The 81184-nt window shown below is 42.9% G+C and carries 72 protein-coding genes and 2 pseudogenes; 34 read left to right on the top strand and 40 right to left on the bottom strand.

Features of this window, described 5'->3' with window-relative positions:
- From NH462_RS19405 to NH462_RS19380, 6 genes and pseudogenes are all read right to left on the bottom strand, one after another.
- Positions 1–239: pseudogene (locus tag NH462_RS19405) on the bottom strand (IS110 family transposase); the annotation flags it as partial.
- A 179-nt stretch (positions 240–418) separates the two neighbouring features.
- Positions 419–976, bottom strand: coding sequence for a hypothetical protein (locus tag NH462_RS19400; protein WP_045963190.1), 558 nt, complete (start codon positions 974–976; stop codon positions 419–421).
- A 52-nt stretch (positions 977–1028) separates the two neighbouring features.
- The gene (locus tag NH462_RS19395) at positions 1029–1472 is read right to left on the bottom strand and encodes a DUF2000 domain-containing protein (RefSeq protein WP_253107342.1); all 444 of its coding nucleotides are present in this window, start codon (positions 1470–1472) and stop codon (positions 1029–1031) included.
- Between the two features lie 98 nt (positions 1473–1570).
- Complete coding sequence (locus NH462_RS19390; protein ID WP_253107346.1) at positions 1571–2584, bottom strand: DUF5924 family protein; 1014 nt, start codon at positions 2582–2584, stop codon at positions 1571–1573.
- A 71-nt stretch (positions 2585–2655) separates the two neighbouring features.
- Entirely contained in the window at positions 2656–3237 is a 582-nt protein-coding gene (locus NH462_RS19385; RefSeq protein WP_253107340.1) for an FMN-binding negative transcriptional regulator, read from the bottom strand.
- Complete coding sequence (locus NH462_RS19380; protein WP_253107338.1) at positions 3234–3809, bottom strand: GNAT family protein; 576 nt, start codon at positions 3807–3809, stop codon at positions 3234–3236. The genes NH462_RS19385 and NH462_RS19380 overlap by 4 nt, the downstream gene beginning before the upstream one ends.
- 96 nt (positions 3810–3905) lie before the next feature.
- Between NH462_RS19380 and NH462_RS19375 the strand changes: the two genes are divergently transcribed.
- The 3 genes from NH462_RS19375 to NH462_RS19365 are packed head-to-tail and all read left to right on the top strand — an operon-like array spanning position 3906 to position 6095.
- The gene (locus NH462_RS19375) at positions 3906–5363 is read left to right on the top strand and encodes a PLP-dependent aminotransferase family protein (RefSeq protein WP_253107335.1); all 1458 of its coding nucleotides are present in this window, start codon (positions 3906–3908) and stop codon (positions 5361–5363) included.
- Positions 5356–5667 carry a hypothetical protein gene (locus NH462_RS19370; protein ID WP_253107334.1) on the top strand — a complete coding sequence of 104 codons (312 nt, stop codon included), beginning with the start codon at positions 5356–5358 and terminating at the stop codon, positions 5665–5667. The genes NH462_RS19375 and NH462_RS19370 overlap by 8 nt, the downstream gene beginning before the upstream one ends.
- Positions 5668–5690: 23 nt before the next feature.
- Complete coding sequence (locus NH462_RS19365) at positions 5691–6095, top strand: lysozyme inhibitor LprI family protein (protein ID WP_253107332.1); 405 nt, start codon at positions 5691–5693, stop codon at positions 6093–6095.
- 70 nt (positions 6096–6165) lie between these two features.
- On the opposite strand, the gene NH462_RS19360 is transcribed toward NH462_RS19365, so the two are convergent.
- Both NH462_RS19360 and NH462_RS19355 read right to left on the bottom strand, forming a co-directional pair.
- Positions 6166–6855 carry a DUF4386 family protein gene (locus NH462_RS19360; protein ID WP_253107330.1) on the bottom strand — a complete coding sequence of 230 codons (690 nt, stop codon included), beginning with the start codon at positions 6853–6855 and terminating at the stop codon, positions 6166–6168.
- Between the two features lie 161 nt (positions 6856–7016).
- Entirely contained in the window at positions 7017–8156 is a 1140-nt protein-coding gene (locus tag NH462_RS19355) for a S8 family serine peptidase (protein WP_253107328.1), read from the bottom strand.
- A 273-nt stretch (positions 8157–8429) separates the two neighbouring features.
- Between NH462_RS19355 and NH462_RS19350 the strand changes: the two are divergent.
- Positions 8430–8710, top strand: a pseudogene (locus NH462_RS19350) (transposase); the annotation flags it as partial.
- 33 nt (positions 8711–8743) lie between these two features.
- Here the strand turns inward: NH462_RS19350 and NH462_RS19345 are convergent.
- Positions 8744–9610, bottom strand: coding sequence for a LysR family transcriptional regulator (locus NH462_RS19345; RefSeq protein WP_253107327.1), 867 nt, complete (start codon positions 9608–9610; stop codon positions 8744–8746).
- A gap of 93 nt (positions 9611–9703) precedes the next feature.
- On the opposite strand from NH462_RS19345, the gene NH462_RS19340 reads away from it, so the two are divergent.
- Positions 9704–10342 (top strand): LysE family translocator, encoded by a 639-nt coding sequence (locus NH462_RS19340; protein WP_253107326.1) that lies wholly within the window; start codon positions 9704–9706, stop codon positions 10340–10342.
- Positions 10343–10673: 331 nt separating this feature from the next.
- Here NH462_RS19340 and NH462_RS19335 read toward each other — a convergent pair whose 3' ends face one another.
- On the bottom strand, positions 10674–12965 hold the full coding sequence (locus tag NH462_RS19335) for an InlB B-repeat-containing protein (RefSeq protein ID WP_253107324.1): 2292 nt from the start codon (positions 12963–12965) through the stop codon (positions 10674–10676).
- A gap of 166 nt (positions 12966–13131) precedes the next feature.
- Positions 13132–14019 (bottom strand): LysR family transcriptional regulator, encoded by an 888-nt coding sequence (locus NH462_RS19330; RefSeq protein ID WP_253107312.1) that lies wholly within the window; start codon positions 14017–14019, stop codon positions 13132–13134.
- A gap of 134 nt (positions 14020–14153) precedes the next feature.
- Here NH462_RS19330 and NH462_RS19325 point away from each other — a divergent pair, with 134 nt between their 5' ends.
- The 5 genes from NH462_RS19325 to NH462_RS19305 all read left to right on the top strand — a co-directional run bounded on the left by NH462_RS19325 (position 14154) and on the right by NH462_RS19305 (position 17598).
- Complete coding sequence (locus tag NH462_RS19325) at positions 14154–15287, top strand: MFS transporter (RefSeq protein ID WP_253107310.1); 1134 nt, start codon at positions 14154–14156, stop codon at positions 15285–15287.
- 83 nt (positions 15288–15370) lie between these two features.
- Entirely contained in the window at positions 15371–15898 is a 528-nt protein-coding gene (locus NH462_RS19320; protein ID WP_253107307.1) for a GNAT family N-acetyltransferase, read from the top strand.
- Positions 15899–16050: 152 nt separating this feature from the next.
- Positions 16051–16521 carry an energy transducer TonB gene (locus tag NH462_RS19315; RefSeq protein ID WP_253107304.1) on the top strand — a complete coding sequence of 157 codons (471 nt, stop codon included), beginning with the start codon at positions 16051–16053 and terminating at the stop codon, positions 16519–16521.
- A 63-nt stretch (positions 16522–16584) separates the two neighbouring features.
- A complete protein-coding gene (locus NH462_RS19310; protein WP_253107301.1) occupies positions 16585–17049 on the top strand; it encodes a GNAT family N-acetyltransferase in 465 nt (154 codons plus the stop codon).
- A gap of 51 nt (positions 17050–17100) precedes the next feature.
- Positions 17101–17598 carry a GrpB family protein gene (locus NH462_RS19305; protein WP_253107299.1) on the top strand — a complete coding sequence of 166 codons (498 nt, stop codon included), beginning with the start codon at positions 17101–17103 and terminating at the stop codon, positions 17596–17598.
- A gap of 563 nt (positions 17599–18161) precedes the next feature.
- Here the strand turns inward: NH462_RS19305 and NH462_RS19300 are convergent.
- Positions 18162–20768: an ExeM/NucH family extracellular endonuclease gene (locus NH462_RS19300; protein WP_253107298.1), complete on the bottom strand. Its 2607-nt coding sequence runs from the start codon at positions 20766–20768 to the stop codon at positions 18162–18164.
- 297 nt (positions 20769–21065) lie between these two features.
- Between NH462_RS19300 and NH462_RS19295 the strand changes: the two genes are divergently transcribed.
- Complete coding sequence (locus NH462_RS19295) at positions 21066–21800, top strand: transporter substrate-binding domain-containing protein (protein WP_253107297.1); 735 nt, start codon at positions 21066–21068, stop codon at positions 21798–21800.
- A 112-nt stretch (positions 21801–21912) separates the two neighbouring features.
- On the opposite strand, the gene NH462_RS19290 is transcribed toward NH462_RS19295, so the two are convergent.
- Entirely contained in the window at positions 21913–29055 is a 7143-nt protein-coding gene (locus NH462_RS19290; RefSeq protein WP_253107296.1) for an Ig-like domain-containing protein, read from the bottom strand.
- Positions 29056–29446: 391 nt separating this feature from the next.
- On the bottom strand, positions 29447–30406 hold the full coding sequence (locus NH462_RS19285) for an MBL fold metallo-hydrolase (protein WP_010369653.1): 960 nt from the start codon (positions 30404–30406) through the stop codon (positions 29447–29449).
- 265 nt (positions 30407–30671) lie between these two features.
- Between NH462_RS19285 and NH462_RS19280 the strand changes: the two genes are divergently transcribed.
- From NH462_RS19280 to NH462_RS19255, 6 genes are all read left to right on the top strand, one after another.
- A complete protein-coding gene (locus NH462_RS19280; RefSeq protein WP_253107344.1) occupies positions 30672–32675 on the top strand; it encodes an alpha-amylase family protein in 2004 nt (667 codons plus the stop codon).
- Positions 32676–32854: 179 nt separating this feature from the next.
- Positions 32855–33409: a type 1 glutamine amidotransferase domain-containing protein gene (locus tag NH462_RS19275; RefSeq protein WP_010369647.1), complete on the top strand. Its 555-nt coding sequence runs from the start codon at positions 32855–32857 to the stop codon at positions 33407–33409.
- A 62-nt stretch (positions 33410–33471) separates the two neighbouring features.
- A complete protein-coding gene (locus NH462_RS19270; RefSeq protein WP_010369644.1) occupies positions 33472–33936 on the top strand; it encodes a pyridoxamine 5'-phosphate oxidase family protein in 465 nt (154 codons plus the stop codon).
- 216 nt (positions 33937–34152) lie between these two features.
- The gene (locus NH462_RS19265) at positions 34153–35010 is read left to right on the top strand and encodes a mechanosensitive ion channel domain-containing protein (protein WP_069020487.1); all 858 of its coding nucleotides are present in this window, start codon (positions 34153–34155) and stop codon (positions 35008–35010) included.
- A 9-nt stretch (positions 35011–35019) separates the two neighbouring features.
- The gene (locus NH462_RS19260) at positions 35020–35841 is read left to right on the top strand and encodes a CBS domain-containing protein (protein ID WP_253107295.1); all 822 of its coding nucleotides are present in this window, start codon (positions 35020–35022) and stop codon (positions 35839–35841) included.
- Between the two features lie 3 nt (positions 35842–35844).
- Positions 35845–37179, top strand: coding sequence for a magnesium transporter (locus NH462_RS19255; protein ID WP_253107294.1), 1335 nt, complete (start codon positions 35845–35847; stop codon positions 37177–37179).
- 57 nt (positions 37180–37236) lie between these two features.
- Here NH462_RS19255 and NH462_RS19250 read toward each other — a convergent pair whose 3' ends face one another.
- The 8 genes from NH462_RS19250 to NH462_RS19215 form a co-directional block, all read right to left on the bottom strand.
- A complete protein-coding gene (locus NH462_RS19250) occupies positions 37237–37449 on the bottom strand; it encodes a cold-shock protein (protein ID WP_010369631.1) in 213 nt (70 codons plus the stop codon).
- A gap of 357 nt (positions 37450–37806) precedes the next feature.
- Entirely contained in the window at positions 37807–38667 is an 861-nt protein-coding gene (locus tag NH462_RS19245; protein WP_017217576.1) for an MBL fold metallo-hydrolase, read from the bottom strand.
- Between the two features lie 76 nt (positions 38668–38743).
- Positions 38744–39541, bottom strand: a complete 798-nt coding sequence (locus tag NH462_RS19240) for a transporter substrate-binding domain-containing protein (protein WP_253107293.1) — start codon at positions 39539–39541, stop codon at positions 38744–38746.
- Positions 39542–39829: 288 nt separating this feature from the next.
- Complete coding sequence (locus NH462_RS19235; protein ID WP_253107292.1) at positions 39830–41998, bottom strand: S9 family peptidase; 2169 nt, start codon at positions 41996–41998, stop codon at positions 39830–39832.
- Between the two features lie 115 nt (positions 41999–42113).
- Positions 42114–44066 carry a methyl-accepting chemotaxis protein gene (locus NH462_RS19230; RefSeq protein ID WP_253107291.1) on the bottom strand — a complete coding sequence of 651 codons (1953 nt, stop codon included), beginning with the start codon at positions 44064–44066 and terminating at the stop codon, positions 42114–42116.
- A gap of 182 nt (positions 44067–44248) precedes the next feature.
- The gene (locus tag NH462_RS19225; RefSeq protein WP_017217572.1) at positions 44249–45577 is read right to left on the bottom strand and encodes a sigma-54 dependent transcriptional regulator; all 1329 of its coding nucleotides are present in this window, start codon (positions 45575–45577) and stop codon (positions 44249–44251) included.
- Complete coding sequence (locus NH462_RS19220) at positions 45574–46110, bottom strand: hypothetical protein (RefSeq protein ID WP_010369621.1); 537 nt, start codon at positions 46108–46110, stop codon at positions 45574–45576. Before NH462_RS19220 ends, NH462_RS19225 begins: the two co-directional genes overlap by 4 nt.
- The gene (locus NH462_RS19215) at positions 46107–47477 is read right to left on the bottom strand and encodes a sensor histidine kinase (protein WP_253107289.1); all 1371 of its coding nucleotides are present in this window, start codon (positions 47475–47477) and stop codon (positions 46107–46109) included. Before NH462_RS19215 ends, NH462_RS19220 begins: the two co-directional genes overlap by 4 nt.
- A 389-nt stretch (positions 47478–47866) precedes the next feature.
- Here NH462_RS19215 and NH462_RS19210 point away from each other — a divergent pair, with 389 nt between their 5' ends.
- The 6 genes from NH462_RS19210 (at position 47867) to NH462_RS19185 (ending at position 49478) form a co-directional block, all read left to right on the top strand.
- The gene (locus NH462_RS19210; RefSeq protein ID WP_010369619.1) at positions 47867–48088 is read left to right on the top strand and encodes an EF-hand domain-containing protein; all 222 of its coding nucleotides are present in this window, start codon (positions 47867–47869) and stop codon (positions 48086–48088) included.
- Between the two features lie 43 nt (positions 48089–48131).
- Positions 48132–48353: an EF-hand domain-containing protein gene (locus tag NH462_RS19205; RefSeq protein WP_010369618.1), complete on the top strand. Its 222-nt coding sequence runs from the start codon at positions 48132–48134 to the stop codon at positions 48351–48353.
- A gap of 65 nt (positions 48354–48418) precedes the next feature.
- Positions 48419–48640 (top strand): calmodulin, encoded by a 222-nt coding sequence (locus tag NH462_RS19200; protein WP_010369617.1) that lies wholly within the window; start codon positions 48419–48421, stop codon positions 48638–48640.
- Between the two features lie 57 nt (positions 48641–48697).
- Positions 48698–48919 carry an EF-hand domain-containing protein gene (locus NH462_RS19195; protein ID WP_253107287.1) on the top strand — a complete coding sequence of 74 codons (222 nt, stop codon included), beginning with the start codon at positions 48698–48700 and terminating at the stop codon, positions 48917–48919.
- A gap of 58 nt (positions 48920–48977) precedes the next feature.
- The gene (locus tag NH462_RS19190; RefSeq protein ID WP_088533060.1) at positions 48978–49199 is read left to right on the top strand and encodes an EF-hand domain-containing protein; all 222 of its coding nucleotides are present in this window, start codon (positions 48978–48980) and stop codon (positions 49197–49199) included.
- A gap of 57 nt (positions 49200–49256) precedes the next feature.
- Positions 49257–49478: an EF-hand domain-containing protein gene (locus NH462_RS19185; protein ID WP_010369611.1), complete on the top strand. Its 222-nt coding sequence runs from the start codon at positions 49257–49259 to the stop codon at positions 49476–49478.
- A 443-nt stretch (positions 49479–49921) separates the two neighbouring features.
- On the opposite strand, the gene NH462_RS19180 is transcribed toward NH462_RS19185, so the two are convergent.
- Positions 49922–50359, bottom strand: a complete 438-nt coding sequence (locus NH462_RS19180; protein ID WP_010379337.1) for a cupin domain-containing protein — start codon at positions 50357–50359, stop codon at positions 49922–49924.
- Between the two features lie 14 nt (positions 50360–50373).
- A complete protein-coding gene (locus NH462_RS19175) occupies positions 50374–50817 on the bottom strand; it encodes a DUF2798 domain-containing protein (protein ID WP_010379335.1) in 444 nt (147 codons plus the stop codon).
- 94 nt (positions 50818–50911) lie between these two features.
- Between NH462_RS19175 and NH462_RS19170 the strand changes: the two genes are divergently transcribed.
- Positions 50912–51340, top strand: coding sequence for a MarR family transcriptional regulator (locus NH462_RS19170; protein WP_010379333.1), 429 nt, complete (start codon positions 50912–50914; stop codon positions 51338–51340).
- 338 nt (positions 51341–51678) lie between these two features.
- On the opposite strand, the gene NH462_RS19165 is transcribed toward NH462_RS19170, so the two are convergent.
- From NH462_RS19165 to NH462_RS19150, 4 genes are all read right to left on the bottom strand, one after another.
- The gene (locus tag NH462_RS19165; RefSeq protein ID WP_017217561.1) at positions 51679–52125 is read right to left on the bottom strand and encodes an Hsp20 family protein; all 447 of its coding nucleotides are present in this window, start codon (positions 52123–52125) and stop codon (positions 51679–51681) included.
- Positions 52126–52380: 255 nt separating this feature from the next.
- Complete coding sequence (locus NH462_RS19160) at positions 52381–52593, bottom strand: 4-oxalocrotonate tautomerase family protein (RefSeq protein ID WP_253107285.1); 213 nt, start codon at positions 52591–52593, stop codon at positions 52381–52383.
- 10 nt (positions 52594–52603) lie between these two features.
- Positions 52604–52972, bottom strand: a complete 369-nt coding sequence (locus NH462_RS19155; RefSeq protein ID WP_253107284.1) for a nuclear transport factor 2 family protein — start codon at positions 52970–52972, stop codon at positions 52604–52606.
- Positions 52973–52979: 7 nt separating this feature from the next.
- Positions 52980–53594 carry a glutathione S-transferase family protein gene (locus tag NH462_RS19150; RefSeq protein WP_010379327.1) on the bottom strand — a complete coding sequence of 205 codons (615 nt, stop codon included), beginning with the start codon at positions 53592–53594 and terminating at the stop codon, positions 52980–52982.
- A 124-nt stretch (positions 53595–53718) separates the two neighbouring features.
- On the opposite strand from NH462_RS19150, the gene NH462_RS19145 reads away from it, so the two are divergent.
- From NH462_RS19145 to NH462_RS19135, 3 genes are all read left to right on the top strand, one after another.
- Positions 53719–54600 (top strand): LysR family transcriptional regulator, encoded by an 882-nt coding sequence (locus NH462_RS19145; RefSeq protein ID WP_010379325.1) that lies wholly within the window; start codon positions 53719–53721, stop codon positions 54598–54600.
- 78 nt (positions 54601–54678) lie between these two features.
- A complete protein-coding gene (locus tag NH462_RS19140) occupies positions 54679–54837 on the top strand; it encodes a hypothetical protein (protein WP_253107283.1) in 159 nt (52 codons plus the stop codon).
- A 60-nt stretch (positions 54838–54897) separates the two neighbouring features.
- Positions 54898–55149 carry a TIGR03643 family protein gene (locus tag NH462_RS19135; protein ID WP_010379323.1) on the top strand — a complete coding sequence of 84 codons (252 nt, stop codon included), beginning with the start codon at positions 54898–54900 and terminating at the stop codon, positions 55147–55149.
- A 44-nt stretch (positions 55150–55193) separates the two neighbouring features.
- Here the strand turns inward: NH462_RS19135 and NH462_RS19130 are convergent, their stop codons facing one another.
- The 4 genes from NH462_RS19130 to NH462_RS19115 form a co-directional block, all read right to left on the bottom strand.
- The gene (locus NH462_RS19130; protein ID WP_010379321.1) at positions 55194–56114 is read right to left on the bottom strand and encodes an acetoacetate decarboxylase family protein; all 921 of its coding nucleotides are present in this window, start codon (positions 56112–56114) and stop codon (positions 55194–55196) included.
- Between the two features lie 217 nt (positions 56115–56331).
- A complete protein-coding gene (locus NH462_RS19125) occupies positions 56332–56877 on the bottom strand; it encodes a GNAT family N-acetyltransferase (RefSeq protein WP_253107282.1) in 546 nt (181 codons plus the stop codon).
- 55 nt (positions 56878–56932) lie between these two features.
- Complete coding sequence (locus NH462_RS19120) at positions 56933–58987, bottom strand: S9 family peptidase (protein WP_010379317.1); 2055 nt, start codon at positions 58985–58987, stop codon at positions 56933–56935.
- A gap of 134 nt (positions 58988–59121) precedes the next feature.
- Positions 59122–59427: a hypothetical protein gene (locus NH462_RS19115; RefSeq protein WP_253107281.1), complete on the bottom strand. Its 306-nt coding sequence runs from the start codon at positions 59425–59427 to the stop codon at positions 59122–59124.
- Between the two features lie 96 nt (positions 59428–59523).
- Between NH462_RS19115 and NH462_RS19110 the strand changes: the two genes are divergently transcribed.
- Positions 59524–60429 carry a LysR family transcriptional regulator gene (locus tag NH462_RS19110; RefSeq protein WP_010379313.1) on the top strand — a complete coding sequence of 302 codons (906 nt, stop codon included), beginning with the start codon at positions 59524–59526 and terminating at the stop codon, positions 60427–60429.
- Here NH462_RS19110 and NH462_RS19105 read toward each other — a convergent pair.
- Positions 60412–63012 carry a TonB-dependent receptor gene (locus NH462_RS19105; RefSeq protein ID WP_253107280.1) on the bottom strand — a complete coding sequence of 867 codons (2601 nt, stop codon included), beginning with the start codon at positions 63010–63012 and terminating at the stop codon, positions 60412–60414. The genes NH462_RS19110 and NH462_RS19105 overlap by 18 nt on opposite strands.
- Before the next feature lie 99 nt (positions 63013–63111).
- Between NH462_RS19105 and NH462_RS19100 the strand changes: the two genes are divergently transcribed.
- Complete coding sequence (locus NH462_RS19100) at positions 63112–65217, top strand: winged helix-turn-helix domain-containing protein (protein WP_253107279.1); 2106 nt, start codon at positions 63112–63114, stop codon at positions 65215–65217.
- 235 nt (positions 65218–65452) lie between these two features.
- On the opposite strand, the gene NH462_RS19095 is transcribed toward NH462_RS19100, so the two are convergent.
- From NH462_RS19095 to NH462_RS19080, 4 genes are all read right to left on the bottom strand, one after another.
- Positions 65453–66781: a TonB family protein gene (locus NH462_RS19095; protein ID WP_253107277.1), complete on the bottom strand. Its 1329-nt coding sequence runs from the start codon at positions 66779–66781 to the stop codon at positions 65453–65455.
- Between the two features lie 257 nt (positions 66782–67038).
- Positions 67039–69615 (bottom strand): TonB-dependent receptor, encoded by a 2577-nt coding sequence (locus NH462_RS19090; RefSeq protein WP_253107275.1) that lies wholly within the window; start codon positions 69613–69615, stop codon positions 67039–67041.
- Between the two features lie 443 nt (positions 69616–70058).
- A complete protein-coding gene (locus NH462_RS19085) occupies positions 70059–71285 on the bottom strand; it encodes a threonine/serine exporter family protein (RefSeq protein WP_010379364.1) in 1227 nt (408 codons plus the stop codon).
- A gap of 339 nt (positions 71286–71624) precedes the next feature.
- On the bottom strand, positions 71625–72635 hold the full coding sequence (locus NH462_RS19080; protein ID WP_039491211.1) for a LacI family DNA-binding transcriptional regulator: 1011 nt from the start codon (positions 72633–72635) through the stop codon (positions 71625–71627).
- 173 nt (positions 72636–72808) lie between these two features.
- On the opposite strand from NH462_RS19080, the gene NH462_RS19075 reads away from it, so the two are divergent.
- Positions 72809–75256, top strand: coding sequence for a prolyl oligopeptidase family serine peptidase (locus tag NH462_RS19075; RefSeq protein ID WP_248694225.1), 2448 nt, complete (start codon positions 72809–72811; stop codon positions 75254–75256).
- 81 nt (positions 75257–75337) lie between these two features.
- On the opposite strand, the gene NH462_RS19070 is transcribed toward NH462_RS19075, so the two are convergent.
- From NH462_RS19070 to NH462_RS19060, 3 genes are all read right to left on the bottom strand, one after another.
- The gene (locus NH462_RS19070; RefSeq protein WP_010379358.1) at positions 75338–76186 is read right to left on the bottom strand and encodes a DMT family transporter; all 849 of its coding nucleotides are present in this window, start codon (positions 76184–76186) and stop codon (positions 75338–75340) included.
- A gap of 167 nt (positions 76187–76353) precedes the next feature.
- Complete coding sequence (locus NH462_RS19065; RefSeq protein ID WP_010379355.1) at positions 76354–77154, bottom strand: Rossmann-like fold-containing protein; 801 nt, start codon at positions 77152–77154, stop codon at positions 76354–76356.
- A gap of 297 nt (positions 77155–77451) precedes the next feature.
- Positions 77452–77805, bottom strand: coding sequence for a hypothetical protein (locus tag NH462_RS19060; RefSeq protein WP_253107273.1), 354 nt, complete (start codon positions 77803–77805; stop codon positions 77452–77454).
- A 255-nt stretch (positions 77806–78060) separates the two neighbouring features.
- Between NH462_RS19060 and NH462_RS19055 the strand changes: the two genes are divergently transcribed.
- From NH462_RS19055 to NH462_RS19040, 4 genes are all read left to right on the top strand, one after another.
- Positions 78061–78276 (top strand): helix-turn-helix transcriptional regulator, encoded by a 216-nt coding sequence (locus tag NH462_RS19055; protein WP_010379348.1) that lies wholly within the window; start codon positions 78061–78063, stop codon positions 78274–78276.
- Between the two features lie 104 nt (positions 78277–78380).
- A complete protein-coding gene (locus tag NH462_RS19050) occupies positions 78381–78668 on the top strand; it encodes a hypothetical protein (protein ID WP_010379347.1) in 288 nt (95 codons plus the stop codon).
- Between the two features lie 181 nt (positions 78669–78849).
- On the top strand, positions 78850–79239 hold the full coding sequence (locus NH462_RS19045) for a hypothetical protein (RefSeq protein ID WP_253107271.1): 390 nt from the start codon (positions 78850–78852) through the stop codon (positions 79237–79239).
- A 294-nt stretch (positions 79240–79533) separates the two neighbouring features.
- Positions 79534–81184 (top strand): contractile injection system protein, VgrG/Pvc8 family (locus NH462_RS19040; protein ID WP_253107269.1); only part of this gene is annotated, 1651 nt, incomplete at its 3' end.

Here is an 81184-nt window from a genome sequence, read left to right as displayed (position 1 = left end):
TTAACAAATTTAGGGGGAAGCAACATGACATCATGCCCCAGCGACAGCGCTTTGCGAGCAATATGCTGGGCGCTACCGCAAGCTTCCATCACGACCTTTGAACCCTCGGCTTTTGCTAGCAACTCAAGCATAGGTTCGCGTTTCATTGGCTTATTAAACTTGAGTTTATTGCCTTTCAGCTGTGCTACTTGGAAAATGTTTTTTGCCAAGTCGATAGCGATTAAATTAGACTGTGCCATGTATGGACTCCTTATTTGGTAAAAGTGTTTTGCAATATCTTTATACCGTACTCTCCCGTTAAGGGGGAGGAGTCCATACATCTCCTACACGCGTATTTACGCTACGCAGTAGGAGCTGTTTCACACAGCGATCTTGTTGCTTTTATCATGTATTTCACGCAATAGAGATAGAAAGTATTTTAAATATCTAACACCACCACTTCCATTTGGTCTTGCGTATCATAAGGCTGGATCTGCATTTTTATTTGGCTCTCAGAAAGCAACTCCAGCTGACCTTCTGCGGCTTTGTATTTGCTGTGAACGACCTTTACTGCATGAATACCAAATCCGATTTCTCGCTCTAAGCGTAAAACTAAACCATATGAGGTGGTGGCTCCGCGGTCGGTTCGGTAAAGCACATAGTTATCGTCATTGACATTCAGTCGATTAAGTTCGGCAAAGGAGTTGTCAACGCCGCTTTGTTTGATCTCGGAATAATCACCAGCGGCAAAGATGAATACGATGAAACTCGGCACTGCTGCTGCCAAAGCGACTAAGAAGCCTGACACTTTGAGTAACTTGATGCGTCGACATAACGACCACAACAACACTGAAGCGGGTAAGATGATGGCCAGTATCATAACGAAAAGGTAATTATGCTGAGGAGCTGCAAATCTTAACTCCCAAGGCAAATTACTCATATTAAGGATGACTAGTAATACAACAATTACCAACGCAATACTTGAAAATCGTTTCATAAATTAAATCTAAACTATAACAAAATCAGTAATACCAAAAATAAGCCTCGGGTTATTTAAACAAGCTGAATTTCCCAGTAAATTCTTTAAGCTCCGCGCTATCGCCAAACATGCAAATGCCAAAGTACTCTAAGTCTTGTTCTGATGTTTCAGCGGTTGCACTTACTTGCTGTTCGGATGTGCCAACAATCATGGTATCTGTAAAGTCGGTAAAAGGGATGTTACGAGCCACAAGCTCTGCTCGCACTTTTCTGATTTTATTACTATTATCCGCTTTAAGCACAATAAAAGGGTAGTGTGAAATCGAAGGGTGAATGCCGCCATCTTTGTCTTGATACGGTAAAAAGCAAAGCTCATCGGTATTACCAATTTGGTCAATGAGGCCAGCGGTCAGATGGCCAAGCGCATTAAAAAGCCGACCAAGTTCAACTTTTTTATTGAGCACAGCAACAAATCGCTTTGAGTTTTCGTCCGGTAAAACGGAAAAATCAGTCATAGACTTCCTTGAGTTAAAAAAGAGGCACTTAACCATATCATAATAAAGCTATCACGGCGCTTCGGTGTCGATAATTGATTGTAATTCCTTAAAACTTCCTAAGGAGAGACAGTAAACTTTGTAAGGCCAATCAATTGTCCTGAATTGGTGACAACGTGCACCTCCCACTTACCTGTTGAGTCGGCCGGAAAGTTAGTTTTATGGCTCCAAGCTCGATAGCCTTCTTCGCGTCCACCGCTAATATTTAACGGAATTCGGTCAACCACTTGTTTGTTGTGTACCCACACGTGAAATATCTTTTCGTTTAGTCCCCGAGGTGCTTTTACCGCGCTCCAACTGTATAAGCCTTGTTCGTGAAGCGAATGGGTATCGAGGTGTTGGATACTGTTCATTGGCTTTCGTTGTTGCCTATCAACCTCATAAGCGAGTGCTATGTCGGTGAGTCGTAAGGCCGCAGGAGGAACCCAGCTGCGTAACTGCCACAAACCAGCGCTAAGCGCACTTAGTAGCAGAGCCAATAAGGGAAAACGCCACCATCTTGCGTGTGGCATGACATTACCAAGACTCGGTAGGGTAAGAATAATGGCGGTGACTAGCGCTATTTGTATACTTTGGTCGGTTGTCAGGTGAAGCAAAATAGGAAGCGTAACTGAAATCACAACAAATAAGGCAAAATTATGGAATACCATAAAAAGCACATTATGCCGGGCTAGCTTTTTGTAATATATCGGGTCCACAACGGAGATAAACGCGCAGAGTGCAATTAAGCAGGTAAACGCGGCCTGTGGATGATTCCATGTTGTGGCAGCCAAGAAAAAAGGCAGTGCGAAGAATAGACTTTCCTGTTGTACCATTTGTAGGGCAAAGCGCATAAAGTTGGGTGACAACACAATACCAAAACGTTGCTCTACTTTGTCGCGAAGCCAGTTATCAATAATAAGCCACAGCCAACTAGTGAGTAATAGTAGAGCGATGACCTGTGAAAACGACTCTTTCCGTTCAACCAAAATAAAGCTTGCTATACCGCTACAAAAAGCTAGCACTGCCATCAGGCCCGGCCACTTTTGCATCATCAAAATAAATTTTGTTATTAGGTTTTTGAAATAACGCATTGAGATAGAAATTGCTTGCTGGTCTTTAAGATTCAAGCACTTCAACCATGAATGCAGTATGAGTTTAGTAGTTAACGCACATAACTAGCTAACATTGGTTTGGATGGCGTTAAATGTGCTTTGATTATTGCGCGAATGTCACTCGATTGATTTTGGCTTAACTTAAAAGCGCCATGCATCGAATTGATTTTAACCTTGAAAAAGTTAATGGCGTTAAACAGTGATTGGCGTTGATTGGCAGGCACGCTATCAAGCTGCCAATGACTATTTGAAAACTGCTCAAAATGCGTTATTTGCGCTTGCATTGACGCGTATTTTTCATCGTCAGTAGCAATAAGCGCGAGCTCACCTTCAACTATCACATTTGCGTACAACCATGTGGGGAGCTTAATGTCAGGGATAACTGCGGGTGAGAGGTAGTGATCTTCACAGTGGAAAACTGCTTGAATAACACCGCCTGTGTGAAAAATCGGGTTGTCTTTTGTAGCGTGTCCGAGCAAATAAGCATGATCATCACTTAATGTTAGCGGTACAAAAACGGTGTTTATCTTGCCTTCCTGTATCACCGTCAGCGTGGCCAGCGGGTGTTTTGTGATCACAGATCTGAGTATGTTTGGATTGCTTTCAACGTAGTAGTTTCTAGGGTAGCTCATAACTTTTCCTCCAACCTCGCTTTCACTTCAGGCCACATCTCGTCGGTGATGGCGAATCGTGCCGTATTACGATAACTTCCGTCGGGCAGGCGCCTATCTTTTAACGACAATCCTTCAAAATGGGCACCGAGACGTGCGATGGCATTACGAGACTTATGGTTAAATTCATGCGTTTGAAATTGCACACGTACCAGTCCAATCGCCTCAAAGGCATATTTGAGCAACAGGTATTTGGCGTGGGTATTAACATGCGTGCGTTGAAATTCAGTACCAATAAAAGTATGGCCGATCTCGGCACTTAGGTTGAGTTTATCAAGTCTAAACAAGCGGCTATTACCAGCCAGTTTACCTGAGTCTTTATCTATGATTGCAACAACAAGTTGTTCGCTTTCGTCAAACTGCGCTGAACCGTAAAACCATTGCTCGATGGTTTTTTGATCGCGACAATAATTGTTAAATACCCATTTCCAGATCTCGGCTTTTTTGCCTCGAGCCAATAACTCAGGTAAATGTGCTGCTTCAAGTGGGGTGAGCTTAACGCGATTGGATTCTAGCGTTTGTTTTGAAAGCATCAATATTCCATTCATTCTGTGTTTTTAATGCTTGCATATTGCGCTGATTTTGGTTGATATAAAACAACCAGATTTAATAATTTAATTAGACCAGTTTTGATTTCTATTAGCCCAAAAACACAGTCTCAAGATGCTAAACATAAACGCTTAGCAGATGTTTTACGCTGCGCCATTACTGAGGGTAAACTCACACCTGGTGACAAACTTCCTTCAGCCCGAAAGCTGGCTGAGTTACATGGTATGAACCGGCATACGGTGATGAATGCACTACAAAACTTGGTAGCTGAAGGCTGGCTGGTGGTCAAAGAGCGTAGCGGCTATCGAGTCAATACTGAACTGCCTATTTTCAGTAGCCAACAGATAGACACTAAAGTGCCTTCTACACCCCAAATTGTACCTCAATTTGCTAAAACACTGACTTCAGTAAGCAGCACTAAGCGTACGGCCTATCGCTATAGTTTTGCAGGGGGCCTACCAGATCTTCATGCCTTTCCCTATGATGAGTTTAAGCGGTTTTTGGTAAAGGCGTGTCGCAAAACCAATGTCAGTCATTTTCACTATTCAGACATTGCGGGGTGCGAGTTACTGAAATCCCAAATTCAGGCATATTTGCGCCGAGCAAGGGGGCTAGTATGTGATGATTTACTGATTTGTAATGGCTCCCAAGAAGCACTCTCATTGGTGGCAAATGCATTTATTAATCCAGGTGATGGTGTTGCCATCGAGATGCTTGGTTATCCACCTGCGCGGCATACTTTTACCAATGCAGGTGCTGAAATTTTTGCTTTAGCACAAGACGCAGAAGGCATTAAAGTGGAAGCCTTGGCGCGCTGTCTTGAACAAAACAAGGTGAAGCTGCTGTATTTAACACCGCTGCATCAATACCCTACGACGGTCACGTTATCCGTACCGAGGCGAATGGCGATTTATCAGCTGTGCCAGCAGTATGGCGTGTTTATTATTGAAGACGATTACGACCATGAGTTTCATTATCTTTGCCCGCCGTTACAGCCGATGGCGGCAAGCGATCCAAGTGGTATAGTGATTTATATTTCCACCTTCTCAAAAATCATGTTTGCCGGTGCTCGTGTGGGCTATATGAGTGCGCGGACAGATGTGCTTGCGCAATTGGTAGCACGTAAGCAGCTACTTAATCACAAAAATGATGCGCTTACCCAGTTGGCTGTGGCTTACTGGATGGAAGAGGGCGGGTTTGAGCGCCATTTACGCCGCATGACCAAATCCTATCAAGTACGCCATCACGCGATGGCGCAGCACCTAAGCGAGCTTAAAGCTAAGTTAGATATCGACTTTGAAATTCCACAAGGCGGTATGGCGTATTGGGTAAACAGCAAACGCGACGTCTCGAAATTATCTGAAAAAGCGCTTGAAAAAGGGATTTACGTACAATGTGAGCCTGAATTTACTCTCGATAAGGCTAGTAGTTTAAGTCATATTCGCTTAGGCTTTGCGGCGCAAGAAGTCGAGCAACAGCAAGCTGGGCTGAGTGAGTTATTTGCTTTGGTCGCAGAGCTGGAGAAAAATCATGAATAAGCAACAAGCACTGGCCGAATTTGTTACATTCGGCCCACACAAAGCGCAGGCGTTAGATATATTATTGAGCGATAACAGCGCAGTATCGCTCGCTATCAGCAAGGCGATGTTAAGTGTGGTATTAGCAAAATATCTCAGCGGTGAAATCGACGAAGATGACCTCGAAAATTGGGCTGGGTTTGTTGAACTGCGTGACGAGATTGATTGCACCTTGATCGAAGATTACCTCTACGCGTTGAATAATCCAGAGCTGATGGGTGGAATTAACCTCGACTCCATCGGTAATATGTTGAAATTCATTTAAGGTTAAACACAAAAGGAAATACCATGAGACTAATCGCGGCTGCATTGTTTTTATTAAATTGCCAATTCGCGTTGGCGGGAGGAGATGTGTGTGAAAACCCTGTTTCAACCATAGACATCAACGAGTGTGCAATGAGTGAGCTTAACGCGCGAACCGAAGCGCTTGAACGTTACTATCAAAAAAGCCTTGAGCATAATGCCTTTGATGAGCAACTGGTGGAAGCGATTAAAGCTTCGCAGTTGGCGTGGCAAAGCTATCTCGATGCCCACTGCGGTGCGGTATATACCCAATGGCGAGAAGGCACTATTCGCGGTGTGATGGCGCTCGAGTGTCGTAAGGAATTAGTTAAAACCAGAACCCATACACTTTGGGCTAACTTTTTGACTTATATGGATAGCACTCCACCAGTATTACCAGAACCTGAGTAAACGCGTGGTTTTGGCGATAACTTTTCAATCGCCTCTTGGGGATATTATTCTAGCAGTGGTTGCGCCTAACTTAGTCGGGAGCAACCTCTGATAATGTTTTATTCCTCAATAGCATCACGCCTAATCCAATAAACCATAGGATTTGTCCGAGACCAAATATAGCCGTAGTAACCTCAAAAAATGGGTTTTTGGCAAGGTAAGATAAACCTGAAAATAAAGTTAGAATCCCAGCTAGACTCACAAGCAAACCCCAATAATGAAGCAGTGGGCTAAATATTTTATGTTTGAGACCGACGCAACTGATTGTAAGTACCCAAATCGCGCCAACCAATTCAATGCCACCGCCAAGCGCATCTACCACTATCGAAATGGTGCGATTGACTGTTAATGCAAGCGAAGGATCCATCTCATAAAATTTTGCAATCGCTTCAATGCTGGTTAAAAAAATCATAGTACTGGCAAGGACAATCGCCGCCCAAATATAGCCAACAACGCTTGCAAACTTCATCCAGTCAGGTGACATGGTGTTAAAGCGTTGATGAATTGCCTGCACCAACACAATCAAAGCAAAACTGAAAATAATCCCAATCACGATATAACCAAGAAAAAAGGTATCGCGATTTTGCACAAAGAAATCTAGATAAAGCGCTGGCGTATTGTGCTCACTTGAGTCCAAAACCCCAAAAAATAATACAAAGCCAAATAAATAAGTCGCGGCTTCTGTGAGTGCGGCGACGCCTCCCCATTTTTGTAATGACATAGCGATTCCAGTAAATTTGATTATTATTGTTGTCCTCAGTTTAGCAACATATTAAGCATCAGCTCCAGAATTGGGCGTGTTTATTTGTAACAATAGTTTATTGAGCAGGGAAGGGGATTCGGGAGAGGAGAAGAGCACCTTTAGGTGCTCTCCAAGTTATATTAAAGATGAACGATGCTATCGGCATTGCCATCTGGATCGTTCGATGCTTTCCCATCAGTACCTGGGTTACCATTTCGCATCATGATCACAGCACAGGCGGCAGGTGAAGCCATTGAAGTGCCTGACATCGTCGTTGTTCCGCCACCATTTTTAAGTGATAAAATGCCAACACCAGGAGCTGCATAGTCTACAGGTGGGTTGCCATAATTTGAAAAGCTTGCAAAACGGTCATTTGAGTCGGTCGCTGAAATAGTGAATACGCGGTTGTGTGACGCACTAGCTGGAGATACATTTGCCGCATGCTGGCTTTCGTTACCAGCGGCTACCACAAAGAAAGCACCTGATTGTTGCGCTGCGCTTTCAACGGCATCATTTAGCTCTTGGTTGAAGCCGCCACCCAAGCTCATATTTGCGCAGTCGCCAGGACTTGCATTGACCGCAACGTGATCGACACCAGCTAAAACACCTGACCAGCTGCCTGAGCCGCGAGCATCTAACACTTTTACTGGAACGACAGTGGTGCCAGCTGCAACACCCACTACATCAATACCGTTATCGAGCGCGCCAATCGTACCCGCAACGTGTGTGCCGTGGCCGTTGCCGTCGTCCATGCCAGCATTTCTACCGCTAGAGAAAGCAGAGAAACCGCGGCTTGCGTCAACGTTTAAATCTTGATGATCTAAGTCGATACCAGTATCAATCACCCAAGCGGTATAACCGTTGCCATTCACAGGACCGCCAACACGCGTTACGCTCCAAGGTGTTGTTTGTGAGTTACTACCACCACCTGGTTTTCCCTTTGCTTTTGCCGGGCTTGCATACACTTTACCATCGGGAGTAAAGCGCATCACATCGCTATTTCCTGCAAACGCAGATTTAGCTTTGTCACAGCTCATGTTCACGGCCATGCCTTTAATGGTGTTTTTATAGACATGTTTCGCTTGTGCATTCGCTTTTGCGACCATGCCACGCGCTTTACCTTCAACATCAAACTTTGAAACATCATCTTTAAAACGCACAATGCAGGTATTCGCAATTTCCGCATCCACGGCTGCGCCTTGATACGTTGCATCTTGTGCAAAAGCTGTAGTAGCACCAAACGTCGACATGATAGACAAAGTAAGTAGTGTTCTTTTCATCTTATTGTTCCTATTTATAATTATTTTAAAATTAACTTTTGAAACAGGTTGGTAACAAAGTTAGCTGTATATTAATAATTGTCAAAGGTGGAACGAAAAAATATCTACTTTTTCCTATTTAGGTGCATAAATGAATAGTATTTTGATTTTAACTTATCCAATCAAGTTGAGTTTATGCGCTGTATTGGAGTTGTATTGTCACCTTCCCATAAAATGAGACATCCATAATTGGAGTTTTCTGCAATCATTAAAGAGGAGACTAATTTATAAAAAATCACGTTTACCGAATCAAAGATCATTGCTGTGCTAAAAGAAGCTGACTCAGTTATGAAAGTGAGGGCGTATGTCGTAAACACGGCATTAGCAATGGTACGTTTTACAACTGGAAGTAGAAGTATGGTGTTACGGAGGCTTCTGATGTTAAAAAGCTTGTAGAAGAAAACCTTAAGCTCAAAAAATGTATGCTGAAGCCAGCCTAGAAAATAGTGCGATTAAAGGGCTCTTTGCAAGAAAGGTTGGTTACAGCAGACAAGCGCAGTCGCGCAAGCACCTTAGCCTGCTCTGTCTGAATCGAAGATGGAAAACTCCTAATTGTCAGGTACACACTTAGAAAGCTTATTTTTAAGCCAATGCTGAAAGTGTTCCTCTTTCGTTCCTAATTCGCTTGATTGCCGCAGTAATACGTAATTATGCCCCGATAAAATAAAGCCGAAAGGTGCAACCAGCCTTCCATTAGTCAAATCATCTGCAACTAGAGGGTATGAGCCAATTGCAGCTCCAAGTCCATCTGCGGCTGCCTGTAGACAGAAGTAAAAATGATCAAATGATTGATTAAACTTGTTTAGATGAATTCCATTGTTTGATTTCATCAACCAATTGTTCCATGCGCTTGGGCGTGTCTTACTGTGAAGCAGGGTTATATTCGAATAATCATGTTGAACCTTATTCCAGTACTCTTTAGAACAAACAGGACCGACCCATTCTTCAACTAACTTTTGTACTACATAATCTGAGGGTATATCAAAGTCATCTCGACGAATTGCCATCGACAAGCCTGCTTCTCCTAGCGTGATAGGGCCCCCAGCAGTAGATAACCTTATATCAGTTCCAGATAGGTTGTAATAGTCCGAAAGTCTGGGCATAAGCCAGCGCATGGTTAATGTAGGCTCGCATGATATTTCAAGATAATTATTTTTGGTACTTCTTAACTTAATAATACCTTGATCTAATGCATCAAAAGCCACATTGGTATATTGCTTAAGTAACTCTCCATCTGGGGTAAGCACCATTCCCCGGCCTTTTTTGTAAAACAGTGGCAGAGAAAGGTAAGTTTCTAATAATTTAATCTGCTTACTCACTGCTCCATGAGTTATGTGAAGCTTATCTGCCGTCACACTATAGCTGGAAGACTCTGCGGCGATATGAAAAACATGAAAGGCTTTAAGGTGTCTCATCTGTGATTTTTTCTCACATAATTTATGCGTTTTTTTCGATTATATCTGGCTAAAAAAATACTTACAATAATCCTAAATCGACAATATTAGAGAATGAATGTGGAGATAACAAGCTATATAGTTTTGGGATTGTTAATCGTTGTAAGTCCCGGCGCTGACTTTGTTTTGGTGTTAAAAAACAGTATTAACAATGGAAGGAAAGCCGGGTTATTGACCGGACTTGGTATCGGGATAGGTGTCTGTATTCATATTACTTACTCAATATTGGGAATTGGTCACTTATTATCACAGAACATAATATTGTTTAGCATGATTAAATACGCGGGTTCAGCCTACTTGATTTACTTAGGGATTACAGGCATCTTTTGTTCAAAACTTAAATTTGATTGCAAGACTGTATCGATATCGCTGCAGAATGACAACGCACGCAAATATTTTACACAGGGTTTTCTTTGTAATATGCTGAATCCAAAGACAATGCTGTTTTTTCTAAGTATATTTAGTCAGCTTATCTCCCCGCACAATGATAATAGTTCATACTTTGCGTTGATTTATGGGCTATACATTTCTGTATTACATATCTTGTGGTTCTGTTTGATCGCATTTCTTGTCACTTCTGAAAAAGTATTATCTGTTTTTCAAAGAGTTGGAAACAGAGTTAATCAAACCTGCGGTGTCGGACTTGTAGCCTTTGGGGCAACTCTAGCGTTCACGAACTCAACAAGCTCGTAAAGCAAAGCTTCCATGCCACGCTGAACAAAGAAACGAAAAAAGTTGGTGAGCTTTCAAACACCACTCCATAGCTATCAGTCATAAGGAAATGTACTGTGATTTCTATACTACGATCTGCTATTGAGTAATTACGTTAAATTAAAATGGGCCAGAAATGGTTGGATGAACGGCCGCTTTGTAGAATGAAGGTAACATTGATAGTGTGATTACGTCAAAATCGCTTGGTACTTATACCGTCAGTATCTCTTGGTAATCACACTGCTATAGCTAAATAGAATAGACTCAATCGGCTACTTGGTTGAGTCTATTCTTCCCTTAAGATGTTTTCCAGTTAGCGCGAGCGTAATGTTCTGCGTCTAATTGCAACCATGACGCTACTCAGTAGAATAAACAAGTAGCCGAACGCACCACCTGAACCGCCTTTATCTTCCTTATCGGTCGTCGTTGGCGTTGAGTTCGCTTTGTACTGTGCTTTTACAACCAGCTCACTGGTGACTTGGTCAAAAGCTAGATCCCAACCGGTAAATGTATAACCATCTCGTTTTGGCTCAGTGGGCGGCGTTGCTGCTTGTCCATGAGCAACTTCTGCTGCTTTGATGACGGTGTCATTCCAATCCACAAACTTCACTTGATACTTGTTAATCTCAAATTGTGCCGTAATGGTAAGATCTTGATTGACATCATTAAAGTCTGTATTCCAGCCAGTAAATGTATAACCTTCTCGGGGCGGAACTTGAGGAGCCGTTGCTGCACTATTTTCTTCAATAGTTTGAGTAGAAAGCACGCTTCCATCCCAGTTCTTAAACACGACACTAAATTGCTGTGGTTCATAGCCTGTTACCTGAAATGCGACTTTGTTGTCTGTGTAGTCTAATTCAGGGGCTTCTGACGAAAAGCGAACAGTGGGTGCGAACACGCCAGCTTCGCTAGGCGTTACAGTAAACGAAACTTGGACTGACTTAATATCAGATGCGCCAGAAAAACTACATAAGCGACTGTTACTCTGGTCGATGCAGTTAACTGTATATCCTTGATCTATAGAATGGAAATCCAATTTGATTGCGGTGTCAGCATCGAGGTAAAGATCAAATAGGCGTGGTAAACTGGACAATGTGTTTTCAGTTATTTCCAGCGTAACTTGGTTGCTTACTCCGGTTTTTACCTGTGTTGCTCCCGTTATATTCTTCACTGAGATTTCACTGATCTGCTCTTCATCAACAAAGATATAAGGCGTGGCGCCTAACGTTGTTAATTCTCGGGCTTTCGCTCCTTGGCTATAAATGCCAGCAGAATCTATTTGAATGTTGGCATCTAACTGCCAGACACCTTGACCTTTTTGCAAGTCATCATTGCTGAAATTTAGGCTTGTAGTGCCAACAAACGCATTCTGATCACTGCCTTGTTGCCACTGTTCTATGGTGAAGAGTTTATCTTTTGCCTCGGAGCCTTCCGGTGCCCTGAGAGAATAGTAACCTTTGGCGATGCCAGATATATCTGAAGCCGTGACGGTTAAAGTAACGTTTTGCTCACCATTCGTTGAGTTTAGCTGGTTTGATGAGAAAGCAATATGGTCGATACTTGGTGGCACAATATCTAGTTCGGTTTGATTTTTAACCGTAATAACGGAAGGTAGACCGAGCTGATTAAAGTGGCCTCGATTGTAAGCGCCCATATTTCCATTGCTATCAGTGAGCATCGCAGAGGCAACAAACCATTCACCTGGTAGATCTTTATTGGTAAAGGTAAAAGAGTAATTCGAACGATAAACTCCTTCGACATCCGTTTCTTGCCAATCAGATGACTCAGCCTGTTTTATCGCAAGTGATTTATACTGGCTAGGTGGCGAAACCCTAATTACACCTTTAGACATTGTTGATTGGTCATAAGCTTCTACGGCTATATTAACCGTTTTATCGCCTGTATTTACATTAACTTCAGTGTCTGAAATCGTAATAGATTTTATTTCAGGGTTAACGCCCTCAGAGACTTTATCATTCGCGACGATGATATGTGGGTTAAAGCCCGCAGCTTCAATTTCACTCTCGCGTAGCCAAAATCGGACAGCGTTGTTTACGTCAAGTATATGACCTAGGGTTAAAAACCATTTACCATTAACGTCGGCATCGGTAAAAGTGAAACTGACCTTACTTTCGTAAACCCCCGGCTCGTCTGTTTTCTGCCAATTCGCGGCGGCAGCTGATTTATTGTCACCCCAACTAAATCCTGTCGGAGGCGATAAATAAACGCGTGTGCCTTTTACACCGCTTTCATCATAAAACCTTAATGTAATATCAACGGTTTTGTCACCGTCGTTGACGTTAACTGAGTTGGAGGTCAAGTGGATTGATCTTAACTCTGGTGGGGTTCGTTCGGTTTCAGTTGTAGTTTTTTGTTCTTGGAAGCAGTGGGTATTGAGTACATCCAACATAGACTCGGCGGGCAATAAATTGTCACTTTTGCCATTTTCAGCATTTGCCATTAGTAATTCAATTTTTGTATCACAATCTATTTTTGGGTTAGTGATGGTATCTAAACTAAGCGGTTGGCTCGCTTGCGCATTCATTGCTACTAGCCCAGAGACTAGCGTTGCCAGTGTGGTTTTCTTAAAGAGATTAAAACTCATTGTTAGTCCTTTAAAGTCATTGTGTATAGCACTATTTAGCGAAATGCTCGGTTAGTACCTTTTAGCACTACAAAATTGAGTAAACACCCTAAATTACCATATGGCTCTAAATCTTTAGAGGATTTTTTGTACTTAAATTGTGAACATATGTGAAAGCCAATCTTCTCTACTTTGTTGAGTTAAGGTGATTTTTAAGGTGTTCGATAAAAAGTTGGGTTTTATAGGGGGTGTAGTTTGTCTTGGGGTAATACGCCCATAATTGTTTTGTTTCGGATTTTACTTCAGGTAATACAGGTATGAGTAAACTTTGGTCGAGCTCCCTTTTCACATAGCTAGGCGCAATAAATACCAGTCCCAAACCTTGTACTGCTGCTGTCAGCATAGCGTCGAGTTGATCAGAGACAAAGTTATAGTTGTCAAACTGGAAGACATCGCCATTTTCTAAAATAATCCCGCCTAGCTTATGATAATAACTACTTAACAACATTTTATGTTGGCGCAGATCATCAAGGGACTTGATAGATTTATGCTGTTTGAGATAGTGAGGAGCACCAAAGATCTGCATTTGGTAATCAATAAGTCTGCTGCCTTTATGAGAGGCTGAGTCAAAAGCTTCATAGTAGCGTGTGATCACTAAATCGTGAGTAAGATCTGGATGTGCACCAGGGGCGATGACATTAAGATGAATTTTTAATTTAGGATATCTGGCTAAAAATGAGGCGATATTTGGCATTAAAATGGTGCTGCCTACCGCGAGTGTTGAAGCGATTTTTAAGCTACCAGATGGCGCTTGATTCAGTGCTTGTCCGTGATCAGTTAAACACTCAAACTGCGCAAGCCATAGAGAAGCCTTCGGTAAGAAGTGCTCCCCAGCCTCAGTGAGATTGACTTGGCGAGTAGTGCGAATAAATAGCGTTAAGCCAAGTTGTTGTTCTAGCCAGTCAATTCGCTTGCTCACTGCAGACGCTGAAACCCCCTCTTCATCTGCGGCACGAGTAAAACTGCCAAACTCTACAACTTTGCTAAAACTACGCACTCCAGTTAACCAATCCATTAATTGTTTCCTGATGGGAATAAGTGTTTTTATTATTACCTTGTTTTTTGGATATTAAAAGCTCAGTAAAATTACCCTTTATTAAGTTAAGAGGGGCTGACGTGTTTCAAGTTGTGTTTTTAGCTGTTTTGCTGATGTCTTGCTCTCAGATCGCAAGCCAAATCTACATCCCTGTTTTACCTAATATCACGGATTCTTTACAGCTTACGCCTAGTCAAGGACAAGCAGCAGTAATTAGCTATTTCACTACACTAGGAGCTGCGCAACTGCTGGTTGGGCCGCTACGAGATAAGTTTGGTGATAGACCTTTATTTTTTAGTGGGCTGGGTATTTTGCTGTTAGGGACGGTTTTTTGTTCTATTGCATCTAGCGCCGAGGTATTTTTTATCGGTCGAGTGTTGCAAGGCATTGGTGCTGCGTCGCCGGTGTTAATTGGTAGAACGCTTCTTGCTGCAAGATTATCAGGTAGAGAACTTAAAAGCGCGATGGCGACGTTATCAATGTCGGTGAGTATTACTGCTATTTGTAGCCCTTTTTTAGCTGGTGTTTTATCTGGCTGGGTAGGGTGGCAGGGGATGTCATGGTTTGCGTTTGCTTATTATATTTTGATACTGGTTTATGGCTATAAAACTATGCAGCAGAGCAGTAAAATTACTATGTCGTTACGGCCAAAAGCGCTCTTTAATGAATATCAAAATCTATTGCTAAATCGCTCGTTTATTTCCCTCGCGTCGCTCAAATGGTTGCCTACTTTTTTGTATCTCACCATTCAACTGTATCTGCCGTTTTTATTGGCACGGCAGTTTGGCTTGGAAGCCAACGCAATAGGTCAGGCGATGATGATCCCCATGTTTGGTTTACTCATAGGGTCAATATTAACTAAGGTATTGCAGCGCAAGCGCACTTATTTGGATATCGTGATTTGGACTTGGCCGGCGCTCGTTGTCAGCGTGTTATTGCTGCTATTTGCAAGTGGTAGTGCGCTTGCTGTTTTGCTTGCTTATGCTGCGATTATGTTTGTATTTGGCGCTTATTTTCCAAGCTACATGCACCTTATTGGCGTGTTACATCCAGAGAAAGCAGGAACAGCAAATGCGCTAGTCGGCGCGGTTGAGCTGTTATTTTTTTCTTGCGTGGCATGGTTGGTCAACAGATGGCTACTGAGTGGCGTTGAGTCACTCGCGGCACTCGTTTTTGGTTGTGCACTGTTACTGTTTATAACTTGGCGGCATTTACGCACTGTCCTTATGCCGATTTGTAAAGAGTAATAGAATGCAGCGCTTCTGCGACATAGCGTTCATCTATGAGACTGGTGGCTATGTATGTGATCTTAGGGTAGGGAAAAATAACAATGCAGCTTGAAACAGAACGTTTATCCATAAGGCGAATGACAATGGATGACTTAGATGCGGTTTACAGCCATCGGAAAAACCCAAATACGTCAAAATATATCGGTGCGCCTGCCACACTCGAGTCGGCAAAAGAGAGGCTAATTCAAGCTTGCCAACCTTGGAAAGGTGCGGTCGATGAGCGCTTGATCTTGGCTATAGTGAACAAACAAAAAGGAAAACTGATTGGCGAGCTAGTTTTTAAATATGTCGACGAAGAGAAAAAGGTTGGTGAAATTGGATTTCGATTAGCGGAGGATGAAATTGGTTGCGGCTACGGCTATGAGGCTGCTGCGGCGCTGATAGAGGCGGCTTTTCAACAGTGCTCTGTCGATACCATTCAGGCCATATGCGCCGTTGAGAATCTGCAATCGCAGCGGTTGATGCTGAAGCTAGGGATGAAACGCAAAAACCGTCTAAAAGCCTTTTTGGATATAGGCGGTGAAAAGCATGATATCTATGTCTATCAATTAAATAGTCAGAGTTGCTAGATAAGAAAATGATTAAAAGTGATTTTAAAACAATGAGTTGGCTCTCTCCTTATCTAAACTTCCAGTTAAATAGAAATTAACTTTAGTTTATGAAGCTTGACCTGTAAAAGGGAACTAATTACAGTGCTTGATTTTAAAGGACTAAACGTGACATGAAAAGAATAACCTTCCTGGCGTTGCTGTTACTCTCTGGATGTCAAACTAGTAACACTTCTGTACCGTTAACAGCTGAAGAGCTAAAACATATTCGCTATGTAGATATGCGACATTTACCCATCAAAACTCAAGCGGATGGCTATTGGATTCAAAAACGCCGGATAGAACCCATATATCCAATAGAGGCGGCCAAAGATGGGATATCGGGATGTGTTTCTTTGACGTTAGGTATAACCCCAGATGGGAGAGTGGGAAGCTATAAAATCACCAGCAGTTATCCCGAGGGCGTTTTTGATATCAGCGCACTTCAGGCTATTAAAAAGTGGCGTTGGATCCCCGATGATAACAACCCTGCGCGTCAGGCTATATTAATCGATGCGAAGCTTGATTATTTTGTAATTCAAGGGCAAAAAAATTTGGATGAAGCAAAGCGAAACTGTAAATTCACCTCCATTCCGGGGCGTTAAGCGTAGCGTTTTACTGCACAGCGCGCGAACGTATCCGCGCTTTTATGATTTGAGGCAATTAAAATGGAATTTGAACTTTTAGCACAGCACAAAGCGCTGATACCAATTATTGCTAAGTGGTACTTTGACGAGTGGGGGAGCATTGTTGAAGAGGCTTCTGTAGAGCGTTTTGAGCAAAAGCTTTTAGACTATCTTAACGAGTCCGCCATTCCTTGTGTAATCGTTGCGCTGGATGGCGACACAATCGCAGGAGCCGTGCAGCTTAAATTTCATGAAATGAGTATCTACACAGATAAAGAGCACTGGATTGGTGGTGTATATGTGGACAAGCCCTATCGTGGAAAGCAGTTGGCGTCATGCTTAGTAAAAGAAGCAGAGCGACTAGCCATTAAATTCGGTGTCAAAACGTTATATTTACAAACGGAACATCCAGAAGGTGGACTTTATCGGAAACTCGGCTGGCAACCGCTCGAAAACGTCAATTACCGAGGCGTTGATGTGGTGGTGATGAGCAAAGCTTTGCTTTAGCTGTATACTGTTCCAAACCAAACTTAGAGCAAATACAGGTGCTTCCTTTCAATGGCAGACCAAGCTATTTCACTTTCTAAATATAATCAAGATTGGCAACGGATGTTCCAAGATGAAAAGCTAAGATTAGCGCCTTTGCTTTGCCCCTGGGTTGAAGGTGGTATTGAGCATGTGGGTAGTACAGCGGTGGTTGGTATGGTTGCTAAGCCGGTGATAGATATTATGGTGGGTGTTAAGTCACTAGAAGCGTCAAAAGAAGCTATCAAAGTCCTTACTCAACACGGTTATTGTTATTACCCCTATAAAGCTGACGTAATGCACTGGTTTTGCAAACCAAGGCCTGAGTTTAGAACCCATCACTTACACCTTGTTCCTTTCAACAGCCTACTTTGGCAAGAGCGTATTTCTTTTAGGGATAAATTAAGAGCATCATCAGATTTAAGAGCTGAGTACTGTGCGTTAAAGCAGACATTAGCACAAGAATACAAAGATGACCGCGAGCAATATACTCAACAAAAGTGGCCGTTTATTAGCCGGGTATTAGCTTAACGATGATTGAAATTCACCCCGTGTTACTTTACCAAGCGTGAGTAAACTGATAGCTTCAAAGTACCAGTCTCTTGAATGAGTTATTTAAGTCGATTGGCAAATCAAAAAATCATTGATAAGGAATATAAATATGAAAATTAAGCTCAAGAAAAGTAAACTTGTAGAACTTTCGGTAAATAGTAAGACACTTAATAACAAATATACACCGATGATTGCCGGTGGTGACACAACAATCCAGCCCCCATTGATCACTAACGCACAAGAATGCCCTATACGCACGCAGACCTGCACAAAAATAGGTTTATGCTAATTAACCTAAACTGCGGATAATTAATGCCTTTCTAGCAGCCAGTTTTAGCGCTAACTGCGTTGAATTCACTTCCAATAGCCAGCTATTGGTGCGTAAATTCGCCTTGTTTTCCCTAAAACTCTCTGGCTAGACAAGGAAAAAACTAAGTTGTGCTTTAGCAACAATGAGTTGGAACATTCCTTATCCAAACCTCAGGTTAATTAATCTTAAAAGAAAGGGAAGCTAATTGCTTCCCTTTACCATGGTTATTACTTTAATTCGCTTTTGTCGCTTTGTATTTGATAGTTACATTGTAGTAAGGGAATAGGCCGCGCAGGCGGAAATTCCATTTACCTTCTGCTGGCTCGTCAAATACACAGCTTTCTTCACTCCCCCAAAGGTATGGACGACAGTCGTACTTGAAGAAGTTTGGCATTTTCTTATGGCGCACATATAGGTCTGCTTCGCCTTGACCTGTGATTGATACTTCTAGTTTATCAAAGCCCGCTGGTAGCTCAATTGAGCGATGTTGCCACCAGAACCAACCTGCAAGACCTGTAAACTCGCCTTCAATAATCGTCGGCTCTTTAACAAGGTTAAGGTCGATAACCACAGGGTCATGATCCGATGCGCGATAAGCGTGTGTTGCGTAAAGACTTGCTTTGTGAGTATCTGACTTGTACTCAGTGTTGTAGTCTAGCGCGACGGGCTCATCAGCATTGATATGCCAATCCGTTACTGACTTTACTTTTTCCATCATTGTGTTTGAAGCAAAGGCGTGATCTAGGCTACCGATACGTCCTTGATACACGTATGAATAATCTAAGCTATTACCATGAAGCGTTTGCTTGATGTTGGCATAACCATTCTCGACATAGGTGTTGATTGGATCTTCCTGAGCGTACGCATTCATGTCACCCAGAATAATCACATCATCTTCTGCAACTCCTGTCGGATTTGTACCAAGCCAAGTTGCTAGGGTATTAACCGCTGTGACTCGAGTTTGGTTCCAACAACCTTGACCGTCATTTTGGTCTTGATCTAAGCCCTCAGCTTTTGAACAACTGCCTTTAGAGCGTAAGTGAGCCATTACCACAGTGAAGATTTCTTCGCCGTTTGCCTCTTTGAAAGTTTGTACGACAGGAGGACGGTTACCGTAATCAAATGGTACGGCTTCGGTAAATGCAGGCGTGCCTACTTCAGCTACTTTGTTACTACGATAGATGATACCGGATGTAATTGCATCCCCACCCACTTGGTCAACATTTAGGTTTACAAATGCGTAAGTATTAGCAGAGTCTGCTGCATTTAAAGCGTTAACGAGGTCGGCAATCGCACTAAACTCATCAAAGCCATCGTTCTCTACTTCTAGCAGACCGATAATATCGGCATCGAGCGCCGAAATTGCAGCAATCGTTTTTGCTTTTTGGCGTTCAAACTCTTCAAGATTGTCAGCTCCTCGTGACGTTGGGAAACCTGCACCTTGACCGTCACCATTGAAGTAGTTTAATACGTTGAAGCTAGCAATACGTAAATCTCCACGCACTTCTACTTGAGGTGCTTCTGTACGTAGATTAGTATGAACAAAGTTTGGTGTTGTTGTTGGGTGAATACGGTATTGGCTATAACCATATCCCATGACACCCTCAAGGCCCGTCACGGAATCGCCCAGTCGTAAGGTGTTATAGGCATCTAGTGTGGGTGATGGATAAGGAATAACGTCAGGGTTTTGTACTGATGAACCATCATCAAGTAAAATTTCTTTGCGCTTGTTCTCAGCTTCTAGCTGGTTTGCTGCATCACCAGGCGTTGCTACTTGAGTGCTTTGGTACAAACGTTCAGTACCTAAGCGTACTTCGCCGTAGCGCGCAAGTCCGTATGTATCGTTAACGACCAACTCATTTGAAATCGAAACCAACATGCCTTCGTAGGCTTCAAGGCCATTCTCTGCAGGTAAAGTAACGGTAGTCGCTGAAGCTGTTGCAGAACCGCATAGCTCAATTGCGTCGACGTTAATGAGTTGAGTTTGACCATACTTCTCTTCAACTTTACCACGTAATTTAACCACATCGCCTGTGCTTACTGGTGTTGCAGTATATACGACAAAAATACCTTCGGACGTATTACTATCAGCATCATAGTCAGTGCTTTCTTCTTGAATGAAGAAGCCGCCAAGTCCGTCATCTGATTGCATACTTGCAGTGACAACAGCTTGAATTTCAACCGTTTCTCCAGCCAATGGACTTGCATCGCCTGCGCCCTGAATAGCACTGATCAAGGTATTATTTTCGCCACAGATAACAGGCTCTGGCTCAGGTACGTCACCGCCATTAATGTGGATACCTAGGTTGCTAAAATCGTCTTTAGCAAGTGCAAGCCATTGCCCAGCGCCAACAAATGCAGAAGTTGCATCGGTGCGGCCAGTGGTTATTGCAGGATCTCTGACAAGCGTTTTATCTTTTGTTCTAATATCGCCATCAATCCATTCACTACCTGGGTCGACACCAACCTGACCTAGGCTATCAACAACTGCACCATTGAGCGTAAGCGTAACGGCGTCATCACCATTAAACCAGCTACTTGTGTTTGTTAACTGTGCCTTTGCGATGATCTCTGCTGCGGATTCAGCATGAGCAATAACATAAGTTGATTTAGCCGCAAGTTCACCACTTAGTTCTATATTCGTGCGAGCTTCTGTTGCGCCATTAAAGAAAAAGTTGACTGAGTAACCAGTTAGATTGACAGCTTCATCACTACCATTGTAGAGCTCAACGGCTTTGTTATAACTGCTACCTTCAACATACTCAGAGATAATCACCTCTGCTTGTGCATTTAGGCAAGCTAATGCAATAGCTGAAGCTAGGATAGATTTTTTAATCATTTTTTATTTTCCCGTGTATTAGAATTATCCAAATTTTTATTCGGACGCAGTATTTTAAGCGCTATTGATGACAATTCAATTAAACTTCACTGTTTGTTTACATTGGTTTACACTAAATTGTGTGTTGAAGGACAAAAGTCGTTGAATTTTATGCCATATTCAAACGTTGCCTGTGAGCAATTATGTGTATATTTCGAGATGCAACGGTTGCGCTATACTCAATTAGGATCGGAGCAAGTATTTGTAGCAAAGTTGCCAGTCAACTTAGTTTGAAAGTGAAGGCGGGAGTGCGTAAACATGGCGATAAAGAGTGTAAAACAGTCATGCCTTCTGTTTATTGCCCTGTCATGCACATCATCGGCAAATGATGCCATAGTGGGAGCACATAATGTTTGGCCTCCCTACGTCATTAACGAATATTCCGGTTTTACTGTTGATTTAGTTCGCGCGGCATTTAAGGCCGAGAATCAAGATTTTGAAATGCTCATTATGCCATTCAGTCGTGCCATGCGAATGGTTGAGAAAGGGCAGGTCGATATGATCCCCGCTTTATGGCGTTCTGAAAGTCGCGATGAACGCTTTATTTTTAGTAAAGCTTATTACAGTAATCGGCTGGTACTCATTTCACGTACGGAGCCAACCATTCATTTTAAAGAGTTGGACGATCTTAAAGGACTAAGCGTATGTGCTATCCGGGGCTTTCGTTCTGAAATTGCACTCGCTCAGATCCCACAAATTCGCCTAGAAAAGCTCACAAACTTGACTTCCTGTCTGTCGCTTCTCAATAAAGCGCGAGTAGATGCTGTAGTTAGCGACGAGCTTGCTTTTGTGTATTTACAATCTCAACACGCTGAATTTCGCAGCTTCAAAGTACATCAACCGACCATAGCACAATGGCCGCTTCATATTGGCGTTAGCAAATCTCATCCGAATGCAATAGCAATAATTGAGGTGTTCAATAAGGGTTTGATACAACTTAAGACGAATGGTATTTATCAGGCAACACTTAAAAAGTATCAATTAGATGAGTGAATAACCGAGCATACTCGCTTCTGTTAGCACTGTGTTTTATCGCAAAAAGAAGGGGGTAATGAAGCTTAACTCCATTACCCCCTATCGTTAGGTTGTTAACCTGTTAAGGTGGTTAACGCGTAGTAGCTTGCCAACGGCGAACTACAGCAAGTGCCAGACAGACCCAAATCAACCATAATGGCATACTACCGCCATCACTCTTGTTCGTGACGGTATCGGTAGGTGCTTTGTTGACAGTAATATTCACACTACCTTGGACACTTGCCTCACCATCTGTGATTGTGTAGGTAACGGTTTCACTGCCAACAAACCCAGCATTTGACTTATAGGTTAAGCTGTAATCGGCATTAACTGCGACACTACCGTGCTGTGCTGTTGCTTCAGTTACTTGCAGCGTATCGCCATCGCTATCACTGTCGTTTGCTAGCACATTAATGGTAATTGGCTTTCCTGAAACAACCGTTGCAACATCGGAAACCGTTATGGGAGCCGTATTGGCAACTACAGTAATTACTACGCTCGCTCCTGCGGTTCCTCCATTACCATCAGTTATGGCGTAATTCAAAGTATCAACTCCTACATAGCCTGCGTTTGGTGTGTAATACAGGGTATTATCTGAATTGATCTGTACTTCGCCAAAACTGGCTGACGCATTTGCTATGGTAAGCATATCTCCATCAGCATCAGTGTCATTCGCTAAAACGTCAATAGTAATATTGGTGTTCCACTTCATACTAATTGTATCGTCTAGGGCTACAGGCATCTGATTATTTGAGAGTAGTACACCCACACCACCTGGGTCTACGATACTGCCATTTGCTTCACCATCGTCATCATTGATACCCCCATCTTCTATCTGAAGTTGCACACACCAATGACCTTCAGTCAGTCCTGATGACCAATTCTCATCTCCTGGAGGAGGACAAATGCCAGGTTCACCTTCTGCACTAAAGACAAGGTTATTTGCGTCTTCCACAAAGTTCACCCAAAGGCCTGATGACGCTTTAAACTTACGATAAACGGCATCTCTTGGGATAGGTAAGCGTTGTGGCATCACTAGTTGATACACTTGACCTGCTTTAGGTAATCCATAAGCGATAAAGTCAAACAAGCCGCCAGTGATTTGCGCGTCATCATCGCTGCCCAGTTGTGAGTTACCCTCGTCATCTGTCATCAGTAGCCCACCAGTTTCACCGCTCGCGGTAAACTCGCCCTTACGTAAACAGACTCCAGGGTTACCTTCAACTAAGAAGCCATCCTGTGTAACCACTTCTTGAGGCATAACATTACACTCGGTGATTGCATCTTGGAAATCAGGGATCCCGTCACCGTCGTCATCGGCATAACCTTCTTGGCTGTCAGGGATGAGATCGCCATCGGTATCTTCCGTATCAGATAATTGCTGCAATGATTGGGTCACTTGGATAAATACGCTATCACTATCTTGTGCACTACTTGAGTCTGTTGCTGTGTGTGTCACCTTGTAAGTGCCTGGTTGTAGATCCTGCGGGTTAAAGCTCAGTTGCAGTGTATCTTCCGTATATTGATCGGAAGTCATGCCCGTTACTTTCCATGTGCTCGCCACAGTATCACCAACATTTGGATCACTTACCGTTGCAACGACAGATACAGTTCCTTCATCTTGGCTAACGGTTAGCCTGTTTTGGTCATTCTGAGTCACAACTAGCGAGACTTCAGGCGCAATATTTTGTTCACTCACAGTAATAGTGGTTTCCCGTTTTGCACCAAGATTAACACCGCTATTCAAGCTGACCGTGATCGTTTCATCTCCCTCAAACTCCCCATCTGCAACAGTTTGAATTGAAATGTTGGCTTTCGTGCCCGAGTTTATCGTCACCGATCCGCTACTCAAGTCATGATCCACACCAGATATTGCGCTACCTGTTACGGTATAATCGACTGTTACTGGATATTGTGGAGCAGGGCCATTTAGTAGCACTTGAATGTCTATCTTAGCGCCTTCAGCAATGGTTCTATCTTTACTCAACGACACTAGCGGATTAACTCTCAACAGCTGTTGATCGGTTCCTAAATTACCGTTTGCATCTGTTGCTTGCCAGTAGACGTTATGTACTCCCGGTGCAAAAATGGTTTTACCTTCTGTTAGCGTAACGGGTAAAGGCTCACCGCTGCTATTGAGTGCTGTCGCAGTACCCAAGTTCACTTTGGTGAATAGGCCCGAAGCATTAACTTCTAGATCGGCAGGGGCGGTGACAACAGGAGGTTCACCATTGACTGCACCACTTATTTCTAACAGCGCACTTGCTTTAGCTCGACCACCATGACCATCACGAATAGCGTAATTCAGAGTAACAGCGCCTGCGAAGTTACTTGGAGCGGTGTACTGTAGTGCATTGTCGACTACGCTTGCGCTGCCTAAACTTGCCTTGACGCCTTCAATAATAAGGGTATCACCATCAACATCGGTATCATTGGCTAACACATTCAGGGTGAACGTATTGTTGGCACTACCATCAAGTTGGAAGTTATCGTTATTGGCAATAGGCAAATCATTTACAGCTGTGATAGTTAATGTAACGGTATAGCTATCACTTTGCAGCTCTCCATCGCTTACTGAATAGGTAAAGCTATCGTCCCCATTGAAGTCGGCTTCTGGTTGATATACCCAGCCTGTACCACTGCTGGTTAATGAACCATTTGTCGACTGACTACCAATTGTCAGCGTTAAGGTATCATCTTCAGCATCTTGTAATGTCGGCAGAATAGTCAAAGAGGTATCTTCTTTAACGCTGAGCGAGAGGTTCTCACCCGTTGGCGCTGTGTTTTCAGCAACCACTTCAAGGTTAAAAGCTGGTAAACTCGCATTGTCAGTGCCATCACTAACGCTTATTTGAATACCGCTAGTCGTACCAATATCTGTCTCTGATGGTGTACCAGATAGTTCGCCGGTTGATGCTGAGAATATTGCCCAGCTTGGCTTATTCGTGATTGTAAAGTTTAGCGTGTCCTCATCTTCATCTGTTGCTGCGGGTATAAAACTATAGTTTTCCCCGACAGTGACTTTCACACCAGGTGTACCACTGATAGTTGGCAAGCGATTGATGTTGACCACACTTAGCGAGAAGTTAAGGTTTGCACCTTCAATACCATCGCTAACACGAATTGTGATGTTGTATTGCTCGCCACCATCATTAAAGGTTGGAGTACCAGCTAGTGTACCCGTTGTACTACTGAATGTTGCCCAATCAGGCGCATTGGCAATGCTAAAGGTAAGATTGTCATTATCGTCATCGGAAGCGATTGGAGTGAAGCTATAACTTACTCCTTCATTTACCGTGGGAGGAGGTGTTCCACTTATTGTAGGAGCTCGATTCACATCGTTTACGGTGATAGAAAATGTCAGGTTTTGAGTGGCACTACCATCACTTACCGTAATAACTATACCGCTGTAAGTACCCGACTGATCGAAGTCTGGAGTTCCTGTTAGTGCTCCTGTCGTCGAGCTAAATGATGCCCAACCCGGCTGATTAGTAATGGAGAAGCTCAGGTTGTCATTATCAGGGTCGCTTGCCGTTGGTGTGAAATTATAAACACCACCTTCAAGTACCGAAGCAGACGGAGTACCACTAATTGAGGGGGAACGGTTTACATTTACAACATTAATATTAAAGTTCAGCGTTTGTGTTGCGCTGCCATCGCTGACTGTAACTACAATACCGTTGTAGTCACCAGCATCAGTAAAACTTGGTGTGCCGCTCAGGGCTCCTGTGCTAGTACTGAAAGTAGCCCAACTTGGCTTATTGGTAATACTGAAAGTAAGCGTATCTCCATCAGGATCAGAGGCGGTTGGAGTAAAGCTATAACTACTATTTTCATTAACGCTGGTCGCTGGTGTTCCACTAATATTTGGTGTGCGGTTCACATTGACGACAGTAATATCAAAATTCAAGGTATCACTGGCTGTGCCATCACTCACTGTAATAACAATACCATTGTATGCACCTGCATCGGTATAACTAGGTGTTCCCGTCAAGCTACCTGTTGAGGTGCTAAAGGTTGCCCAGCTTGGTTTATTGGTGATGCTAAATGTTAAGGTGTCGTTATCTTCGTCAGTTGCGGTAGGCGTAAAACTATATGCAACGTTTTCGTTGACGGTCGCCGCTGGAGTACCGCTAATAACCGGTGCTTTATTTAGTACAACAACAAAACTAAAGGTTTGGTTGGTAATAGCGGTAACACCGTCTTCCAAGCCATCCTCTAATGAAAAGACAAAACTATCACTCGCATTTTGAGAGTCGTCGTGGGTATAAAAGAGATTACCACTCTCAATATCAGCTTGTGTGAATGTACCATTGCTGCCGAGTGCTTCACCGCTGTCTAAGCTGTCATTACTGTTGGCATCTACAAAGAGGCTTCCGTGGCTTGGTAAGGTGGTTATCGTATACGTCAAACCTGTACCGCTATCATCTACATCGCTTGCAGACAGAGCAGAATTCGTGATGTTTATCGTTGTGCCTACATCAAGCGTTAAACCCGTATTCGTTGCGACAACGGGCGCATCATTAACGTTTGTAACCGTAATGGTGAAGCATTGCTCACTAGTCTCAGTACCGTCGGAAACAATTAAACAAATATAGTGATCGCCAACATCGTCGTTGGTCGGTGTACCTGTTAAGGTCGTTTCAGCAGGTGATATCTTCCGAATTCGATGGTTACCAGTATCTGCAACATACACAACGTCATTACTGTCAACTGCAATGCCATAGGGTTGACTAAAGCGTGCCACACTTACTAGGCCGTCGGTATTTCCTGAAGCCCCTGCGCTTCCTGCATAGGTTGTTACCACTCCAGTACTGGTGATTTTACGAATGGTGTGTGCAGCTTGCTCGGTTACATAAAGGTTATCTGCGCTATCTGCGGCCACATCATAAGGTTTATTAAAGCTTGCTTGCGTTCCTGTACCGTTTGTTGAACCTGCAGAGCCTGTGCCTGCAAAAGTGGTTACAACACTTGCCGAGGTGACTTTACGAATAGCGTGATTGTTGCGGTCAGCAATAAATAGGTCGTTATTGCTATTACTGCCACCATTATAAGGGAAGTTGAATGTTGCAGATGTTCCCGTTGCGTCCGTAAATCCTGACGAATTTTTACTACCAGCAAAGGTGGTTACGACGCCTGCAGGTGTAATTTTACGAACAATATGAGGGTTTGTCTCTACGACATAAAGATTCCCGTTGCTGTCAATAGTAATCCCAGTTGGTGCTGCGAAGGTTGCGGCCGTACCCGTTCCATCATCGCTACCGTAGGTGCCGCTACCAGCAAAGGTCGTTACTACACCTGCTGGCGTAACTTTACGAATAGTATTGTTAGAAGAATCTGCAACGTAAACATTACCAGATGAATCTAGCGTAACGGCTTTGGGGAAGTTAAACGAAGCTGCGCTTCCTGTTCCGTCGTCAGAGCCTGCACTTCCAGAACCAGCTAGTGTCGTTACTACCCCTTCAGGGGTTATTTTACGGATAACATGGTTACCATAGTCAGCGACGTACACGTTACCGTTACTGTCGGTTACCAAGTCATACGGCGATTTAAACGAGGCGGCAGTGCCTGTACCATCTGCATAGCCCGAACTTTGACCTGCAAGGGTCGACACCGTTGCCTCTGTGCTTGTGTTTAAGCTTAACCAGCTAGGAAGCGGAGTACTAGCCGAGACGGAAACGGTGACTGCGTCTTTGTCTGGGTCGCTAGTTGTCACTGAATATTTGTATACTGAATCCTCAGTTGATGCAGTGACCGCTGTAGAAGTAAAGGTTGGCTTATCGTTGACTGCCGTGACGTTTACTGTGCTGGTTGCGGCACTACCATCAACGGTACCATCATTCGGCGTAACCGTAAGCGTCATCGCCGTTGTAGCGTCTGCTGCCGTGGTAATGTTGAGTTTAGTCGTCACATCGAGGTAGGTATTAAGCGCAGCCGCCGACCCACTTAATGTCATACTTGCGGTACCACTTCCAGCTATTGTGACGCTGCTCACTGTACCATTGCCATCAGTGCTTGCGATGGTGCCGCTGTCCAGCGCTAAGGTGACTGTTAAGTTGTCATCTTCTCCATCAGCTAACGTTACTGCAGAGAGATCAATCGTTGTCGCGACATCTTCTGTCACAGTAAAACTTGTTGGTAAATTGCTAATTGTAGGAGCTGTGTTGGAGATATTAGCGTCTAGATAGGCTGACTCATGCCATGCAACACAGATAAAGTTGATAGCGTTATTACAGGGGATACTACCAATTAATGCATACCAGCTGCCATTTTGATTGACTATTCCTTTGACGCTACTTGAGGATGAAGTACCTCCTGAGCAGTTGCTTGCGGTACTTAGAGTGCCATTGGATTCTGAAAAGCTCCAAAAGTATTTAACGTTACCTGAAGATTCTAATATATCTGGCGCATTACTGTTAAGAGAGCTCAATGTTCCATTAACAAAATCATCCCAATCTGTATCTGCCAGTTTTGTGCCACCGGTATTATAGACATTGACACTAGGCATACTGTAATTGGTGTCAAGGCTGGCAATATCATCTGATGCAGTGAATGACATAACTGCGTGTGCGTTGACGGGTCCATTACTTACAGCGGTTGGCGCTGAACTATCAATTATATTGTTTAAACGGCTATGCTTGCGTATAAATTTACTTTTGCACATTGCATCAGCATTCGCTCTGGCTTCTGCTGCAGTTGCACCAAAGTTACCATTACTCAATTCGCTTGTTTGGTCGGCGTAGTCAAATACCATGAGTTTATCTGAAGCAGGCAACGTTGTGCCATTACTAACATAGTAGGCCTCAAATACTTCAGGTTTAATACGGTTACTCGCCGGTAACAACGAGACAACACCATTGTAGCTGGCAAGGTCACCTCCAGAGAGCGTAACATGGTAAATCGAGCTATTACCCGAGTCGACGGTGACTTGTGTGACTGATGCGGTTGTTTTACTACCTGTGTCAACAGTTGTGTTGTTGTCAGTGTCTTTCTCATCACCTAGTATCGTAAAGTCACTGGCAGTTGGTGCAACGGTATGTGCATTAACAAACGTGACTTTAAAGACCAGTTCATCAGCATTTGTCACTTCATCTGATGGCGTGAGTCGTTCGACTTTCTTCCAATTTTCGAGTGCAAATGCGGATGAGGTTAAGGCGAAAAATATACTGCCAGCTATGCAGCTGTTAGAGACAATCTTACGAACACGGCTTAAAAGTGAGCGCTGTGTAATCATAGTGACCCCTGAGTGTTTCAGTTACTAGGTTGATAACATTAATAGAACTGCTTTGAATGACATCTTTGTGGGTTTTTTATACAAAGATGTCATTTGAGTGTAGTTGATGTTTTGAAGCCTAGTATCGACAGTTATTAAAAACCGTCACCTAAAGCAGGGACTTATAGGATTTTTGTTTTTATTTTTGCAATTGTTTTTTTCGTAAAAATTTAATAGAACAAATTTATTAACAATATTTCAATGTAATTTGATGAATAAAGTTATTAATTGGTCGGGTTTAATATCGTTCGTTTTGTTAATGTCAATTATTGGGTTGGCGTTCATTTTTGACTAGAGGAGGCTGGCTGTGTTGTTACTTTCAAAGCTACATCAATTTCCTCTGTTGTTATATTTATGTTATTGGAGAAAACTGAAGCCGCTGTTTATCAATCATCATTTCCAATAGGTACGAAATACTGGTATCAAAATCTTGATACGCTTTACCGAACTTTGTACGCAATGTAGCTTGTAATGATTCTTGTATCTTTGCTGGCGTTGTACCTTTTACTAGTGCTTCATGTACTGCATTCGAGGCATAAGTTAAAAATTGAATATCTCTAGAAACTGATTTCACCGAGGTATTTTCCCCGTGTCCGGTTAGTACGAGGAGAGGGCTTAATTGCTCCACTTCTTTGAGTACCGAAATGAGCTGGGTAATGTTACCTCTAGGTGTCATGATGGGCATAAAGTTGGAGTTTACTACGTCACCACCAATTAGAATGCGTTGTTTGGGTAGCCAAAGCATAACATCACCTGGCGAATGGCCATCGTTGGCGAATACAAATTCAACTTCAGTATCACCAAAAGTACGGGTTTGTTGATGTAAAATGATTGAGGTAGGGATGACGAGTGTGCTCTCACCAGTTGCGCCTTTAGTCATATTAAAAAATGCCTTAACATCAACCGGTCCATCGCTTTTCATCGTCTCAGCGGACAAAGAGGTGGAGATAAGCTCTGCACCGAGCTTTGCAAAAGCGGCATTACCAAGCCAATGATCGGCATGGCTATGAGAGTTGACTACCCAGCGAATTGGCTGTTCAGTTACACGTTTAATTGCTGCGATAATAGCGTTACCAATGTGCTCGGATGAACCAGAATCGAACACTAACACACCTTGAGTCGTAATAATAAAATGACTGTTTGAATTCCACCCTTTATTTTCAACTGTTGGTCTGCCATAAAAAGGAGATATTACGCTATAGACATTCTTTGAGACCGAAACGGCTTCTAACTCAAGTGATTGAGATTGTGCACTGACGTGAGCACAGAAGAGCCCAACAATCATGAGCCCTGATTTGATTCGATTTAGCATCGTTTATCCATATTGTTATTATTTATATCAGTGCTTGAAGCTGTCTACTTCAAAGACCAATTGAAACTACATTTTCTCCAAAATGAGTTCAAGCGCTTACGCTGCTTAAAGTGTAAGCAAGCGTGTCACCTTATTAAACTCGCTTTTTAAAGCCTCAAATTATCGTTCAGCAGTCGAACATCGATGATCTTATGCATACGTATTCAATAGATTGTTTAGCTAGGAACTCTATATTGTTAATCTTGTGTAAATAAGAGGCGCAATGATGAAAAATATAAAACTAAACCAAATTGCAGCGGGAGTGTTGTTAACATCCAGTTGCGTTACACCAGCACATGCCGCTGAAGGCGACCCAACAACATTCGTTCATTTATTCGAATGGTCTTGGCCAGATGTTGCTACGGAATGTGAAACATTTTTGGGGCCAAATGGATACGCGGCAGTGCAAGTATCACCACCCAATGAGCATATTACAGGGGATCAATGGTGGACTCGTTATCAGCCAGTCAGTTATGAGATTGCGAGTCGTAGTGGCAGTCGAGCCGAATTTGCCGATATGGTCGCGAGGTGTAAATCTGCCGGAGTAGATATCTATGTTGATGCCGTTATAAACCACATGGCTCATGGCAGCGGGACCGGAGTTGCGGGTAACACTTTTGGCAACAAACAATATCCTATCTATGGTCCACAAGATTTTCATGAAACCTGTGCAATAAACCCTGAAGACTACGGTAATAATGCATGGCGAGTACAGCACTGCGAACTCGTAGGGCTTCATGATTTAGACACCGATGCGAGCTACGTACAAAATACCCTCGCGGGCTTTTTGAACGATTTACAGTCTCTGGGCGTGGCAGGGTTTAGGTTGGATGCAAGCAAGCACATGCCTGCAAGCGATATTGGTGATGTGTTAGCCAAGTTAAATCAACCAGCGGTCGTTTTCCAAGAGGTGATTGATCAAGGAGGCGAGGCGGTTTCTGCTTCGGAATATCATCAAAATGGTTTAGTCACCGAGTTTAAATACAGCATTAAACTGAGCGAGACATTTAAGCAAGGCAAGTTGGCTTGGTTAAAAAGCTTTGGCGAAGCTTGGGGTATGATGCCAAGTTATAAAGCCGTGGTATTTACAGACAACCATGACAACCAACGCGGCCATGGTGGAGCAGGATCCATCGTTACCTTTCATGATGGTAAACTGTATGATTTAGCGAATGTATTTATGCTGGCATATCCTTATGGTTATCCTAAAGTGATGTCGAGCTACGAATTTAATGGCGACACTGATGCTGGTGGCCCTTCGGTGCCTGTTCATCAAAATGGTAACCTCAATTGCACCAGTCAATTATGGCAGTGTGAGCATCGTCGCCCAATGATTGCAGGTGCAATGCAGTTTAGAAATCATACTAATGGCAATTGGACGGTGGCAAATTGGTGGGACAATGGTAATAACCAAATTGCATTTTCTCGAGGTGATTTAGGCTTTGTCGCCATTAACCGCGAATCTTCTAGTATGGTCCAAAGCCTGCAAACGGGGCTTTCTGCCGGAACCTATTGTGATGTGCTAAGTGGAAGTATTGGCCAAGAAAACTGCGCGGGTAGAAGCATCGAAGTTGATACCAATGGTTACGCACAAATTAATTTAGCTGCTATGGATGCCTTAGCCATTCATCATCAAAGTAAACTGGCAACACCACCAGAGATTGGTGATTGGCAACGCACATTAGTCTTTATTAAAGCAGAAACTCAATCTGGCCAGGATATGTTCGTTCGAGGTGGCCTTGATCATGCCGCAGCATTGCAGCGCGGGATTGATTGTAGCGCCAATCCTATTCTTTGCTCTTTACCTATCAAGCATTTGAACATGCGAAACATGACAACTTCGGCTTGGAAAGTGGCTGATACCAGACTGGATTGGCTAGCGGCTGAAGCAGGCCAGTCTAGTGATGCCGAAGGGAGTCCGCTGGATTGGACAACCAATATTTGGCCTGCTAGCTGGGGCGCGGAAAAGCGTTACGATAGCGATGGTTTTGGCGTCATGTCACTCAATCAGTGGGGAGCACATTACTGGTTGCTGGAAGTAGAAATGGACTGTAGCAAAACATTCAACGGTTGGTTTGAAGTAAAAGCATTCGTTAAAAATGGTCAAGGCTGGGAAGGGGATATTAACCAACAAGACACGCCATACACGAGCAATAATCACTTTGCTCAATGCGGAAAATTGAACGTGTTTGAGTTTGGCACAAACTCAGTCTCTATCTCTTCATTATAATAAAGATGGACTAGGGCTAACCTAGTCCAGATTTACATTCCTCAGTTCTGTAAAGATTACATCCAATCAATACATTAATCTTTAATGTTTATATATATCATAAGGTTATATTATGGTATTGATTCTGCATAAGTATCCGCACCTACCTCTACACCAGCAACGTATTGAAGGAGAGAATGATGACGGAGTCAGACAATATTTCAGTCGCGATCTTAGCCACTGATGGATTCGAACAAAGTGAGCTGATTAAACCCAAGCAGGCGCTTGAAAGCGCAGGATTTAACGTTGATATCATTTCATTAAAAAAGGGAGATATTACCGCTTGGGATGAAGACCATTGGGGTGAGAAAGTCGCCGTTGATTTAACCTTGGGTGAAGCCAAACCCAGTAAATATGCGGGGCTCGTTTTACCTGGCGGGTTATTCAACCCTGACAGACTAAGGCAGGAAAAATCGGCGGTTAAATTTATTCAAGCCTTTTCACAGTTTGGTAATAAGCGTCCAATTGCAGCGATATGCCACGGCCCTTGGCTGTTAATCGAAGCCCAGTTGGTGGAGGGAAAAACGCTTACCTCTTTCCCAAGTATCAAAACCGATCTTAAAAATGCAGGCGCAGACTGGATTGACCTTAAAGTTGCGGTAGACGACAACTTGATCACAAGTCGCAATCCAAATGATCTTGATGCTTTTAATGAAGCAATTATTGAGGCTTTGCAACAAGATACTATCAATTAATCGAAAGAGTGGGTTTGTGCCGTTTCAAGCAGACGCTAATTGGTATAAATAAGGAGAAGATAATGTCAGACATAAAGAAAACTTTTTGGGAAGCGCTAGACAGCAGCCCCAACGTGATGATTGGTTTGAGTGATGACAATAACCACCATGAGCCAATGCGAGCACAGTTGGATAAAGACGCCAACGGCGAGTTTTGGTTTTTTACCAGTAAAACAAATCGTATTGCTAAGTGTGGCAAAGCAACAGCACAATTTTCCAGTAAAGGGCACAATGTATTTGCTTGTATTCGCGGACACTTAATTGAAGAAACACGACAAGACGTACTTGATGCTCATTGGTCAAGACAGGCCGAGAGCTGGTTTGAAAAGGGTAAAGATGACCCCGAGCTTATCATGCTCCGTTTTGAACTGGATGATGCTGAAATTTGGCATGTTAGCCCCGACTTGAGCGGCTTATTAAAACTAGCCGTGGGTAAAAATGTGGAACCGGAAGAAATGGGTGAGCGAGAAACCATCCGCTTTAGGTAGCTATATCACCCAATATAAAGAAACAACTAGGGCGCAAAGACGGTACTTGTTTTTGCGTCTTCATTGCTTCCACTTACATGAAAATGTTCCCAAATGTATTGTTGGTAGTTTAAATATTTAGGACTTTGGGGAATTCTCTGGACAACGGCTAACACTGTGATAACAATGAATGTATTGATTTAAAAGTAAGTTGTTTCAGCTAATTCAGGAGTGTACATGGCCACCGGGGATACCTTTGATAATTGGCAACAGGCCTTATCTGCCAGTTACGAGCAATTAATCAATCAACTTGTTACTCATACACCGCAACTATTGGGCGCGGCACTTATGCTGCTCGTCGGATGGATAGTGGCGTGGCTATTGAGCAAACTGACTATTTCGTTATTTAAGCTTTGCAATCGCGCATTGGCGGGCTTGAGCCAACGAGTGCAAACTGAACAAACGCTTCAGCTAAATCTAAAACACGCTCGATTAATAGGGAAAACCGTGTTTTGGGTCACGATGATGTTTTTTATCGCAGCAGCCACGTCCAGCCTTGGCTTAAACTTCTTCAGTGATTGGATCTCCTCGCTACTTAGTTACTTACCAAATCTACTCGCTGGTATATTTATTATCGTTGGTGGTTATCTGCTTGGTAATTTGGCCAGTGCCATGGCAAGAGCCGGAGCGCAGTCAGTTGGGTTTGCGCGAGTCGAAGTTGCGGGTAACATAGCCAAACTCGCTATCCTATTTACCGCAACGGTAATCGGTATTGAGCAATTAGGGATCAATATTCAATTTGTGACCAATATGGTGGTGGTGCTGACAGGCGTATTGTGTGCAGGAGTTGCATTGGCCTTTGGTCTTGGGAGTCGAGAGCTAATCGCAAATACCGTCGCGGCAAAACAAGCGCTGCGTCACTGTCGAATTAACGATCAAATTGAAATTGCAGGCGTTTCAGGTACGCTCACCGAAATCACGGCAACGATGCTAGTGATTGAAACCCAAAAAGGGAGAACCCTAATACCGGCAAGGCAATTTTTAAAAGAATCGGCACATATTACCGCGACACACAGCCATTCAAGTAAGCAGTAGGGAGGCTCTATGTCAGCGTTAAACCTCAAAATTGCGCAACACTTTTTACAAGAAGAGCCAGCTGGCGCCGCGCGCTTACTTTCTTTGCAAACGCCAGATGTAGCTGCCGAGTTACTAAAAACGTTACCAAATGAAGTTGCTTTAAACGTGCTTAAAGTCATGCAGCCCCGCAGTGCAGCGGAAATTCTGATAACGCAAACGGATGTGGATATTGCTAGGTGGCTTGGCAAAATGAAGTTGGCTGATATTGCAGCTATCTTTAGGCATTTACAGGATGAAGAACTTGCCCGTTTTCTTAACCTCATCTCAGTAAGACGACAAACACTCTGTAAGATGTTGATTAGCTACCCTGATTATACCGTGGGAGCATGGGTTGAAACGGACGTATTAATTCTTGAAGAAACAATGACAGTTGAGGAGTCACTGCTGCGCTTAAAAAAACGTGACTATATCGGGTTTACGCTAGTTTATGTGGTAAACCAGCATCGCCATGTGGTGGGTCAGCTATCACTAACTCATTTGCTTCGCAAAGCGCCGCAACAGAAAATTGCAGATTTAATGGATACTCACGTCGTTTCTCTAAGTGGTTATACCGAGTTGCATAGTGCATTGAAATCGCCCGTTTGGGCGCAACAAGATCAGGTTGCAGTTGCCAATCGAAGTGGTGATTTTATTGGGGTATTGCCACATCACAGGGTGAGAAGTGCACTGGGTCGAATGGATGAAACAAAAGACAAGCCAAGCGAATCTTTAGATTTGTTAGATACCTACACCAGTTCGTTTGCCAGTATGTTAGATACATTGGTGCCAGTTAAGGTCAAGGGGAAATAAGCGATGGGCGCAGCAAAAGATACATTAGAGTCAGCGGTAGAGCAGCTCAGTGATGAGTTTTTAAATAAGTTTCCGCTCAAAAGTGCGCAGCTCCTTGGCACTTTACCTCCAGACGAAGCCGCTGAATTATTACAACAGCAGGCACAACATATCATTTATCGTTTATGGAAATATTTGCCGCCGGGAGCCGCTGAACAAATTTTCCAGCAATTTCCGGTGGATTATCAAGCACAATTTATCGTGAGCCTAGATAGCCATATTGCGGTCGGGCTTTTGAACAAGCAGTCGCAGGAAGCGCAGCAGGTGCTACTCGCTAAATTAAAAGAGCAGCATTCAACCATAGCGAATGAGCTCAGTGAGTTGCTGGTTTTTCCTGAAAATACCGCTGCGAGAATGATGAACAAAAAAGTGCAAGCGTTTTACTCAGATACGACACTACGTGAAGTGCTCGCGCAACTGAAACGATTAGACGGAAAAGTGCCAGACGTTATCTACGTATTAAACGAACAGCAGGATTTAGTGGGCGAGACAACACTCAATACCTTAGTGGGAAGCTCCTCAAGTAAAACGCTAATGCAGGTTGCGACGCCGATCCGAGTCACGCTAAATGTGATGGATCATAAAGATCAGGTCGTGGAAGCGTTTGAAGGGCACAAAGTGCGAGCAATTCCAGTACTTGATGCGCAGCAACAGCTAGTTGGGCAGATCCGATTTTTTGATGCCTATCAGTCAACCAAAGAAGATTTAGCAAGTGATATGCAGACCATGGTAGGTGCAAGTAAAGACGAAAAAGCCCTATCAAGTAGTTGGTTTGCAGTAAAGAAACGGCTTCCGTGGTTACAAATTAACTTGTTAACCGCATTTGCAGCCGCTGCCGTAGTGGGGGCATTTGAGGGATTGATTGCTCAAGTTACCGCTTTAGCTATTTTGCTGCCAGTAGCAGCTGGGCAGTCGGGTAACGCAGGGGCTCAAGCTTTGGCTGTAACGATGCGAGGCTTAACACTACGAGAAATTTCAACGCGACACTGGTATCAGGTGATGCTAAAAGAAATGATGGTTGGGCTGTTAAATGGCATAGCAATAGCGGTTACTTGTGGCATTGGCGTATATTTGTGGAGTCAATCACTCGGTCTTGCACTTGTTATTGCGCTGGCGATGATATCGTCTCTTGTCATTGCGGGAAGCTCAGGCGCTATTGTACCAATTGCATTGAAAAAATTTGGACTCGATCCTGCGCAATCTTCATCAATTGTACTTACGACAATTACAGATATAGCAGGTTTTATGTCATTTTTGGGGATTGCGTTGTTGCTGTCAGATATGTTGCCGAAAGGCTAAGTGAGGAATGAGGAAATTCGTAGAGCTAGTGCAGGCACTAGCTCTGAGCAATACGTATTAGTTAACTACTACGTTGCTTGCTTGAGGACCTTTCTGGCCTTCTTCAACTGTGAAAGACACTGATTGGCCTTCAGTTAAAGTTTTGAAACCGTCAGAAACGATAGCACGGAAATGTACGAATACGTCTTTACCGCCGTTTTCTTGAGTGATGAAACCAAAACCTTTCTCTTCGTTGAACCACTTAACTGTGCCGTTTACTGTGTTAGACATAATTGAAACCTTTTTCAAAAAATTAAATATGTGGTGAAAATCACCGATAAAGCGATAGATAAAACTTAGCTAGTAACGCATTGGTATATCTATAAACGACTTTTTAAAAAAAAGAGTATCAAGAAAAAACAGTGCAGCAGTAGTAAGTGCTCTAAGTATCTAAAGCCTGCATATAGTATAGCGTTCTTAAGGCGCTGTCCAATGAAGTTTGCAACTTTTTGTTTAAAAAATGAGCAAAAGTAAATTTTGAGCGGATTTATTGGTGTCACGTTGATTAGGATGGACGAATTTGAAACATGTGTTTTCTTCGCTTTATCTTACCAAACTGTCCATCGTATTCTGTATTCTTCAGCTTGCTTATTTTAAACTTCGATAGAATAAAGTGGTAACGCGCTCTTCTGGTAGCCAATTAGCATAGTTAAGATTAAGTACTTGTAGTGGGCGCGCGGCTACAACTTCTTCCAAGCTTGTATTATTTTTCATTGCATCTAGCATAATCGTTTTCGCTTTTTGTAATAGAGCTAGATAATCTTGTAAATTTTGTTTATCTGTTACAGGGCCATGGCCTGGTATGACGGTGGTCTTGTCGTCTATTTTCTTTATCACATCTTGTACCGCTGCAATGACTCCATCTAAGGAGCCGCCGCTGTCGACGTCGACAAAAGGTAAGCTGCCTAAATTAAAATAGATATCGCCCATATGTACGGCATTTGCTCGGTCAAAAAAGATCACTGCATCGCCATCGGTATGGGCGTGATGATAATGCCACAAGTGAGCATGCTCTTGGTTAAAGTGGAGCTTCATATCACTGCCAAACGTCAAAGTTGGCAAGTAGTCAGATCCATCACCGTGTTTTTGCTCCAACCGCTTATATACATTGTGATGCGCGATAACATGGCTGCCTGCTTGTGCAAAATTTTCGTTGCCTCCTGTATGGTCGCCATGATGATGGGTATTAATCACAAACTCAGGTGCATTGGGTTGGATAGTTTTGATTTTTGCTTTAATTTGTTCGCTGAGTTTAGCGAACTGATCATCGACAATGTAAACGCCATCTGAGCCTGAACTTATCGCAATATTACCGCCTTGCCCAAATAGCACGTGAAGGCCCTTTGTTACCTCTTGCAACTTAAACTCAACGGCATCAGCTTGTGCGTTTGAAGTATTTATCAATCCAAACGCAATGGCAGCGAACGAATTTCTTGCTAATTTAATCATGATCCATCCTTTTTGTTCTATTTTCTGTTTATTTCTATAAAGCAGTGGCTTAAGGTGTTTTATCATGCGTGCAGGTTCACTCTTCTGCCGCTGCTGCGTTGTCTATTACCTGCCTCAATGCAGCATCCATCTTTAGGATAAAATCTTGCTTAAATGGATATTTTTCTTCAAACCCTTTTAAGTACCCAATGTGGGCAGTGCGACGCATTACTATTTTATCTTCAACAATATTACTGGTGTTTAAACTTGGTGTTATCTGTGACATTTTATTAATACCAAGTAACGTGGAAAGGCGATCATTAACGTAACAATCAACGCGCCCACGTGCGAGCTTTTCGATATTTGAACGTGTGCTTTTGTTTTCCCAAAGTTGAATAAGTCCTTGTTTTTGCGCTTCCATTAGGCTTTCATCTAAGATGATATAACCGTCATTAATACCAATATTAAGCACTCTTTCTGGTTTTACATGAGGCAAGTTTTTTAACGTGATCCCCTGATTGCAAAAGGCAACCACCACCTCTTCTTGAAGAGGAATTGAATACGGCCAGATATAGGGGCGTTTTTTGATATGAATATAAGGTGGCATTAACGCCATTGCATCACCGGATGCCATAGAGGAAACACCTCGCTTCCAAGGTACCGCTTGCAAGTTAACTTGATATTCATGACTCAGCAAACGCGCAGCTTGCTTCACTATATCGACATAGATGCCATAAAGCTCGCCGTTAATTTGATAACTATAGGGTGGGTAAGCATCGTCGACCAAAATGGTTACTTTAATAGGTGCTGAGTATTCAGGTTTATGGGGAGCAGCGTTAGATAAAAGCGGCAGAGAGATACAGCAGCAAATAAAAACAAAGCGAAATAAATTCATTTTTCACTTATGTACGGAGTAGTCATTTTTTAAATATAGCCAACAAATAGCTAGTTTGTTAGGAGAGGGTACTAAACTTGTGTTATGGAGAACTTGGGCTAAAAATTCCCAATATTTATGTATTTAATATGCTTCATCAATGCTTAGATTGACGCACTTAGGTATTGACACTGCTAAAGTATATTTAGATCTTTTTAGGGAAAATGTGTACTAAAGAAAGTCAGTTGAATAGTTGGGCAAGAGCAATCAAAGGAGGCTGAAGCCTCCTTTGTATAATGTGAACGTTTACTACAGTTTATTCTCAGCAAGTGCGATAAAGAAACTATAGCTTAATGCGACATCGTGAATACGCTTAAAGCGACCAGACGCACCACCGTGGCCTGCTTCCATATCAGTTTTTAGCAGCAGTAGATTATCGTCTGTTTTATATTCGCGTAGCTTAGCGACCCATTTCGCAGGCTCGAAGTACTGCACCTGAGAATCATGCAAACCCGTGGTTACAAGCAGGTTTGGATATGCTTGGGCTTTAACTTGGTCGTAAGGTGAGTAAGACAGCATGTAATCAAAATACGTCTTCTCATTTGGGTTGCCCCATTCGTCGTACTCATTTGTAGTTAGCGGTAGCGTTTCGTCAAGCATGGTATTGATCACGTCTACAAATGGAACTGCCGCATGTACACCATCGTACAACTCTGGCGCTTGGTTAATGACTGCACCCATCAATAGGCCACCTGCGCTGCCACCTCTGGCATAAATACGTGAAGCATCCCCATACTTTTGCTCAACGAGTGCTTTAGTGACATCAACAAAGTCGTTAAAGGTGTTCTTTTTGTTTAACTTTTTGCCATTATCATACCAAGGACGGCCAAGCGTTTCTGAACCACGAATGTGTGCAATAGCATAGACAAAACCACGATCTAAAAGGCTTAATCGGCTTATTGAAAAGGTTGGCTCAACATTAGAACCGTATGAACCATAACCATATTGTAATAACGGGTTTGAACCATCTTGCTTAAACTTATCTTTACGATAAACAATTGAAACCGGTACTTTTATGCCGTCACGTGCGGTGATAAAAATACGTTCAGATTGGTAGTTTTCAGGTGCAAAGTCGCCCAATACTTTGTCTTGCTTTAATAATGTTTTGTCCAAACTAGCAAGGTCGACATCATACACAGAAGCCGGGGTCGTCATACTCTGATAACCAATTCTTACCGCATTTGCATCTAGGTTTTCGTTACTAGTTAAATAAACGGCGTAAGCCGGGTCATTAAAGGTTAAACGCTTGCTTTCGTTATTATCTAAATTTAATACAGTGATTTGGCTAAGGCCATTTTCACGCGTTTCGTAAACTAGGTGCTGATTAAATAGTTCAAAGGTATCTAGTTTTGCATCGGCATTGTGTGGTACAACGGTTTGCCATTTTGAAACGTCACTTGCATCACTGGCTTTAACGCGCATCAGCTTAAAGTTTACGGCATCTTTATTGGTGTGGATGTAATACCAGTCGCCAAGTTTAGCAATGCTATATTCGTGACCACTTTCTCTTGGAATAAAGCGCTCAGGAGTTGCTTTTACATTATCAGCGTCGAGTAAAGATACACCTGACGCCTCGGTACTTGAATGGTGAATGTATATTTTGCTCTTGTCTTTACTCTTTGAGATATACGTGTAATAGCTGTTATCTTTTTCTTCGTAAATTAATTCATCTGTGCTTTGTGCTGTGCCTAGAGTATGGCGGAACACTTGATAACCAAGCAAAGTAACCGGATCTTTTTTGATGTAATAGATAGTTTTGTTGTCATTTGCCCAAACGATAGGACCCGAAGCGCCTTCAATCGTATCGTCCAATAACTTACCTGTCGTTAAATCTTTGATTCGAATCGTATAAATTCGACGGCTTAATGTATCTTCAGCAAAAGCTAACAGGTTTTCGTTGGTTGAAATGGAAAGACCACCGACACCATAATAGTTTTGACCTTCAGCGCGGATATTCGCATCAAAAATAGCTTCTGCATTTTTACCATCTTGATGTTCGCTGCGGTAATAAGTGAAGTATTCTTTGTCACCTTCAGTGGCACTAAAATAATAATAACTGCCGTTTAATACTGGCACGCTGCGGTCATCTTTGACCACTCTGTTTTTAATTTCGTCAAATAAGGTTTGTTGTAGTTGCTCTGTGTTTACGAGCTTACTGTCGGTATAGGCATTTTCTTTGTTTAAGTGTGACAACACCTTTTCGTCACTTCTGGTATCGTCACGTAGCCAGTGATAATTATCAACAAGTTCTTGACCGTGAATGGTGGTCTTGTGTGGGATCTTTTCAGCTACAGGTGCAGTTACCGCTGTGGATTGCTCAGCTGTGACTTCAGACTTTGTGTGTTGTGACGGCGCTTCTTGACAACCGAGTACAGCAACCAAAGATGCTGCTACTAATGTAAATTTAAATTTCTTCATTTTTATTCTTCTGTAATAAATCAATTTATCGAGTCTAACTAGTTCTTATTATGAGGACAACTAATTGAGACGATATTTTGTAACAATTGCGAAAAACAAGATATTAGTTTTCTATTCAGTCAATATCAAAGCGGCCAACCAAACGCTCTAAGTCTTTGGCTAAGCTAACTAATTGGTCAGCGCCTGCATTTAATGCGGCTGTTTCTTCTCCGACTTGTCGTACAGAAACATCCACCGAGTCAATCAAACGTCTAGTGTGGCCTGCATTTTCTCCTTGTAATGAAGCTTGTGATGCTATATTGGAAACCGAAGTTTTTATTCTTGATACTGCCTGCGCGATATCAGTAAATGCTTGCTGCGCGCTTTGTGATTGTTTGATAGTCGTCTCTGACTCGCCTACGCTTGACGTCATTTGGGCTGATACCGTCCTCGTTTGGGCGATGAGATTGGTTAACACTTGCTCTATTTCCTGCGTGGCGTCATGTGAGCGCTGCGCAAGGGTTCTTACTTCATCAGCAACCACCGCAAAGCCCCGACCTTGTTCACCTGCACGGGCAGCCTCAATCGCTGCATTTAACGCTAAAAGGTTAGTTTGCTCTGCGATAGAGCGGATCACGCCTAAAATATTAGTGATATCTTGGCTTTCACTTTCGAGCTGGTTCATGGCGTTGGCGGACTCAGCCAACGAATGATTAAGCCTCGCAACCTGCGATACTGTACTTTCTATTGTGCTGTTACCACGCTGTGCGTGTCCGTCCGCAGTGACAACATCCTCCAAAGTATGACCGCAGCTTTCACTTATTTCAGTGGCAAGTTGTTCTACGGTTTCAGTGGTTGTGGTAGCACTGGCGGAGTCTTCAGCCTGCGCATGGCATTGATTACGGATATCATTGATACTCTTTTGTGACCCTAATGCAGCATCATTCAATGTTGAGGCATTGCTTTGAATATCTTTTACGAGCGAGTTAATTGAGTCCAAGAATTTATTGAACCACGCGGCCAGCTCTCCAATTTCATCATTGGTGATGACTTTTAAACGTTTGGAAAGGTTGCCTTCACCTTGTGCTATTTCTTTTAAACCATCAGACACCATTTCAATAGGTTCAACTATTTTATTGGCAAGTGTGATTGCAATAATAATAAATAAAATCACCATGATGACTGCGATAATAGTGATACTAATCGTCATATCGTAAGCTGAAGCTAAGATTTCATCTTCATCGATCACCGCGATAAATTGCCAACCGAGTGTGTCAGAGCGATAAATCTTAGCATCATAGGTTTTATTATCAGTTTCAATAGTGAGGTAGGGTTCGTTTGTGGCGCTGCGAATGGCCTCGTAAAGTGTGCTGGTGAGATCTTTAATGTGTTTAAAGTTATGATTTTTATTTTTAGGATCGGCAAGTACAGTGCCGTCGGCATCAAGAAGGATTAAATATCCTGACTCCCCAAGACGAATATTGCTAACGATATCGGTCAGTGTAGCAAGCGTTACGTCTAATGATTGTACGCCAATTACTTTGCCGTCACGTTTTATACCTGTGGCAACAGAAACCATGGCTTGTCCTGTTACTCCTTGATAAGGCTCAGTAAGGATAACTTTGCTGGGATCTTTAGAGGCATTTTGATACCAAGGGCGTTTTCTTGGATCGTAATCGCCAAGGGGCTCCGCAGGATACTGAATAAAACCACCAGATCCAGTGCCAAGATATACAAACAATAATTCTTCGTGGGTTTGTCCAAATGCGCGGTAAAGCTCAAAAATATTGGCTTCTGTTTGACCGTTCTGTAGCGGAGTCATTGGTTTCTCTGCACCAAAATAAGTGGTGGTGTCTTGACCCACTTGTTGCACGGCCTTGGACTCGGCGAGGAAGCGAGCATTTTTCTTCATCTGCTCAAAAAACAGTACAAAAGACTGTTCGGCTTGTCTTATCTCATTGCCAGAAGCATCAAGGAATTTATCGAGAGAGTCACTTTTGGTCTGAGAAATGCTGACCACAGAAATCGCTAAAATAGGAATGATCACAGTGAGAACAAAGCTAATAATGAGCTTTTTGCGCATTTTCATACAGACAACCCTTAACTATCCGAGTGTTTTTATTATGCTCCTAGGAGGAGCGCATATTCTCGGGGCTAACTTGAGCCACGGGCGTGGCTCGTTCAAGTCCGTATAACAAGCTCTTTGCCGTGGTAAATTTGACCAAGCAACGTGCTTCAGAAATTAAAACTAATGTTACCCCTCTAATAGGTTTAGCACTGGATCTCATGTTTTTTAAGTAATTTGTAAAAATCAGAGCGATTGCGTTGTGCAAGTTTTGCAGCTTCCGACACATTCCCTTCGCAAAGTGCCAGTACTTTTTGGATGTAGTCATACTCAAACTGGCGTTTCGCCTCATTTAATCCTGTAAACGCATTCTGCTCTTTATCCTTAGGCAGGGCTTTTTGTACGATATCTTCAGTGATCATTTTACCTGGCGTAATAGCAACACAGTGCTCCACAATATTATGGAGCTGACGGATGTTGCCCGGCCAATGATAATTCAACAAATGCGTAATACTTTGTTGGTTAAATTGCTTTTCGCCATCGCTAAGTGCACTTAAGAAGCGTGATGCAAGTAGTGGAATATCTTCCAATCGCTCTCTTAAGCTTGGGATTTCAACAGACACTACGTTTAATCGATAGTATAAATCTTCACGAAATTGCTTTTCGGCAACGGCGCTTTGAATGTTCTTATGGCTTGCAGAGACAAAACGAACATTGACCTTATGCTCAGTTTGGCCACCCACAGGACGAACGGTTCGCTCTTGTAAAACACGCAGTAGCTTAACTTGCAAATCAAGCGGCATATCACCAATTTCGTCGAGGAATAGGGTGCCACCATCCGCTGCTTGTACTAAACCTTCTTTGTCGCTCACTGCGCCGGTAAACGCGCCTTTTTTATGGCCGAATAGCTCAGACTCCAGCAGGTGAGCGGGCATTGCGCCACAGTTAATCGCAATAAACGGACCTTGCGCTTGGTTACTGGCCAAATGGATTGCTTTTGCCGTCACTTCTTTACCTGTACCGCTCTCGCCTTGGATGAGAATGTTTGCATTACTGCTGGCAAGTGCTTGAATTTGTTGTACTAATTGACGCATGGCGGCACTTTGGAATAACAACCCATGGAAGTTATTTGGATCCGAAGTTTGTGCGGTTCTCACTTTTCCTGCAAGCGCCTCATTGATGACATCGAGCATTTGCTGAGAGTCAATGGGCTTGGTTAAAAAGCTCACAAAGCCTTGCTGCATGGCGTCAACAGCGTCAGGAATTGAGCCGTGAGCGGTCATCATCACAACGGGCATGCCAGTGTAATACTTTTTTATTTGCTCATTAAGTTCAAAGCCATTCATGTGCGCCATTTTCAAATCGGTAATGACCAAGTCGATAGGCATTTGCTTGAGGATATTTAACGCTTGTGTACCACGATGAGCTACTTCAACTTCGTAGCCGTGGCTTTCTAAACGCATTGCCAGTAGCTCAGTTAAAGACGTATCGTCATCCACTAAAAGTAACTTTGCGCCTTGTTGTGTTTGACTCATAGTGAATCCTCCTCAAGTGATGGGTTTTCAGAAAGATCGGTTTCTAAACGTTGTTTTTCTATGTCGGCAAGCTTTTGTTTTAGCTCGGCAAGCTGTTTTTGGGTTTGTAATAATTGCTCTTGATGTTGTTGCGCCTTATTGTCAGAGTAATAATTACTGATTTTTTGCTCACGAAGGCTTTGAGTATGCCAAGCCAGCGATTCAAACCAAATGTTGTAATCGTCTGGCCAATAATCTTGTAGCTTTACTTCTTCAATGGCTTTAAGTTGCTTGGTGGTTGAGTCTGTACCGCAATAGGTGTGAATAAAGCCCTGTAAGTGCAGCGCACCTTTATAGTAATCGTTAAATGTCACGTTATGTTTTTTGGCGCATTGGCTGACTAAGGCTTTGATCACTTCAGCTAAAGGCACAAACTTAGCGCTGGTTTCTGTTTTTACAGGGCCAATAAACTGCTTTGTTTGCTCGACGTTTTGCTCCGTTGTGGCACAACCACCGAGCAAAAATAGCGTGATACTTAATGCGATGTATTTCATTTTGGATCCCTTTTTGGAAAGGCGACTTGAATACTGGCGCCAGATTCTACTGATAGCCATTTCACATAGCCTTTTAATTGCTTCACACACTCAGAGACAATAGCTAAACCTAAGCCACTGCCATTATTATTTTTATTTTTCTCACCACGAACAAATGGCTGGAATAATGAATCGGCTTCATTGATGTCGATGCCATCACCGTCGTCACAGACTATCAACAATACTTCGCCATTTTTTTCTTCAATTGAAATAGTGACATTGCTTTTAGCGTGATCGATGGCATTGCTCACTAACTGAGTTAACACTAATTTGCACGGAAGATAAGGTACTTTTAGGTCATCATGATTTTGCCAATTCACTATCACATCAGTCTTTCCTAGCTTATCGCTAAGATGCTTTGAGACTTCTTCTTGGATAAGGTTCATTTCGGCGTCGTGATGTAGGCTATCAGGGTGACTGGCCGCACTATAGCTGAGCAAATCATCGATCAATGATCCAAGCTTTGCAACAGAGTTTTCCATAATGATGAGAATACGTTGTTGTTTTGGATTAACATCTCCAAGTAGTCCACTATTTAATAAGCTGCTTCCTTCGTTTAGCGATGCCAAAGGGGTTTTAAGCTCATGAGTAACATGGCGCAAGAAGGTTTCCTTTTGTTGTTGAATACGCTTAAGTTCGAGCCTTAACCAATTTAACCTGTCACCCAATTGCTGCAATTCATGACTGCCAGAGAGTTCAACCGACTTATCGAAATTACCTTTACCTACCTCAGATACCGCAGATTCTACCTGATTAAGCTGCTGACAAATCCGGTTGATCAAAAAGATACTGATCACGATAAGGGTGGGTAGCAAGATAACGAGACCAAACATAAACCATGTTTGCAGCTGCACGAAATGGGCTTCTTGATCAGATAAGCGTTTATTAAGTGTTTGCTGAAAGTTTTCCTCGAATTGATTAAGCACCTTAACCAATTGTTGAAATTCTTCAGCTTTTGAAGTGGCATTGATCTCATCAGGAGCGAACTGTCGCCATTTAGCAACAAACAGCGAATCGGGTAGGTTTATTTTTAATAATTGAATGCGTTTTTTGGTGTTTTGCCACTTCTGCTCGATGCTTTCTTGCAGTGTTTCACTTTGTAGTAGCTGATTATTTTGCAGCGCTTTTTCAAGCGCGCTGATATCTGCTTTTACAAAATTGTACTCAAGAATAAGTTTTTGATTTTTATTATAAATATCCTGTGTTTTTTGTTGGTTTTTGGACAGTGCTTGGGCGTACCACAAAGTCAGTGTGAGTATTGGAAGCACACCAATAAACATGGCAATAAGTGCCTGTTTTTGTAATGACTGAGAAAAAATTTTTTTCACGATGCTAAATCCTTTAAAAGGGTGCACAAATTTCAATCAAATGGTGTTGCGAGATTTGCAAAATTTTCTACCCCAAAATTTACCTGTTGCAAAGCTGCGACAATCTAACTTTAAGAAAAATAAAGACTTTTTATTTTTCGCTTTTTTAACTGTTGCCATTTAGCAACAGTCAGCCTTAATCCAACCTTAATCTTTTCATGTGGTTTTTCTTAACTTGTTGATAAACGGTGTTTTTTCAATATTGGCATCAAAGTTGGAATAGTTATCTCGAAAGCGAAAAACGAAACGCAAAAACAAATGCAAAATCAGTTTTTTGCTTTAATAGCAAAACGTTTAATAGCAAAACGTTTAACACAGAATTTAGTTTTTAATCTTATGAGGAAAGCACGATGAAAAATCTAGCAATCGCAGTATCAGCAGCAGTAATGACTTTGGCATCAGTAGGTGCACACGCAAACACGGATTTCGACAAATTAGACATGAATGGTGACGGTTACATCTCTATTGAAGAAGCAAAAGCAGATGAAGGCCTTCTTGCTCAATTTAATGAGCTAGATGCTGACCAAGATGGTCAACTAAGCCAAGCAGAATTTGATAACTACGAAGGTTAATTTGCCGAGTTATCACATCACTTTAATCGTTAAGGAGAAGATCATGAAAAATTTACTAGCAGCACTTTCAATTACAGGTATGACATTGGTTTCAGCATCGGCAATGGCGATGGACGACTTCGAAAAGTACGACACTGATGGCAGCGGCACAATCAGTATGAGTGAGGCGCAGGTCAACCCTAAGTTAGTTGAGCAATTTAAGACACTTGACGTTGACGGTAACGGCGAGCTGAGCGAGTCAGAGTACGAGCACTTTGAAGGCTAATTTGAAAGTTTGGTATCGGTGAGTCTTCGGACTCTCCGCCAAGACTGAATTTTAAGGAGAATATGATGAAAAATCTACTAGTAGCAGTATCCCTTGCTGGCCTGTCAATGGCATCCGTTAATGCAATGGCTGGTGACGACTTTGCCAAATATGATGCCGATGGTAGTGGCACAATTAGCATGAGCGAAGCGAAAGTAAATCCAAATCTTGTTGAGCAATTCACTCAGCTAGACGGTAACGCTGACGGCGAGTTAAGTGGATCAGAATTCGCAAATTTCAAAGGCTAAGTAATAGCCTTCCAGTTTCATGAAACGAGCAGTATTTAAATTTTTGAGGAATAAATGATGAAAAACGTACTAATTGCACTATCAATCACAGGTTTATCTTTCGCGTCTGTTAATGCAATGGCGGGTGAAGACTTTGCGGCGCTAGACACAGATCAAAGCGGCACAATCAGCATGAGCGAAGCACAAGCACACACGGCGCTTGCAGAGCAATTTAAAGAATTAGACGCTGATGCAAGTGGCGAGCTAAGCGAAACAGAATTCGCAAACTTTAAAGGCTAAACAGTAGCCCTCCAATTTCACGAAACGAACAGTATTTACATTTTTTGAGGAATAAATGATGAAAAACGTACTAATTGCACTATCAATCTCAGGTTTATCTTTCGCGTCTGTTAATGCAATGGCGAGTGAAGACTTCGCTGCGCTAGATACAGATCAAAGCGGCACAATCAGCATGAGTGAAGCACAAGCGCATACTGCACTTGCAGAGCAATTTAAAGAGCTAGACGCTGATGCAAACGGCGAGCTAAGCGAAACAGAATTCGCAAATTTCAAAGGCTAAGTATTAGCTCTCCAATTTCACGAAACGAACCGTATTTAAATTTTTGAGGAATAAATGATGAAAAATGTACTAATTGCACTATCAATCACCGGTTTATCTTTTGCTTCTGTTAACGCAATGGCGGGTGAAGACTTCGCTGCGCTAGATACAGATCAAAGCGGCACAATCAGCATGAGTGAAGCGCAAGCGCATACTGCACTTGCTGAGCAATTTAAAGAGCTAGACGTTGATGCAGACGGCGAGCTAAGCGAAACAGAATTCGCAAACTTTAAAGGCTAATTAGAGCTCGAGAAGTAGATTTACCTGCGCAAAGGAGTGACAGAGGAAAAGGAACTGATGTCAGGGAGCAGGGAATAGAGTTCAAAGATTATGATTATTGTTGAGTTACTTGGCAACATTACTGATTTGTTCAACTAAGCGCCTTTTTTCGGGCAAGTTTAAACAAACTGGTATAAAGGAATACTTACAGCGAGGCATCGCTATCAGAATCTTTGAGCTCCAAATTGAGAGTTTGGATGTCATTAGGGAAGTAAAGTGAAGGATCATAGTCGGTAAGAGTAAGGCGGTTATTCGCACCGCACCCAAAGCTTGGCTTGATAGCCAAGCTTTTTTTGTTTTGTTTTTTTGTTTTGAGTGTATTGATTTTTGTAAGGTGTTAAATGTAACTCTGTGGATAGCACTTAAAGTTGATATTTTTCAATCATTAGTTGTGGCAGCGCAAGCTAACAAAAATGAATTTTGTACTTTTTGGCAAACTTAAGTCTGTCTTGTTTACTCAAGGCTGTTCCATCTGACAACCTTGCGATATCTCGAATAAAATTTTCCGACGGTCCTGAAGGTAAATTTATGACAAGTAAATGGCTATCGGTCAACGCTTTAAAGCGCCTCTTAACATTAGGACCAGCCACAAGTAAGTCACCTTTATCTGCAGTAATAACCTCATTTTCAACACCAAATTCTATAGAGCCGTGGATGATATAGAAAATTTCATCATCTATTTCATGGTAGTGCCAAGGTGCGGCATTGCCTTGTGGTATCAGGCTATCAAATATTGAGACTCTATTGTTGGTATCTTCTCCCGTAACAAGTAGTGATGTTATTTCTCCACCAACAAGACGATGAGTTTCTGCGCTATTAGCTTTAATGTATTTGTATCTCATAACAAGCTTCTTTTTCAGCTAGCCATAAATCGTTCAAGGCGAGGCTTCACAGTCAATGTCATAAAAACTGAAATTAACAACCCGACAGGCAGCGCGATGGTAAATGCATGAAACCAAGTGTTGATAAATTCACTCATGGATCTGTAAGGGACATTATTAATAGTTGTAACCGCGGCCATAATTCCTTCCATGATAATGGCCATTGATATACCAATCACAGTATTTTTAATGATCTTTGCTGTGTTTGGCATCAGTGATTCAGCAACCTTTGAGATTACCATAACCATGACAAAACCAATTGGAGCAATAGTTGTGGCAGACAATAAAGTAGAGGTCAGCCATTGCTCAACAAACCGGTTGGTAAACCCTATATTTTGATAGGTCATCACGAAAGTTAATATACCCACCAATGTGACTACCATAGGGACCGCAACAAGTACCTTTTTAACTAAATTCATAATCGCCTCTTAATTAAGGTTGATATTATCAACTATTGATTCTGTGAAGGTTAGCTGTTATTGTTGATAATGTCAACCAATAAAGGAGTGGATTTTGAACAGAGAACTTCCAGATAGCTTTTTAGCATTAACCTTTAAGTTTAAATCTCTAGTTTTAAAAGCAGTTAGAGAGCAGGGGATTGATGTGGTACCGATGGAAATTCAGTCGCTTCATCTAATTAATAGAACAGAAAACTGTACAGCTGCTCTGATGTCAGAACTAATGGATAGAGATAAAAGTCAATTAGCGAGATTGATTAAAGAGATGTCAAAGAAGGGGTTAATAGAAAAGACAAAAAATCCAAATGATACTCGAAGCCATTTTTTAGGTTTAACAAAGGATGGCAAAGCGATATTGAAACGAATGCTTGTCATAGAGGCTGAGTTGATACAAAAAATGTGTACTGGCCTATCTCACGAACAAGTAGAAGTATTTAACAATATTGCGGTGAGCATGACAGCTAATTTGACAAGAGAACCATAGATGTTGGCTTAACTGTTGTTATCGGTGTTTTATTATGAATTGTATGTTGGATGTCTTGAGATGAACGCCAGTGGGAGCGACCCCAAATTACTTATAGATACCAGTTTGCTGTTCAGAACGCTTTGGAGATAACTGCGCTTCTTGCTCGCACTAAGGTGCCCACACTTTGTAGGCAAGGTGAATTGAGCTGGCGGTTGGAACTGAGTTTAACGCTGCTAGCTTAAAACCTACTCAACGCTATAAAATGGGTAAACTAGCAACTCAAAACAAAAAAGTCGCCCGAGGGCGACTTGGAAACGTGACATCATGTAAAAACAGGGGGAAGTGACCTCAATCGATTATTTATTTTCGATGAGATTGCCTTTGCCAATTTCAATCTTTCTTGGCTTGAGTGCTTCTGGAATCTCGCGCTCAAGGTCAATGACTAACAGGCCGTTTTCAAGTCCTGCGCCAATCACCTTGACGTGATCGCCAAGTTGGAATTTACGCTCAAAGTTACGCTCTGCGATGCCTTGATGGATAAATCTGCGCTCAGCTTTGTCTTCTTTGTTTTGCTTTTCGCCTTTGACTGTCAGAGTATTGTTTTCTGACTCAAGGCTAAGCTCTTGCTCGGTAAATCCGGCAACAGCCATGGTAATTTGGTATTTGTCTTCACCGGTAGCTTCGATGTTATATGGCGGAAAGCTTGGTTGCTTTTCGTTGCGTGATGCTGCATCCATTAACTGTGCTAAATGGTCAAAACCGATGAATGAACGATAAAGTGGAGATAGGTCTACTGTACGCATAATTTGTATCCTCATAAAGCGATAATTAAGCTATTTATTGCTTCAATTAAAGCCAATAAATAGCATATAAAACATTTACTTAGTTTGGGTTGGGACCCTGTCGGCGTCCTCACAATACTATCTATGGACGAGGCAAATACTTTTCAAGAAACTTTTTTAAAAAAGTTTTTATTTACCTGAATTTTATAAGATTCTTTTTCAAGAAAATTGTCTTTGCAGGTGAAGAAGCACCATTTGATGCCTCTTTTTAGTGCGTTATTTAGGACTTAAGTTTTGCTGTTGCAACATAGAGACTTGATCAAACCCTATTCCCCAGTTGTCAGTTTCAACTTCCTCTATGACGACAAAAGTAACTTGTGGCGCTTTATCAAGGACATCCACCATAAGCTGAGTTGCACCTTTTATTAAGGCTTGCTTCTGAGCAGGTGTAACGCCTTCCTTTGTGATTTTAATATTGATGATAGGCATCGATTATCTCCTACAGATCATCATACATTTTGTTGACGATACGCCATTGTTCATCTTCCTTAAGTAAACCGATAAAGTCGATATAGTGATGTTCAAATAGTGGGCAATACAGCTTGACCATTGCTTGATGGTTTACAACATCCACCGACAAAATACGGTAATTAAAAGCAGCGCTTTGGCTTTCGGGCGTTTGTCGAGATGAGACCAAATCTAGCCACTGTGATTTGGTGCGCCTCATTCCTGGAGCTTTGAGCACCGCGTCAGCGTGGAAAATCGCATCCAACTTTTTAATATCTCCTTGGTGTAGCCCTTCAAAATATTGTTGAATAACTGCAGTTACTTTGTCTAAATCCTGTGGTTTGAAAATAGGCTTAGTCATATTAAGCTCATGCGTCTGTACTGTGTGCTTGTTCAGCTGCTATCGAGGCGATAAAGCTGGGTCTTGCCTCAACTTCAGCTAACATTTTGCTGACCTTTTCTGGAATGACAATGTCGACTGGAAAATAGGCGCCCCAACGCGCATATACAGCCAGCATGATATCCGCAGTGGACACCTGATCGCCGCCTAAAAATGCTTGCTGCGCTAATTTTTTCTCGACTAACACCCATAATTCGTTGATGGCAACTGCTGCCGCTTCTAAAAATGGCTGGCGTGCATGCTCGTCAGCAATCGCACCTGTGGCAAAAAACAGACGATTGTAAGCCGGGTGCATCGTAGCATTAGCAAACAGAATGTTTTCTATCGCTTTTTGCTTTTGAAAAACATCAGCTTGAGGAAGAAGGTTATTTTCGTGTTTATTGAGTAGATAAAGTAAGATTGCAGCTCCTTCTACTAAGCTGTTTTCGCCATCATTAAGAACCGGGATTTTACCTGTTGGGTTAATGGCTAAAAAGTTATCAACACCGCGTTTGTCAACCAGTTCGAAGGGTTGTCTTAGTTCTCTTAATATGACTTGCGTTGCTAGCGCACAAGCACCTGGTAAGTAATATAACGTATACATAATGGTTTTCCTTATTTGCTTCTTGGCTAAAAGACAAGCTCAGTGTATAAACTAGATGCTGTTTGATATATAGCTACAATGAGAACCAAGAGTTCACATGGTGGAAACAATAATCAAGGAAAGTATGAACAAGCTACGAGCGATAGAAATGTTTGTAAAACTGGCTGAAGTACGCAGTTTTACTCGTGTTGCAGAGCAATATAATACGTCCAAATCCATGATCAGTAAGGAGATCAGCCGACTAGAAGCTGAGCTTGGTGCGCGGCTTATACATCGCACCACGCGCAATTTACAGCTCACGCATGTTGGAGAAGGCTATTTACAACGTGCTAGGGATATTCTCAATAAGTTAGAGGATGCAGATACCTTCATACAAGAGTCGCAGCAAGCACCAAAAGGCAAGCTAAAAGTGAATGTGCCAATGGTGCTTGGGATCACTGACTTGGCAGCAATGTTCGCCGACTTTATGCAAGCGTATCCCGATGTCGATCTTGAAATACATTTAGGGGATGAGGATATCGACTTAGTTGAACAGGGGTTCGATTTAGGTTTTCGGGCTTCCAGTCGCCCGTTCGACTCAAGTTATATAGGTAAAGAAATTACTCAATTTAATTATCATGTATGCGCCTCACCACAATATTTAGCTAGTCACCCTGCAATCGAATCAGCACAAGATTTAATTTATCATAATTGTTTTGAATACAGCTATTCAAAACGCAAGAACTTATGGCCATTAGACGAAGGTGTGCGAATAAAAGGCTCTCTTAAAGTGAACAATGTCCTTTTTATGTTACAGGCAATTAAAAGCCATTTGGGAATAGGAATTTTACCTGAATTTGCCTGTAGAGAAGCACTTGAAAAGGGCGAGGTAGTTAGTATATTACAGCACGCTGACAAGCCAACTCTAGCCTTATATGCACTGTATCCCGCACGCCAATTTGTGCCAGCCGCAGTACTTCAATGTATCGAGTTTTTACAGGCTTGGTTTAAGCGTGAAGGGCACTGATTGTTAAGCAAATAAGGTGGTTTACATTACTTCATTACTTTGCCACATTAACTATTGGTTTAGATGATGGAACAATCAATGAAATGTGATAAACAAAATGCCAATCGAAAAATAGGTCTGGGGCTCGCTATCGGCGCGGGAATAGGCACAGCCGTGGGCGTTGCACCAGGGCAAATCATGTACACCTTGCCTATCGGTATTGCTATGGGAATATTGATTGGCCGTAAGTATTTTTAATCTATTTTGGCACTCGGGGCGTATGTGTGATTCTGATTAGAACACAACAAGATTAAGCAAGTGCAATTTAGTGACTCAGAAATTTCCAGGATCATTGAAATGGCGTGGGAAGATAGGACGCCATTTGAAGCTATCGAGCGACAGTTTGAGCTTAGCGAGCCTGACGTGATCAAGTTGATGCGTTGTAGCCTAAAATCTAGTAGTTTTAGGCTATGGCGGCAACGAGTAAATGGCCGTAATACAAAGCATATTAAACTTAGAAGCAAAGCGGTAAATCGCGGATACTGCAAAACGCAATACAAGCAAAGGTAATTAAAATGCAGAGGCCGTTAAGCCTCTGCCTATACTAATGAAGGTTACCTATCGTAAAGTGGTAGCGCAACGCCTTCAACGTTAGTGAATTCTAATACCGCGATAGGAGTAAACTGCGTTTTGCGTAAAAATCGCGTGGTGACACTTTTTGGTGAGTGAATCGTAAACTTACCAACGAAAGGCAAGATCCAGCCGCTAGCTGAGGTCAATACGCCACTGAGTTGAGGGATCTTAGACTCATCGGGAAGGTTAAAGCTGGGCACAACATTGTCACCGACTGAGTACAGTGGCGTGTTTGTGCCAATTTTGCGCTGATATTCAGCACTGAGCAAAGGCTTACCATTTTTCTTGGCCAGCTCAAGACGATGTGTATTTTCACTTAGGGTGATGTCAACTTGGGCCAATTGTTTGGGGTAACCCCATATTTCACCGGCCTCAACCGCTTTCGCATTGTCTAGCATCAAATGAAAGTTGAATGATGCGTAGTCGTGAGGGAGCCCCATCGACTGCTTTTCAGCATTGGCAGTATTGATAGTTGTAAATGCAGCCATTGCATAGTTTACCTGTGCTTCAAGGGAGTTCAGGTCGCTTGGACAAGGTAAATCGAGATCTGGCGCATTTCTGCGTTGAATAAAAAACGTCGCGACCGTTTCGTTGTATGCTCCTGCTGGACTTTCTGTGATTTTTTGAGTGTAAAAAGCCGCAATACCTTTTCCGGAGCTTTTGCCATCACATTTTGGCGTAACAACTTTCCAACCGTCATTCCATAAAAATCGTTTTGCTCGTTTTGCATTAACTAAACCGAGGACTGCACTGGTTGCTTCTCCCTTGACATGAAAAGGCACAGAGATTTCAGTGCCGTCATCCAAGTATTTTATTTCAGTGGTTGGGTATGTATTCTCGAGGTCAAAGGCGAGAGTATGGGCGCTAAAGATGAGTCCTAGCACGACTGCATTTTTTATCATTTTGCTTTCCTTAAGTAGTGAGATCAACAAAGTAGATTGTCAAATTCAAGACAAGTTGAGTAGTTGTTTCCTTTTTGGGGATGTTATGTTAACAGCGGAATGTGAAAAATCAAAGTGCTTTAGTTGATAGAATATATTGGCGGTTAGTTCTCAAAGCGACATTAAGTATGTCGCTGATTTAAAGTGATTAAGTTTAGGGAAAAGGCGATCACTTTAGTTAGTTTACGTCGCTTGCAAGTAAGCCGAATAGTGCAGAGTCTGAGACTTCACCAGCAATTTCCCAGCGAGCACGTAAGTGACCTTCTTTAGTAAATCCAAGTTTTGTTAGCACTTTGGCTGAGCCGATATTAGCAGGATCAATTTCAGCTTCAATACGCCTCAACTGCAGTGTTGAAAAAGCATAGTTAATGAGTGCAGAGCCCGCTTCTTGAATTACACCTTGCCCCCAGTGAGATTTGGCAATACCAAAGCCAATTTCGGCGCGACGTGACTCTTTATCCCAGCTAAATAGTAAACACTTGCCAATTAATGCTTCATCAATTTTTGAAACAATGGCCAGTGTGATCGCTTGTTGCGTAGTCAAGTCTTCGTGTGATTGCTTGATAAATTGCGTTGCATCGTCAAGGCATTCCCAAGGTGTCGTGTTCCAATAGCGCATGACGTCTGCGTCCGAGAATATGGCAAATAGTGCTTCGGCATCTTGTAAAGTTAGGGGTCTAAGTGTGAATCGCTCGGTGTCGAGTTTGATTGTAGTTAAATGCAATATCTTTTTTCCTTGATAAAAAAGGGCGCAAATTAGCGCCCCTAAGCTTGCTTACTTATTTATTCGCGTCTTTAACTGCTTTTAGCTTCGCCGCGTGGTCAATTTCATAATCTGGCATGTCTTTTTTGCCTTCGATTAGGTAGTTGTCCATCCAGCGCATCAAGCGCAAGCTGTAGTCATATTGAGCCGCTGCTTTGCGGTTACCGTGACCTTCGCCTGGATAGTAAACTAGACGTACGTCTTTACCTTGCACTTTCATATAGCGATATAGCTCCATAGATTGTGCTGGGTGTACACGCGGGTCATCTTTACCATGCATAATTAGTAATGGCGTCTTTGATTGACCAGCCCAGTAAATCGGACTGCGCTCTAGGTACCACTGCCATTTATCCCAAGGGTAAGAGCGAGCGTGCACTAGGTACATTTCGTTTGAGATATCGGTAGTACCAAACTTAGATAGTTGGTTAGTTACCCCAACAAACATCACGCTTGCCGCAAAGTGTTCAGTTAGTTTTGTAGCACCCCAAGCAGAGGCATAACCGCCGTAAGAGCCACCAGTAATACCAACACGCTTGGTGTCTACTAAACCGGTATTGACTAGGTATTCTTTCATATCTACTAAGTCGTCAAACTCTTTACCTGCGTAGTCGCCTTGGCCAAGTTTTGAGTAATCAACGCCTTTACCTGTCGAACCACGGTAGTTTGGATAGAATACCGCATAGCCGCGTGCTGCGCCCATTTGACCTGGATCTGAATAGCTCGTGAGCCAGCCATTCTTATCGTGGCTTTCAGGACCACCGTGCACTGACATGATCAGTGGATAACGCGTACCTTCTTGATAATCAAGTGGATAAATTAATACGCCACCAATTTCAACACCATCGCGGGCTTTGAAGTTAATAGCCTCTTGTTTTGCAAAACGTTTGTTGTCTAACCACGGGTTTGAGTTTGATAGACGAGTTGCCTTGCTTGAGCGGATCACAAACACTTCATTTGGGTGCTTAGCTGTATTCGCACGTAGGGCAATGGTTTTGTCTGAATCAGAGATTGATAGATTCGATGCGATAAACTTACCTTCTTTGATAAGTTTCTTGTATTTGTTTGAGCCAACTTTAATTTGGCCAACAAAACTTTCAGCGCCGACGTTTGCGACAAAAGTCAGCTGGTTCTTACGGTTTGACCACTCAAAATCACCGATGTGACCCATAAAGTTTGGGATCCACTCTTCTACTTTGCCGCTTTGTGCATCGGCAAGGTACAAGCGACCAGTTGCCGGGTCGTGCTTGTCTTCAGCGCCTAAAATAGCGATGTATTTACCATCGTGAGAAAACTCTGCGGTACCAAGCTTACCTTCTGTTTTGAATGACGTGGTAATTTGTTGTGTTTTCGCATCAAGTACATGCCATTGTGACTTCATATACTTGTCATCAATAAGCGCTGTTGGCTGGGTTTTTACCAGTAATTTAGAGGCATCGTCAGCCCAGTTGATTTCACTAACATAGCCTTCGATGTTCAGTGCCGCTGGAGTCAGCGGTTTTTCTGATGCTGTAAGATCAATGATATGAAGCTGTTTGTTTTTTAAACCCAGTTCATACACTTCAGCCATAAAACCAAGCTTTTTCAGCTCTTTTTCTGACTTATCGGCAGCTGGCATTGCAAGGATCGCAACCTGTTTGCCATCAGGACTTAGGCTATAAGCCGAGATCCCAGTTCCTTTTAGTGAAAGCACTTTCTGTGCTTCCCCACCGTTTACCGCGATGCGATAAAGAGCGCGTTGCTTGTCTTCTTTTTTCTTGGTTAGGAAATAAATGAACTGACCGTCGGCTGACCAAGAGATGCTTGAGATGCTCACTTTACCAGTGATAAATGGGCGCTCTACCCCTTCGTCGTCAATCACATAAAGTTCACTATAATTAGAACCATTTTGGTCAACGTAAAGCTCGCGCGGTACAGAGCGAGTAAAAGCAACGAGTTCGCCGTCAGGACTCACCGACGTTGAGCTTACCGATTGGATCTTTGGGATGTCTTCAATAGTGATGGTATCGCTTGCGAGGCTTGCAGCACTGGTGAAGCCCATTGCTAAAGCCAAAGCAGACTTAAGTAGTTTCATTATTTATCCTAAATTTTCATTCACTTGTTGTAACTTCAAGATGAAGTTTTTAGGCATTCTACTTGTCACCAGAATAAAAACCAATGTTTGCGATTAATTGTCGGTTAAGCCTGATAAAGCGAAGCAGCTATCTTTTATAGGCCAAAATTCAGCACGCCTGAATAATCAGCTTGAAACGGCATAAGGTGATTAAGTGCATACGAAATGTTGCCTTTGTCATCCATGATGTAGATAGAAGCACCACAGTGTTTGCAAAAACCATGCTCTTGGATGGTTTGAGCTTTCGAATGCGGCACCACAAATCGTTCGAGAGATTTACAAGGATTTTCGATAAGACCGTGAGTCTGAATGAACTGCACACCAGTGCATATTTCGTTGGCTGTTGTCGTGGTGAAAATACGATAGTGGATCTGGCCGCAGTGGCACGACGTGGTGATCATGTTGATGTCCTTTATTTTCTTTTGAGTTAAGTGTACTTTTTATTTTTAGTTAATATATATTCATTTGGTGTAAAGACTTTTTCCTAAGAGGAAACAATGAGAAAGGAATACGATAAACTTCACTTACTTAAAATATTATGTTGTGTCGCTGAACAGCATTCCTTCAGCCGAGCTGCAGAGCAGCTCGGTACCACGACATCAGCGGTGAGTAAATCGATAGCTCAGCTAGAGTCGTCTTATGGACAAGTACTTTTAAATCGAACAACCCGTAAACTCGCATTATCTGATGCCGGTAAGTTGGTGTACGAAAAAGGAAAAAAGATCCTTCGCGCGCTACGCGATTTGGAAGAAGAAGTCGAACAGGTTGGAGTGCATCAATCTGGTCACCTAAAAATAACCTTTCCAAATACGATAGGGCGTATGCTACTGAGCCAAATTTGTATCGATTTTCAAAAGCGCTATCCGCAAATAAAGTTAGAGCTGATGTTTACCGCAGCAAATCAGGATCTTATCGAAGATGAGATTGATGTGGCTTTTAGGCTGTCTGCTGCACTCAAAGACAGTCAATTTTATGTTTTGAAATTAATCAATATAAACTCGACTTTTGTAGCCACGCCGAGCTATTTGGCCACGCACGGGAAGCCCGAGCAATTGAGCGAACTGAGTCGGCATAACATGTTGTTATCTAAACTTAATCATGTTGAAGATAGTTGGCATGACGGAGCTCGAAGTTATGCTCTGCAAGGTAATTTGATAGCGAACAGTCGCTTTCACATTCGAGAGGCGGTGTTGGCAGGATTGGGGATTGCCATGCTACCGTCTTATTTCTGCCAACGAGATATCGATTCGGGCGCTTTGGTTGAACTGTTCCCCGAGCAAAATAGACCCGAAGTTACTTTGCATGCCATATATAAAGTGAAACGAGAGCATTCTGCAAAGCTGGACCTATTCTTAGGGTTTGTACAGGCGCAATTATCATGCAAATCAGAATTGGTATCTTAACCCCGCGTAGTAGCGCCGACCATTCACATATACCCCTGTTGGTGCGTACTCATTGCGATCATAGGTATAGATTTGTTCGTCGGTTAAATTAATAAACTCAAATTGCGCATCAAGGTTATCACTTAATTTCACCGTGAGGCTGCCGTCTAATTGGCCGTAATTATCCATCATGGTCTCTCCTACACCGGTGGCAAACTGGGTTCGATAATTATAGCTAAGCCGTGCGCTAAATTGGTGGTTCTCGTAGTAAGCGGTGAGATTAGCGCTGTGTTTTGAGGTGCCTGGCACTTTGTCCTGTAAGCCAACGTCAGCGTTGTCACGTTCGCCATCAACGTAGGTGTAATTGGCGATTAACCCAAATCCGTACGCAAGTGTCTGCTGGTAGCTTAGTTCAACGCCACGGATACTGCCGCCAGCGCCATTACTGGGTCTATCGATAGACATCAAAATGCCTTCGTGACGCTCAAGTTTCCGCTCAAACTCAATAAAAGACTCCACATCCTTATTAAATAAGGCGATTGAGGCGAGTCCGGCATCGTCAAAGTACCACTCAAGGCTGGCATCAAACTGCGCCGCTCTATATGGATCTAGGCTGGCGTTACCACCTTGTCCTTGAGCTTGGGTCACGTTGTAATTGGTTGAGGGCATAAGGTGGTGAAATTGCGCTCGTGACATGACGCGCGCAACGGAAAAACGGCCAACTAGACTCTCGCTTAAATCAAACTTGATATTGGCGCTGGGTAGAATATCGATGTAATCCCGAGATTCTTCATGCCAAACATAGCTGTCGGGCGCTTCGATGGGGGAGGCGACACGTTTAAATGCGGCAGAGTCTTGAAAGGTTTTGACCACCCGTACCCCAATGTTGGCTGCATAGGATTCACCAGCGAGTTGCATTTGACCGTAAGCGGCGGCGGTTTTTTCTGTAATATGAAAACGACTGGCCTTTTCTATCTCTTGTTCAAAATTGAGCGTACCGAAGTCTTTGGCGAGCAGCGTAATATCGGCATAACTGTAGTTTTTTAAGGTGTTTGCACTACCTACGCCGCGCAAATAATCATCCACAAAAGTGCTCGGATAGGCGGCCAGTGTAGTGCCAAGCTCGCCGGCTAAACCATCAAGCCCTCCATCTTTGGAGCGATAGCGCAAAAAGTCCCGTTGATGATCCTTGAGTTTAATGCCAAATTTAATCGCGTCGACCTGTTTAAAGTCGATATCGTACGCAAAATCGGCTTGCGCGAAGTATGATTTATCTTTGCCATCTTGGCTGTCATTTCGAGCTTCGGTGATAAACCAACTCGCCGCATCTAACGGTGAAGTCCCATAACTTGCGACGATATTTTTTCGCATTGACGTATCAACGTGAAAACGGGTATTAGCAGAAAACTGTGACGTGACGTCTTCTTTGGTGCCACCTGAGCCGTGGCTTAGGCCCACTTGAAACTGGCTCGACCAATAAATGCCATCATAGACCAAGTCTAGATGGGCACTTTTGGTGCTGATCTGCGAGTCTCGCCAAATGGCTTCCATGCTGGTATTGAACGGCGCTGCTGTGGGTAAATAGTTGGCGCTCACCAAAGTACCATCTTGTACTTGTAAATCGGTTACCCCGCCGCCTAGGTCAATAGACTTTGCACTTTGCCAGAGAAAGTTTTGATTGTTGTTGTCTGCGTTTAGGTGAGAATAAAGTAAGTGACTATTTAACCTAAGTCGTGGGGAAAGCTGAAACGCGGCATTGACTGTATAAGCCTGCAACTCTCTTTGCTGCTGAAAAATCGCCGAACCCCCACCTCCAGGAAACCATAACGTCTGGCTTTTATCTTGTGGGGTCTGCTGGATGGCGTACCAAGTATCATTTTCACCTTGGTATAAAGTCCTATCGTGCCATCCCCAAGATTCTAAGCCGTCGCGTCTGAGGCTGCGATCTCGCCGTGTTGCAGTAAAAAGCACAGCATAGTCGCCACTTTCGCTATGGTAGTTATAAATTGCAGATAATTGTGGGTCGAGTTTATCGCTCAAGTCACTGTATTGGAACTGGGCCGTTACAACGCCATAGCCTGAAGGCGTAAGCAGAGGGTCGCGGGTTTTTATATTGATTGCACCACCTAATGACCCTTCATCCTGCATAGCTTGTGGTGTTTTGAACACCTCAAGGCTAGAGACGATTTCACTGGGTAATAAAGTAAAATTAAAGCCACGGCTTGGCTGACTTGAGATCCACCAGTCAGCGGAGGCGAGATATTGACCATTCAAATAGGTTCTATTTTGCTCGGGGGTTGTGCCTCGCACGCCGATCCGCTCACCTTCACCTTGTGCTCGAGAGAGTGAAATACCGGTGATCCGTTGCAGCGCCTCTGCGACGTTTTTATCTGGAAACTTACCTATGTCTTCAGCACTGATCGTATCTGAAACTTGTTGATTGTGGCGTTTATTACTGAGAGACTTGACAACGCTGTCATGGAAGGCACGGATTTCGATGCGTTCTATGGTATTTTCAGCTGTCTGATTTTGCTCAACGGCATAACTTGCAGCTGTGATAAAGAATGCGCTACAAGAAACTGTTCGGATGAGAAATTCTGACATTGTGCTCAACTTATAATACGAGTAAGTTACCTTTAGTTGATACTCATAATACGCTTTTATTACGAGCCTAACCATAGTTTTACAAATTTTTAGTAGTTGATGGTTGAAAACTTAGATAAACGTTTTTTAATCAATGAGATACTTGTCGACCTGAGTAATTTATCTGTGTGTGTTGACGGTTCTTGGAGAAGCATCGAAGCGAAGCATGCGGCATTATTGCGTCTATTGATTGCTAACAAGGGACAGGTTGTTACCAGAGACGCTATCTTAGATATCGTATGGCCCGGTACTATCGTCAGTGATAACTCTGTTAGCCAGCTGGTGGTACAGCTACGTAAGCTGCTTGGTGACAGTTCAAACGAGCCAAAAATAATTAAAACGGTACCACGCCTAGGTTATCAATGCATTGCACAAATTGAAAAAGCCCCGACGCTACTTGAGCAAGTAGAGGAGCTGTCTCGTGGGCGTGGCGCACAATTTGCGCTGCTCGGGTTTTTTATGGGTCTGGTGGTGACTTTGCTTGGCGTTTTTATTACCAAGCAGTGGCAAAGTGACTTGCAACAGCAGCCCGTCACTGCAACTCGGATCACATCCTCGCCGGGTGCTGAAGTCTTTGTGCGCTTTTCTCCAAATGGTAACTATTTAGCCTACAGCTATTTAGCTGAGGGAGCCGATCAATTTGATTTGGCGGTCTATGATCTTGAGACCAAAACAACCCATACGATAAAAAGCAGCGGTTATAGTGAAGAGTCAGCAAGTTGGTCTTTAGATGGTAACTGGCTGATTTATTCGCGCTCGGATCCGGTTTCCTGTGAAGTACGGGCGTTACACGTTAAAGGTCCAATAGAAATGTGGCGACTAGCGCGCGATAGTGTACTTGGCAGCTGTAATAGCGCACAAGACTCAGCGCCTTGGCTTGAATATCGAGCGGGCCATTTTATCACTAAGTCTTGGGATAAAGCTGGGACCTATTTGCAATCTGTAGGGGTCACTTTTGCGGATAATCATCCTAAAGTGCTCAACACTACGGCGTTGCCTATTCGCGATGTAACACATTATCAAGTTAACCAACAAACGCTGTTGTATCAGGTAAAAGAGCAGGGCGTTTATCGCCTAAATCTGGGGCAACTTGGGGACCCTGGAAGGCAAACTACCACACTCTCCAAGCAGTCTTTTTCGGCATTGAGTCATGGTTATCAGGACGATACGGTTATTATCGCCAAACAAAACTTGAGTGTACTGAAAGGTCGTGAGCAGCAGTTGTTATACTCCGGATTTGGTACGATATCTGAGATTGATGTTAATTCGCACTTGCGTGCTTCGGCGCACACTGAGGGCGTGGCTGAAATTAACTTTTATCAGCTCGCTGTAGATGCACATAGCGAAGCACAGCAAAAGCAGTTGACGTCGCCCGCAAGGATGGATCTACTTGCCGCATTGTCTGATGATGGCGCACATTTTGTGTATGCCTCTGTGACAGCCAAAAATAATGGTGCGCCACAATTTGAGCTGTGGCATAAACATGCTTTTCGACCAACATCGAGTTTGCTTGGTACGATGCCGCTGGGAGAAGTGCCTATTTTGCTATTGCTGTCGCCTAATAACGAATATCTCGCCGTATTATCAAAGTCGCATAAAGTGTATTTAATAAGCTCTTTTACTAAAGAAGTGAAAAAAGTAGTTGATAACTTTGCAGAAGTTGCTGACTTGCATTGGTCACAGGATGGGAGAAACCTGTATTATCGAGCGAAGCTCTCGACAGAAGCCAAATGGCAGGCATGGCAATTTACCGTATCTCAAGGGCGCAGTGAGCAACAACCTCTGGTGACTCGTTCGTCTGATTTATCCCTGACCCAGAAGAACTCAAGCTTTGTGGGGTACAAAGAACAAGTTAGGGAATATCTAGTTGCTGCGCTGACTGAAACAATTGACGTAGAGCAGTTACGTGGGTCTTTATCTCTTTACCAGCCAGCAGTATACCGAGACGGGGTTTATTTTGTACTGAAAAGAGGTCACCAACTGGTGCTTTATCGCTATTTAAGTAGTGAAAACAAGGTCGAAGAAATTCAACCAATTGGGTTACACCTTTATGCGGGGTTTACCGAGTTACAGGTACTAGCAAGCTTTGATGGCAGTCAGGTCATATTCAATCGGATCAACAACTATGAAAGTGACATAGTATTACTGGAGTACGGTGACCGATGAAGATATCAATTTTTCGAAGCTCAGGTTGGGTACAGTTAGTTAACCTGAGGTTTGGATAAGGAATGTTCCAACTCATTGTTGCTAAAGCACAACTTAGTTTTTTCCTTGTCTAGCCAGAGAGTTTTAGGGAAAACAAGGCGAATTTACGCACCAATAGCTGGCTATTGGAAGTGAATTCAACGCAGTTAGCGCTAAAACTGGCTGCTAGAAAGGCATTAATTATCCGCAGCTCAGGTTAGTTAGCTAGTTTTTGCTGGAATAAGCGTATTGCTTTACTACTCCAATTGCGCTGTGATGCCGACTTCAATGCTTGTGAGGCAAGCTTCTTGGCCTCTACTTGATTATCTGTAAGTTTGGCAGACAGTAGCAGCAGTTCAGGGTGTTCGGGATCGATGGTGAGACCATGGCGGAGCCAAGTCTTGGCCTGAGTTTTGTCGTTGAGACGAGTTAAATAAGTGTTTGCTAATAAAAGAGTGGAGCGCAAATGGCCATTATTCGAGGCCTCTATAAGTACTTGTAGCGCACGTGGAGCATCCTGCTGCTCTCCCTTTGTAAGCAGTGATCGCGCTAAGCGATATTTTGCGATATCCATGGTCTGTGCTGCGTGTTCTAGCCAAAGTACACTAAGTTGATGCTCTCCCACATTGATAAGCTGAGTTGCTAAGCGATATTGTGCCAAGTCCAAGCCATTTTTGGCTGCGGCTAAATACAGCTCATTTACCGGCTCTTCAGAGCGCCAGTGATAACGCAGCAGCTGATACGCGTTGTAATCTTTCATACTCAACCAGTTAGCAATATAGTATTGTACTTGCGCCACACCACGCTCTGCAGCGTCAATATTCTGCCTTAGCTGTTTTTCGTAGGCCTTCTTTTGAATGGCTAAGGTTTCGCGATATTGCTCGCCTTTATATGTCGCAAAATGGTAAATCAAGGTGTGTGCTTGTTTTGGACCACTATAGCGCCACTTCTCTACCGCATTTAACAGGCTAGCGGTGAATATATGCTTGGGATAGCTATCAACAACCTCAATATTGGTTGCCTTACCGCTTTGGTCGATATCAAACTCTAACCAAACCCAGCCCTCAACCCCTTGCCGTACGGCCTCATCAGGGTAGTCAGGTAATACATCATGAGTTTTACTCGGCGTAGAAACGATATTGGGTTGTTTGAGCCGGGCAAGGGTTGAATCAAGTAAGTAGGTGTCTGCTAAACGATTTTTTTGAAGTGTTACGAAATCCTTTAGGCCACTTTGGTCGTCGGACTGTTGCAAAACGAGTTGCGCAGTTTGAAAGGCTTCAGCAATACCGAATTCTTTAGCCAATGAAAACCAAGCAAAGGCATTTGCGGCACTTTGTTCGGTTCCTTGACCGTACAAATACATCACCCCAAGATTATACATGGCGTCTGCATTACCTAACTGAGCTAGGCGATTGAATTCAGAAAATGCAAGAGTGAATTCTTCATTCTGATAGGCGAGGGTAGCATCATAAAGATCGGCTTTTGTCTGCCAACTTATACTCAGAAAAAATGAAAAAATAAGCCCAGAAATGAGATTGTTGCGCATTTTATTGATTACTCATCCTCGGACTGCTCTTTGGGGTTGCTATGGTCATTTTTAATAGGCTATATAACCACAATATAAGGGAAATTTAAATAATAAAAGCTGATAGCAAACGCTATCAGCTTTTTGGAACTCCGGGCAGGGAGTTTACTAAGTCGAACCTGTGTTAGCTTGGAAGCGACTTAATTCGAGTCTGAAACTATGTCTTTACGACTAATAAGACCAGATTTAGTGGTAAAAGTTTCATTCGCTATTCGGTGTTAGAAGTTAAATCTAACCCCCGCGCTAAAGCGCCTTCCATCGGCATAGACACCCGTTAGTGCTTGCTCAACTCCCTTTTCCTGATAGCTAAATGTATGTTCATCCGTCAAGTTGATGGCCTCAAGAATAAATGCCACATTCTCGTTGTAGTTATAGGTAAGGTTGGCATCTACTTGACCATAATCGTCAATGTATCCTGGCCAGTCGCGACCTGTATCATACCCTGTTCTGAAGTTGTATGAGATACGGGCACTAATGAATTCGTTTTCATAATAAGAACTCAAGTTAACGGTATGCTCAGAGTTGCCTGGGATGGTGATGTCGTTACCTTCATCATCTTTGGCTTCACCATCTACATAGGTATAGTTAGCGGCAACGCCAAAACCTTCGTACAATTCTTGTTGATAACCGACTTCCAGACCTTGAATACGACCCGCTTTACCATTAACTGGACGGCTGATCAGTACCTCTTTACCTTCGTGAGTTTCAAGTGCCGGTTGGCTCTCGATAAACGACTGAATATCTTTGTAGAAAAATACCGCAGAAAACAGACCTGCGTCGCTAAAGTACCACTCGATACCGGTATCAAACTGCGTCGCTCTATATGGGTCGATGTCAGGGTTACCGCCAGTGCCGGTTTGTGTTTCTAGGTTGTATGAGGTTGATGCGGTCATATCGGCGTAATCTGGGCGAGACATAACTCGTGCCGCAGAAAAACGCATTAATAAATCGTCATCTAAGTCAATTGCCAAGTTAATGCTTGGAAGAATGTCGAAGTAGTCCTTTTCTTCCGTTGTCCAAACCTCAGCACCTGACTCACCTGCAAACGCGGATGAGGTTTGTTTGGTATTTACAAGTCTTACACCTAAATTACCGCGTAGACCATCTGCATCCAGATTCGCTTTAATGTAGCCTGCGGTAATTTTTTCATTGATATCGAAAGTACTGGCCTTCAATACTCGGTAATTCCAACCCAGCGCATCACCTTCTTGGCGTATTTTGTCTGAATCAGTGATTGCATAGCTGCGCGTTGTGCCTGCCGAGCCTATGCCTGAAAGGTAATCAGAAGGCATGGCTTTGGAGTAATCAGCCAGACTCCAGTTTAAGTCGGTACGATTATCCGTTGTGTGTTTGGTATTAAAACGACTGTGATCACGATATTTAAAGCCTATCTTGATTTGGTTAAAGATAGCGACATCAATTGGGCGTTTAAAATCGGCTTGAAAATAAGTTTCATCATCTTTCGCATCATTGCTGTCATAACGTAAAAAGCCTAAATTCCATTTATCACCATCGTTTGGATCGGCGGCATAACTGGTTTTTACGTCTTCCTCTTGTGACGCATCAAAGCTGTGAACATAGTTGCCTTCCCAACCAACGGAGCGATCCGCTTGTGAACCACCCGAACCTTCTGTGTAACCTAAGTGATACGAAGATTCCCAAAGTTGCCCTTGATGTTCAACTTTTAAGTCGTACGATTTGGTTTTGAGCTCAGAGTTACGTACTTTGGTCTCATCCAGAATGTTATTACCATCTGGTGATAAGCCAAGTGTACCGCCGACGGCCATCTTGCCAACTACGGGGTGGTCGATAACGGCAATGTCAGTATATTGTGAGCCGCCGTAACCGGGTAACCACAGGAAGTTTTGGTTTTCATTGTCGGCTTCAAGTGTAGAGTCTAACGCATTGAATACAATGTCCATATTTTCATTTGGACGATATTGCAAGGCGAGGTTTATACCCGTGCGCACGCGCTGCTGTGAGAACATTGCTGAGCCGCCACCGCCAGGGCTGTAGACATTGTCGACGACGGTACCGTCTTCAAGTGTGATATCACGATAGGTCCAAGACCACGCTTCAATACCATCACGACGTAAGTTACGCTCTTGGCGCACGACAGAAATTAAAGCGCCAAAAGATTCATCATCGGTCTTAAAGTTGTACATAGCGGAAAGTTGCGGGTCGGTTTCACCTGACACTTCGCTGTGCTGTGCGATAATTGAACCTGCAATTTTATTTGCTTCTAAATCAAGCGGCTTACGTGTTCTAACAATCACGGTTCCACCAATAGAGCCTTCGTCAATATCGGCTTCAGGTGATTTGTACACTTCAAGCCCAGAAATGATTTCAGAGGGTAACATTGTGTAGTTAAATCCACGGCTCGCCGCTGAGTTAGTCCACCAGTCCGCTGAGCCAACGGCTTGACCATTTAATAAGGTCCGGTTTTGGCTTTCACCTGTGCCTCGAATGCTAACGCGTTCACCTTCACCAAAACTACGCGTGATTGAAACACCGGTAATTCGTTGTAATGATTCGGCAACGTTTTGATCTGGAAATTTGCCAATGTCTTCGGCGGTTACTGCATCAACAATGGCGTCTGAGTATCTTTTTGTATTGAGTGATTGAACAACGCTGCCACGGATCCCTCTGACTTGAATAACTTCAACTTCACCATTTTTAGCTGCTTCTTGATTGTTGTTTTCTTCAGCGAGTGCTAGACCCGGTGCAAAAAGTACCGAGCCGAGCAAAGATTGGCTGATTAATACAGTTAGTTTTTTCTTATTATTGCGAAACATAAATTCCCCTTGAGTGCATATACCAATTAGCCTTAATACTTGCTCAGTTTGAAGGAGTAAATCTGACGCTAACAGCGTTAAAAATTTCTTATTTAGAGCAACTAAATAGCAAAATTTTTGCCTTGTTATCGACAAGATTTTCTCGCCTCAAAATAGACCACTTAATTAAGACAATTGGTATTACTTGTGATTGAGAGGTTGACCTCGAGAAAGATTAAACACCAGCGGGGTTTGTTAAATCTTGAATTGAAATGAATAGTTATGAATTTGGAGGTCTTTTACTTTGTATTTTCTTATTTTATTGAAATTTATAGATATAAAATAATTTTTTCTCGGTGGTTTTCGGTTTAAGTTAAGTTTACTGGAGTGATTTCACTTTGTTTTTTGTTAACATTCACAACTGCAAAGAACTGGAAAGGCGACTTTCCAGTTCTTTTTGTGCGTTATAAGCTCTTTTTGGGTGGCAGCACAACGTTTGAGAAGATAAGGCCAGCGATAAGAGACATAAATATTAAGAAGGTTTGTTGGCCAATATGATCCGCATGAACAAAGCTTTGGCCTTCGATCAGTGAATTAAGTCCAATATAGGTTTTAGAACCAGGTACTAACACAATTAAACCTTGCATTGCCACAATGGACGCAGGGGCATTTACCACACGGTTAAATATATTACTAAAAACTCCCACTGCAAATGCACCCACAAAAGTACCAAGCGCATAATCAAAGTAAACAGCAGAACTGATACTGGCTGCGTAGGCGATAAAGCCTGATGCGAGTGACCAACTTGCATGGCGTAACTTTGTTCTAAAGATAATAACTAGGCTGCTACAAAGTAATAGCACTGCAAGCCAAGCCGTCCAACGTGGTAATGGTGATGGTTGTATAAAATCAACTTGACCAAAAAACGCAAACCCTAAACTGATCCCCAAAAATGCACCGAAGTAGAGCTTAAAAAGCAACATAATAGAGTCCATGACTCTTGCGGTGCCTGACACTAGATGACGAGCCGATAATTCAGCAAACCCAAGCGCCAGCGCCAAGCCCGGTATAAACACGATTATGGCCGAAAGTACCACCAAACGGATGTTGATCTGTGGGTCAATGTACACAGATACTGCACAAGCAGCAACCGCTGATACGATGGCGACCAAAGGTTCAAGCATATGTGTTACACGTTTGGAAATGCTAGCCCAAAGCACGAATAAGTAGACCACAAGCGATAATAGCGCCGACCACCATATGTCATTCCAGCTAGTCCCCATCAGCATTGCAAACGCACCGCCTGAAGTTGCAAATGCGAGACCCGTCATTAACTTATTATAAGGGGGCTTAGCGTGCAAAATGGCTTCAAGGCATAGCTCGGCTTCTTGGATCGAAAGCTCACCAGATAACACGCGTGTTGCGACGTCATCCGTATCTGCCAATGAACCTAAATCATGGTCGCCAGGGTCAACACGTGCCACATGGGTATATTCTTCTTCATGACCTTCGGTCCAAATCACAAAAGTGACAGACGTCGGAGACATGACAAAGGAAGACTTTAACCCTAAGTGAGTGGCTACTTCCATTAAGTGTGCTTCGAGTCGATAGGCAGGGGTACCGTATTTGTGAAGCATTTTGCCTAACTTCACAATAAAGCGGCGTTTCTCTGTAAAGGTTGCGTTATTCAACGAAAGAGAACCTTAAATATGTAATACCAATTCTACTGAATGCAGTAAATTGGCGAAAATGTTAAAAAAGTATGGTGTTTGAAATTAAAAAAATCAAACTGAGCTCATCATGGGTACGCGCTGCTAGTAAGGTACATATCATTGCTTTTACTAGATTTTAGTTATGTTTTTACACACGAATTTGATATTCGCAACAGACTATTTTCATAGGTAAATTTGGCGGCCAAGATTGCTGCGAATTCTATCCAGATTCTCAGTAATGTCTATAGTTTTGGCCGCAAATATTTGCATTTTTTATAAACAGGTCTTAGCGCTACATTCATTGCTAACTGCTAAGAGTTACGATGATTCTCTGATCTGTAATGAAACATCCACCAAGGTTCTAACGGCAGGTTGTGATTTGTTTAAAATTTCGGACAGTGTATGGCATGTCCGCTTACCGATGTCGTCGGCATCAATTCTGACACTCGTTAATGCGGGCTTCATCAGCTGGGAGTCTTGCAAGTCATCAAAACCGACAACCTTGATGTCTTCACCAGGTACCAGTCCATGTTCGCGCATGGCTTCAATTGCACCGTATGCAATGACGTCACTAAAGCAAACGATAGCTTTTATCTCTTTATGGTTAGCGATGAGAGTATTAAACGCTTCTCGGCCCCCTTGGCGATTGGTTGGAGCAGCGATCGCAGGTTGCGCTTCATTTAATCCATTGAGCTTTAGAGCGCTTTGGAAACCAGACAGTCGCTCATGGTAATCTGAAATTTCGGGAGTACCACCCAGAAAAGCAATGTCTTTTATGCCTTGCTCAATGAGGTGAGTCGTTGCTAGGTGAGTCCCTTTTTTATTGTCAGGTAGAATACAGGGGGCTTTCGCGAAGGCCACTTCACGCATAATGGTAATAACTGGAAATCCAGAGTCAGCCAATTGGTCCAGCCACTCTCGTGGAGTACTTGGTGCAGGCACCATAACAAAAGCACAAACGTTGTATTCTTTAAGAGTATTAACTACTTGGCGCTGGCGATTGAAATCTTCACCTGTATTTACCAGCATAGGCACCATACCTAATGCGTAAATATGCTTTTCTAATCCGACAGCAAGCTGAGCAGAGTACGGGTTAGTTAAGTCGTTGATAACAACCGCAACAAGATTAGACTTTTTACTACGTAGCGCTGCTGCGTCGCGATTATAAACATACCCCAGCTTTTCGATGGCTTTTAGTACTTTCTCTTTGCTTTTATCGCTGACTTTATCGCTATGCGTTAGGACAAGGGATACTGTTGATTTAGAAACTTGTGCCTCTTCGGCAACATCAAAAATGGTAACCTTAGCGAGTTTTTTATCGTTGTTCATGCTAATTCGTATCAATTATGGCTGGTTAAGTGACTAAGTGTACATCAAGTTTTCATCGCATTAAATCGCAAATCTCTGCACATTTCCCGATAATCGTTATATGATCACCTGCTAAACGCCGAAGATAGGTAAATACAGTGAAATTATTAAAACAAATCACATTTATCATATTAATGACTACCGTATCATATACGGTATGTGCACAAGAGCAAGGCTACATGACACCTTCTCCAGAGCTGGCAAAGCTTGTTGATGCACCATTGATCCCAACCTCTAAATTGAGTGCAAATGGTAATTGGTTGGCATTGTTACAGCGCAATAGGGTACTCACGCTCGAAGAGCTTGGGCAGCCAGAGCAAGCGCTTGCGGGGATAAAGTTCAATCCGCAAACCTTTATGCGGACCTCCAGCCGCCAATATAGCTCTATTGAGTTTAAACATGTCGCAACCGGTGCCTTAATTAAGGTGACAGGTCTACCTAAAGGCAAGATCAAGTCTCCAAGCTGGAGTGCAGATAGCCGCTATCTTGCGTTTATTCTTGAACAAGAAAATAGTGCTACGCTTTGGGCTTACGATATTGAGCAGCGCAATCTTAAACAGCTTACTCAATCAACATTAAATGGCGTGGTGACTTCAACGCCATACCAGTGGTTGCCAGACAGTACTGCAATTATCGCGAATATTGCTATTAATCATGGCAAACAGCCAAGCGCAAAAGATAAATCCAGCCTAACGCCAATAATACAAACCACATCTGGCAAAAAAGCATCAACACGCACTTATCAGAATTTATTATCTAGTCCCTATGATATTCAGCTATTTAAGTTTTATTCTGAGGGGCAGTTAATTAAGCTAAATCTGAATGCCAGCGCGCAGCAAATTGGTAATCCAACGTATCTTAAACATTTCTCTGTTTCGCCAGACTCTACCAATCTAGTGGTTGGTATGATGGCAGATCCCTTCTCATTCCAAGTGCCTTACAGCCGTTTTCCAGCGGTATGGCAAGTGTGGGGAATGCGTGGCTATCCATTATTTGAAGTTGCAAGACAACCGCTAGCCGACGCACTGCCTGCGGGCTTTGATAGCGTGAGAGAAGGGCCTCGAAAGATCCAATGGCGTGACGACCATGGCGCGACACTGATATGGGCCGAAGCGCAAGATGGTGGGGATATGAGTGTGGAGGTTGACTATCATGACCACCTTTACACGATTAGTTCGCCATTCAAAAAGGAACCTGAACTTTTCGCAAAAGTAGAGCGTCGTTTTTCGAGTGTTGAGTGGGCCGATAACAATGTTGCGATTTTGAATGAATGGCGCTTCGCCGATCGCAGTGTTCGTTCTTCTGTATTTTCTCCGCGTAATCCAGAGCAAAATCGCGTGGTGTTTTCAGAGCGCAGTGCTAATGATGCATATAAAGATCCTGGCAACTTTGTATATGAAAATAGTGATTTAGGTTCAAGAGTATTGAAGCTAGTTGGAGGCAGGTATTTGTTTTTAACGGGCAACGGTGCATCTGAGAAAGGCAACATTCCTTTTTTAGATCGTTATGACGTAAAAACCAATACTTCAACTCGTATTTGGCAGTCGAGCGAACCTTATTACGAAAGAGTGCGTGCGATGTTAGATGACGAAGGGATGCGCTTTATTACCGTGCGTGAGTCACGCCAAGAGCAACCTAACTTTTTTGTCCGAGACTTACAGTTTGATACATTGGAGCAGCTAACTAAGTTTGCGCACCCTTATCCCGCATTTAAAGGCGTTGTAAAAGAGCAAATCAAGTACAAACGTGATGATGGCGTTGAGCTATCCGGTAATCTTTATCTTCCTACTGATTATGACCCATCAAAAGGTCGTATACCTGTGTTGATGTGGGCTTATCCGCTCGAATTTAAAGATAAAGCTGTTGCCTCGCAGGTACGTGAATCGCCTTATCAATTCCCATATATTGGCTATTGGGGACCAATGCCGTATTTAGCAAAAGGTATTGCTGTTTTTGATGATCCGACGATGCCGATTGTGGGGACTGGTGATACGCAACCTAATGATACATTTAGGCAGCAATTGGTCGCGAGTGCAAAGGCAGCTGTTGATACCTTAGTAGAAAAAGGTATAGCAGATCCTAAGCGCATTGCGATTGCAGGGCATTCGTATGGGGCGTTTATGGTGGCTAACTTACTTGCCCATAGTGATTTATTTGCCACTGGCATTGCGCGAAGCGGGGCTTATAATCGCACCTTGACGCCATTTGGTTTTCAGGGGGAGCCGCGTAATTTCTGGGAAGCGCAAAACGTCTATGCCTCTATGTCTCCTTTCTTTCACGCGGAAAAAATCAACGAACCTATGTTGATGATCCATGGAGAGGAAGATCCAAACTCAGGTACTTTTCCTATGCAATCTAAACGTATGTTTGCTGCAATGAATGGCTTAGGTGGCAATGCAAGGCTGGTGATGCTGCCAGAAGAAGGCCATGGCTATAAAGCACGAGAAAGTATTTTACATGTACTTTGGGAGCAAGAGCAGTGGCTTGAAAAGTATCTGTTCCCTGAGAAAGAAGAAGCAATCCCTGAAGACACGTCAACAGATGAAATGATCCCGGTTGCAACGGAAGCGACAGTTAACTAACAATAAATCGATACAGTAGAGGGAGTATAGTAAATCTACTCCCTCTATTTACCATATTCAGTTAGACGAAACTTAAGCTACCTACTCTTTACTGGATACTGAACTGCCGACGGAAGCGGTAATTACCATAAAAATGGCAAGCCATTGCCAAACAGTCAGCAACTCTCCGAGAATTAAAAAGCCAGCCAACGCCGCAACCGCAGGTTCAACGCTCATTAAAATACTAAATCCTTGTGCGGGCATTTTTCGAAGCGCTACCATTTCTAGGCTATAAGGCAGGGCGCTGGATAATAAACCAATCGCGATACCTAATGGGATCAGTGACCAATCAAGCAATGCAGCACCTTGTGACACCACGCCAAACGGTACGATAGCAAGGGCAGCAACCGTCATGCCGATTGCCACAGTCACCCCGCCAGAGCTTTCATTGCCTGAGCGTTTACCGTAGAGAATATATCCTGCCCAACAAGCGCCAGCAACCAAGGCTAAAGCAACACCGACAGGGTCTAAACCATTGACATCGCCAAGATCTGGTAACAATAGCAAGATCCCCAAAATAGCAAATGCAACCCACAAATAATCACGTTTCCGTTTAGATGAAAACAGTGCTACGGCGAGCGGCCCGGTAAACTCTAATGCCACACCAATGCCAATAGGGATACGCTCAATGGCATAGTAAAAGGTGATGTTCATGCCGCCCAAGCATAGGCCATAAACGATGAGTGGTCGCCAGTTTGTCGGTATATGACGCCAAGGTTTGAACACCAAGCATAAAATAAGAGCTGAAAATCCAAGGCGATATGCTGTGGTACCCTCGGGCCCCACAAATGGAAATAACTGCTTGGCAATAGAGGCACCGGATTGAATGGTGACCATAGCGCAAAGTAGGCATAAAATCGCAATGACAAAGTCGCGGCTAAGTAGTGGCATTGAGACCCCAATAAGATAAATAACAAGCTTAAAAATGGCGATATAAGGCTAGTCTAATCGTGTCTAAATAATGGCTCAATTACTTTTGTATATTTTATGCCTTTCTTGATTTTTGAAATGGTTATTTATTGATTTGGTTACTTTTTATTTTCAATGTTTTCTTTTTATTATCGTTCCAATTTTGCTTGTGTACTCAGGTAGTTAAGCCAAGCACTTTCATGCCTTTGCATATTTTTATGCTTTTTCGAATCCAAGTGTGCGAGCTTATCGCTGTCATTGATAAAAGGGCCTGCCCTACAGATAGTGCAGTAATTATCACCCAAATAATCAGGTACTTTGAGCTTTTCTTTGATGGCGTGAGCTGGGTTAACAGACCAGTAATAGCTAATACCGCTGGTGTCTTTTACGTGTTTATCACGGTCGACATTGCGAATTTGATACTCTGGGAACTGTGAAATCTCAAATCGAGATTGGCCGAGGTAATATTGTTCAAGTCCGTTGACAAGGCTGCCTTCTAGATTCCACTCAATATAGGGCTTTACGTCCTTTGAGGTAATGATCCCGAGCTGAGCGCCATTTGGGTCAAGTGCATAAGCCGCTGCGTTTATTAAGAATTCTCGCAGCAATTTCCGATTGAGACTGTTAACGCTCAAGGTCTGGTTTTGGAAGCTTTCAAACGAACCAAATGCAGGAATGAGAGGAAATTGAAAAATAACTGCATCAAAGGCATGCGACGGCACATTTTGCCAACAATACGCCTCAGTGACATCAAATTGAGTCACTACATTAACTCCTAAATCATGCAGCTTATCAAAAGCATTATCTTGATATTTATGCTTAAGTTCACTTTCACTATCGTACACACTGGCAGTAAGATGTGCTGGAGCAAAATGTTTTGCTAATGAATATGAAAAGCTTAAATCGCCATCGCCAACGGTAAGAATACGCCAGTTTTTATCGAGTATCATGGAGCTGTCTAATCGGTAAAAGGAGGAGTTTATCAAATCCGGCTATTATCTTGTAGCAATTGGCCCTTTTATTAGTTTAAAACCAACTAGACAGAATACACCAGCCAAAAACCAAATTCCTCCAGCCACAATTGCAAAACTGGTGGTTTTTTCAGGGGAAACTATGGCTAGCGGCAGTGTAATTGCTCCCCTTACTAAACATAACGTTGAAATAGTAAAGATGGCGGGGCGAAGCATAGGTAATGGTTTGATCCACTTGAGGGCCGAAAGTGCGTAGGCGGTCAAACGTACGCAAAGTCACTCTAAATACTTCCCCCTGTCTTGTGCCAGCCATAGCATTTTGTGCGGTTTGGATCGTTGGTTTATCTGTCCGTTTTGCTTGTCAGCAATAAGTTTTCGTTGTGTACCTTTTTGCTCACGTTGGCGATACGCTAACGCACATAATGGGCACTTAGTATCTTGATGCAGTCCAGAGAGACTAAAAAAAGAACACTTTCCAGATAAAATATAGATGAGTAATCGGAAGGATGTAATTTCGATTGCGTTTTGAGTCTCAACGCGTAGCTTCATGGTGCTTAAATCAATTGAGCTTTCTATCTCACCAATTTGCGTCATGCTTGTTTCAAACGTTTCAGTCTTACGTTTTCTCATGTTGCTGTCCTTTTTAATATGCTGAAAATGCCAAAAAGGAACGTGATGTGCGTAACGCATTGCTTTTTCAGTGTGCGTTACTTCAAGTGTCAGGTCTTACAAAGGTATGAGTCCAAAAGCTTAGACTGTTTCAGATTTTTACACTTGACCGTTTCATTTGTTTAACACAAAACACACAAACAAGGCTCAGGCAGGACTATAGCGTTGTCATTGTTAGTAAAAGAATATTAATGGAGTACCCTAAGGAAAAGATAAATGACAATTAAAGCAAGCAGTTTAGTACAGCAACTGAGGTTTGCCGCAGGATACTCTGTAATTCAGTTTGCAAAGAAGATGGGCGTTTCAAAACAAACCATCTACAACTGGGAGAGCGGCCTGACAACACCGGATTTAAACCAAGTAATTAGAATGTACATTGTTTGTGGATTGAACCCCAAGTCTTTACTACCAAAGCGAAAAAAAAAGCAGTAATGATGAACTTGGTGATACCGATACCAACCTCGATTAAATAGCGCAATTTGCAATCAAGGTTGTTACACTATGTATACAAATGTTATTAACATAAGGAATACAAAGTGTATAAAAAAGAAACTAATTACATTTCAAAACAATTACTTCCTGGCGAGCACTTAGGCAGTATTATCGGTTCGAGTGGTGTGGTCGGTGATGGTGCTCAAATTAACCCTAGACAAGGAAGAGACAATATAGCGACTTCTGTAGTACAAGTCATTTCTCACAAGTACTTGCGGCTAATTACAGGCTCTGGCGGTGTAGCAGGTGGTGGAGGCGGTCAAGTTGATCCTCAACAAGTGGAAGGTGCGATACAAACGCCTTACTTTAAATCTAGCAACGAGAAAACATGAGTACGTTATATCAAGTCATAATGGAAAATAACCACCTAATCAATATTTCGATTTGGGTGGTTTTGATAATTTCAGTCTTTCTAAGTAAAGACAGCCCTAATGTTCAGTGGTTAGCAGTCAATATTTTATTTGCACGCACATTAGACATTGCACTGTATGAACCTGCTTTAAAGTTGGGCGGATGGTTTTACTTTATAATGGCGACGCAAAATTTGCTTTTGATGGCGCTCATCATAAAACGCAAACAGATTGCAAACTATATAGCTCAGTTCAATTTAAGCTTTATCAGTCGCTTTGCACAAAAAGCGCAAAAGACTTTTCCCTAACACCAAATGAGCTCACTTACATACTCATTTTAGCAAGTGCAGCTCTCATTCAAACTGCGTCCCTTATAGAGCGAGGGTTCAGAAAGCTAACTGACTTTAACCCAATATTTATCTATAACGCGTATCCAAGTTTGATGCACATACTCACTATTCTTTCCGTGCTGGTTGTATTTTCACTAGTCATTGATGCTTATCGTGGTTTTTATACTCGTCGTGACTCTACAAGTCGCAGCAGCTCAATGTGAAAGCATGGCTCGGAGTGAATTGGCTTTGTACTATCACATAACGTGCAGAGGTTACTTTTATTAAAATTGGAGAGTTCTCATGATATTGTTACCCAATGATATAGCTAAAAAAATAACAGGAGCAGCAGGCGGTGGAGTAACTAGTCCTGACCTACCTGAGAGAAAAGAGTAAAGTTTGGGTGTAGATTGATTTATATACATGATAAAGTATTAGAAGTAGCCGATCACGAGTACTAAGGAAATAGTACCGCGTATTGGTGGAACAGCTTTAACCAACAACAGTGGACATAAAAAATGCAAACAAGGATTGTGGTGTATGGTACTAACCATCCTGTACATGTCGTCGATTTTGAACTCACGACCTGTATCAATAGCGGCTTTTTACTCAAAGCGAACCTAGAATCCCAATTTGACCTGGCTGATGAGTTACTTGTCGGCAATATGCTCACGTTTGAAATTGAGTCACCAGATGCAATATCGACGTATTTCACTGGGACTTTGTTTGATATCCAATCTGGTTTTGTGTCTGAGCACACTTGTGGTGCAGAGGTGGTCTTAAAGCCTCGCCTTGAGTTACTTAAGCAAACTGAAAAAAGCCAAATCTTTGTACAAGCCAATGTCCAGACTGTCCTCAATAAGTTGATACAAAAAGCCGGCTATTCACAAGACCGGATAAAATGGCGAGTCACTAAAGACTTACCCACGCTACCGCAGTGCGTACAAGCGCTAGAAAACGACTACACCTTTTTCACCCGACTCTTAGCAAAGTACGGTTTAATTTATTGGTTTGAATGCCATGATTTTATTGAGTCGATAGTGATTGCCGAGGGGAATCTTGCAAGTCCGTACATTGAACGAGGCTTACTGTCGGTGACGGATAAAGATAGCCTGGTGCACGAGCATGAAACTGGCTTTGTTGGGTTTACGCAGTGCCAAAGTCACCATCGCTTTAGAATGGGTGGCTCCCAAGTGCATATGAATGCCCATCCGCCTACCTCGGTCAGCTCGGCGCAGCGCAGCTATTTTGAACCTGCTGCACAAAATCCCGCGGAGCAATTTGAGCGCACCGGCAATCTCGAGCTTGCCTATCAACAAGGTAAAAATGAAGTCACGCTGGTAGGAAACGTAGCCGAAGCCAATGCCGGTTATTCGTTTTCGTTAAATGGTAAATTGGGCACAGCGAAAGGTGGCGATTATACCTGTATTCGCAGTAAACAGGTGTATAAGCAAGGCAGTGCCAATGACCCTAAGCAAGTTGCATATCATAGCGAGTCGGTGTGTGTACCACGGGGTGAGCCAATACGTATCGCGCCCCCAGAGCATAGCCCTAAACCGATGGTGTTTACCGCCACAGTGCGCTCGCTGTCGGGGTCAAAGGCTAATCCTCATCTAGATACCCAAGGGCAATATGCCACGCAAGTACATTTTGATAGTCAGGTGACTGAGTCAGTAAAGCGCCTCACACAATATGCCTGTCGCGGCCAAAAGCAGCCTACAGGATTACACTTTCCACTGCTGCCAGACAGTAATGTGCTCATCGGTTGTATGAACAACGACCCAGACCAAAGTTACTTGTTAGGGTTTGCGCTTAATGACACGCAACCATCTGTTGTTACTAGCGCCAATAACGCCCAAAACGTGTTGTGCTCTCGCGGCCAAAACCTATTGATGTTTGATGACACCCCAAATACCCCGCATATTGTGTTGCAAACCCTAGCGAGCAATCAGTACTTAGTGCTACATGGTGATAAAAAGCAGCCTTATATTCACTGGCTTGCACAACTTGGTGCGATGAACATTTTTGCAGCCAAAGACATACAACTTGGCAGTGTTAAAAGCGCAATTCGACTACTCACCAATAAAACCTTTATTGCCAGCGCCAAACAACAACTGGCACTGGAGAGTAAAAAGTCGGTGATTATTGATGCAGCAACCAACCTAGACG

The sequence above is a fragment of the Pseudoalteromonas sp. OANN1 genome (genome assembly GCF_024124685.1).
Classification (GTDB): Bacteria; Pseudomonadota; Gammaproteobacteria; order Enterobacterales; family Alteromonadaceae; genus Pseudoalteromonas; species Pseudoalteromonas piscicida.
This window is presented reverse-complemented; position numbering and strand designations above follow the sequence as displayed.

Coding starts and splice junctions, on each gene's coding strand:
- NH462_RS19400 (WP_045963190.1), bottom strand. CDS start 976: ATGAAACGATTTTCAAGTATTGCGTTGGTAATTGTTGTATTACTAGTC.
- NH462_RS19395 (WP_253107342.1), bottom strand. CDS start 1,472: ATGACTGATTTTTCCGTTTTACCGGACGAAAACTCAAAGCGATTTGTT.
- NH462_RS19390 (WP_253107346.1), bottom strand. CDS start 2,584: ATGCGTTATTTCAAAAACCTAATAACAAAATTTATTTTGATGATGCAA.
- NH462_RS19385 (WP_253107340.1), bottom strand. CDS start 3,237: ATGAGCTACCCTAGAAACTACTACGTTGAAAGCAATCCAAACATACTC.
- NH462_RS19380 (WP_253107338.1), bottom strand. CDS start 3,809: ATGCTTTCAAAACAAACGCTAGAATCCAATCGCGTTAAGCTCACCCCA.
- NH462_RS19370 (WP_253107334.1), top strand. CDS start 5,356: ATGAATAAGCAACAAGCACTGGCCGAATTTGTTACATTCGGCCCACAC.
- NH462_RS19365 (WP_253107332.1), top strand. CDS start 5,691: ATGAGACTAATCGCGGCTGCATTGTTTTTATTAAATTGCCAATTCGCG.
- NH462_RS19360 (WP_253107330.1), bottom strand. CDS start 6,855: ATGTCATTACAAAAATGGGGAGGCGTCGCCGCACTCACAGAAGCCGCG.
- NH462_RS19355 (WP_253107328.1), bottom strand. CDS start 8,156: ATGAAAAGAACACTACTTACTTTGTCTATCATGTCGACGTTTGGTGCT.
- NH462_RS19345 (WP_253107327.1), bottom strand. CDS start 9,610: ATGAGACACCTTAAAGCCTTTCATGTTTTTCATATCGCCGCAGAGTCT.
- NH462_RS19340 (WP_253107326.1), top strand. CDS start 9,704: ATGAATGTGGAGATAACAAGCTATATAGTTTTGGGATTGTTAATCGTT.
- NH462_RS19335 (WP_253107324.1), bottom strand. CDS start 12,965: ATGAGTTTTAATCTCTTTAAGAAAACCACACTGGCAACGCTAGTCTCT.
- NH462_RS19330 (WP_253107312.1), bottom strand. CDS start 14,019: ATGGATTGGTTAACTGGAGTGCGTAGTTTTAGCAAAGTTGTAGAGTTT.
- NH462_RS19325 (WP_253107310.1), top strand. CDS start 14,154: ATGTCTTGCTCTCAGATCGCAAGCCAAATCTACATCCCTGTTTTACCT.
- NH462_RS19320 (WP_253107307.1), top strand. CDS start 15,371: ATGCAGCTTGAAACAGAACGTTTATCCATAAGGCGAATGACAATGGAT.
- NH462_RS19315 (WP_253107304.1), top strand. CDS start 16,051: ATGAAAAGAATAACCTTCCTGGCGTTGCTGTTACTCTCTGGATGTCAA.
- NH462_RS19310 (WP_253107301.1), top strand. CDS start 16,585: ATGGAATTTGAACTTTTAGCACAGCACAAAGCGCTGATACCAATTATT.
- NH462_RS19305 (WP_253107299.1), top strand. CDS start 17,101: ATGGCAGACCAAGCTATTTCACTTTCTAAATATAATCAAGATTGGCAA.
- NH462_RS19300 (WP_253107298.1), bottom strand. CDS start 20,768: ATGATTAAAAAATCTATCCTAGCTTCAGCTATTGCATTAGCTTGCCTA.
- NH462_RS19295 (WP_253107297.1), top strand. CDS start 21,066: ATGGCGATAAAGAGTGTAAAACAGTCATGCCTTCTGTTTATTGCCCTG.
- NH462_RS19290 (WP_253107296.1), bottom strand. CDS start 29,055: ATGATTACACAGCGCTCACTTTTAAGCCGTGTTCGTAAGATTGTCTCT.
- NH462_RS19285 (WP_010369653.1), bottom strand. CDS start 30,406: ATGCTAAATCGAATCAAATCAGGGCTCATGATTGTTGGGCTCTTCTGT.
- NH462_RS19280 (WP_253107344.1), top strand. CDS start 30,672: ATGAAAAATATAAAACTAAACCAAATTGCAGCGGGAGTGTTGTTAACA.
- NH462_RS19275 (WP_010369647.1), top strand. CDS start 32,855: ATGACGGAGTCAGACAATATTTCAGTCGCGATCTTAGCCACTGATGGA.
- NH462_RS19270 (WP_010369644.1), top strand. CDS start 33,472: ATGTCAGACATAAAGAAAACTTTTTGGGAAGCGCTAGACAGCAGCCCC.
- NH462_RS19265 (WP_069020487.1), top strand. CDS start 34,153: ATGGCCACCGGGGATACCTTTGATAATTGGCAACAGGCCTTATCTGCC.
- NH462_RS19260 (WP_253107295.1), top strand. CDS start 35,020: ATGTCAGCGTTAAACCTCAAAATTGCGCAACACTTTTTACAAGAAGAG.
- NH462_RS19255 (WP_253107294.1), top strand. CDS start 35,845: ATGGGCGCAGCAAAAGATACATTAGAGTCAGCGGTAGAGCAGCTCAGT.
- NH462_RS19250 (WP_010369631.1), bottom strand. CDS start 37,449: ATGTCTAACACAGTAAACGGCACAGTTAAGTGGTTCAACGAAGAGAAA.
- NH462_RS19245 (WP_017217576.1), bottom strand. CDS start 38,667: ATGATTAAATTAGCAAGAAATTCGTTCGCTGCCATTGCGTTTGGATTG.
- NH462_RS19240 (WP_253107293.1), bottom strand. CDS start 39,541: ATGAATTTATTTCGCTTTGTTTTTATTTGCTGCTGTATCTCTCTGCCG.
- NH462_RS19235 (WP_253107292.1), bottom strand. CDS start 41,998: ATGAAGAAATTTAAATTTACATTAGTAGCAGCATCTTTGGTTGCTGTA.
- NH462_RS19230 (WP_253107291.1), bottom strand. CDS start 44,066: ATGAAAATGCGCAAAAAGCTCATTATTAGCTTTGTTCTCACTGTGATC.
- NH462_RS19225 (WP_017217572.1), bottom strand. CDS start 45,577: ATGAGTCAAACACAACAAGGCGCAAAGTTACTTTTAGTGGATGACGAT.
- NH462_RS19220 (WP_010369621.1), bottom strand. CDS start 46,110: ATGAAATACATCGCATTAAGTATCACGCTATTTTTGCTCGGTGGTTGT.
- NH462_RS19210 (WP_010369619.1), top strand. CDS start 47,867: ATGAAAAATCTAGCAATCGCAGTATCAGCAGCAGTAATGACTTTGGCA.
- NH462_RS19205 (WP_010369618.1), top strand. CDS start 48,132: ATGAAAAATTTACTAGCAGCACTTTCAATTACAGGTATGACATTGGTT.
- NH462_RS19200 (WP_010369617.1), top strand. CDS start 48,419: ATGAAAAATCTACTAGTAGCAGTATCCCTTGCTGGCCTGTCAATGGCA.
- NH462_RS19195 (WP_253107287.1), top strand. CDS start 48,698: ATGAAAAACGTACTAATTGCACTATCAATCACAGGTTTATCTTTCGCG.
- NH462_RS19190 (WP_088533060.1), top strand. CDS start 48,978: ATGAAAAACGTACTAATTGCACTATCAATCTCAGGTTTATCTTTCGCG.
- NH462_RS19185 (WP_010369611.1), top strand. CDS start 49,257: ATGAAAAATGTACTAATTGCACTATCAATCACCGGTTTATCTTTTGCT.
- NH462_RS19180 (WP_010379337.1), bottom strand. CDS start 50,359: ATGAGATACAAATACATTAAAGCTAATAGCGCAGAAACTCATCGTCTT.
- NH462_RS19175 (WP_010379335.1), bottom strand. CDS start 50,817: ATGAATTTAGTTAAAAAGGTACTTGTTGCGGTCCCTATGGTAGTCACA.
- NH462_RS19165 (WP_017217561.1), bottom strand. CDS start 52,125: ATGCGTACAGTAGACCTATCTCCACTTTATCGTTCATTCATCGGTTTT.
- NH462_RS19160 (WP_253107285.1), bottom strand. CDS start 52,593: ATGCCTATCATCAATATTAAAATCACAAAGGAAGGCGTTACACCTGCT.
- NH462_RS19155 (WP_253107284.1), bottom strand. CDS start 52,972: ATGACTAAGCCTATTTTCAAACCACAGGATTTAGACAAAGTAACTGCA.
- NH462_RS19150 (WP_010379327.1), bottom strand. CDS start 53,594: ATGTATACGTTATATTACTTACCAGGTGCTTGTGCGCTAGCAACGCAA.
- NH462_RS19145 (WP_010379325.1), top strand. CDS start 53,719: ATGAACAAGCTACGAGCGATAGAAATGTTTGTAAAACTGGCTGAAGTA.
- NH462_RS19140 (WP_253107283.1), top strand. CDS start 54,679: ATGAAATGTGATAAACAAAATGCCAATCGAAAAATAGGTCTGGGGCTC.
- NH462_RS19130 (WP_010379321.1), bottom strand. CDS start 56,114: ATGATAAAAAATGCAGTCGTGCTAGGACTCATCTTTAGCGCCCATACT.
- NH462_RS19120 (WP_010379317.1), bottom strand. CDS start 58,987: ATGAAACTACTTAAGTCTGCTTTGGCTTTAGCAATGGGCTTCACCAGT.
- NH462_RS19115 (WP_253107281.1), bottom strand. CDS start 59,427: ATGATCACCACGTCGTGCCACTGCGGCCAGATCCACTATCGTATTTTC.
- NH462_RS19110 (WP_010379313.1), top strand. CDS start 59,524: ATGAGAAAGGAATACGATAAACTTCACTTACTTAAAATATTATGTTGT.
- NH462_RS19105 (WP_253107280.1), bottom strand. CDS start 63,012: ATGTCAGAATTTCTCATCCGAACAGTTTCTTGTAGCGCATTCTTTATC.
- NH462_RS19100 (WP_253107279.1), top strand. CDS start 63,112: ATGGTTGAAAACTTAGATAAACGTTTTTTAATCAATGAGATACTTGTC.
- NH462_RS19095 (WP_253107277.1), bottom strand. CDS start 66,781: ATGCGCAACAATCTCATTTCTGGGCTTATTTTTTCATTTTTTCTGAGT.
- NH462_RS19090 (WP_253107275.1), bottom strand. CDS start 69,615: ATGTTTCGCAATAATAAGAAAAAACTAACTGTATTAATCAGCCAATCT.
- NH462_RS19080 (WP_039491211.1), bottom strand. CDS start 72,635: ATGAACAACGATAAAAAACTCGCTAAGGTTACCATTTTTGATGTTGCC.
- NH462_RS19075 (WP_248694225.1), top strand. CDS start 72,809: ATGACTACCGTATCATATACGGTATGTGCACAAGAGCAAGGCTACATG.
- NH462_RS19070 (WP_010379358.1), bottom strand. CDS start 76,186: ATGCCACTACTTAGCCGCGACTTTGTCATTGCGATTTTATGCCTACTT.
- NH462_RS19065 (WP_010379355.1), bottom strand. CDS start 77,154: ATGATACTCGATAAAAACTGGCGTATTCTTACCGTTGGCGATGGCGAT.
- NH462_RS19060 (WP_253107273.1), bottom strand. CDS start 77,805: ATGAGAAAACGTAAGACTGAAACGTTTGAAACAAGCATGACGCAAATT.
- NH462_RS19055 (WP_010379348.1), top strand. CDS start 78,061: ATGACAATTAAAGCAAGCAGTTTAGTACAGCAACTGAGGTTTGCCGCA.
- NH462_RS19045 (WP_253107271.1), top strand. CDS start 78,850: ATGGTTTTACTTTATAATGGCGACGCAAAATTTGCTTTTGATGGCGCT.